Raw genomic sequence first — 115,343 nt, forward strand, 5'->3', positions numbered from 1 at the left:
TCGAGATGATGCACTTCGGTCGGCCGGCGCTTGGTGAAGGCAGACATCGCCTCGAAGTCCGGCCAATAGGAGATGGTGGTGAACCAGGTCTCGTCGTCCCGGTCTTCGCGGAGAAGCTGGACGCCGAGCGCCACTCTCTGAAGTGGCGGAATACCCTCTGCCCGCATGTAGAGCTCGTAGATGTCCGCGATGTCGCGACGAGTGCGGCCGCGCCAGATACGCGCAATGGTCGGTTTCGTGGCCATGACGGTCTCCTTGTTGAAGTGTCGTTCGCTCCGGAGATTAGCGCAGCATGCGCGAGAGAAAGTTGCGGACGAGGGGCAGGGCTTCGTCAAAATGCGTCTCCAGCAGCCAGTGCCCAGCATCCCTAAGGAGATGCAGTTCGGCATTCGGCAGGTCACGGTAATAGGCGCGAGCCGATTCTTCCGGCATATAGCCGTCCTGCGGCCCCCAGATGATCAGTGTCGCAGGCTGGTTCTCACGCAAATAGGATTGGTAGCGCGGGAACCATTCGAGGTTTTGTTCAAGCTTTTCCATGAGCGCCACCGACACGGCCCGACGAACCGGCGTATCCATCAGTGGCCAATGAAGCTTCCAAAGGTCTGGCGGAAGGCGGCTGGCGATCTCCTCCGAAACCTCCCCGACGAACTCGTTGCGAAATCCTTCTTCGCTCACGGCCTCTTCAAGCGGACGATGGTTCTCGTCCGTCTTGTCTGCCCACCATGCCTTGATCGTCGCATATTTGGGACCAAGCACGTCCTCGTAGACGTCGCCGTTCTGGATAATGAGCGCCGCGATCCTGTCTGGATGCGCGATGGCGTGCCGAAGGCTGATCTGCGATCCATAATCATGGAGCCAGAGGGCGTAGTGCTCTAGTCCGAGCGCATCGGTCACGTCAGTGAGCACGTCGGCATAAGCATCGAAATCATACCCGAACCCGGCCGGTTCCGGCGTATTGCTGTATCCAAAGCCTGGCCAATCGAAGGCGACGGTGCGCCAGCGGTCGGACAAAGCGGGCATAAGCCGTCGAAACTGGAAGGAGGAGCACGGATAGCCGTGTGGTAGTAGCACGGCCGGAGCATCCTCACGGCCAGCCTCGCGGACAAAGAGGTCTCGATCGCCAACCCTAACGTGACGATGTCGCGTTGCTTCACGTTGCATAGCCATCTCCTCGGTTAGAATCATCTAAATGCACTTAGATGGGTCCTGTTCCAAAGAGATTGGTGCTTGGCTTGTTGCAGACCACGTCGAGAAAATGGTGGTTCCGCGAACTTCCGCTCCCTCCAAAACGCAGGTCTTATCAACGACTGACGCCATCGAGTAGTGATCGATCGGATGTGACGTTCGTGGCCGTTCGAGATTGCGGTCTTTGCCGATCAGCCAACCTCACTTGCTCCAACTACGCTGACCTCGCTGCTCGGTTATGAAGCATTCCCGGCTTAAGATGCCATCGCAGCAACATCTTCCAATCCTTGTGCCCCGCGACCAGCGCTATTTGTTCAATGTGAACCCAGCTTCGAAAAGGCGGCTGGTCCCTTCGTGGCGCAAATCATGGAAATGAAGGTCATGGACATTCAGTTCTGCGCACCGAAGCAATCCCGGCCGTGCGGTAGGGCGCTTGCCTCCGTGTTAATCTCGGCCGGCGCGCTGGCGGCCATGGCCACCGCTGTGCCTCGGGCCGGTGCGCTGCAAGATCCGGCTACGCAGGAAGGCGGCATGGTCTCGCTGGAGGCGCTCGCCCATGCCGACAAAAGCGTGAGCGGCACCTATTCCTTCCATGTTGAAAGTGCCGCTCGCACCGGCGACACCAACATCGGGCAGGACGGCGCCTTCAGCACCCGGCAAGCCAGCTACGCTCAGCGCTGTCACGCTCGACGCGAAGGGCGGCGTCTATGACGCCAGGCTCGAGCTGACGGTCAATGGCAAGAGGGGAGGACCTCGACACGGTCTCGCCCCGGCCCCTGCTGTTCATCGCCGGCGACCAGGCTCATTCCCGGGAATTCAGCGAGCTGGCGTTCTCCAAGGCCGCCGAGCCGAAGGAACTACACTGAGTCAAGGGCGCGGGTCACGTCGATCTGTATGACCGTGTGAACCTCATCCCGTTTGACAAGCTGAAGTCATTTTTAGATCAGCACCTCAGCGCCTGAACCAGAGCAAGCTCTTGCGAGGCGATTGCTGCAGGATTGGGTCGAGCGCGGTCTCGACCGCGCGCACCTGGCCCATGAACAGACCGAGCGGAATGGCGACCGCGACGGCTGCTGCGAAGGCAATGCCGGCACGCTGCAGGCTGATGGCGATGTCGCCGAGCAAGGCGCCGCCAGCGAGCCCTTTGCACAGAGCGGCAGCGATCATGTCCACAGAGCGGCAGCGATCATGTCGATGGGCGGCAGCACAGCGGCGTTCACCGACCCGGCGCTGCTCGCCACCTGCCACAGCACCGGAAATCCGACGAGAACGCCATGGCGACAGGAAGCGGCCCGTGGTCAAATTGCCGAGGCGCAGCAAATCGACACCGATGTTAGTCCGGTCTCTGTGCATGCCGATGACGGCCGGCAGCTCGACGTTCTGCAAAAGTCATCGTCTTGCCCTTCGCTTCAGAGGGTTATTCGGCGGCCAGCACGGTCGAGCGTACTGATGCCCACGGGTTTTCGGGACGTCGGAGGCCAAGGTTCTCGCGCGGCGTCCGCCCTTCGTAAGCGGTGCGGAACAGGCTGCGGCGCTGCAGCTCCGGAATCACCAAATCGACAAAATCGTCGAGCGCGCCCGGCAGCAAGACTGGCGGCTGACGAGGGCGGCCGACATTGGCGGATTTGATTGCCGTCCGGCGGCGACTTAATGTCGCCGATTGCGCGCAGATGAAAATCCGTATGGAGGAGGCGAGCCTTCGCGGACGGAGACATCAACAAGGTGCCACATACCCGATGTGACCTTGGCCCCAAATCCCAGTTTGACTAGAGTTAGCAGCATGCTGAACGCCATTCACCACGTCGCGCTCATCTGCACCGACTACGACCGGTCGCGACGGTTCTACGTCGAACTCCTCGGCCTCGATCTGATCCGGGAAGTCTATCGGGAGGAGCGGCAGTCATGGAAGGCGGATCTGCGGATCGGATCGGTCCAACTGGAATTGTTCTCCTTCCCCGCACCAGCGATGCGGTCGTCCCATCCAGAGGCGACAGGCCTGAGACATCTGGCATTTGCCGTAGCGAATCTTGATCCCGTAATTAAGCGGCTGGAAGCCGCAGGCGTTGCCGTTGAGCCAATCCGGATCGATCCGTATACAGACCAACGGTTTACCTTTTTCAGGGACCCAGATGGATTGCCGCTGGAGCTTTACGAAGCTCCATAAGGAAACGATTTGCCCCATTCGCGACCACGTCGTCGAAGGTGGGGACGCCACTGCCTTTTGAGAACGGCACGTTACAGGAAAGGCACTTGGCTCCTCGAACGACGGTCTCTTGCTGGGTGTGGCCGTCCTGGCCGATGAACCCTACAGCAGATCTGGTCGAGGTCAGGAGGGGACACGGTTTCGGGATCTGTCTGGAACTGATCGGCGTCAAAAGCCGCGGCGCGGTCCACACCAAAAGTCCGCGTATTGACGTCTTTCCAGAGTTCCATTTCAATCATCTGCAGGCCCTCGGGACATAATGCATTCCGCGAAGCTGTAAGGGATGTCCGCAATATCGTATTCCGATCGCCATTCAGTGACCTGCGCGCCGATGAGATTTCTCCCGGCCAAAGTATAGAGTGCTGCCACGACGTCGAGGTTTGATAACGGATACGGTCGGCGTCAGCTATCATCTGGTCGGATCCTGCAAAATGGGGCCAGCCGCAGATCCAGGGGTGGGTCCGGACATGAGGGTCCGCGACGCCGATCGGCTTCGCATCGTCGATGCCTCGATCATGCCCGTTATATCGTATCAGGCAATACGCATGCCGCCGTCATAGCGATCGCCGAACGAGCGCCGAGCTGATCAAGAACGCCAACCAGTTGAATATGCCACGCGCAAAGCAGCCGTTAGACACGCAGAATGACATGCATCGATACGCAGCTGGACGGCAATTCCTATCCGCAGGTTCGCAATCTTCCCGCGGCACAAGAAAGTAGAGACTGAGCCCTTGTCTGACCAACCGCCACTTTTCAAAAATTTTTCGGTTCACACCGTCAAGGTCGGCGCTATCGACATCAATTGCCGTGTGGGCGGTGAAGGACCGCCCTTGCTGCTTCTCCATGGCTGCCCTCAAACCCATGTCATGTGGCACAAACTGGCGCCAGAGCTCGCCAAGACATACACTGTGGTGGCCAGCGATCTGCGCGGTTATGGCGACAGCAGCAAGCCCCAGGGATTGCCCGATCATGCCAATTACGCTTTCCGCGAGATGGCATCCGACCAGCTGGCGGTCATGAAATCCTTCGGGTTCGACCGCTTCTACGCGATCGGACATGACCGTGGCGCGCGGGTGCTGCACCGCATGGCGCTGGATCATCCCCAAGCGCTGGAAAAGGTCTGCCTGCTCGACATCTTGCCGACAGGGTTTCTCTACGCGCAGACCGACAAGAATTTCGCCTCGCGCTATTGGGAATGGTTCTTCTTCATCCAGGAAAGTGACTTCCCCGAGACCCTGCTGGCCGCCAATCCTCTAGCGTTCCTTCGTTATGAGATTGGGGATCTCGTGGACGCCGGCTCCATCACACAGCCTGCGTGGCAGGAATATCTGCGCGTCCTGTCGCACAAGGACGCCATGCATGGCATGTGCGAGGATTATCGGGCGGGCGTTAGCATCGACTTGCAACAGGACGAAGCGGATTCGGGAAAGCGCATCGAGTGCCCGCTCCTAGTGCTGTGGGCTACGCAAAACCCGATATGGTTGCAATTCGACATGCTCGACGTTTGGCGTGGCTTCGCTCGCAACGTTCAGGGCGCCGCGATGCCATCCGGCCACTACATGGCCGAGGAAATTCCTGAAAAAGTTCTCAACAAGGTCCTGCCCTTTCTGGGCGAACGGCGACCGTAGCGCCGCCTCGAGTCGGAACACCACGTCTATCGGCATCCCGTCCGCAATACGCAAAGCGGTCGCGACAGCGCCTAAGGCGCACAGTTAACAGCGACACGCCGCGTGACGTACGCCTCGCGCAGTAACACTCTTGTCGTGAAAGCAACAATCGAGATCATCAGGCAGGCGAGCGTAGTTGCGCGGTTACGGCATGCTGTGCTCGGCAGAACGGTCAATGTCGAGCCCTAGTACGGCCGCTGCTTGTTGAAGCAGTCGATGAAGTCGTCGAACCTGGCATCGTAAACGGAAATGACTTGGAGGCGTTGCGCGGCGCGTTCAACCGCGCGCGTACCAGCGCAGGCGGGCGCCCGAGCGCAATCGTCTGCAACACGCGCATGTGCAAGGGCGTGCCATTCCTCGAAACGCGAGATTACCTTTCATCCGTGTCGAGCCGAACGAATGGCGCCTGGCGATGGAAGCATTGGATGCGGGGAGAGCGTTGTGATTCATAAATCCGCCACCCGGATGATCGCCGATCCGGCGAAGCCGCGGCTACTTTGCATAGATCTTCAAGTAAATCGAGCCGGCCGAAAGTTTGCAAGGAGTGAGTGCTCTCTCCCGGTTGCGATCTCGTCGGCAAGCAGCTCGCCGGCGATCAGGCCAAGCGTTGCGCCGCTGTGGCTGAAGGCGACGTAGTAGCCCTCGATGTCCTTCAATTGGCCAAATACCGGCTCGCCGTCCGCGGGAATTGGCTTGGGGCCGACACCATAGCTTTCCAGATCCAGTTTCGGATGGCCCGCGAGAACCTTCGAGGCTTCGTTGAGAAGCCCCTGAACAGTGGAATCCAGCACGCCATACGCGCCATCAGAATTGACGACCACCTCTTCTTCCGACCAGGCGGAATCGAGCACGAAAGCTCCGTCCGGCGTCGGTCGGATGGCGACGCGTGGCGTGTTGAGCACCGCCCGAAGCGGCAAGTGGATCGGCTTGGTCCTGACCAGCAGCGCAATCGGCGTCCCGTCGGCGATATGTTGGCCGGACTGTGCAACCATGCCCGGCACATCACCGCCGGTGGCCAGCAGCACCGCATCGGCGGTAAAGCAGATGCCGCTTGTCGTGGTGACGCCAGTGGCGCGGCCGTTGACGACCGTGACCGCGGCGCTTCCGGCATCGGTGACAAGCTGGCCGCCACGCGCCACGAACTCCGCAATTAATATCTCGATCAGCGACGGCAGATCGACCCAGCCTTCACCTGGGTTGAAGATCGCGCCCTGAGGCGTGACCGCGCTGGCATCTATGCCCGGGGTGACCGACGCTATCGCATCTGGGGACAGATGCCGCGCGTCATAGCCGAGGTCTTTCTCATGGGCCAAGACATCGGCGATCTCGTTCGAGGCGTCGTCCGCATCCCATGTCAGGCCGCCGTCAAAACGCAGCCAGATGGCATCCGGATATCTCGCGGACAGCGTCCGGTAGCGGTCGATGCCAATCATGCGCAGCCGATGATACTCAGCCGACCGCTTGCGCGCGGAATTGAGCCAGGCGAGCGAGCGGCCGGAAGCTCCCTTGGCGAGCGGTCCATCATTGACCAGGACGGTTTCGATGCCGAGCCTTGCAAGATGAACGGCCGAGGAGACACCGAAAATACCGCCCCCGACAACAACCACCTTTGAGACCGAATGCGATGTAGCCATGAGATATTTCTTTCACTGTATGGAGTTTGGACTGGGCGGCCGCGACGAAGGCACTTTGGGTTTCGATGTGCCTCAGGGCCTGCGATGGTGCGATCAAAGCACTTCGGCAAGGAAATGTTTCAGACGCACACTTTTGGGATTATCGAAGATCGCAGCAGGCGTGCCGGCCTCGATGACGCGGCCTTCATCCATGAAGACGACCTGATCGGCGACCTTGCGGGCAAAGCCCATTTCGTGGGTAACGACCACCATTGTCATGCCGCGCCGGCCGAGATCCGCCATCAGGTTGAGTACGCCCTTCACCAGTTCGGGATCGAGAGCGCTTGTCACCTCATCGAACAGAATAACCTCCGGGTTCATTGCAAGCGCACGCGCGATTGCCACACGCTGCTGCTGGCCACCGGAAAGGCTGCCGGGACGATGGTGTTTGCGAGCGGCAAGGCCGACATCGGCAAGGCGTGCCTCGGCGATGCGCTCGGCCTCCTGCGGCGGAATGCCCTTGACCTTGGTCAGCGACAGCATGACGTTTTCTAGGGCTGTGTGGTCGGGGAACAGGTTGAACTGCTGGAACACCATGCCGACACGCCGGCGCAGCTTTTCAGGCTTCATCGCCAGGATGCTGGCGTCATCGAGCAGCACGTCGCCGCCCTTGGGCTCGACCAGGCGGTTGAGGCAGCGCAACAGGGTCGACTTGCCCGAACCTGACGGACCGATGACGCATGTGACCGTGCCCGGTTTGACCGTCAGGCTGACGCTCTTGAGTACATCGAGATCGCCATAGGCCATGTCGAGATTGCTGATGGCGAGACTGCCGCCCTTGAACCGGGGAAGCGCCAAACTGCCTTCAGTGCTGGTCCCAGAATGAGGACTGCTGATTGCGCTTTCCAGTTCGCTCACCTCGGCGAGGCCGCTGGTGACGATGCCGGCCTTCTGTTTGCCTACTCGCAGCGAGTTGTCGATGTAATTGACGAGATGGGTCAACGGCACGGTGATGACGAGATAGAACACGCCAGCCAGAAGCAATGGCGAGAGGTTTCCGGTGACCACCGCCTGGTCCTGACCGACACGGAAAATCTCGCGCTCCGACGCGAGTAGTCCAAGGAAATAGACAAGGCTCGAATCCTTGACGTTGCCGATGAACTGGTTGACCAGAGCCGGCAGGACGCGGCGAATGCCTTGCGGAATCACGATCAGACGCATGCCCTGCCCATAGCTCATGCTGAGCGCCCTGCAGGCTTCCATTTGCCCGCGCTCGACGCTCTGGATGCCTGAGCGGAAGATTTCGCCCATGTAGGCCCCAGCAATCAGGCTGAGGGCGAGAATGCCGAGCGGATAGGGGGAAGGCCCGAAGATTTCGCGGCCGATGCGAGCGAAGCCCTGGCCGATCAGCAGAATAGTGACGATCGCCGGAAGGCCACGGAAGATATCGGTGTAGACGCGCGCCGGAATGCGCAGCCAGCGCGATTGCGAGATGCCCATGATCGCAAGGACCATGCCGAGAACGACACCGAGTACCGTGGACGCCGCGGCGAGGATCAAGGTGTTCTTCAGTCCGATGGTGATCATGCTCGGCAGCACGTCGGCCATGGCTTGCCAGTCGAGGAAACTGCGACGCAGGTTTTCAAGCCAGTCCATTCGGTCCCCTTTTTATTGCACTATTTGCGTCACCATGAACTCAGGCGCGAGCGCGCGTCCGCCGGCCGTCACAGCCGGCGGCTGTGCGCGGTTACTTCTTGGGGAGATACTGGTCGGGCATAGGTGACCCGGGAAACCACTTCTCGTAGAGCGTCTTCCAGGTGCCGTCCTGCATCGCCGCATGCAAGGCAGTGTTCAACGCCTCGCGAAACTTGTCGTTGCCTTTGCGCAGCACGAAGCCCGCGGGTGCGTCGAAGGAAGGAATGTTGAGCGCTATCGTCAGCCCCGGATAACGCTCGCCATATTGTTTGGCGGCCTCGTAATCGAGGAAATGCGCGTCGACGGTTCCGTTGTTCAGCGCGGAAACGGCGGAGTTGTTGTCGGGGAATTTGACGAGATCGGTTCCGACAAAATTCTTCGCCGCATAGATCTCCTGCAGTGTACCCTGCACGACGCCGAGGCGCTTGCCCTTGAGCCCATCCGCCGAATTTATCGCCTTGTCGGCGGTAAGTACCGAGAGATAGCCCGCGAGATAGCCGTCGGAAAAGTCGACGGTCTTCTTGCGCGCTTCCGTCGTACCGATTGCCGCGACCGCGACATCGAAACGTTCGTTCGCAACCGAAGGCATCAGCGCCGAGAATTCCTGGCCGGTGAAGATCACCTGATCCGGCTTGAATCCAAGGCGGCTCGCGACGTTGCGGAACAATTCGATGTCGAAGCCGGTGAACGTGCCATCCGCTTGGGTGAAAGCGTAGGGTTTGGCATCGCCCATGGTACCAACGCTGATGACTTTCGCATCAATAAGACCATAGGGATTGTCATCCGCGGCGGCGGCTCCCGAAATCAACCCGGCGCCGATGCACACGGCCATAAGAGCCATTACGCCCGTCCTGACCGGTGACATCAACGACTTGAGAATTCCCATCCTGCTCATGTCTTCTCTCCACTCTGAAGGTTTGTTGTTCTTGGCATTTGCGTTGAGGCTATAAATCTCGCGCCTCACATCGTTCGTCGCTGCCACGGGGCTTGCGCGGCCGGCTGTCTCCACGATTCTCGAAACCCTCGCTCTCTCACGTAAGAGACCGGTCTCTTATTGTGTGAGACCGGTCTCTTTAGTAATCGTTATCGCCAGATTGACCTTCCGTCAACAACTCTTGTAGTCCTTCATCCGATGAAAAAAACCGCGCCCAAGACCCAGTCGATAACAGTCAGCGATGTCGCCCGCGCGGCAAAAGTGTCGAAAGCGACGGCCGCGCGCGTGCTCGGCGGATACGGCGTCGTCAGCGACATGATCCGCGCGGATGTCCTGGCCGCGGCCAAAATATTGGACTACCGTCCGAACGAGTTGGCTCGCAGCATGACGACCGGCCGCTCCGGGATCATCGGGGTGGTTGTCGGCGACATCGAGAACCCGTTCTTCAGCTTGGCGGTGCGCGGCATCAGCGATGCGGCAAGAGCGGCCGGATTCAACGTGATTCTGGCTAACTCCGGCGAGAGGATCGAAGACGAAAAGACTGCTGTGCGAATTTTGATCGGCAAGCGCGTCGACGGGCTGATCGTCACGCCATCGGAATCGCGCGACATCTCACACCTGCGGGACATCCATCGTTCAGGCCGACCGCTTGCCTTGCTTGATAGGGGACTGCCCGATCTGGGTGTCGATACCGTCACGATCGACGATCGCGGCAGCGCCATGCGGGCGACGCGCATTCTTGCCGATGCCGGCCACCGCAACATCGCTTATGTGACTGCGGTCGAAGGGCACGAATACCGCGATCTAGCGCAAATCTATACCTCATCGGTTCGCGAGCGTATCGACGGCTTCCTCACCGTGTGCCGTGACGCCGGAATTGAGCGGCCGGAACGTTATGTTCGCCTTGGTGCAACAAGCCCTGTCGAAGCGGGCAGGGTTGCCGACAAGCTCCTGTCCGGACCAGATCGACCGACGGCGATCCTTGCCTCCGACAGCGTCATAGCGCTGGAGATCTTCAGGGTGATCCGCCAGCGCGGCTTGCGGGTTTCCGAGGACATTTCGCTGATCACGTTCCATAATGCGGATTGGACGAGCGTGACAACCCCGCCCATTACCGTCATTGACCAGCCAGTCTATGCGCTTGGCAAGAGTGTCGCGGATTTGCTCATCCGGCGGTTGAAGGGCGAAACACGATCGCCCGAAAGGCTCATTTTGCCGACCACGATCATCGAACGCGGATCCGTAGGCCCGCCCTCGAACAGAGGGTGGTAGACGCCCAAGCTCAATCGCCGGGATCCGTTCTGCAAAAAGTTTTGGAGAGAGAACGGTCCTTGCTTTGAGGTGGGGGCGGCCATGGCACGCTGGTGACGTTGCAATCACCGATTCCCGTGGAAGGGGAAGTGCCATGACCAATCGAGAAGTTAGACTGAGCAGAGGCGAGTTGAAAGCGTTGCTGCTTTCGGATGAGGACGGGTTCGCGGTTCAGGAGCTGCGGGTCCCGCAGGATCGGGCGGGCCGGTTCTCGACGGAGTTGTTTGAGCGCTACCAGCGTTCGGAGAAGGCATTGGTTTCGGCGCTGGTCGAGATGTACGTGCAAGGCGTTTCGACCCGCAAGGTGAAAGCGGTGACGGAGGAATTGTGCGGCCACGTTTTCTCGGCCTCGACGGTGAGCGAGGCGACGGTGCGGCTGGATGAAGCGCTGAAGGCGTTCTTCACGCAGCGGCTCGAGGAAAGCTATCCGTATCTCATTTTGGACGCCCGCTACGAGCGGGCTCGCGAGGCGGGCGTGATCGCCAGTCAGGCAGTGCTGGTGGCGATCGGCGTGGATTGGGAGGACCGGCGCCCGGTTTTGGGCGTTGAGCTGGCCAACCGGGAGAGCCATTCGAGTTGGCGCGAGCACGACGGCAGGGTCGCGCGAATGCTATGCCAAGTGCGGTCTCTTCACATAGCTGGAACATCATCTTCGTGGCGAGCGAGGCGGCAGCTTCCTACACGCTTAAGTTCCAGGAAGCTTTTGCCCTCGACACAAGGCTGCATCCCCCGGCCAGCAAATAACATCGGGGTGGGCGCGATCTCCACTGGCCTTCGCCGGACAAGTTGGTGAAGCTCGGTACTGCCATTCTCGGCATGTCATGTTTCAGCCGCGAACGCCATTGAGGCCGGCCGCCAAAATCCTTTGCGCCTTTCTTTTAGGGTATGAACGGCTCCCGATCACGCCCCGTGGCACTGACGACATGGCGGGGACATCATCGCGAGCGTACCGGGCTCCGAGTGACCTGTTCACACGAACTGTCGTCGAAACTCGGCGGCCCTCATCGGGCGCTAACCACGCTTCCTCAACGCCCGGCTGATCTCGATGATCGATCGCCTTGTCGACGCTTTCTGGCAAGACGCGGGATCGTCGCTCCGCTCATGGTCGTGCGCGGCGACGGCGCGCTTATTACCGCTGAATTCGCTCGCTCCAGGCCGATCGAGACCATCCTGTCAGGACCCAGCGGCAAGCGTGGTGGAGCGCGGTACATGATAGCCTAGATGAGGCAGTGGTGTCCGACATCGGCGGCACCACCACCGACATCGCCGTTCTCGACGGCGGCCGCCTGCGGCTCGATCCGGAAGGCGCCACCGTCGGCGGAATGCGAACCATGGTGGAAGCCGTCGCCATGCCCACCTTTGGCCTCGGAGGAGATTCGGAAGTCTCGCTCCATGAGCGGTCGCTGACTTCGACGATCGTCCTCGGGCCCCAGGCGAACGGGCCATGAACAGTGTCATCTACCTTATCGGCCTCGTCATTGTCGTGCTCGCGGTCCTCTCCTTTCAGTTCATCAGGTGAATTCGGCGACATTGGCCCCATCACCGAACCAGGTCTTCCGAACGTTTGCGAGGAACCAGAAAGCGATCAGCTTGTTTGGGCTAAGATGCCAACATGTTGGGTTACAGATCACTCAAAGGAGAACACGATGTCAGGCACGATCAAAGCGACGGCAGTCGCCGCGGCGCTGGCTATATGCGCCTTGCCAGCATTGGCCCAGTCGAGCGGGACGCCCGTGCCCGCAATCAAAGCACAGGATCATAGCCCCGGAGGATCACCTGAAGGCACAGGACCGAGCCAAGATTCGATGAGGGAAATGATGCGTCAGATGATGGACAAGATGATGCAAGAAAAGATGCACGAGGATCGGCGTTCGCAAGCAGAACGGGAAGGTGGCGACGGTGGGGGCGGAGAGCCCAGAATGGGCGGGCGTGAACGAGGGCGGATGGCCGAAAATCACGGTCGCATGGGAGCCAGGATGATGCATGGCGCAGGGATGCGAATGATGTTTGCCATCATAGATGCCGACGGCGATGGTTCGGTCTCACAGAGCGAAATGCAGGATTTCGTGGATCGCATATTCAATGCAGTGGACGAGAATGGCGACGGCCAAGTCGACATGGAGGAAATCCAGTCCTTCTTTCATGGCCCCGGCAATTGGGGTGCTGATTAGCCTTGAACACCCAGTTTGCGCCTAGAGTATTGGTCGGCCTGTCCTCTCGGCGGATGATCACCTTCAGTCCACGTCCGGCACTTCGCCATTAGTGAAAAAGTACGGACGGCGGTCCATAGTCGCCCAGCGCCGGATCAGCGTCACGACTCCATGCTATGATGCCGGCTTGACGGCGTACCATGCCGTCGACCTCGATATGCAAATTCGAATATGACCCAGATTCCAGGATCCCGTCGGTGTGGTTTATAGCAAGCGGCAGGCATTACGCGCGCAAAGCTGCTAAACGAATAGTCGAAATCTGGACGACCAAGACAAGTCCGCGCCCCTAAAATCAGTCAGTCCTCTCTAGGACTTTTCTGAAAGGATCGATTCAGCAGTCTTTTCGTCGGTGATCAGGACATCGACGACGCCAAGACGCAATACAGCGCGCAGCACCGGAACTTTTTCGAGTCCACCGGAAGGCAAGATCACCGTATCGATGTCACGCAAGTTTTGAGGTGCGAGGCCGATAACGCGCCGGTTGAGCGGGTGATCGACGAGTTGTCCGTCCGCATCGATCCAGTGGCCGCAGATATCGCCAACGGCGCCTGCGTGTTGGAGGGACGTGAGGTCATCCTCGCCCACCAGCCCGATGCGAAAAATCGTGGCGTCCTTGTGAACCGCGCCAACTGAAACAAAAGCGGCCTCGACAGCACGGGCATGTGTAAAGGCATCTTCCAGAATGGACTGGCGCATGAGCAGATCGCGCGTGGCCTCGGTATCCGTGAACACCGGGGCTGCGATGTAGAAACATTCGGCATCGAACAGCGCCGCAAGCCGAGAAGCCATATCATAAATGTTGATGGCCGACCCCCGCGTCAGGCCGCCGAGCAAAGAAACGATCGACATTCCTTTCACCGGGCGCACTGTCACAGACCGGAGGCTGAGCTGGAGCGTCCTCCCCCAACCCACGCCGACGGATATTCCGTCCCGGATTCTAGCCGACAGGGCTTCGCCCGCCGCGGCTGCAATGACCTGCGGTATCAAAGCGGGATCGGGAGGCGTTGGGACCACGATAGGATCAGAGACGCCATAGACGACCCGCAGCCGGTGCTCTAGATCTATGCAGCTGGCTACCTTGGAATTAATCCGAATCTGGACTATCCCCCGCTCGCGGGCAAGCGCCAGCATCCGATTGACGCGAAGGCGGGTTAGACCGAGAGACTTGGCGATTTGCGCCTGTGTGAGGTCACCCACATAGGCAAGCCAGGCGGCCCGGACAAGGAGCCCTTCCTCGCGATCGACGCTGACGGAATTCGCTAGGATCTGGCGGCCGTCGCGTTTCTTTCGTGGTGGTTTCTCCATCAAAAGTCCTCTCTACACGGGGCGCTACGATAGCCGAGTGGCTCGGCGGACCGTGCCATCGACGTGAAGCGCTTTGTGTATTCGCCTATCCACGATGAAAACTGTCGAAGGACAATACCAGCGGAGCGTCATGGCAAATTGCTTCGACTATGGCGGCCGTCAGCGGCAGGCGATCGCGAGGAAGTTTGCCCCGGCTCATCATTCTCTCCAATGTCGGGCCAAGATCCAGCGCCAGTTGCGCCCCCTCGACCGTGTCCGAACTCATATGGTCGCGCTTTGCCACGGAATAACGCAAGCCGCAGCCGAGCAAGCGTCCCATTCGACCGTTGCGGCCTGCCTGGCAGGTCACGTAAAGATCGCCGGAACCGGCCAATCCCCGCACGGTTGCGATTTTTCCGCCCAGGGCTTCGACAAGGATCGCCATTTCTTGGAGGGACTGCGAAAAAAGTGACGAGGCAAGATTGTGCATGAGTGCGCCGTTCGGCGCCTTGTTGTCGCGCTCAAGAAGCCCGACTGGAGCCCCAACTGCGAGCGTATAGAAATTCTTGAAAGCGGCGCAGATTTCAACCCCGGCGAGATCGGACGACGCCCGCGCATGATAGAAGGGGGCTCGCAGGAGGCGAGATGCCGCGGCAATACTGTCGGCGTCGTGCCCTGCCACCATCACAGAGGTATCGCGCTGGGCCGCCAGTTCTCCGGCAATACACGGTCCGCCCACTGCCATCACCGGCATCGACAAAGCGGTGCGCCGTTGAATTTCGCGGGCAACCACGTGTGGCAGGATGTCGATGCCATCGTCTCGCGCGGCGAGCCCCTTTGTAACCATCAAAATCGGCACGGGCGACGTGACACTCTCGGCGATACGGTCGATCGCCCAGGGAACGCCAGCCGACGAGACACCGAGCACAAGTAGATCGGGTCGGTCGCTCATCGCGTCAACGAATCCAGTCCAGGGGTAGGCGACAACGGCGGCTGGCAGAGTGACGTTGAGACGCGGATGGTGCCCTGTGCTGGCCACAGATGCAACGATCTCTTCATCAAGATGGGTCCCGACGAGGCTGATGCTGTTACCCGCGTGAGCGGCCGGAAGCGTCATGGCCGAGCCCATGACGCCGGCACCGAGGATGACGATCCGCGCCATTCAGTTTCTTCCCTTGTCCAGCCGTTCGCCGCTGCCTTGGTCAAACAGATGAATTCGGTCTGGCGCGGGCTCCAGATGGATTGTCGCCCCGGGAGAGAGCTCCATCCGGTTATGCAGTACCGAGCAGACCACGATGTCGCCCACGCTGGCGAAGATATGGATTTCAGGACCAGTCGGCTCGACAACAGTGACGGTCGCCCGGATGCCGCTCCCATCCGTCACAGGTCGAAGATGCTCGGGGCGGACGCCATAGACTACCTTTTGGCCCGGGCGGACCGCGGCCTTTGGTGGTAGCGGCAGGGCGAGGTCACCGATCCGCACCACCCCTGCGTCCCCTTCATCGGCCACCTCACCATGAAACATATTCATTGCAGGCGAGCCGATGAACGAGGCGACAAAGAGATTTTCCGGGCGATCATAGACGTCGAGCGGGCGCCCGATCTGTTCGATGTAGCCGTCTCGCATGATTACGATGACGTCGGCCATGGTCATCGCCTCGATCTGATCGTGCGTGACGTATACTGTCGTGGTCTTCAGCCGCTGGTGGAGCTCCTTGATTTCGGTCCGCATCTGCACGCGCAGTTTGGCATCGAGATTGGACAGCGGTTCGTCGAACAAGAACACGGTTGGATCGCGCACGATTGCGCGGCCCATGGCAACACGCTGCCGCTGACCGCCGGAAAGCTGGCGAGGATACCGTTCCAGGTAGGGAGTCAGATTGAGAACTGACGCGGCCCATCCTACCTTCTGTTTGATCTCTTCCTTAGGTCGTTTCTTCAACTGCATGGAAAAGGCCATATTGTCGAAAACCGTCATGTGCGCATAAAGCGCGTAATTCTGGAACACCATCGCGATGTTGCGATCCTTGGGATGAAGGGTATTGACGACATGGTCGCCTATGGCGATGCGACCGGATGTGATGGGCTCAAGACCGGCAATCATGCGCAACAGGGTGGACTTGCCGCATCCGGAGGGGCCTAACAGGACGACGAACTGGCCATCTTCGATCGAAAGGTCGAGTCCATGGATCACCTCTACGGCGCCATAGTCCTTCTTTATGTTGTTGATGGTTACAGACGCCATAAATTGCTACCCTTCAATTCCCTTGCCGTTCGTTTCCATTCGCCATGCGAGCCACTGGGACGATGCAAATGCGGTCTCACCGTTCGCTCTGCAGAAATTCTTCCAGGAGATCTGCATCGGCCGCCAAATTGACAAAGGACCAGCGGCCTCGGATTTCTCGCGAACAGCGGATGGCGTCGTGCCAAAGCTCTCGTGGCAGGCCTAATTCGGCGCCGGTGACCGGGCCTCCAGCAGCCTTGAGCGCTGCCTCCATGCGGGCGACCGGCATAGCCATCGGCCGAAGCTCCCGGCGCAGAGCCGGCCAGATTTCCTCAAGCTTCCGGTTGAAAGCTTCTGTCTCTTTGTGGTCGAGTGCTGTCTTCCTCATTTCGGCTATACAAAGCGGTCCAAGTTGCGCACCGTAGCGTACCAGCATCGCCGCCTCATCGATGGGCGTCGGCTTTGCCCGAGGGGGCTCTTCCATGTCCAGCAGCATCGCTTGCAGCCGCGCCATGACCAGCGATGCCACGCCAACCTGCTGACCATGGGTCGTACCGGGATGATGCTCTCGCGCGAACATGTCGACCCAATGGGAGATTTGGTGCTCCCCCATGGAGCCGGGGTGCGAAACGCCCGCGAAGCAGACTCCCATCGAGCAAAGCGTCAACACGCGCTGGAGATGCCCGACGGCGGTGAGATCATGCGACGCCAGGCCAGACGCGTGGGCTAGCATCGGCTCCTCGTCGCCGGCCTGCAGCCGATAGGGCACGTCGGAGTAATAGGTCCCGAAAAGCCGATGCGAAGCCCACCAGTCGACCTGCGCGGTGGACCGGCAGAGGCTGTCGCCAAGGCCAGCAGCACTGAGCCAGCTTGGCGCTGCCGCCGACACACCTAGGTCCAGGAAGATGCCGCGCGGGGCGTGCGAGGGCAGCGAGATCTTGAGCCCTGAAGCCAACGTCACCGACGCAGTCGAGGCGCCGTAGCCATTCATCGACGCTGCGGTTCCGAAGACCGCATAGGTCCGGCCGTCGAGGAAGGTTGCGTGCTTGCAGCTGTCGTTGAGGACTCCAGACCCGACGGCAACGATGCCGTCGGCGTGACGCGTTTTCTCCCTGACCAACTCGATCGTCGTTTCTTCGCAGTCGAGGCCGTCGGGAAGCACGATTGCGTCAATATCGGCTACACTGCGCAGCGCCTTAGCGACGCGTCGCCCCATTACTTCGAAAGTGTTGACATCGGACACGACAGCAATCCGGCTGCCCAGCGCCAGAGGCGCGATGAGATCCGCCTCGCGGCCTTCAGTCGTCTCCAGCAATTCGATCGTCTGGAAGGGCAGGTCAGCGGCCGCGCCTGTCTCAGGATCCTTCCAGCGTCCTGCGACAACATCCTCGATCAGGGCGTTCCAGTTGATCGTCTCAGCCACCATCAGCCTCCGTGAAAGCCGCCAGTCGCTGGTTCCAGGCCGAAATCGTCGGCCAAAGATCGGCGTGAATCGCAAGAAGTTCGGCATACCGGCCGGCATGGACTGCATTGGGTTCGAAAGATTTGGCGGATTCGCTGGCCATTGCGAGGGAAGCTTCGGAGATGGTGGAAAACCAGCCCACCCCCTTTGCCGCTGCCATTGCCGCGCCGAGCGAGGAGGCTTCCACGGTCGTCGAACGCTTTACGCGACGGTCGAGTGCATCTGCCAGAATCTGCATCCACAGGTCGGACTTCGCTCCTCCGCCGATCGCTATAAAGTAGTCGATGTCCTGGTGGGCGGCGGCAGCGGCCCGCTGACTTGTAGCTGCCTGATGGAGCGCTATGCCTTCCAGCACTGCGCGATAGATGTCGCCGCGGCGGCTCGAGCCGGAAAGCCCGGCAATCACACCGCGAGCGCCGCTGTTCCAATGGGGATCCATGACGCCTTGCCAGTAGGGCAACAGCATTATGCCGCCAGCGCCGATCGGGCTGGCTGCGGCCTCGGCCTCAAGCGCCTCCAGCTCGCCGTTGCAGCCATGCAGATCGACGCCCAGCATTTCGCGCGCCATCCAGTCGACGAGGAAAGTGCCGGCGCGCAGACACGTCTCGTAGATGTAGCCATCCTCAGCGATGGCATTTTCGGTGCGGAAGGCCGGATCACAGACATACTCGGTGCCGAAGCTTCCCGAGACGACCGCTGTGCCAAGATTGATGTAAGCGCTTCCCTGCTGCAACACACCGGCGCCCGTTCCGGCGCATTGACCGTCGCCGCCGCCAGCCACGATCGGCGTCCCCTCCCGCAAGCCTGTCAGCGTGGCGGCTGCCTGAGTTACCTGGCCCACAACCGTCCCTGGCCGAGCCAAGTCCAGCATCATCCGCCGGGCGACGCCTGCCGCTTCCAGTATCTCGTTCGACCAGTCGATTGCGCGCATGTCAAGCACACCCATCGGGTCCGCCGAGGCAGTCGATGTTACCCATCGGCCGCTCAGGCGAAAAACGAGATAGCCATGAACTTCGGCCATTCGCTCCACCCGGGCAAAGATCTCGGGCTGCTCCTCGCGAAACCAGATCATGCGATAAAGGCAAGGAATGACGTCCAGCGGCTTGCCGGATATCGCGTGGACGCGCGCCGCGCCGAAAGCCTCACCGAAGCGGCGTGCTTTCTGGCGAGCCCGCTCGTCCAGCCAGAGTGTCGCGGGCCGGAGCGCTTCGCCCTGTTCGTCGAAAAGGCCAAAGGTCTCGCGCTGGTTGGAAATGGCTAGGGCGGCAATGCGCCTTGGCGAAACTGTTGCAGTTACGGTGCGCAGCGCTGCAACCGCCGAAGCCCACCACTGGGCCGGGTCCTGCTCGAAATACCCCGAGCGCGGGTTGGACATTGCTATCGGCGCGCGACCCTCCCCCACGCTGCGTCCATTGCGGTCCCAGGCAATTGCCTTGGTTGCCGAGGTCGAGGAATCAATGCCGATGACGAGATCCGGAGCCATTGCCGCCACATTGCCAAGGGCGAGGGCGGTCGAAACCGCCATCGCCGAAATAGCCCAATTACGCCATTAAAGCCCCGCGTCCTTGACCTTACCGTCGACAATGTGGGCGATGGCATCGAGGCATGCCTTGGCGTCCCCACCATAGTCCTGACCAGTCAGCAGCTTGCCGAGTTCGACCGGGATGTCATTGTTCGACAGATCCGCCCAGATGGGCATGTCCGGCTCAGATCCCATCTGATTGTCGATTGTGTATTTGATCGCCTCGAAATGGCGTGTTGTTCCTGGTCCAACCACGGCCTTCGCCTTGACCCGAGGATCCGTGAAGGAGGAATTGCGCATCGGCGAGGCGCCGCCGCCAAGCGTCGAGACCCGCGCCATCACGTCCTTCGAGCAGACCCACTGCATAAACAACCAAGCCGCTTCCTTGTTCTTGGAATATTGCGACAGGGAAATCGTCGAGCCGCCCTGATGACCGACGGCCGGGATTTCGTTGAAGCCGCAATCCGCGGTGGCGCGGCGGCCGGGAACCTCCTTGGGCGCAGGCAAGGCCTCGAATAGGCCTTTGACCTTGGAATCGTTGGCATCGAAACCGGGGAAATCCTCGCCCCAGGTGATTGCCATGGCGGCCTGCCCCTGTGTCAGGGCCTGCCCCTGTCCATCCCAGGTCCATGTCGTTGCCGACGGTGGCGAGTTCTTGACCAGTTCCTGGTAGAATTTCAGCCCAGCTATGCCGCGCTCATCGTTGCCGACGAACTTCTTATCCTTGTTGAAAATCGAACCGCCATGACCCCAAAGTGCGAAGGTCCAGTCGCATTCGAGCGAATAATGGCCGGACTTCGCCTGGCATGCGGTGCCAAAGATGCCATTGCCCTTTTCCGCCTCAGTCAGCGCCTGCACGGCCTTGAGATAGGCGTCGAGGTCTGTCGGCAAGGCGATATTATGCTTGTCGAAAAGGTCTTTGCGATACATCAGGATGAAGATCGGAATATCGAAGGGAATTCCGCACTGTTTGCCATTGTACATGGCGATACCGTCGACCAGCGGCTTGGAGAAATCGTCCCAGTCGAAATTGGGCATCGCCAGCGCTTTGTTCTGGTCGTAATACTCGCGCGGATCGATGACATCCTGTGCAAATGTCGCCATCCAGGACTGGTCAAGATAGTAGACATCATAGGTGCCCAGCTGGCCTTGCACGTCCTGCGTGGCCTTGGCGAGAACCTGCTCTAGCGGCACGATCTCGACCTCGACCTCAATGCCGGTTGCTTTCGTGAATTCACCCGCGACAAGTTGGTTAGCGACGATCGTGGGCGGCGTTGCTTCCGAGGTGTAGCGAATTTTCGTGCCGGCATATGGCTTACCGACATCGGCCAGCCACTTCAGCATGTCCGTGTCCTGGGCCCGGGCCTCCTCGACCCCGAAGCCCAGCATCCCTCGATTGGGGCGACCGCCACCCAGCATAGCCGATCCGAAGGCGGAAAAGCCAATGCCCGCCAGCGCCATCTTCCTCATGAAGTCGCGTTTGGTTATTCGACGCGCTGTAAAGTCGTTGCAGGTATCGGCGACGAATGTCTTCTTGTCGTGGTCTCTGAAGCTCATGATCGTTCCTCCGTTGCGTTTGTCGTCGTTCTTCTCGTCCGGCCTTACTCCTTGAGAGATCCAAGGGTCAGGCCGCGGACCAGATGCCGTTGAACCAGCAGGATAAAGATGAAGCTCGGTATGATCGCAGACGTGCCGAGTGCTGTGATGTAGCCCCATTCGGTGGCCGTCGAAGTCACAAACGTCGAGATCTTCACCGGGACAGTGCGGATCGACGTTGTCAGGAACAGCGACAGCAGGAACTCGGTCCATGAAAAGATGAAACATAGTACGGCGGTCGCGGCGACGCCGCCCTTCACCATAGGAAGGACTACGCGTCCGAACGTCTGCCAGCGCGTCGCACCGTCAATCAGTGCCGCCTCGTCAACCTCGCGTGGAACATCGTCGAAGAACGACTTCAAAAGCAAAACCGCCAGCGGCAGATTGATCAAGCTGTGGACGAGGATGAGCCCAGTATAAGTATCGCGCAGGCCGAGATCCCGGAACATGAAAACGATCGGTATGACGATCGCGATAGGCGGCATAAAGCGCTGCGAGAGGATCCAGAACAGGAACGACTGCTGCCCGCTGAACTGCATTCGCGACAGGCAATAGGCAGCCAGCGTCGCCAGGACCAGTGTCAGTGCCGTCGACCCGACCGCTATGATCGCGCTGGCGAGCAGCGACTGGCGGGAATCGTAAGAACTGGCGCCTCCCTTTATTACTCCGGCCGCCTCGCCCCCCTGTTCCATGCCGATATCGACTCGCGACACGCCGAGCAGCGTCACGCGGTAATTGTCCGGCGTCGGTTTGAAGCCGATGTAGACCGGTCCACTGCGGTCGAAGATCGCCGAATAGGGTTTGATGGAGGACAGCGCCCACCACGCGATCGGGAACATGAAGATCGCAACCACCAACACGGCGAGCAGGTCACGTGCGATCATCTGGGCGCGGGAGGGCTCCATCAGAACCTTACCTTGAAAAGCCTGACGAAGAGGTTCGACACTCCGATGAGGACGACGAGCACGATCAGCGACAAGGTCGCGGCGTAGGGAAAATCTCCCGTGAAATAGATCCGGCCTGCGTAGAACGAGAGCGTCTCGGTAGCCGTGCCCGGCCCGCCGGCACTGATGATGTAGACGTAGTCGTAGATTCGAAAAAGATCGACGCCGCGGATCAGCACCGCGACTGCAATCACCTTGCGCAGCATCGGCAGTGTAAGTCGCAAGAATGTCTGGATCCCACTGGCGCCATCGATCGCCGCGGCTTCGAAAGGCTCCTTCGGCAGCGCCCGCAGGCCCGCCAGTATGATGAGCACCATGAACGGCGTCCATTGCCATATGTCCGCCAGCAGGATCGCCAGCAATGCGGTTACCGGCTGGGTCAAGATCGGCTGTGCCGGCGAGATCAGGTTGAGGGCATAGAGATAGAACGACAGGACACCGAAAGAGCCGTCCTGCATCAGCAGGAACATCATTCCGGTAACCGCAGGCGGCACGACCAGCGGCAGTGTCATCAGCGCCCGCAGGATCCCGTACCCCTTGCGATCGGTATCAAGCAGGAGGGCGATGAGGATGCCGAGTGCAAGCTGAACCGCAAGCGCGATGAATGTATAGATCAGTGTCGTTTCCAACGCATCCCACATGCGCGTATCCGAAAATGCGCGTGCCCACTGGTGGAATCCGGCAAAATCAAGCTGCCGCGATACGACATTGCGTTTGTGAAAGGACAGCCAGACCGAATAGGCGAGAGGATAGATGCCGAAAACGAGAAGCATCACCGTGATCGGTGCCAGCCAGGGAAACGGATGCTCGGCCGTCATGAACCGGGGCAGGGCCCACCCGGACCTCTCTGGGGTGAGAGTCGCGGTGCTCACGCGCAAATCTCCGCTGGGTGACAGAGATGCATCGGCCTTCTCCCTACCGGCCAGATCGTGCCAACTTGAACTTTTGTAAGTTTGTTGTGCCTTTTGTTAAGGTAGCGTGTGGGACGGCCGTCGATTTGTCAAGATGGGTTTGAGCGGCGCCCGCAGGAGTTGATCCGCACGTTGACTATCAGGGGCAAACATGAACTGTTCTCCAAGCCAAGGGGATTAGGCAAGCTTGTCGGCGAATGCCGACAAACCCCTATGTGGTCACGCGGCCGCGCAGCCATGCAGGCCCGATGCCATCACCCGTCTCCGCCGCCAAAGTGTGACGACCGCGCGAGGCGTCAAGAAGACTTGAGAGCAGCCAGGCTCACATTAATCTGGCAGGGTGATCTGAAGTTTCACGTCGGCCGGCCGGCCTTCGACCGCACGGTTGAAGGCCGCGATAGAGTCCTCGAAGGCAAAGGTCGCCGAAATGAGTGGCTTTAAGTCGACCCGTCCCGACGCCATAAGAGCAATCGCCCGCTCATACTGATGGGCATAGCGGAACACAGTCTCGATACGGACTTCCTTGGTCGAAGCGGTCGCGATGTCGAATGGGACCGGCGCCACCGGCAGGCCGACGACCACCACAGCGCCACCGGGCCTCGGCAGGTCAAGAAGCGTCTCCCACGCCTTGGGCGAGCCGGAGCATTCGAACACGACGTCGGCGCCCCAGCCGTTGGTCAAGTGCTTGACCTCCCTCATCAGGTCCTCTTCTCGAAGATTGACCGGGATCACCCCCTGATAACCGGCGGCGATTTCGAGCTTGGGTTGCGCAAAATCGGCGATAATTGCCCGGGAACATCCCCCGGCAAGGGCAGCGATCGCGACCATAGTGCCAATTGGTCCGGCGCCAAGCACAACAGCTGTATCGCCTGGGCTGATTTTCGCTTTTGTCGCCGCCTGCATCCCCACGGCGAAAGGCTCCACCATCGCGCCTTCGCCGAAGCTGATACTGTCGGGTATCTTGAAGGTGTAGTTGGCGGGATGAACGACATGGGCCGTCAGCACCCCATGGACAGGAGGCGTTGCCCAGAACCTTACGGCAGGATCTATATTATAGAGGCCAAGCCGGCTCGCCCGCGAATTCGGGTCGGGGATGCCCGGCTCCATGCAAACGCGGTCGCCGATCTCCAGGTGCTCGACGCCTTCGCCAATTTCGACAATCGTCCCGGCGGCTTCATGCCCCAGAACCATAGGTGCTTCGACGACAAACGGGCCAATGCGGCCGTGGGTATAGTAGTGGACGTCCGAGCCGCAAACCCCGACGGTGTGGATCTTGATCCGGACCTGGCCCTGGCCGACGGTCTGGGGCAGATCTATGTCACGCAGCTTAAGCTCGTGCTGGCGTTCAAGGACAAGGGCGCGAACTTTGGTCATTATCATCTCCTCCTTCAAAACTGGCTGCCGTGTTTCGAAACGCAAGCCCTAGCCAGCTGAAATTTTCATTTCACAGTCTATCGGACCCTTCTCGTCAGCGTCGATGTGGGGGAGCTTGGCCGAACTTTGGAGAAATTTGCCAGTCCAGGGCGCAGAGCGGCCTCGAGCGGCCTGGGACCTCTCGTTTTATTTTCAGTTCTTTGGTTCGGCTAGAATGTGTCGGTCATCAGAGTGGTCCGCTAGCTCCTCGAGGTAGGCCCTGAGTGTACGTGGCTCGTTATCGAGGATCGCCCGCAGCGTCAGCGGGTTTCCGAGCAGATCATGTTGGTCGTAGTGCTCGAACATCCTTCTCTCGGCCTGCGGGACTTCGCTGAGGACATCAACGTCGCGCCGCTCCTTGATCTCGCGCCCCAGCACTTCGCTCATGAGCGCGACAACGCGCTTGCGATCCCAATAACCGGGAGCACAGAGCTCGAATGTACCGTAAAGCAGTCGATCATCCGTCAATGCGATCGCTGCACTTTCGGCAACGTCGCGATAGTCGACGAGAGAGAATCGGGTGTCTGCCGACCACGGCTCAGCCAATAAACGCTGCTTCATTACCGTGGGCCAGAAGGCTGCGTAATTCTGATAAAACCGGGCTGGATGGAGGAATGTATATTCCATCCCCGAATTGAGGATGGCGTCTTCTACCGGCGCCTTGGCGGTGTGATTGCTGAGAGCCGACAGGACCGGATGGATCACGGCTGAGAACACGAAGCGGCGTACGCGAGCACGAACTGCAGCGTCAACCAAACGCATTCCTAGGTCGGCTTCGTCCGGCATGAAGGCGGGGGCGATATAGAATACAGAGTGCACGCCATTAAGCGCCGCGTCGAGTTTCTCCTGGTCATGGAGATCGCCGATCGCGACCTCGGCTGCGCCGTGGCTTCGCGCGCGATCGGCATCCCCGGGCTTGTGGACGAAACCGCGTATTCTCGCGCCGCGCTTTGCGAGCGCCGGAACGACATAGCCGCCGAATCTGCCGGCTGCACCGATCGCAAGGATCATCATCTAACTCCCTCGCAGTCAGGTGGTAAGTAACTTGCTCGATCTGGTTTTCCTGAGCAAAGGTAACGGTCGCGATGCGAAGCAGTTCCAACCAAGGCCCACCTGACTGGCGCTACGCGAATTGAAGAGTGAATGGCCGAGGATCTCTACGCGCTATTCGAAGGTCCACGGTTTCAACGTGTGTCTGGTCAAACGAAGCTGCGGCGGGACGGCCAGATTGTCACAGACATCGCCGCAGCAATTTTCGATTTTCAAGAGCCGGTTTGAGAACTGCTGACGACAGAGAAGGCAGCCAGAAAATCTGGGCTTTGCGCGTGCTGTGGCCGACCGCGTGATCTTCATGGAAGCCGGTCAGATTTTCGAGGAAGGCAGTCAAGACAGCTTCTTCGGCAATCCCCAACATGCCCGGACCAAGCAGTTTTTGAGCCAGATACCAAACACTAGATCAAGCGCAGTGCGCCTCGCGCTCGACCGTGGGCATGCCAAAAAGCCACCTAAGGTCCGGCCGCGCAATGTCGCCACACCGTTGACACGCGGTTATCTATTCGGGCCACTGTTCGGCCTATCAGGTGTCTCCGACATCCGGCCTGGGGAATAGGACTTTCTGCCGATCAGCGGGCTTTTCGGATAGGTCCGTCGGAGAACGAAGTGGAGAAATTGATGCGGAACCTTATACTGGCCTTCGCGGCACTTGTCCTAGCCGCGTGCCAATCGGCTCCAGAACCGCCACAATCCGCCGTTGTTGAACCTGTGTGGGATCCTGCTACCATTCCATCCCAACCCGCGTTGGATCCTGCCTCTGTTCCTCCTGGCTCGGCGATTATGGATCAATCCGTGACAATCACTCCTCCCGCAAAGGGCGTTCCAACAAAGTACGCTGCTTTTTCGGGCAATTGGGCCGGACGATTGGAAGGTACATATGAAGGTAAACTGGCTGTTCAATCTGTTTCTTCGAACGGAGAGGTCACGGTCACCTATGCGTGGGGAATTCTGGGCGATAACAATCCGGGAGAGGCCGCAGGCGCAGGAAAAATTGTAGGGACTACGTTGAAGCTTGGGCGCCTCCCGAATGGCGCGGACGTCAGTTTTATGATGATGCCCGACGGAACTCTGGCCGGAACCTATACGCTCGCCGGCCAGACCTACACCGGCCTGTTCATCAGGCAATGATCAAAGAAGATACGGTCGCGCTCCTCCGGTCTTGATCCGCTCCCAATAGCGGCCCTTCAAATGCTCCGATGCCTTTGCGTCATAACCGCTGCGCTCAAGGAGGGTGGCGGCCCCGAGCCGCGGCATTCCCAGAACAAAGGCGGAAAGGAAGCGCGCCTGACCGCCCAGATCCTAAAACACGCCACCAATGCCTATGCCCCCACTAATGTCTGGAGGGGGGGCTGCGGGGCGTTGCGGGGCGGCCTGCGCGCGTTTCGCAGCCTTGCGGCTGGGACCGGTTTGCGAAAGGCCGTTATCCGACGCGACTTTGGCCGGCTTGGCCTTGACGATGACCGGCTGCTTGCAGATTCTGCCGGAACGCAAAAAGAGATCGCCGAGCAGTCCGACGGTCGGCTCGGTCGTCGATGCGACCTGATTGGTATTTTTGTAATAGTCGGTGAGGGCGCGGATGGAGCCCGTGCCCCAATCGCCATCAACCTGCATGCGATAGCAACCCAGGCGGCGAAGTTCCGTCTGAATGCTGCGCGCAAGATCGCCCGCCTTGTCCTTTTGTGCTTCGCCCGCCGATGCGCCGACAATCAGGGTTTCGAGACCGGAGACGACGCTCTGGCGAGCGACTGCAACGCTGTCAGTTGGATACAGATTGGCGACCTGAGTGCCGACCGGCCCCGCTGAACCGCCTGACGGTGCAGGAATCTCGACCGACCGCAACGTCTGCCCGACGATGAGCACGGCGGTCTGCAGGTCGTTAGAGGCGAGCTCGATCTGCAGCTTCTTCTTGGCGTCGGGATCGGACAGTATGCGCGACAGGCTGGCGCTCAACTGCGCCGGATCGAGCATCTGCTGTTCGGTGAAATAAAATTGTTCACGCAGGTTCGACTGGTCCCATGGAACCTGGCGGCCGACGGTGAGCGCCTCGGTTTCGTTGCGGACGCGGATCATCATGTCCGAAATGCTCAAGCCGGGGATTTCGACATTTTTCAGAAGCGCAGTGGTGAACGGGCTGTTTTCGCCGGTACCGTCGACGGTGACGTTGCCGGGCTGGGTCGCGAAGGCGACAAACGTGTTTTCGCCGACCTCGACCTGGGCCAGACCGTTGATGTTGGCGCCGCTGCCCAGTGGATTGTTGCGGCAGGCATCAAGGAAGATGAAGGTCTGACGGTCGCGACTGGCGAATTTGGCGATCACGTCGTTCAGCTTGACGGCGTGCGCCGTCAGCTTGTCCAGGTTTTCCGGATCGGGCGTATCGATCGGCAGCAGGTAGTTTTCGCCTTGCACTTGCATGCCGTGACCAGCGTAGAAGATCAGCACGGCGCTGCTTTCGGGCAGCTTGGCCTCGGCGTCGCGGAAAAGCTTGGCGAATCCATCGGCGGTGAGATCGGTTCCGGTCAGAACCTCGAAATTCAGCCGCTTCAGGCTGTCGGACAGTTTCGTCGCGTCGTTCACCGCATTGGCGAGGTGCTCGAGACGCTTGCTCTGGTAGTTCGTGTTGCCGATGACGATCGCCAGCCGGTTGCGCGGCTGTGGCGAGGCGTTCTGCTCGACCGCGGCGCGAACGCCGACCGTGCTCAGGATCACGAAAAGCATGAGCAGAAGGATGCGTAAGAAGAATCCGTGGCGATGGGTCATATCGGCATGCTCGTTCCAGCCTGCGTCAAATCCTATTCCGGCAGCCTTCGAACGCACCACACGCAAACGCAATCCTGCCTGAGCGTCTGGACTCCGTGCCGCCAACGGCCAGCAAATTTTTATACCAAGTGTCATGTCAAAGATAGGAAAAAGGGGATTTGTATGCAGTCACTGGACTGTGGAGGACACGATGCCGATCAAGATCAACCTCGCCCTGCCGGTTTATGGAGCAGCCTACAAAAGCGTGTTCGTTCGCAGCCTCTTCGCGGCCCTGACCCACAACAGCCTGTCCAGCTACGCTTTCACGCTGTCGGAAATCGAGTACACGGATATCCCGTTTTCCCGGAACTATCTGCTGACGAACTTCTACTACAACAAGCCGGATTGCAGTCACATCCTGATGATCGACAGCGACATGGGCTTTTCGCCTGATCTGATCGCCGCGATGCTGGCGCTGGACAAACCGGTGGTCGGCTCGTTGTATCCCCGGCGCCTGGTCGATCTGCGAAAACTCCACTCACTGTCGACATTGCCCTTCGACAAGGCCTTCGCACAAAGCCTGGACTTCATCGGAACCGTCGTCGAACCCCGGCAAGAGATAGGGGGCTTTGTCCGGGTATCGTCATGCGGCGCGGGTATCTTTCTGGTCTCCCGCGACTGCGTGACGGCGATGATCGAGAAGTTGCCCGAGACGGTGGACCGGTCTCGTTACCGTAGGAACAAGTACACCGCTCAGTTCCAGAATTTCCTGACGCCGTTTACTAAGATCGTGACGCCGGAACTGGATTTGCCTGACGATTTTTCTTTCTGTTGCCGCTGGGCGGAACAGTGTGGCGGCGAAATCTGGGCAAGCTACGACCGCAAGATTGCTCATGCCGGAGACCTGACCGTTTCGGCAGCCTATTCTGATCTCTAAATGTGCCCTTTGAACGGTGATACACTGGGGTCAATAGTTCGCTTCGAGCTTTTCGATAGTGACCTTGTCGCCACAGCTGGCCTGATAGTCGCCCAACGGCGAACGCCGAACCATTGCCGTAGAGCAACACGCCGCGTACACTCTCGGCGAGGCAGGCCAACGAACCCCAATCCCATGGGTGGGGCCTATTTTAGTTTTTTGTGACGGTATCGATTTCTCGTAAAGTGGGGTCGAATGAGCGTGCCGCGCGAGGCCTATCAATTGGCGGGTGTTTCGTTGCTTGCGTTGGCGGCAGCGTCCACCTTCCAAATATCTGGCGCAGCGGCGTGCTCCGCCACTGCAAACGGCGACGGCGATCCGTTCCAGACGACATCGGTTACGGTGGAGTGCAGGACGGTCGGGGATTTTCAGGACATCGATGGCGTATTCACCACCCGGTTTAATGGGTTCCAGAACTCGTCGGAGATCAAGATCAATGACTACGATGGCAACGGCGACGACATCCTAAGGATTTTTGGGGGCGAGCTGACCGACGACGTGTCGACAACGCCCAGTGTAGGCGGGCTGCCCACGGATGGGTCGACCTCCTTGCAGCCGGCGGATGGGACGATCGAGCTCCTTGGCGGCAAAGACCAATTCGAGATGTTCTATGGGGATTACTTGGGCGAGCCGTTCGCCCCCAACGTCAGGGCCAATCTCGATACCGGGGCGGGCGATGACACCGTCGTCATCCAGGCCGGCAGCATTCAGGACATCAACCTTGGAGACGGCACCGACAGGGCCGCGATATCCGGCGGCGCCACGCAGGTCGGTGATGTGACCGGCGGCCTTGGGGACGACGAGATAACGGTCGGTATCCTCGAGACCGAGGAGGGCGTTTTTTACAGCGCGCCAACCGTCGGCGTCATCTACGGGGGCGACGGCAGCGATACCATCACCATTGCGGGAGGCAACGTTGCTGCAGTCGATGCCGAGGCCGGCGATGACAAGGTCAGCATAGGCGGCGATGCCGCGGTCGAACTCGATGTCGATGGCGCCTCCGGAAACGACACCATAACGGTTGGCGGCAACGCCACCATCGGCGGCAATATATTCGGCAACGATGGCAACGACACCGTCAACATCAACGGCGGAACCATCGGGACAACCACGACGCCGGGCCGCGTCGATCTCGCCGACGGCGCCGATATTTTCAACATGACCGCAGGTCACATAACCGGTTCGGTATTCGGCGAAGGTGGCGGCAACACCTATGACGTGAGCGGCGGTAGGATCGACGGTTCGATTTTCGCCGGCAGCCAGAACGACAACGTCACGGTCTCAGGCAGCGCCAGTATCGGCATCGACCTTGGCGAGAGTGGGAACGATACCGATTCTGTCGGCCTGGAGGATGGCGACGACAGCTTCTCGATGACCGGCGGCACACTCGGCGGCGCCGTGAGCGGCGGCGCCGGCAATGACACGATCGACTTCCGCGGCGGCACGATAAATGGTTTCATCGAAGGCAATGACGGCAACGACCGGATTTTCGTATCCGGCGGCATTCTCACCGATGAAATCATCGGTGACCTCGGCAACGATACGATCACCATCAGCGGCGGAACGATCGCCGGGCCGGTTTCCGGCAATGACGGTGATGACCATATCAGCATCTCAGGCGGCACCATTGGCACAGCCGCCGTGCCGACCCAGGTCGATCTCGGTACCGGGGTCAATACATTCGACATGAGCGGCGGCACGGTCAACGGATCTGTTTTCGGGGAAGGCGGCGTCAGCGGCGGCGCCGGCTTCGACAACGTCTCGGTCATCGGCGGCACCATTACTGGCGGCATCGAAGCCGAGCATGTTCATCTGTCAGGCGGCACGATCGGCGGTAACATCACTGGCCTCGGGCCCGACACGCTCGTCATCGACGGTATCGGCACGGTCGATCCGCTCAATCTGAGCAATGGCGTGCTGTTTAGTGGAACAAATGCCAATGGCACCGTCACCGGCACCGACCTCGCGGCCGGCGGCAAGAGCCAGAACTTTACGGGCTTCGACAATTTCTCGGCCGACGCTTCCACACTGCGTTTCAGCGGCGGCACGCAAGGCATCAACCAGCTCAACCTCGGCAACGGCTCGACGCTGTTCATCAACGGCAACGTCACCATGCCGGGTTCAATCATCGCGACCACGAGTTCGCTGATCGACATGCGCAATGGTGTCGCCAACGACGTGTTGACGCTCGGCGGCCTTACCCTCAACGGCGCCCGCATCGGCCTCGACATCAACCAGCAGACGGTGCAGTCGGATCAACTGGTCGCCGGCGCGTTCTCGGCCACCGGCGTCAATACAATCATCGTCAACCTGCTCGGCACGCCGCAATTCACCCAGGCGACCGATATCCCGCTCATTGTTTCGACGAACGGTCCGGTCACCGGGACGTTCAGCGTCGCAGGTGTTCCCGGCACGCCGGGCTCGCTTTTCACCTATCAGGTCGTAGCCGGCCCGAATGGCGGCTTGTTCCTGCGTGCCACGCCGGCCAATTTCGGCATTGCGGCGGCGCCCACCAGCGCCACCAACGCCGGCGCGGTCACCGTGGCAATCGACGCTCTCTACGGCATAAACCGCGACGCGCTCGATGCTGACCTCCACCTTTCGCCCGCATCCGGATCTGGAATGGTGCCGGTTTCGGAGAGCTTCGGGGTCTTTGCCTCCGGCCAGTTCGCCCATACCGAGCATGACGGCTACAACATCAGCGGCGGCGGCTTGAATGGACCCGGCCCGAGCTTCGATGCCAATGATTTTTCGGCCGCCATCAGTCTTGATTTCAATGCCGCCAAACACTTCCAGTTCGACAATGAGTATGGCCTGAACATCGGCGTTTTCGCCGGCTACGCCTCGACCGACGTCAGCCTCGGCGCGTTCCGGGGATTTGATGCCATAGGCGAAGGTACCAACAAGGCTGGCCTGTTCGGCGGCTACGTGTTGTTTCGCAAAAGCGTCGACTACGCGTTGGTCTCCGCCTCCGGCTTCATCGGCGGAAGCGACGTGACGAACGGCGTGCTCGGCACCACCGGCAGCTATGATACCAAGGGCTATGCGGTTACGGCATCGGTCGGCCACATCTTCAAGCTGGGCGAGCGCACCCGTTTCGACCTGCGCGGCGGCCTGCTTGGCGTTTCATTCCGCGGCGATCCCTATACAGACAGCGGCGGCAACGAGTTCGGCAAGAGCCAGCTTTCTTTTGGCGCGATCAAGCTCGAGCCCGGCATCTATGGCGATTACACGCTGAGCAACGGCATGGTGTTCAGCCCCTATGCGCGGGGCGAATTGCAGCAGCGTTTCGGCTACAAGAACACCACCGAACTCGACACCAGGGAAATCAACTTCGACGATGCGGATTTTTCCGCCGCGCTGTCGACCGGCTTCAATCTGAAAGTGTCGGACTCGACCACCGTCAACGGCGAAGTCCGTGGCAAGGCGTCTTCAGACAGTTCCACCATCGGCGCCAAGTTCGGATTGAAGATCGCCTTCTAGCCAGTGTGGCGTGGCCGGATTATGGACTGGCCAAGCACCTCCAGCCGAGACGCTCGCCAAGCGAGAGCAAGTGTTCTATGCTCTCCATCGGCACCGAGCAATTCCAGGAAAAGAGACGGTTTTCCGTCCGGAATTGCGTCAAAACAAACAGATGGAGCGGTTTGCCGTTTCCGTGAAAGCGTGAACTGCTCTAGGCAGGGGGGTTCCATGTTCGAAGTCGTCGGATTCTGCTGGAAAACACGGTCGAGAAGTCGGCTCGCCATAAACGCACTTGGCTTGATCGTTGCGCTGTCCGTGCTGCTTTTGCCCGGACTGGGAACCGCGAACGCACAGGCGAACTGGACGCTCGATCCCGCCGCGTCGGTGCTCACCTATCAGTCGGTCAAGAAGAACACGATCGTCGAAACAAACAAGATCAGGAATATTTCCGGCAGCCTTACTTCGGGAGGTGACGCCAAAGTCACCTTCGACCTCAATTCGGTCGATACGGGGGTCGATCTTCGCAATGTCCGCATGCGGTTCCTTTTCTTCGAGACATTCAAGTTTCCGTCCGCCGAACTGACCGCGAAGGTCGATCCCGCGGCGTTTGCCGACCTGCCGACCAAGCGACGTGTGAAGGCGGTGCTTCCGTTCCGTCTCAACTTGCACGGGGTCGACAAGAACCTTGAGGCCAACGTCGTGGTGACCATGATCAGTGATAACATGGTATCGGTCGCTTCGGAGGCTCCGGTCGCCGTGCATGTGGAGGACTTCGGGCTGTTGCCGAATGTCGACAAACTCCAGCAGGCGGCCAATGTGACCAACATTGTTCCGACCGCATCGGTGTCGTTCGATTTCGTGTTCACCGCCGACGGCAGCAAGCCGGCTGCTGTCCAGCCTGTTGCGGCGAAGACCGCCGACGTCGGACCCGTCGCCACCGATGCCGCGAAGACGAACTTCAGCGACGAGGAGTGCCTCAACCGGTTTGCGGTGCTGTCGCGCACCGGGGCTATCTACTTTCGAACGGCGAGCGCGCGGCTCGATACCCAAAGCCGCCCGCTGCTTGCGGAGGTCGTCGGTGTCGTTGGCAAGTGCCCGGGCCTGAAGGTCGAGGTTTCCGGACATACCGATTCCGATGGGTCGCCTGTCGAGAACAAGCGCTTGTCGGAGCGGAGGGCCGAGGCGGTTGCCGATGCCATTGTCGCCGCGGGCATTCCTCGCACGCAGATCGCGGCGACCGGCTACGGCGAGGAGCGGCCGGTTGCCGCCAACGACACGCCGAAGAACAAAGCGCTCAATCGGCGGATCGAGTTTTCCGCCACCAAGCTCGTCAACTGAGGAAGGATCCGTTGTCCCGGTGAGTTTCGATCTGATCGCCCATTGTGGTGGCCTTATGCGCGGCATCGGGCTTGCAGCACTGGCATTACTTTTGACTTTGTCGGCCGCCGATGCCGAACGCCGTGTCGCGTTGGTCCTTGGCAACTCCCAGTATCAGCATGCCCCGGCGCTGACCAATCCGGTACGCGATGCCCAGGCCATGGCCGAACGCCTGAAGAACCTGGACTTTGAAGTCGTTTCCGGCTTCGACCTGACCAAACTGCAGACCCAGACGACGATTGCGCAGTTCGCCAAGCAGGTTCGCGGCGCCGACATCGCCCTGTTCTTCTACGCCGGCCATGGGTTGCAGGTTTCAGGCAGCAACTACCTTCTTCCGATCGATGCAGCACTTGAGGACGAGACCTCGCTCGATTTTGAGGCGGTGCCTGTGGATTTCATCTTGCGGCAAATGTCACGCGAGACCAGCATAAGGCTGATTTTCCTCGACGCCTGCCGTGACAATCCGCTTGCCGATGTGTTGGCAAAGACCGCCGGCGTCAAGGGAGCAAGGAGCGGCCTTGCCGAAATTCCGATCGAGAATGGTGGCGCGGGCACGCTTGTCGCGTTCGCCACCAGTCCTGATCGGGTCGCCTATGACGGGTCGGGCGAACATTCGCCGTTTGCTTCGGCGCTGCTCGCGCATATCGGCGAAACGAATGTTTCCATCACCGAAGCGATGAACCGCGTTACCGCCGATGTCTTCAAGGCAACCGCCGGCAAACAGCGCCCCTGGACCAATGTCTCACTGACCACCGAGGTCGTCCTGCATAAGATCGATCTCAACGCGCCGCTGATCGTCGGCGAGGCGAGCGCTCAGCAACCGGAAGGCGGCTCGGATGGGCGCAACGCCACGGCAAATCCGGCCGGCCCCGGTGACGACGCCCAACTCGCACTCAATGTGCTTCGTCAGAAGATACCGAAGCTTGCCTCGGACGACCCCATCTTTTTCGACCACCCGATCAATTTTGGCGATCCGGAAATCGACGGCAGGAGCATTGCCGAGCTCATCAAGGGCAAGCCACGCTTCAGTCCGGTGGAGGGGCTCGACAAGTCGGTATGGGAAGGCAAGCATTGCGACGGCTGCCATCAGTGGAACGAGGCCCGGCTGTGCGAACAGGCGAAAAATTTCGCCTCCAACGATGTCTCTGTTTTGCGCCTGCAGCATCCGCTCGGAACACGCTTCAAGGTGGCGCTTGCCAAATGGGCTCAAGGCGGCTGCAAGTAACAGGGCGTTGATGGCATCCATCCAGTTTGTGCCGGGGTGAATGCTTTAATACGCATCCGCTGATTGGCGCAGCGCCTCGATCTCGGCCATCTGGATGCCCATTTCGACAAAGGCCGAAAGAACGGCAAACCGGTCGGCTAGCGCGACACGTGCCAGTCCGGTCAGAATCCCGGCATTGACCGCATGGGCGGCAGGAAATGGTTGCAGGGCCGATACCATCGTCGCGGCCCTGGCCGAACCATTGTCACGCCATCCCGCGGCCAGGACAATCCAGCCGACCGGCGTCGTTGGCTGTGTCGCCGCGGCCGCACTGACTGCTGCCCGATGATGCGGGCTGTCCGGTTCACCCACCCAGTCGCGGACAAGCGCGAGCAAACCGTGATCGGTCTCATCGAACAGGTCGGTCAGGTGGCTCAGGCATTCATGGGCCCACCAGACCGCGGCCCGCTCTGGAAGCAGATAGGCACAAAATGTAATCGCTTCCTCGGGAACGCGCCCGGCGAGGAGGTCGCGGCAGAACTCGATCGAGCGCTGGTCGGTTGGAAGGGCTCTCATGTCCCGGGCAACAGCAGGACAGGCCATGAAAAGATCCCGTGCCGTTTTGAACCGGAGCCCATTGGCCATGACCGCCACGCTTTCATCGAGGAGCTCTGGCCACTCAAGCCTCACGCGCGGCGCGGGTCAAGTCTCATCCTGTGACGCGCCGACAACTCGCGGCATTGTCGTGCCCTCAATGTTTTGTCGACAGACAGTTGCCTTGGAATTTGGTATGATCGCGATCATCGAAATCGGATTGCTCAAACAGGAGGAGCCGCTATGCAGTGGAGCAGTTCAGCTTTTGTGTTGGCGGTCGTGTTTTTCTCGACCCACGCTTCCGCCGATCCCGTTCAGAAATCAGAAGACATTGTGAAGTTTTTTGCCGGTGCGGCCGATCTGGGCAAGTCGCGAGGAATTTGTGTCGGCTCCGAGGAGGAGTGCAAAAGCCAGACCAAGTCAAATGACGCGCCAGCAGGAAAATCCAGCCTCGACATGCTGATCAATTTCGGGCTGGATTCGGCCGAGCTCGACACGACTGCGCGCGCTGAACTCACCGAATTCGCCAAGGCCCTGAAGGACAATCGGCTGCGCACGTTCAACTTCGTCGTCGAAGGCTACACCGACGCCACCGGCACCGTGCATTACAACGAAGGCCTGTCGCAGCGACGAGCGCAATCGGTGGCGACCTTCCTGACAGCCAGCGGGATTGAGACCGCGCGCATCAATGCGATCGGCATGGGCGAAAAAAATCCGCGCAGCCCAAACCCGTACGATCCCGTGAACCGCCGTGTGGAAATGCGGATAAAGACGGAATAAAGCCGGCAAAAGTGTGAAACGGTTTTCCGTCCGGATTGCGTTAAACAAACAGAGTGCGCGGTTCGGCGTTTCCATGAAACGCTCTGAAGCCTGTTCCATCCCGATGGGAATCGGGATGGGGATCATCAACAGTCCGAGACACTCATGCCGCGCGGCCAGGTCAAAGCGTATTAATCGAGCCTATGAGGGCGGTGACGGCCTGTTTGTATTTTTCGAACTCCGGCGATGTCTGGCGGATCTGCGTGGTCTGCGGGCTCGTGTCTGTAGCCACACGGCTTAGTTTTTGGCCCATTTTCCTTTCGGCCCAGTCCACCACGTAGCTGGCTGTCTTGCCGGTGAGAAACGGATTGGCCTGGATGACGGCCGAACCCAGCACGGCGCTCAGTTGCGCCGAACCTGTCGCCGCCAGCACCTGATGCGCGCCTTCCATCCCCAGGAAATGACAGAGATAGAGCCGTCCAGCTGTGATCTGGTGACCGCGCGCCCGAAGATAGGCCTCGCCTTCGCGCGCCAGATTGCGCACCATCTCGCGCGAGATCGTAGCGTCGTAGCGCAGAGCGAGCAGGTCGGCAGTCGACAGCGTGCGCGCAAGCTCCGGGCGATAGGTGCTCATCATCCTGATCCAGGTCTTGGTTATGAACTGGCCGGCGCCGGTCGCTGAAGAATTTGGGTTCTTGGCGCGAGCGCTGCCGCCACTTTCGACATGAACAATGCGGTCGGTGAGCGTTTCGACAGCGGAATCGTCTGAAGCGATCGCGGTAACCCTGCCCAGCGGGTCGATCGCCTCGCCATTCTGATAAAGTTCGAAATGCAGGTGAGGCCCGGTCGAAAGGCCGGTGGTGCCGATGTATCCAATGATGTCGCCGGCTTTCACCTTGGTGCCGACGCCGGCCGGGATTGCAAATTTCTGCATATGCGCATAGCGCGTCTCGCGCCCGTTTCCGTGCGAAATCTTCACCAGATTGCCATAGTTGCCGCCATCGCCTTGGAAGGTGATCTCGCCATCGAAGGCCGCTGCGATCGGCGTGCCAACGGGAGCCGCCCAATCGACGCCCTTGTGGATGCGAACGGTCCCGAGGATTGGATGCTTGCGTGGCCCGAAGGTGGAGGTCATAACCCCGTTGACCGGTGTGACCATGCCGTTGGTTACCGTCAGCGAGCGAACCTGATCGTCACCGGTGACGCACGCAAACTGGCCGTCGCTCTGCTGGAAGACGAAACAGTCGAGGCTCTTTTCGCTGCCCTGGACACCCACATACAGCACCCGCCCGGCACCTTCGTCCTTGCCGCGCGGCATCTGCGAATAGATCAGCACGAGGCGCTGGTCCTCGCTTGCAAAGGCGTCCAAGTCCTGTCCTCTCGAGAGATACATGATCGCTTCGCCGATCACGCCGGTCGGGACATTGTTGCGGGCCGCCGTCGAGTAGATCGCGTCGAGCAGACGGTATTGCCTTTTGTGCGTGCCTTCCGCCTGTGCGCCCGAATAATTGAACAGGTCTTCGCGGACCCAGGGATCGACGCCCGACACGAACGCGCCGGCGGCATTGCGCGTCAGCGTGCCGACGAACACGTTCCTGGCGTAGATCGAAACCTGCATGAGAGACATCGTGGTCGTCCCGCGGCTCGGCCTGAAACCGCGCATGGCAACCACATAACCCGGTTCCAGACTGTCCCGATTGAAAAGCGCCTTCAGGGCCTCGCCTGCCAGCTTGGCATCGTCGGCGGAGAAATGCGCATCGAGCACAACGCTGTCCAGGCTGCGGTCGTTGAGGGTTTTCACGAACATGTCCTCGGTCGCCTCGAACCGCTGATAGTCATTCGTGACGACCGCGACGCTGGTGTTGTTTTCGATCTGGGTCTTCTGGAATGCGGGAAGGGCAGCATCGCCCGCGTCGATTGTCTCACCCCAGCCGGCTTCGGGATCGTCGGCGTCCGCCTTCTGGTCCGGAACCGCCGCGGATTCCTCTGCGGTGGGTGATGGCTCAAGATCGTTCTGGAGATCGCCGGATGGTGCGGTAGCGGTCTTTCTTTGCGCCTGGAAGAATGCGAAATCCTCCTGCGTCGACGGTATCGTCGTCATGAATTTTTCGCTGGCGCTAAGCATGACGTCGGACAGAATTTCGAGCTGGGGAGAAACGCCGGCCTGATCGAGTTCCGCCGGGCGCGGCATCGTTCGGCCTTTCGTTGCGGCGCCGGCATCGGGCGCCAGGGTGATCCACATTGGATCCCCGGCAAGGTCGATGATGGCCGGCACATAGATGGATGCATCGGCCGGCACATCATCCACTCCCTCGACCGCGTGCAACTCCTCATCTTCGTCGCCGAACGACCAATAGTCCGCGGTGAGGTAGAAACCGGCGGCGATCGAAAGCAGGAGAACCACCGCGAGACCGGCAATAAGCCTGCGCCAAAGCGCGCGCCTGCGAAGGGCGGCGCGCGCCTGCTTTTTGTGCCTGAAGCTCGTGTCGATATGGTGCGTCACGGATTGCTTCCGGTCAGGAAGAAGGTCCAGCGGACCTGTTCGAGCGTATCGACTTCGAGAAATTGCGCCGCGATATGGCCGCGCTGCCAGCATTCATCGATGCCGCGTATCGAGAAACGGCGCCGCTCGATGCACATTTCTGTCGATCCGGTGAGGATCGCATGACCGAACACGTCCGTGGCATAGATGTAGATGTAGCGGTTCGTCAGTTCCTCGCGGATGACGTTCACGCATTGATTGGCGCCGATGGTCCACCAGCCATCGGTCTGGTCCGCATTGTCGACCTTCTGGCCGACGGCGAGATTGACGACGTCGAGTGTCTGATTGCAAACCGTGAATTCGGCGCGCGCTTCGCTGGATGACAGCACCGCCAGCAGCGCGGCGCCCGCCATGACTGCAAGCCTCATGTGGCCTGTCAGGGCACCCAGGGCTCGAAGCGGATCATGCTGCTCTATGGGCAGGTCGGCAGACGAACGGGGCGAACGCGAGCGGCGGAGTTCCATCGGGCGTCCATGCTATCCGCCGAGCCGGAAATACTGGGCGGTGGCCGAGAACCGAGTCCCATCGGTCTCAATTTCTTCAAGAATTTTGGGGAGCAGCACCGCGGCGGGTGTCGGCGTGGAGAACGCGGCCGCCTGAATATCATGGAGGCCCGTGATCACCATTATGATCTGCGGCACGGCCTTTCCGGCGGCTTTGTCGGCCGCGCCGAGGCCGATCGGGATGCTGAAAGTAGCCTTGCCCGGTTCTACGACGATGCGGTCGTCGAGATTGAATACCATGCCTTTGTGATCGATCAGCAGCACGCTGGAGACGAGCCCGCCGCGTGTCACCAGCGTGCCGCTGACCGGCGTGCCGTTCGGCACCGACGTCCGATCGAGAACAAGCTGCGGCTTGTCGGCGGCGGTCTGCCCCAGAAAGCGCAGAAAATTGGTGACTTCGCATTGGCTTGGCTCGATGAGGCGGACGCTGATGTCCGGCTCGATGTGGAATTTTGCCTGGAAATCGCCCAGCATGCGCTCGAATGGCTGGACCGCAGTTCCAAATCCTTCGATCGCGATGGCCTTGTCGGTTGCCGACGTCATGGTCGCATAGAAACAATCGCCGCCGCCGAAGTCGCGAACCCAGGAGATCCGTTGCGCGATGTCGTCGACGGCCGCGGGAACCCCTGGTTTGGGCACGTTCAACGCGACGACAGGCTGGTCGGGCTGTTTGGCCTCCGGTAGTGCGGCTTTTTGACTCTCGGCCTTCGCGGTACCTGTCTGGCTTGCGGCGGGTTCAGGCGCCGGCGTGGTCGCCTTGGGTGGTGCCGGCTGGTTGGTCTGTAGCTCGGCCTTTTGGCTCTTGACAACCTCTGGCTTAGCCGGCGGCGGCGTCGACACGCTCTCGGCTGCTGACGGCGCTGGAGCGGTCGTGACAGGCGGCGCCGCCGACGTCTGGCTGTCGCTGGCCACCGCATCGGGCTGGATTGCCGGTGATGCCTTTTCGGGCGGCGGCTGCACGTCCGTAGTTGGCTTCGGGGGTGCCTCGGTCTGCGAGGGGACTTCGGCGGGCTTGGCCGGCTGGGGCTTTTGAGCTGCCGCTGCATCTTGCTGATTTTCAGCCGGCGGTGCGCCGGCCTCCGGCTGCGCGAGCGGAACTACCTTCGCCGGCTCCGGGGCGTTCGCGGCAGTGTCCGCCGGGGGCGGCTTTGACAGCTCTGGCGTGGGCTTTGATGGCTCTGGTGCGGAAAGCGATATCTTATCGACGGTCGGCGAGGCAGGCGTCATGAAGCCGCTCAGATAGAGCCCTGCGCCGGAGGCGACAGCAAGCGTCGCCAAGGCGGCGATGGCGACGGTCCGGGTCTTTGCGGGTTTTGCGGGCACATCCGCCTTGACCGCGCGCGGAGGACCGACGGCCGGGGATGGCTGCGGTGCGGTCAAATGCGCGGGCCGGACATGCGGGACAAAGCGCTCGCGCGTGCCCGTCGCCAGCGGCGCGTCGTGTCCCGCGACATTGGGTGGCTGAGGCTGGCCCTTAGGATCAGGAGCAAGGGTTTGCTCGGCTGGCGGCAAGACCGGTCGCTTGCGTGGTGGGATAGACGTCGGCGGCATCGTTCCTTCGTCTTCGCCACGCGTCATTCTGGCGATGTCCGCCATGCTGGCCGGCCGGTCTCGCGGATCCGGTTGCAGCATGGCTTCAACAATGTCACGAAAATCGTCGTCGATGTCGGAGAGATCAGGCACGGTCCGGCGCTTTTCGATGACCTCGAACTGCGATCCGCTCATGTCGATCGGCTTGCCGCGCAAAGCGGCAACCAGCACCAGCCCCAGGCTGTAGATGTCGGATTGCTCACTGACGTCGCCGCTGTAGAGCCCGAGCTGTTCGGGTGAAACATAATTGTACTTTCCCGCGAACTTTCCGCCGATCAGGGTCTCACCGCCAACGCTCGCCGACCGGGCGATACCGAAATCGATGATCTTCGCGCGGTCGACCCGGCCGCCGGGCAGGATGATGTTATCGGGGGAGAGGTCGCGGTGTATTGCTCCAGCTTGATGGACGGCGCTCAAGCCGGAAGCGAGGCGGTGGCAGAGCTTGCGCACATCTGCCGTCGGCATCGCGCCACGTCGCATGATGTCGAACAGCGACTCGCCGTCGACGAATTCCATGGCAAGGTAGGGACGGCCGATCCCGGGATCGATCGTGAAGACGTGGTACCGCACGACCGCGTCATGCGACAGGTGATTGAGGATCAATGCCTCCTTGCGGAACAGCGACAAGATCGTCTGGTCACGGGCGAACTCGGGCAAGACGATCTTGATCGCGACATGGTCACCGGTCTGGATATTATGGCCACGGTAGACCTCGCCCATGCCACCGAATGCGATCCGCTCATCGAGTTCGTAGATGCCGCTGAGTTGTGTGCCTACGGCGGTGTTGGCCATGCTCCCCGATATTCGCGTCTTATCGTCGGCGCTCATGAGCCTCAAGCCTCCGCTCTATGCGGATCTGGACGAGGCGATTGGCCATCGCGCCGGTCTCCGATCTTCACAAGCACGATCGTCACGTTGTCCGTTCCGCCGCGCGCCAGCACCATGTCGAGCAGGTTCTCGCAGGCTGCTTGAGGTGTCGCCGAAACCGTCGCCGCCTCGATCTCGGCGTCGGTGACATGCGCCGTCAGCCCATCCGTGCTCAACACAAAAATGTCCCCAGGCATGATTTCGCCCTGCTGGAAATCGATGACAATCTCGTCGCTGACGCCGATCGCTTGCGTGATGACATTGCGGCGCGGCCAGGTGCGCGCTTCGGCTGCGCTGATGGTACCCCGGTCGATGAGCTCCTGAACTTCGGTGTGGTCTCTCGATATCTGCGAGATCGAGGCGTTGCGGATTAGATAGACGCGGCTGTCACCCGCCCACAGGCAGGCAAACCGCCCGTCCATTGCCAGCAGCGCGGCAACGGTAGAACCGATGGTTATGCCGCGAGATTCGGCTATGCCGCGGATCTCGGCATTGGCCCTGCTCAGCCTGTCCTCAAAGCGCGCCCGGAGATCGGGTGCCGAGCTCGCGATGCCGATCGTTGCCAGATGATCGACGATACTGGCTGAAGCGACCTCTCCGGCCTCATGTCCACCCATTCCGTCGGCTACCACCCAGAGGCCAGTGTGTGGCTCGACCAGATAGCTGTCTTCATTGAGCTCACGGACAAGGCCTTTGTGGCTCACGCCGAAGCTTTCAATGGGAAGGGCGACAGTATTCATTTTGCCACCAAGCGCTTTTCAAGCGTCCTTCTGCGGCGCACCTTTGGACGCTCGCTCGCGCCACTTTGCCACAGGCTCGAACATTAAAGTATCGAAAACTAAGGAAAACCAAGGTTTGACCGTATGTGGTCTGCGGATCGGCACCATGCTCAGCAGATCATCCCCATCTCAAAACGCCTTGGGACAGCTGAACCCGGAAAGCGCGGGGAGGAACAAGGGGTTGGAGCCTGAGCCTGTCTGGAGCGTATAAGAAACGTCGCGTCCGCCGATCACGAAGCGCGCTTGCATGCTGCTGTCGTCGCCGGTGACGGCAGCCTTGTCCAGAAGCCGTTTCAGGGCCCACGGCCCTTCGAACTTGATCGCGGATTCGCGGCCTGGCATTTCCGGTGTCAGGCTTAGGCTGGCGTACGCGGAAGCCGTACCGCCCGGCCAGGTGACCGCACTTGGCGCGTTGCCGGTCTGGTTGCTCTGGACGATCTGGCCGTCGGCATCGAGTATCGCCGTATCGGCATCGCCGTTCAGTGAGAATGGTGTGAAAGTGATGCTGACCGAAGGCACCGAACCGCCCGATGGGAAGAAGGCGCTGCGGATTTCCGCGGCCAGTTGGAAGTCTTTCAGGGTCGATTTCGACAGGTCGCGTCCAAAGCGCGCATCCTGTTTCCAGCTCCAGTCCTGGCCGGTCATGTCGATCAGCGATGCGAGATTTTGTGCGAAGAACCGGTCCAGCAAGCCGCCCGGGGCGAACAATTTCGCGAAATCCGCCATCGCAACATCCTCGGTGGCGTCGCCGGCGAAGGGATAACGGCCGTTGATCGCGGCTTCACAGGGGGCCGTCACCGTCTGGTCGAGTATCTGGTTCAAGTTGGTCACCGAGGTTTCGGCGACATTTTCTTCGAACTCATCCGCCGTCGCGTTGACCATCCGGCCGAGTTGCTTGGGCAGGCGTGAGACATTGGCGCGAAGCGTGGCTATCTGTAGCTGCAGGTTCGAACTGACGCGCTCCGTCTGCGAAGGAACTTCGGCCGCCAGTTGCAGGCTCTGATAGATATCGCTGAAGTTGTGGGTCAGGGCATCAATTGGGCGGTGTCCGGCAGGGCCGTTCACAAGGGCCTGGAATGGTCTGAATTGCGCTTCGATGTTTGCACCTGGATTGACGTTCCGTGCGTCGGCGGCCCCCGTGCCGGCGCGGCTTTGCGATTTGCCGTTGGCGATTTGTAGGCCGATGCGGGCCAGGCCCTTGGCCAGATCCGCGGCGTTGCGCGGCGGGTTCTGAGTCGTGCCTGCTTCGATCTCGGTGCCGGGACCGTTGCCGTCACCTGGGTCCCGCGTTAGAGCTGTTTCGTTGGCGATCGCCGCAAAGAGCTGGTTCATCGGTGAGCTTGGGGAGGCAGCGGCTGAAAGGGCGATGTAGTGCGGCTTGTCCGTCAGCATCGCCTTGAATTTCAACTGGTCGAGAACGCCGTTCCACGCGGCCGCGAACTCCTTCCCGTAGCGATCGAGAAGTTCGGGGCCGAGCTTGAGCAGTTGCTGGTTGATGTCGCCTTGTTCGCCGCCGCCGCCGAGAACCCACTGCTCGTCGACAAGCATCTGCGCAATGCGCGAAAGTTGCCGAAGATAGAAGGTGTTGAAGCCGGCATGGGTGTAAATTCCGGGAACACGAAGCCCTGACAGATCGCTGCCATCGATGCGCTCGAACAGCAGCTGCGCTTCCGGCCCACCTTTCTGGGATACGGAAAAATCGTCCAGCGCGGCCGCGTATGTCGCCGACTTGATCAAAGCCGAAGCTCGATCGGCAAGGCTCATACGCCCGAGAGAACGTTGAGCGGCTTCAACAAGCGGCCGGTTGAGTTCGAAGACGGGATCGTAAGCGTCGTCCAATGCCAGCATGGCGCGCAGGTGCTTTTCGAGCTGATCGCGTCCTTCGCGATTGTTTTCGCCTGGATAGCGGTTCTGCTCCCAATCCTGCTTCATCCAGGAAACGATCAAGGCGTCATCGACCTTCGGTGCCTTGCCGCCAAGCATCAGATAGATTTTCAACGGTTCGTAGAGCGCGACGGGATCGGCCATCTTGGCCTGGATCGTCCGCTCGGCCTGAATCAGCAGGCGCGATCGGAACATTCGTTCCAGCCCCTGCCGATAGGCCGTTTTGGACGCCGAAAGAAGTCTCTCACGCTGACTGAGGCCGAACGTCTCTTCGATCGGTGTCGGCAGGTCACCGTTTTCGAACCCGGCCGGCAGATCGCGCAACTGGTCGAGCGGGCCGATGACGTTTTCAAGGTCGACATCGGTAACCGTGGCCGTCTTGAGCAATGGGGCCGCCGTCTCGCGATACTGGCCCATGGCAAGAGTTGTGGAGGCTATCAGCGATCGGTTGGCCGCAAAGCTCAGGGCGAGCGTACCCAGTGCGGCGGCAGCGATCAGCGTTATTGCGCCGAGGCCGCAAAGTCTGGCGATCGCCGCACGCCTTGCAGCCGATTTGTCATACGAAACCCATCCGGATTCGGCAAAAATGACGTCCGTCAGCAGATCATGCAAAAAGAAGCTTTTGCCAGTTCCGGAAAAGTGCGGACGGGAATTGCCGCCGAAATTGCGGCCGATCGCGCCCAGCACCTGATCGATAGGCGTTCCCTCTTGCGTGCCTGACGAAAAATACAGTCCACGCAGGCTGACGTTCACCTGGCTTCGGGTCGGATCGAACAGGCTAGCGACAAAACTGGTAATTCGACTCCTCAGCGCGCCGAACTGTGCCGGAAAGCCGAAGATGGAGATGCGAGTGACCGGATCTGCCTCTTCCTGGAGGCGGTCGGCCATCTCGTCTACCAATCGTTTTGCCAGCGCATCGAATTCGGCAGGGGCCCCGGCGGCCATGTTCCTGTCGCGCTCCGCGGTCTGGAATGTCGCGCCCCATACCTTGCGCCTGCGTGGCTCGTCGAAACCGCCGAAGTAATCCATGAATCCGGAGACAAGATCGGCCTTGGTGAAAAGCAGATAGACTGGAAACTGGATTTTCAGCGTCTCGTGGATTTCCCTCAGCCGGCTGCGTATCTCGGTGAGGTGGGCATCAAGCTGCTGATCGTCGAAGCTCATCAGATCGGCAAGGCTGATGGCCAGGATGACGCCGTTTATCGGTTGCCTGGCGCGGTATTTCTTGAGCAGCGACAGGAAGGCGAGCCAGCTCTTCTTGTCGCTCTCGGCATTGGAATCCTGCGTCGTGTAGCGTCCTGCGGTGTCGATCAGCACGGCCTGGTCGGTGAACCACCAGTCGCAGGCACGTGTTCCGCCAATGCCAGCCACCGGTTGGGCGTCTCCCGAACCGGCAAGCGGAAAATTCAGACCCGAATTGACCAGTGCCGTTGTCTTGCCGGCACCCGGCGGGCCTATGACCACGTACCAGGGGATCTCGTAGAGGAAGTTGCGCTTGCCGCTCGACCGTTTGAGCGTCGCCACGGCCTCATTCATGCGGGCTTCGAGCACCCGCGCATCATTATCATCACGGTCGTCATTGTGCGCAATGACGGTTTCGAGCGCTTTTTGCGCCTTCCTCGCCTGCCAGAGACGCAGCCCGCAAAAAAGCGCCAGCGTCGCCACGATCACACCAATGATCGTCGCGCGTAGCCAGGCAGGTCCGAGCGGCCGGCTATCGGCGAACCGGATCAAGGGGCCGGCAAACCACACCGCCGCCGCGAAGCCGCCCAGCGCGGTCACGCTGAATATCCGCAGCAGCCAACGCGTCATGGGTGCTTCCAACGGGCCGTCACAATGTTTCCTCCCTGGGGATCATCACATCGACACGGCGGTTCTTGGCGCGGCCTTCCGGCGTCGCATTGTCGGCGACCGGTTCGTCCTCGCCCTTGCCATCGACCGTCAGTCGCGAGGGATCGCTGAATTTCGCTGCCATCAACGCTTCCACGGCCTTCGCCCGGGCGACGGAAAGGTCGAAGTTGGATTTGAAGGCGCTCGACTTTCGCGGTTTGACATTATCCGTGTGGCCGACGATCCGGATTGGTCCAGGCTCGTGATCCAGAGCCGCGGCGATGTCGGTGGCAATGGGCTGGAATTCCGGCTTCGTCTCTGCCCTGCCGGACTGAAACAGCAGCAGATTGTTGATTTCCACCACGATGAAGTCGCCTTTCGTGCCGATGGTCAGCCCGCCGCCTTCGACGTCCTTGGCCAGCGCCGCACGAATACGGTCGATCTGCCCGGTGGCCGTGGGTGGGGTGAGTTTCGCCGGCTCGGCCAATGGCGCCACGCTGGCGCGCTCGATGGCAATCGGCGTCGATGGATTGAGTGCCAGCAATTCACCGGCGGCGGCGTCGCCTTCATTGCTGATAAAGACCCGCAATGCGAAGAACGCCGCTGTCAGCAGCGCCGATCCCGCTGCCGCGACGACCCAGAGCGGCAGGCGGGCCGATGACTGTACCATCGTCGCTGCCAGGCCCTGCCAGTGCGGCGAGATGTCTTCACCCGCATGCGCCCTGAAGTAGCGAAGCGTCTCGTAGACGTCGCGTCGAACGCGCTCGAGATTGTTGTCTTCGCGCTTCACGCCTCGATACTGGCCCTCGAAACCCAGCGACAGGCAGGCATGCATCAGTTCGAGCAGATCGCAGTGCGTCTCGGGATTGGCCAGTATCTTGTTCAGTGCTTCGTAGAAACCTGTGCCGGTGCGCTCGGTGTGAAAGAACTGCCCCAGCATGCTGTGTTGCGCCCAGTCGTCACTCCTGGGCCAGGGCAGGTTGCCGATGAGATCGTCGACGGTTTCGCAGAGGGCGAATTTTGCAATCCGCGCATCCTCTTCGGCAACGCCTGACTTCTCCACTGTCCGGTCGAATTTTTCAATCGCCTCGGTGACATGTTCCGCCAGTGGCTCCGCCTGTCTTTCGACCGGCATGAGCCTGAGCTGCCCGAGCAGCATCAGCAAAGGTGCCGCCGCGGCGAGAATAGGGTTTGCCGCGGTGTATTTGACGATATCGGCGGCGCCGAGCAGCATCGCCTGCTCGATGGCTGGCTTTGGCGCGGCGGCGGAAGAGCTGGTGCCTGCCGCAGCACCCAAGGCTGGAGCCTGATAGATTATGGTTCCGGATGCCCAGCCCGGCGGCCGCACGACACCAGGATCGAACACGGTTGAATCTTTGGCCCCAGAGGGTTGGTCTGCGCCCGCGACGGGTTGCTCAGGAGCTGGCGGCGATTTCTGCGTGCGCCGCGGATTTGCGCGAATGACGGTCTTGCCCGCCAGGCCGAAGGGGTCGTCCTTCGAGATCATCGCCGATCGTCCGTGCTGGCTGGGTACCTACGATTGGGCGAGACAGGCGCAAGACGGTTTCTGGTCAGGTAAAGGAAAGGCTGCCCCGGCCGGCCGTGGCAGTGTCCGGAGGAGGATTGGCTAGAAAACGCTATTCCGCCGTAGCATGACATTTGCCGCAGACCCCCAGGTCAATGAGTCTTACCCGCTAGGCGAACTGTCGTATCCGATCGTAATCTCAGAAATTGTCGATTGGAACCGGGTGCCGGGCGTCGGAGAGACTTTTCTTCGCCGACTGCCGTGCCGTGGTTTCCTGGGATCGCCTATTTTTGCTTGTCGGCTTTGGCGTAGGCCTCGCTGAAATACGCCAGGAATATGTCCAGCATGCCGTTTTCATGTGCCTCTTCCATGGTCCGCCATGTCGCCACATAGGCGTCCCAGGCCTGGCTCTTCTTCGATGTAAACGAAGTAGGCGGGAGTTTCCTGCCGATTGACTCGGGGGACAGATCGTCAAGCAGCCGGGAGAGCGCAGCTTGCATGGCGGCATAGGTAGCGAATTCGTGCGTCTTGAGATCGCGGAATGCATCTTCGATACTGCGCCTGGCATCAAGATAGCCGGTCCTGCGTCGGGCAAACATGATTTCGAGGATATCGTCGGTCCCTGGAACGAACTTCAGCGGATTATTGTCCGCGGCGCTGATCATCGTTCGTTGTGTACTCTTGGCCAGCATTTTCGCGGCCGTCCGCGCCTTCAGCAGCAAACTAAGTTCCTCGACCACGGCCCGCAGGACCGCGCCGATTTCGGCTGCAACTTCATGCCGGTCGCGCAATTGAAGCAATTCCGGCGAAATGCCGGCTCCGATCGCAATCTCCCTCAACACCTCGTCTCCGGTTGAGGGCAGGGGTGGGGAGTGCACGGCTGGAACGCGCCGCCCGGACCGTTGCTGCGCGGAATCGAAGAAGGGCCCCTCGCCGAATTCCAGCGGCCGGCCTGTCGCGAGCGGCATGTCTCGCTGCGTCGGACCGTGGCTGGGATTCCCTGCGGTGGCGCGCTCCTCGTCGATCGACACAAAGACGATATAGCGGCCGATCAGCATCCGGTCGCCATCGCCCAGCCGATGCGGGTTGGTCATGCGCTGGCTCGATCCATTGATGAAGGTGCCGTTGCGCGAGATATCGTGCAGCCAGAACGCGCCGGCCTCGTAGCGAACCTCGCAGTGCCGACCCGAGATGAACTTGTCGGGGTCCGGCAAGGTCCAGTCACAACCATCGCGTCCGATTTCGAAGCCGCGATCGCGCGCCGCGTAGCTGGTCGAGGTGCCAGCGGGCAAGGCTTCGACGTTGTTGATTTGCAGACTGACGTACATCCAGGATCGCCCTCGATCGATACTCCACCATTCTAGCAGCTTGCAGGTAAAACAGGACAGCGGCGTTTCAAGCCCATGAATCGATGGGTAAGATCTTGTCGCCGCCTCTCTTTGGCCGGCAGAGAAACATGTGGTAGGCTCACCATGGCCTGGCTTGGCGGATTTAAAAAGTTCCTGAACGTGATGCTGTTAATATAGCGGGAACTTCAAATCCATCACGTAGGCGGCCGCGTCCAGGAGGGGCACGACCCATGCCGAATGAACGTGCCACGGTGGTGCAGACACCGGTTGGCTCCGAGCTGTTGACGTTCACGCATCTTGTCGGGCGCGATGAGATCAGCCGTTGTTTTGCCTATACGGTCGGGTTCGTCAGCACGGACACCGATATCGATCCGCTGAAGATGCTAGGTGGCCCGGTATCGATTGAAGGTGAATCCGATCCGAAACGTTGGTTCAGCGGCATCGTGTCCGAGTTCCGGCTCACCCGGCTCGAGGACCATCTGGCATATTATGAAGCGGTCGTCAGGCCGTGGCTCTGGTTTCTCGGCAACACCACCGATTGCCGTATTTTCCAGAGCAAGAGCGTCGTCGACATAATCAAGGACGTCTTCAAGAGATACAGCACGGCGGAATTCGATCTGCGCCTGCAGGGGTCCTATCCCCAGCGCGAATATTGCGTGCAGTACGACGAGACCGATCTGGATTTCGTCCAGCGGCTGCTGGAGCATGAAGGCATCCTGTATTTCTTCGAGCATGACGAGGGCAAGCACACGCTTGTCCTGGCCGATGCAATGAGCAAGCTGAAGCCTGCGCCGGGCTACGAGAAAGTGCTCTATAACTTTGAAGGTCAAGGTTCGCGGCGCGATGTCGAATACATCACCGAATGGATACCGGGCAGTTCGGTGCGCCCAGGCGCCTATGTCCACACCGATTATGACTTCAAGAAACCGGGCGCCGACCTGATGGCCAAGTCGGCCCAGCCGTTCAGTCACAAACTGGCCGCCGGAGAGAATTACCGCCAGCCCGGCGCGCATCTCGAAGTGGGCCGGGGCGACAGCCTGGCCGCGATCCGGCGCGAGGAAATTCAGGCAGTCCACCAGCGCATCGCCGCTGTCGGCACCGCACGAGGCCTGTATTCGGGCTGCACGTTCAGGCTGGACAGCTTTCCACGCGAAGACCAGAACCAGGAATATCTGGTGGTCAGCGCCGAATACAGGCTGTTCGACCCGGGCTACAGAGCCCATGCCGACGTCGACAGCGAGAACTTCAAGGTGATCCTCGGCCTGGCGCCGACCGCCTTGCCCTATCGTCCGCCGCGGATCACGCCACGGCCGATCATGCGCGGCCCCCAGACGGCGACGGTGGTCGGCCCGTCCGGCGAGGAAATATTCACCGACAAATACGCGCGGGTGAAGGTCCAGTTTCATTGGGACCGTCTGGGCAAGAAGGACCAGAACAGTTCCTGCTTCGTGCGGGTGTCGCAGACTTGGGCCGGTAGCGGCTGGGGTTTCATCCAGATTCCGCGCATCGGCCAGGAGGTGATCGTCGACTTCATCGAAGGCGACCCGGACCTCCCGATCATCACCGGCAGGGTCTACAACGCCTCGCAGATGCCGCCCTACGGCCTGCCGGGCAGCGCCACGCAATCGGGCTGGAAGTCGGACTCTTCCAAAGGTGGCGGCGGCTACAACGAGTTGATGTTCGAGGACAAGGCCGGCTCCGAACTGGTCAACTTCCAGGCGCAGAAGGATCACCACCTTCTGATCAAGCACGACCGCACCAAGCTGGTCCAGCACAACCAGTCCGACCGTATCGACCACGACGCCAAGCACTCCGTCGGCCACAACCTCGACGAAGACGTCGGCAACAACAAGACGGTCAAGGTGGGCTTCGACCAGACCACCAACATCGGCTCGAACGACACCGAGACAGTGGGCGCCAACCGCTCGCTGACGGTCATGGCCAACGAGACCATCCATGTCGTGGCGAACTCGACGGAGAACATCGACGCCAATCATTCTCAGACGGTGGGGATTGTCCAGACAGTAAGCGTCGGCGCGGCTCGGGTCGATTCGGTGGGCGCGTCAGAGACACGCACGGTGGGTGGCCCGCAGGCTAATACGATTGGCGCGACCCGGTCGGTCACGGTGGGCGCGGCTCAAAGCCACGACATCGGGGCCGCGGACAGCTGGAACATCGCGGCGGCGCAAAGTGTCAATGTCGGCGCAGACCAGAGTTTCGCCGTCGGCGGGGCACAGTCGTCCCAGATAGGCAAGGCACGAACAGCCAACATCGGCGCCGATGACGCCACCGACGTCGGTGGAGCGCATGCGCTTAAGGTCGGCAAAGGCAGCGGCATCGAGATTGCCGCGGACAGTTCAATCAAGGTCGGCAAGAATCTGGTGATCGAGGCAGGCGACTCGATCACGCTCAAATGCGGCGACGCGTCGATCATGATGAAAAAGGACGGCACCATTGTCGCCGACGGCAAGGACATCACACTCAAGGGCAGCGGCAAGATCACCGTCAAGGCCGACGGCGACGTGATCGTCAAGGGAAGCACCATCAACCACAATTGAGGACGTCATCATGGAAGTGCTGGATCGCATCGACGGCGTCGTGATCGGCCTGCTCATCGGGTTCGAAAACGGAGCGCCGCTTGTGGTTTTCGTTGGCAATCCGCGCGAGACGGCGATCGCCGCGCGTAGCCTGACCGAACTGGACCTTTCGGCGATTGGTTCGGAACTGGCTCTGCTGTTCGAGGAGGGTGATCCCACGCGACCGCTGGTCGTCGGACGCATCGTCGATCCGGCGCACAAGAACAAGGAGTTGCAAGTCGCTCGAGAGGGCGACCGTGTCATAATCACTGGAAACGAGCGCGTAGAACTGCGCTGCGGTCTAGCGTCGATCATTCTGGAGAAGAATGGCCGCGTGACCATTCGCGGCAGCCAATTGACGAGCCAGGCCAGCGGCACCAACCGTATTCGCGGCGGAGCCGTGCATCTCAATTGAAGTGTTGCCAATGGACCGCGTCGCGACCATCGCCGCCATTGTGGATCAGCATGCCGAAGATGCTGCTTTCCTCTGGCTTCGCCGTCGCCGGGAGATTGATGGTCCCATCCTCGATGAGACGGACATCGGCCGCATCGACCAGCGTCTCGATGCGAACATCGAAGGACTCATGGCTGCTGGCAAGGCCGGCTGGGAGGCGGCCCAGGCCCGTTTCACTGACTATGCCGAGCCGGGCGAGCTTTTCGCGCTTGGCACTCTGGCATTGCGTTGGGGCGATGCCGATCTGATAGAGGTGGCGGTCGCCGCCGCAGAGAGCCTCGGTGAGGCAGGCCTGTCGAGCCTGTCCGCCGCAGTCGCGCGCACGCCGCGTGAAAAACTGCGGCCGCTCGTGGCGCAATGGCTGGACGCCCGGGATGCGCTGCAGCGCTGCCTCGGGCTGTCGGCGCTTTGGCACCATCGTGTGGATCCGGGGCCGCGTCTTCATGATTTGGCGGTCGATTCCGATGCAAGAGTGCGCAGCCGCGCCATTAGGCTCGCCGGCGCGCTCAAGCGATGCGACCTTGTTCCTGCAGCACTGGCCGGCTTGGATGGCGAAACATCCAAGGAGCGTTTGACGGCAGCCCTAGCATGTTGCCTGCTTGGCGAGACGCGGTCTGCGCTTCTTGTGGTAGACAAGATCGTACTGACGGAACCAGGGCTTGCCGAGGCTGCGATCGAGATACGCTTGCTGACGACTGCGACGAAGGCGGGTAAGGACTGGCTGCAAAAGCATTTGGAGCAGCCCGCGCTTCGCGGGGTGGCGACAGCGTCGGTTGGCCTGCTCGGCGATCCTGCTGTGATGCCCTGGCTGATCGAGAAAATGCGTGAGCCGAACCTTGTCGTTGCTGCCGGCGCAGCACTTCGCGACCTGTTCGAGGTCGATTTCGGCGACACCGACCTTTTTGTCGTAGACCCGGCCTTACTCGGCAAGGATTTCGCCCATCTGGACGACACCTCGCTGCCGGTGGCGGACAGGGTTGAAGCATGGTGGGACGAGGGGCGGGGCGCGCGCAATCATCGGCCTTTCCGGTCGATGCGCCTGTTGCGCCTCAATGCGTTGCGCGCAGCACTGGCCACATCAGATGCGCGACTTGCCGATTGGCGCGTCACCCGCCGCTTCCCGGCCTGGATGTGATTTTCAGCGCCGCGTCATACGCGCCATCACCGCCGCAGCACGCAGGCCGTTCTCCGAGGCAAGTTCGCAGACGGCGGTTGGACCGGGTGCATAGCCCTTGATAAGACTGTCTGCCGCCAGCATCAGCGCCAGGGCGCCGCCAGCAGCGCCAACATCGCCGATGGTCATGGCCGGAAAAGCGGTGGGCAGCGCCTCGCGGCGCGTGCGGTAAAAGCGTGGCCGGGTGATCAACTGCTCCCAGCCGCTGTAGCGCTCGCCGTTGCCGTTGCTGATGACGAAGTCGATATCGGGTTCGGAGGGGCCCGATCCGTTCACCGCATCGCGCAGGGCCCCGAGCAGGGCGCGACCCTGGCTGTAACGTTCGGAGAGAACACTGTCTTGCTCCTGGGCGAACCCCACGCCATGGATTGCCGCATGGACGCGTGCCTTTCCTTCCGGATTTTGGGTTACCCGAACAAAGGCTGCTGCCTCGCCCGGAACTAAGCCTTGTGCGTTGTCTGCTCCTTTGAGGCGCCCCGCGCCCCGCAGTCGAGCGAAATCCGTGTCATTGACGAGACTGTCGACCCCACCGAGCAGAACCTGCCCTATACCTTGCTGCTCCATCATTTCCACGGCGCGTTCAAGTAGGCCGATGCTTGCTGCCGCGCCGCCGTCAATCGCGCGTGACGCAACATGGAATCTCTGCCCGGTCGCCGACATCACCGCCGTCAAGAAATCTGGGGGCGCAATGTCTCCATAGGCCGGATGATTGCGAAAGCTTTCGGGCGGGGTTAGCAGGATTGCGGTTGTGTCGGACAGGGACGTCCCGCTACGCAGCGCCTCGCCAATAGCACGCGCGGCCATATTGACCAGCCATTGGCCATCACTGCGGCGCAATCGCGAGTGAGCACGGACTCGTGCAACGATCTGTGTTGCGCCCAAAGGGTCGTTGAGTATCATTTCCTCGAAGGCGGAGAGACCTGCCCTGATGGCTGCGACCGTTTGTGGCGCATTAAGTCCGGCGGGCGTCACCGCTCCGAACCCCGCGATATAGAGCGGCCGCTTCAAGGGAGCCACACGGGGCGGTCGCGCAATGTGCCGTCGCCTCCGAGCGGAGAATAATATTGCTTATCCTTTCGTCTGGCCAGCAGAAGTGCTGGCGTGACATGACCGAATACTATTTCACGCAAAGCCGGGGCATTCCGGCGCGTCACAAAGGACAGTCGCGCTTTCAGCGTTAAACGCCAAAGGTCCGGTTCGATGATCAGAGTGTCTGGTGCGAAGGCGCGCTCTTCTACCCTGTCGTCATAGATCAATCTCACGGGCGCGATTATCCGTGGCAAGCGAAAGCTCCAACGCGCCGTTGGCGTGAGGCCGACCAACGACACCTCATCACCGCCGACAAGCCGTGGCAGGTGCTGGTCGGCGGGCGTGCAGAGATGATGTCGTGGATCGAAATCCCTTGGTGGCAAAGGCCATTGTGTTTCGATCCATGCTTGGTCGTAAGTGCCTGCATAGGCTATCCTTGGCTGCCAGCCACGCCCGATCGCTCCAAACCCCGCCGGCGTCGGCCGATCGCCGGGTCTGAGATATGGTTCGCCCGGATAAGTAATGTTGGGAGCCTGTGTCTTGACGGCGGGATCGGCGGAAACCGCGTGATGGAACCCCACGCCGACCGGATTGCGTTGTTCGACCCTACCATCAGGCACGGTGCCGCCATACGCGCGCTCATAGATGACTGGCATGGTCCTGAAAGGATGTGGCGAGCTGTAGCTGCCGGAATCGTAGATGCGATCGCCGGCAACGTTCAGCACTTTGCGAATACTGCCGATATTCAGGCCAACTTGCATCTCGCGCACCGGTTTGCCGTTCGGAGCATAGGCTGTACCGTTGACGATCACTTCCGCGGCTGGCTTGACCGGAGAGATGTCGGCCTCGTATCGATTCGACGAACGGACCGGGTCGCCAAACGGCACGTCGCCGAACGCAACGGGCATCTGTTCGTCCGCGGGGCGAAGCTCCCTATCTTGCTTCGGCGTCTCGAAGCTCGCCGAAAACATTGCCACCAGCACCTCCTGACCCTCGGCATCGGGTTGCACGTGGAGCGCTGCAGCAAAAGGCGTGCGGTTTTCGAGCCAGACGGCGGGCGGCATCGTTCAGCACCAACTACCTTTCTCATCCAGGCCAATTGGCCAATAGGGCATGGCGGTCAGCACGAGAATGGCGCGCTTGTGTCTGGCCCTGTCGAGCGTCGCCAGCAGGAAATCTTCGGGAAGCATCGCCGCTTCCGGCGGCAGCTTGGCGGCTTCTTGAGCGCAAGCCAGCCAATAGGTGCGCACGACCGATACGACGGTCTCGTGCGCTGCGGGACCGGCCGGCCATCCGGCATAGGCTTTGCGTGCCGCCTCCCGCAGATTCTCGCCGTCCTCCGCGTGATTGTCGACGATGTCGCGCCACCATTCGATGGCCTGCTCAGTCATGCCCGCTAGTTCGTCGAGGTAGAGCTTGTGCAATGGAATAAGAGCAGGCTGGCAAGCAAGGTGCACGGGCGTATCGACATAGTCCGGCATGGTGCCGCGTACATCCTTCGGCGCATGGTGCAGCCGTCGCCAGCCGCGCTCGACATCGTGCAAGATGAAATCGGTGTCAGCCATTTCCGACCTCTCTCTCGACCAGGAGATAATCCTCCAGCCCCACGGGAATGAACATGAACTGACGGAAATGTGCATAGAGGTCTGGACGCTCCTCCCGCAGCCGTTCGATCAGGACTTGGTATGGCTCCGATGGCCGCTCGTCGTACTCGTCGTCATCGTCATCCTCATCGTCGTCGTCCTTTCCCCAATCTTCCTCGGAGGGTTCCTGCTCATCTTCCAGTTCCTCCTCGCGATCCAGGCGTTCAATGAGGATGGCAAGCTTGAGGAAATGCTTCCGGAAGATCTGGATCATCACTGGATGCGACCCTGTCTGGCTCGGCCAGATATCATCAACGCTGAAGCCCTTTGCAGTGTATTTCCGGCTTGCTTTCAACCGCTCGAACCACAGAACTACAGCGGGTAGTGCGGCTTCCACGTCCGCGACATACTCCTCGAAAATCCGATCGAAGTCGCCACCTGATGTCATCGCTATATTCCAAGCTTCGTGAGCAGTGCCGTCGTATCCGCCGTGGTGACGCTGCCGCCTTGAGTGTTTGAGCACGCAGCGCATTGCGGCTGAACGGACTTGTTGTCTTTTTTCCATTTCTCAAAAATCGCCGGGTTGCGGCAGCCGCCCAGTTCCTTCCAAACGACGGACTGCGGGGGCTGATGGTCAGCTACCCAACGTTTGCCACGGTTATAGCGGCGACCGCTGCTCTTGAAGAAGCCGGTATTGATCGATTTCTGGCACGACCAACAGGCCGCGCGTCCGCGTACATGCGCCCGCTGCTTCTTCGTGGTCTTCGTTTCGGGAGGATCTTCTTTGCCCGGCGGGCATCCCTTGCCCGCGTCGGCTAGCATCGTGGCAAATTCCGGCCGCTGCAGGTTCTCGATGACTTTGACATAAGTGCAGATAATGTTGGGCGGAGTCGACATGCAGTTCTGGATGGCAAGGTCGCTGTGGCGCCCCACACCCTTCCCCTCGACCTTCACCGTGAAAGACCAAAGCGTGCACGATGCCTTACCCTTCGTCTTGTGTGTCACGACGCCTCCGCCCTGCGTGCCGGCCTCGTTGCCCGAGCTGGTCGATACCTCGGAAATGTTTTCCAGCGCGGTCGGATTGCCGTCAATCTTGACGCTCTTGCTTCCCTTGGTCAGATCGCTAGCCGACATGTTGTTCACATAGGGTACGGGCACCGGCCCCGTTGGCGGTGGCGGCGGAGACAGACAAACGTCAATCGGGGCGGTCCCGGTGCCCCCGCTACCTTTGTGGAAGAAACCGTTGCCTTCTGCAAAGACCGTGCAGCTCATTGCTCCGACACCTCTGTCACGGCTCTTGCGGCTCTCATCGCTGGCAAGCCATTCGCGGCAAGATCATGGATGTCGACAAAGCTGAATTCGTAGATCTCCCAGTCGTCGCACCAGAAGGCGAGCACCTGCGCATCGCCTTGTGATGCTGGCGGCGCAAGCGCGGCAAGCTTTTCGCTCATTCTTGCAATCGTCCAGGAATCCTCGACAGCGCCCTTGATGAAACCCACGATCGCATCGAACCACGGATCGCCGGGGTCGGGCGGCGGACCCAGCCGCACGACCGCGAACGGATAGCGGCGGCCGACGCGATCCTCGCTCATGCGCCAGGCGCCGGCACAGGCCTGGTCGCCGAAAATTCCGGCCTGGACGATGAAGCGCCAGGCTCGCGGATCGAGTTCACCCCCATCGGGCCGCGCCAGCAATTCCATCGACATCCAGCGGTCCCAGCGCTCAATGAATGTCCGCGGTAGGTTCGCGACGACGAAATCTCCGGTCGCCGGGATTTTGCCGTAAAAGCCAGGCAGGATCATATCTGCGGTGGACATGAGAATTTCTTGAACATTTGCAGGTTGTAGGGGTTTTCGACGCTTGCCGCCTTGAGCTCGAAATCGGCCCACATTCCCTTCGTGCCCAGGCGTAGGCTGTAGACATCAGTCAGCGAAGTGCCTGCGAAACGGCCGCTACGCAGCATTCTCAGCCAGGCCCAGCTGCCGGTCTCGTTGAGGAGGATTTCGGGCGATCCGTCGATCGGCTGGAAGGCGAGTGAGATGACCCCGGTTCCGTCTTTGCCGGGCCATGTCATTGGTTGCGGCCGTGTTGCGTTGTTGTAGTAGACGAGGCTCTGGCCATCGAGATTAAGCGTGACGCGCGTGACGTTTGGAGATAGGTCCTTCGGTTCGAGCGTGAAGCTCATCACCGGTCCGGTCCCACCGGGAAACAGATCGTCGCGGATGTGTCTGGCCTGCTCGAACGCCGCCAGCGCCGAAGCATCGAGGCCGAAATCGGCGCGCCATTTCCATGGTTGGCTGGTCATGTCGACATAATTGATCAGGTGGTCGTTGATGAAACCGTCGATCAGCCCGGCCGGTCCGAACAGCCTGGCGAAATCCCGCACATTGACGTCCACTGCGCTGTCGGCGCTGAAGGGATAGCGGTCGTTCAGCGCAGCCTGGCAGAAAGGCAGTATGTCCGCCCGCCAGATGGCGTTTAGCTCCGAAGTGACCGCCTTCTGGGTCAAGTTGCTGGTGTCACCGGCAATTCCGCCGAGCCAGCTGTTGATGGGATCGGGCAGGATCTGTGCCTGCCTGGCGACCGCGCCCGTCAGCTCGGCGAGGCCGCCTTGCTTCTTGATGGCATCCTGCGGATTGGGGTTCGCCGTGACCGTCTGCAGCACGTTCGAAAGCGCGGTCAGCGCGACGACTGCGGCATCCAGTGCCGGCGGCTGACCGTCAACCTCGGCAATGGTGCTCTTGAGCGGCTTGAAATGTTCGGCCACCAGATTGCCGGTAAGGTCGACCTCGCTTGCCGACCCGGCGCGGGGAAGCAGTTTCGCACCGCTTGTCGCCAGCTTGCCGAGCTTGCCAAGCTTGCCGAGCAGTTTGGAAGCGCCCTTGGCTGCCGTCTTGTCGTCGGCCGGCGCCTCATCGGAGCGCGTCAACTCGGTCTCCTGAACGACCGCGGTCAGCAGCCGCTTCAGGGCTGAATCGGCACTCGAGAGATCCTTCAGATTTTCACTGGCGACATTGAGATCGGGCAACGGTGCGAGCCTCATGTCGCGCAAGTAGCTGTCCCATTGCGCGATATAGTCGTCGTAATAGAGCTTCAGGATATCCTCGGACAGCGCCGAGACCGAGGTTTCGGAATTTTCCGAGCAGCCGCCGGCGAAAACCGCGCGATCGAGCGCCGCCTGAGCGGCGACATCGTCGATGCGGTCGAGAATGACGTCGTGGAAGCCGGCATAAGTGAAGGCTCCGGAAATGCCGACGCGAAGTGTCTTGGCGGAACGCCGCGCAAACACTTTGCCGCCATTGGGGCCGGCAAAATTCGCCGGTATCCATTCCTTGAGCTCCGCCACTGCCGGATCCGCCAGCAACTGCTTGTAGGCACGCGCCGGCAATGAAATCGTGCACACCGTTTTCAGCGCTTCGGCAACCAGGGCCTGGTCGGGCGCGACATAGCTCTCGTCGACCGTCATCCGGCGGATGGCGGCAAGCTGATGCTCTTCGGCATCGGCGGTCGGAAATGGTGCCGCGGCCGCGAATTCGGGCAAGCTGTTCACCCACCAGTTCTGGGCGAAATCGGGATCCATCTGCGACAGACCCGTCATCATGCGATAGGTCTTGAGAGCGCCGAGCATGAAATCCGGATCGCGGATCTGCCGCCACATGGTGGCCTCGAGCAGGGCGACCATGCGTGGCTCGAGAACATTGCGCAGGGCATGGTGATACGTGTCGGTCTGTGCCCGCACCATTTCTGCCGAGGCCGATGGCCCCAGAAGGTCCTGGGCGGCGCCGGGCGGGGCTGTTCGGGCATTCGCGACTGCGTCCATCGCATTGAGCGCAGTGTCCATGGCCGGCTGCTCCACCGATGCCTGCGTTGCGGCAGCCGAGGTCAGCGGCATCTGCAGCGCTTCGAACTGGCCTGCCTGGGCAGAGATCGCATTGCGGTTGTCGTAATAGGACCAGGTGAACACCGCACTGGCCAAGAGCCCCGCTGCCGCACATCCAGCCGCCGCACCCCGCCAGATCCAGGCGCGGCGCCGTTGCGCCAGCGGATCGAATGTACCCAGGCCCGCTTCCTTGAAGATGACCTCGGTGAGCAGGTTCTTCAGGAAGAAGCTGCGTTTCTCGATCCTTGACGCGGGCAGGGCCCGGCGTGGCGGAAGGCCAAAGGAAGAAGACAGCGCCGCGGTCAGCCGGTCGATCGGCGCTCCTTCCTGCGTTGCCGACGTCAGATAGAGCCCGCGCAGCCAGGCAGCCTCTTCATACCGGCTTTCACCGAACATCGCCTCGATCAGCACCTGGATCGGTTCGGACAGACTCGCGAGTTGAGCCGGGAACCGGAAAATCTCGGCACGGGCGGCGAGTTTCTCTTCATCCTCCAGGCGTGGCACAAGCCGCCGCTCGAGTTGCGTCGCCAGCGTCGAAATCTCCCGTTCGACTGTCTTGGCGTCCACGCGCGCATCCAGCGGGAAAGTCGTTCCCCATACCTGCTCGCGCGCGGCGGTGGACAGACCGCCGAAGAACGGTTCGAAACCCTTGATCAGATCGGCCTTGGTCAGCATCAGATAGACTGGAAGGCGGATTTCGAGGCGGTCGTTGAGCTCGGCCAACCGGCGGCGGATCTTGCGGCCGTGTGCCTTGATGGCTTCATCGCCCTCCGAAAGCACGTCGATCGAAAGCGCGACGATCACGCCGTTAAGCGCGCGGCGGCCCCGGTGCTTCTTCAAAAGGTCGAGGAAGCCTAGCCATTCCGCCGCGTCGACGTCGGGCTGGCTCTCCTGCTGGACATAGCGGCCGGCGGTGTCGATCAGAACCGCGTGTTCGGAAAAGAACCAGTCGCAGTTGCGCGTGCCGCCGACCCCCTGCAGGTCGTCGGTGAGGTCGATCGGAAAGTTCAGTCCAGACTGCCGCAACGCCGTGGTCTTGCCGGTGGCCGGCGGCCCGACAATCACATACCAGGGCATTTCGCGCAGAAACTTTCGTCCGCCCAGCTTGCGGCGCTTCAGCTCGGCCATCACCTCGGCGAATTTGGCACCGACGGCCGCAACATTCTCTTCGCCGGGGCTGAGCGGCTTTTCCACCACTGGCGCGGCAATCTCGGCGACGAACATGCGGTTGGCGCGGATCGCCCGGCGCTGGGCAACGATCAGCCAGATCAGCCAGAAGATGACCAGCAGCGCGATGATGACGATGCGCACGTTATCAGAGGCGAACGGTTCGTAGGGACCGACCCTGACGATCGGACCGAACACCCAGATGACCAGGGAAAGCAGAGTGAGGCCGATCAGCGTCCACAGCCAGCGCGCTGTCAGGACCGCCCAGAGGAAGCGCAGGATGAACATCTCACAACCTCTTTTCGACGAGCACCTCGACGCGGCGGTTCAAGGCCCGCCCCTCGCGCGTGCTGTCGGTGGCGACTGGATCGGTTGCCGCGCGGCCCTCGGAATGGACGCGGTCCCGTGGCACTCCGTTCTGGACCAGCATATCGGCAATCGTCTGGGCGCGAGCCTCGGACAGTCGCTGGTTGGTCGACAGCGGATTGGTCTTTTGCAGCGGAACGCTGTCTGTGTGACCGACCACGGTGATGTTTCCGATAAGCTCCTGATTGGCGAGGATCACCTTGGCAAGTGACCCGATCAGCGGTTCGAAGCCTTCGGTCAGTTGTGGCCTCGACGACTGGAACAGTTCGGGGTTGGAGCCCTGGATGATCAGCTTGGCCAGCGAAACGCTCTCGGTGCCGCTGAGGGCGGATCTGAGGTCGGCCGGCGCCCCGGCCTGAAATTCCGGCAAGAGCGCAAAATCCACTTTCTCCGGAGGTGGGGCGTCCACCTTGGGCGACGTGCGGCTGATGTCGCCGCGTGCAGGCGGGGGCAAGGCGCGCACAAGTGCGGACAGCTCGACCGCCTGGCTGCTCAGGCCCATCGAGAGCCCGACATGGATTGCCGTGGCGACAACCGCCGCGCCGAGCGCCATGACCCAGATCGGAACAATGAAGCGCTGCGGCTCGTCGGATGCGATCACGCCTTTCCAGTTTGGCGACAGTGGAGCGCCTTCGGCGTCGGCATCGCGCAGGAAGCGTGCCGCCGCCACGCGAACGGCATTGAGCGAGCGGTCGCCTGACCGGCCGGGCACACGGTATTTGCCGCGGAAGCCGAGCGCCATGCAGTCGTACTGCAGTTCCAGCAATTCGCGATCGCGGTTGGGATGGCGCTCAAGTTCGTCGAGACGCGTGAAGAACTGCGTGCCGGCATCGACATCGCCGCGCAGCATGACCACAAGCGGCTGCCGCGGCCAGGCGCTGGCACCGCCCCATGGCGTGTTCAGGGCCAGATCGTCGAGCAAGGCCGCCACCACCCAGGCCGCCTGGTCGGCGCGCTCCATCGAAGATCCCGCCGACATAGCCGTATCGCGCGCCCGAACCAGTTCTTCGAGCAATCGGGTGCGCAAAGCTTCCGGATTGTCCGGCGCCAGCGCGCTTTCAAGCTCGGGAGCGAATTCGAGCAAGGGCGCGAATGCGTTGACGAGTGCGTTCGGATGGGTGCGGGACCGTTTCACCACCGCGCCGGGCAAGAGTGGCGCCATCGGCCGCGGCATCGGCGCGCCGGTCAATCGAATGCGAGTGCGTTCGCGATCCTCCGACAGTCCGAAAGGATCATCGCGGCTCATGATCTCACCTGTTCACCGAGTAACAGTCCACCTGCGGCTCGCTTGGCAACACGCCCGAAACGCCGATGACGAAGCCGGGGGCATCGAGCAGCGACGCCCAGTGCTCACTTTTCTGGTCCAGCTCGAGACATAACCGATCGCCATCGTAAGGAATCTCGCGCGGCTGGGAATGGAGTGGTTTCAGCGGAATGCCGGGTAAACGCGATTTCCACAGACCCTCGAACTGGTCGGCCGAGCCGACGGTCGCCTGATTGACGAATATCTTGCGCAGCGCGTCCTCCGACAGCTCCGAACCAACCCGGATGACGATCCGGCTGGCCACCAGCAGCTTCGGATTGTCGATGCGGATTTTCCAGACATTGGTCGAATGCCGCATGACCGGCAGTGCACGCGATTTCGGCTCGATGTAACGCAGGCTGAGGATGAGCGAGCGCAGCGCATCCGCCAGAGCCATGTATGCGGGCCCCGGGGCCATATGATCGTAGGCGGGCAACTCGCCCAGCCGCCGCGCGCTCGATCCGTAGGTCGCCATCGAACCGGCGAGCCCGGCAAGTTCCAGGTAAAGCTCGGCTGGATGGAAGACATCCTGCGCCAGCATGTGGGCCAGCCGCGGACGCGCCGCATTGGCGAGATTGAGCATCAGCAGATCTTCGACGCTGCGCCCAGGCCCACCCATGACCATCTTGCCATGCGCTTCGGCGATCTGGTCTAGGCCGGTGACAACTTCCAGCAGCAATTGTCGGTACCAAGCCACAGCGCCGGTAACCAATGTTGGTGGCAGGAAGGTCTCGTCCAGGGAGACGCCGCCATCAGCTCGAACCCCCTTGAGGTCGGCTATCGGCAAGGCTGTATAGCCACCGACCGACTTGCCGGGCGCCAGCAGCAGCGCTTGCGGACGGGCGATTTCGATTTCTTCAGGATCTGATCCGCCCTGGACGGCGTCACGCACCGAAACGATCCGTCCATGATATCGCGCTCCCGAGGCGGCGGCGTGCGCCGGATCGAAGCCGACACCGCCCGGAGGCTCCAGCGGCAAGGCGATCAGCACCGGTCCGGCGCCCGTGTCCGGGGTGACCGGCAGCGGTCGCGGCGCGTCCATCATGTCTGGAATGGAAAAAGGCGTCCCATCCGGAAAGATGCCCCGTGCGGACAGTATCGAAATCTGGCCGGCCTCCAGCGATGCCTGGTCAAGCGTCAGCTGTTGAAAGCCGAACGTATGCAATTGCCCGGCCTGCAATGCGCCGCGCACCGTCGCCTCGAAAAAGCGATCCTGCTGCTGGAAATGCTGGGTCCGCAGGAAAAGCCCTTCGGACCATAGCACCCTGTTTGCATCGCTCATGCCGCTACTCTCTGCATTGAGCTCCCCTTGCCCTGGCCGCTAGGCGGAAATGCCGCCGCTGCCAAGCGTGACATTGATCGTGAATTTTGATCCAGGCGATACCGACTTGGTTGTCCGCCAGTTCCTGCCGCCAGGCTCGCGGATCAGTGCAACGAAGCCCAGCGCCGTCGCGTCCGGCTCGACAGTGATGGTTTTGGACGCGGATTTTCCCGGCCCGACGGAAATCTGATCGGATCCGATGAGATCGCCTGCCAGCGCCGTGCCAGCATCCCCCTGCAGCGCGAAATAGTCGGCGGAATTGAATTTGCCGGTGCTTTTCAGCCGCATCACGAGAACCGTCACCGGCCGGTCGCCGCCACCTGGCCCCGGGTTCATGCCGGCGCCGCCGGTCATGTTGACAGTGATCACCGATGGTTTTGGCGGACCACTCTGGCAAGCCGCAAGCAGCCCTGTCGCGCCCAGGGCAACGACAAATTCCCGTCGATCGATCATGTCTCACTCCTCCTCATATGCATCTCGAAAATCAGCGCCGATTTCACCAAGGAAGCTTTTTTCCGCGCTCTCAGCGATTTCGCGATGGCGTTTCTGGTAAAGCTCCCACAGCTTGGCGCTCCGCCCACCCGAGAGCAGGGTGCCGATCGCGGAATTCGATTTCAGCTCTTCCTCGATCGCTGCCGGGTCAAAACGGTCGATCATCCGCCGCAAGGCGGCCTGTATGCCTCGCCAGGCGCGCACGTGATGTTGCGCAAGATCGCGAACCGCATCGGCGATTGCCGCTTCGCCGGCGAGAAATCCGGGGCTGCGATCAGCGATGAGCGTCACGATGGCGTCATCGACCGTCGGCAGGAACTTGAGCGGATTGACTTCGGAGGGCCCGACCATGGTCTGGGCGACGCGCGCGTTTCCCTTTTCCTCAGCCCGCTTGCGCAGAAGCTGCATCAGGCCTTCCATCATCAGCCGGTATTCGCGACCAAACTTCTCCATTTCCGCGATGCTGTCGCGTCCGGGAAACTCGGCTTCCTCGACACCCATACCGTGCAGGAACGCGGCGCGAAGCGCCATCTCCTCCGGCTGCGCCGCTGCTGGCGGGCGGGCGGCTTTGGGAGCAGCGCCCACACGTGGTGGAGGAGGGGCATCCGCCGGCTGCACCGGCAAATCCCAGGGATTGGCGGATTGGGATGGATTGGCGATGCGCTCGCGCTGTCCGGTCGAACTGGCGCCGTTCGCCGAACTGGGCGCCGCGGCTGGTCCGAAACCAAAATCATCATTGAAATGGGACGGCTTTCCAGGAGTGGCTTCGGCTCCGCGGCTGGGGGACGGCACCGGGTCGAGGCTGAATGGGTCCACCTGGCTCGTCGCGCCGCCCGGTTCGCGATAAGGGGCGGGATTTTTCGACACGGGCGTTGAAACCGGATCGAGGCTGAACGGGTCATCGAAACCGGGCGAGTTGCGCTGGTCGGAGTTGGCACGTTCGAATGCGCCAGGAACCGGCTGCTCGAACGGGTTCGGCAGATCGGCCGGACGTGGCCGTCGCGGCTCTTCCTCGACCTTGGCGGAAAAGAAGTCATCGCGGCCGATGCTCACCGGCGCCCGGGACGCCGGCGGCGCGCGTTCAGGAACCGGCTGGCCGGCTGCGGGTGCTTGAGTGGCTGGCGTTTGCAGGTCGACATGGACGATGTAGTCGCCAAGTCTCAGCCGCATGCCGCTTTGAAGGCGCGTCGACTTACCGGCACCAAGCGGGCTGTCGGAGTCGTTTATGAACAATCCGCTGCTCGACGTGTCGGTGACAAAATATCCATCTCGCCCGCCAGAGATCTTGCAATGCGCTCGCGAAACGAACATGTCGGGATCGTTGATCTGCCAGCCCGCGTCCGCGCTGCGGCCGATCACCAGCTCGCCCTCGTCCAGCCGGGTCTGCCGTACCGCCTGGGTGCGTGGCCCTTGTTCCAGCGTCAGCAGCAGACTCATGCCGCGACCCCCGCCATTTCCGGCCGCCATCCGACGATTGTCCGCAGCCGCATGTCGTCAGCATCGCCCCTTTCAGCGGGTCGCGCAAGCCAGGCGGTCCGCCCGAGCTGAACCGATCCGACACGGGGCGGCGGCACAGCTTCACGCGCAAGCACGATGCGCAGGTCGACGTCGAGCGATTCCCCGACCATGTCGCGAACCGCCTGCTTGAACAGTTTGAGCCGCTGGCCACCAGGCAGGAACGCCTTGAACTCCTCGTACCCCAACGGGCCGACACGCAGTTCAATCCTGCTTTGGCGGCTGAAAACGCGCGGGCCGATCGTCGCCCCCTTGCCGAGCCCCGCAAAGGCCTTTGCAAGACGGGTCTGGAGGCCGGTTGGTACTGTTACCCAGGCGGCGATGAATTCCTTGATCTGTACCGGCACCTTGAACGCTTCCGCCAGGAACAGCGTCAGCCGTTCCGGGCCGTCGACCTGATTGGCGAGCGAAGCCGCCTGGCGAAGTTTCACCGTATCGAGATCGGGGTCCTGGGTGCCGGGAAGTCCGATCCCGGCCATGGCTTCAAGCATGGCGCGAATGCGCCCGCCGACCGCGCGTTCGATCTGTACGGCCGGATGCGCATCCGCCCACGCCCGATAGTAGAGGGCGATCATACGGTGCTGCAGAATGTTGACGAAGTCCACGAACGTCGTGTCGCTGGTCAGTTGCGCATCGGCGCCGGCGAACCAGCGTTGCGACAGGCGGTCGAGCACCCAGCGCGTCAGATGCAGCGGCATTGGACCCTCGGGTCCCAACAGACCGAGATTTGCCACCGTGACCCGGGCCGGCGCCCTGCCGCTGGCTTCGCGGAATTGAACCAGATCCCGTGCAGAAAAGGCGAGGCGAACATGCTGGCCAAGCCGTGCCGGCTCACGGTCAGGGCGGCCGGAATGGCCGAACAGACCGCTCCGTTGTTCGAGACGGCGCAGCAGTTCGAAAAAGTCGAACGTCTCGGATAAAACTTCGGCCCGGTTCGGGTCGGGCTTGTCTAGATCAGGTAGCGATTGCCGGGCGTCATCGGCCATAGCACATCCTCCTGCTTCTGCAGCAGCCGCGTGCGGGTTCGCACGAAGCCGTTTATCCCGGCGTGACGGGCAAACAGCCGCGCCAGCAAGGCCGAAAGCAGCAAGGTGCTTTGGCCGGCCAGGACCGATTGATCAACATGCAACGTCACTTCGGTACCGCGTCCGAAGCACATCGGCCCATCGATTTGCAGACGTTCGACGACCGGCTGCGAGTCGATACGCACGATCGAATGCACATTGCGGGCAAGGCTCGGATCGCCGCGATCGGCATAGAGGTCGAGCAGCGCATGCAGGGGGTCGATGCCGCGGCCTTCTTTGGCAAGACTGAGAAAGTTGAGCGCGAGCTGCGCCACCAGCCGCCAGGCGAGATCGTCGGCCCGCGATTCACCGTCGGCCCCAGCCGGCAGTGCCGCGGGGATAGCTGGCTGCGGCGGACGCAGCGCGCCAAGAAGCCTTACAGTTTCGACCGGGTCGCCGGCCTCTAGCGTCAAGGTCGGATTGTCATCGAGGATCGGCAGATCACGATTGGTGCAAAGGGCCATGACGTCGAGACGCTTCAGCGGCCGGGTCGTCGGGCTTGCGAGCGGCCGGGATACGGCCAGGAAAACGTCATCCCCGGTGTAGGACGTGCGGGTCAGGCCGTCGCGGCGCTCCTCTTCCGTCGCCCGGCGTGGGCGCCGCTCGATTGAATAAACCCAGCCACTACCGCGGTTCTGACCCAGGCTGAAGAGTTCGGGGATTTCGGCGTCGTTGCCTTCACTGTCGGCGTCCTCGACGCGGATGACCCGATAGATTTCGAAGTCACGCGCCCGCGTCCGGTCCGCATGCAACACCTGCCGCGTCTTGCGCGCATCGACTTCGACGACGTTGCACTCGCGTTCGAACAGATTGATGATCGGCGTGGCGAAAAGTTCGAAGTCCGCCGGCGTCAGATCGGCCAACTCAGGCGCCGCGCGTCTGAACAGGAAGATGATCTCAAGCCCGGCCGCGCATTTGCGCACGATGGGCTGCAGCCCCGAAAGCCGCGCATAGTGAAAGCGTTCGGGCATCATGAAGTATTCGCGCAGCAGGCGGTACCCTTCGAATGTCGCGCGCGTGCGCGGCATCAAGGCTTCGTCGTCGCTGATGCCGACCATTGCGGGTACCGGCAAGGCCGACAACGGGTTGGTCTTGCCTTCGGGTCGTGCGCCGGCAGCCGTGCAGGCGCCGAAGATCGCGTCGAACAGCAGCGGCGCCTTGGTGCGCCCGGCAAAATAGAGGTCGAGTCGGTCGAGCGCCAGTTCGTCGAGCTTGCCTTTTCCGGTCCGGGCCAGCGTGATGCGGAGCGCCGCCTCGCCGCCGACGCCGCCGATCGGCCCTATGCCGGCCATCGCCATCGCACTGCGATCCTGAAAATAGCTGACCGAAGTAATCCCTATCGGCCACAGGGTCATTTCTTGCGCGGTAGAGAAAGTGCAGCGTGTCGACAGGCCGGACTGCAGGCTGGAAACCAGCCGCGTGTTGCGCTTGACGACGTGGCCGGCGAGCATGGTCTGGACCTGCTGGCCGGGTCTCAACACCACCATCGCCGTCGCCGGCGCCGGCGTGACCAGATCGGGATAGAGGACATCGAGGACGCTGCGGGAAAATCGCGAGCGCTCGGCGTCGATCTTCAGCCGGGTGCGCGCGGCGAGGAAGGCGACGCCGTCCAGCAGCCGCTCGACATATGGGTCCGGACACGGGACCGTGTCGAGGGAAAGGTTGCGCGCCACTGCTGGATGCATGTCGGCGAATTCCGCTGCGAGGCCACGGATATGGGTCAGTTCCTCCTCGTAATATTCGACGAAGACTCGATCCATCTCAGGCGTCCCTAATTTCGGTCCGCGCCAGGCCGTTATCGAGATTGATCGTGGTGCGCAGGCGCATGCGTTCGGGCGTCGGCGTCATGATCAGCACGGCGTCTATCTCGATCTTCAGGCCAACGGTTTTGTCGCCGAGCGTGACCGTAACCTTTGTTGCGTTTTCCTTCAGGCGAGGCTCGAAGGTGGCGAGCACGGTGCGGATCTCACGCGCCAGCACGTCGCGATCGAAATCGCGGGACGAGCGGCCCGAGAAGGAAGGTACGCCATAATTGACCACGCTTCGGCGGACCTCCGGAAAATCGGCAAGCGAAGGGGGATTGTCCGAAACCTGTTCATTTTCCAGATCGGAAAGAAGCGGCGTGGCCTCGAAGCGCTCCGTGTTGAAGAGCGCCTCGATGTCACGTCGTACCGCTTCCCTGAGCACTCGGGCCGATACCACCACGCCACGGCTTTCGATCTCGACGCGGTGCTGGGTCTGAAAGGCCAATCGATGCAGACGGCGTTTCTGATCCGGTGTCAGTTCCGTATCGGCGTCGATGGCCCGCGTGCTGCCGGCAACGAGTGTGTCGAGGCGGTCCGCGCCAAGCTCGTCGAGCAGGAAATGGCGCAGCCCTTCTATTTCCGAGGTCAGACCCGGCAGGTCATTGACGAGGCGATCCCAAAGCGATGGCTGGACGGCTTCGCTTTTCGCCCGCAAGCTACCGGTGGTCTGCCGCTTGCCCGCGCCGGGCTGCCGAACCTCACTTGCCGACATAGACATCCATTTCGGCTTCATCGTTGCCGTCATAGACGAACTTGATCTTCTTGTAGGCGAAGCTGACTTCTTCCTGGATCAGGTCTTCCTCATCCTCGGCCTGCGACATGTCGTATTCCATGACGAAGGCGTCATTCAGTGTGATGACCAGATAATCCTTACTTTCGCCATCGATGGTCCGGCGCGCCGAAAACACCACTTCATCAAGGGCCTTGTTGTCGAACAACGCCTTTTTCAGATAGGGCGAGGATTTGTCGTAGTGTTTGGTGAACTTGATCATGCCCATGTTCACGCGGCCACGGCGTGAGATCGAATTCGGATCATAGGGGGCGACCATCTTGTAGTCGACGCCATGAATTTCGATCTCATCTTCGTGCCCGTCGCGGGTGCTGGGGCCTTTGATATCGGGAACCTTCAGAAAGCCATCAATCTTTGTAGTCGTGGGCATTGTGTTTCTCCACCGCGTTCAAAAACCAGGATGTTGTTGCTGCAAATCAAGTCTTAACGGACGGTAGTTCCGACACCAGTCGGAGCGAGGCGTTGATGCCCTCCAACTGGTAATGCGGGCGCAAATAGAAGCGGGCATTGTAGTAGCCCGGCCGCCCCTCCACGCTGTCCACCTGAACCTCGGCGGCGGCAAGCGGGCGCTTGGCGCGCGCCTTGTCGTCGGCAAAGGCCGGGTTGGCCAGCACGTATCGGTTGATCCACTCGGTCAACCAGATCTGCATGTCGGAACGCTCCTTGAACGAGCCGACCTTGTCGCGCGCGATGGCCTTGAGGTAGTGCGCAAAGCGCGAGACCGGGAACAGGTAGGGCAGGTTGGCGCTCAGCCGCTCGTTGGACTGCGCATCGGGATCGACCAGCCGCCCCGCTCGCGTCTCGTCGTCCTGCAGCGAGTGGGCCCCGATGAAGGCCGCGAGATCGGTATTCTTCCGGTGCAGGATGGGCATCAGGCCAAGCTTGGCCAGTTCCGCCTCGCGCCGGTCGTCGATGGCGACTTCCGTCGGACATTTCATCGCGATAGAGCCATCATCGGTCGGGAAGCTGTGTACCGGCAGGTTGAGCACCGTGCCGCCATTCTCGACGCCGCGGATCTGCGTGCCCCAGCCAAACAGCTTGTGGCTGCGGTTGATGTTGACGCCCATCGGGAAGGCGGCGTTCATCCAGACATATTTGTTGTGGTCGCCCTGCACCTCTTCCTCGAAGGTGAAGCCCTTCACCGGAACGGTATCGGTGCCGTAGGGCAGCCGCGCCAGGACGCGGGGCATGGTCAGGCCGATGTAGCGAGCGTCCTCACTCTCGCGCAACGACTGCCACGAGGCATAGGCCGGGTTGGAGACGATCTGCTGCAGATCTTGCGGGTTCGGCAATTCCTGCCAGCTGTCCATGCGGAACAGGCGCGGCGAGGCCGCCGCGATGAACGGCGTGTGCGCCGAAGCGCAGATGCCCGAGATGTTGCGCAGCAGGCCGACGTCGCGCGGGTGGTTGGAAAACTCATAGGCGCCAATCACGCAGCCGATCGGCTCGCCGCCCAGCATCGAATACTCGTCTGTATAGACTTTCTTGAAGATCGGGCTCTGATCCCACATCTGGCCTTCATAGTCTTCAAGCGTATCGGCCAGCTGTTCCTTGGAAATGTTCATCACCCGGATCTTCAGCTTCTGATCCGTCTCGGTGTTGTTGACAAGATACCAGAGGCCACGCCATGTGCCTTCCATTTCACGCACTTCCGGCGCGTGCAGGATCTCGTTGACCTGGGTCGTCAGCATCTTGTCGATGCCGGCGATCAGCGATTTGATCGACTTGATCGCATTGGACGAGATGGTCGTGGTGTCGGAACGGGACTGCGCCGCGAGCGCGAGATTGCGCACGAGTTGCTGCAGCTTCTCGCTGTCGTCCTTCTTGACCTTGAAATCCTTCTCGAGGAGTCCGCTGAATTCTCCAAGGTCTATGGCCTCGGCCTCGGCGGCGACTGCGGCGGTCTTTTGCTGTTCGGCCATGATTTATTCCCCAACCTTGTCGTCATCCGACAGTGCCTGGTTGGCGATCTTGCCAAGCAGCGGTTCGTTGTTCAGAAGCTGCGCGATGCGTTTTTCGGCATCGACGCGGCCGTCCATGAAGCCGAGCAATTCCTCGAGCTGACGACGCATCTTGAGGATCTCGGCCAGTTGCGGAACTTGCTCGGCGATCTTGTCCGGGGCGAAATCACCCATCTTGCTGAAGGTGAGATCGAGCGCCAGTTCTTCGTCGCGCTCCTGGCCTTCGGCCTGTGGCAGGGTATTCTTCACCCGGGCTTTGACGCGGGGCCCGAGCGCCTCCATGAATTTTGGGAAGCGGTTTGCGTCGGTCTCGACAAAGGAGCGGTCCAGCACCGACTTTGACGCTTCCTTGGTTTGCGAAGCACCGGCAAGGTCGGCCATCACGCCCATGACAAACGGCAGTTCGATCGTCGTCGGGCTGCCGTAGGTTTCCACATCGTAGGCGATCTGCACTCGCGGCGCGCGGTTTCGTTCGATGACCTTCGCTTTGCTTTCGGCTGGCATGTGTTGTTACCTTTCATCCTTCTGAGCCGTCTTCTTGGCATCGGGAACGCCGGCAAGCAGCCTGAATTCCTTCAGCCCAGACGGGGCGAGATCTTCCATCAGTTCAACGAAATCCATATGCACCATCCGGCGTACGCGCCGAGCCAGGTGCGGAATCGGGCTCGACGGTTCGGTGCGGTCATAGAAGGCGACGACGAGGTCGAGGCATTTCACCACGTCGTCGCGCGAGGAGATCCGGTCGGGAAGCCCCGTGCTCGGCTCCGCGTAGCTTGCCATACTTGCCATCGCATCGGCTCCATGACCGTTTCGAGCAGGCGTTGCCGGTTCCGCCGGCATCGGCGTGGCCGCGCCATTCGTCACCGCGCCGGCTGCCGAATTCCGTTCGAGTGTCGTCAGCAAACGCTGCAGGAACCGTTTTAAGTCCGGAACGGGAGCGCCGCCGCCGCCGAGACGAGCGTTGAGCGCGGCCTCGACCGCATCGAGTGCCGCGATCGTTGCCCGGGCGTCAGCGATGAGCTGGAGCATCTCCGCATTGGCCTGATCAATCTGGGCCGCACATCCGGCACGCACCCGATTCAGGAGTTGTGCGTGCGCACTGACCAGCGCGGCCTTCTCCGCCGCATTCAACCCCGAGGCGGCCTCCTGGAGCATGACACGGTCGTCGAGCGCACCCTTTTCCAGATCCTTGCCCTGAATCGGGCCGATCGCGCGCGGCGCGAAGAACGTCATTCGCCGCAGGTTCGCCAACAACCCGTCCTGACCATTCTGCAGGTCGAGCAGCGCATTGATACGGCGCAGGGCGGCATCGCGTGGCGAAGCGTTGGGCCGCAGTGCCGGATGCATGGTTTCCCAATGCTGATCGAAAGTCTGCGCAATGAGAGTCAGACCTTGCGCCAGCCCGGCCAGCCCTTCTTCATTGGCCAACGCGCGCGTGACGATGACGAGCAGGCGCAGGTCCCGACCATGCGCGCGCAACTCCTCCGCCTTTGCGAGCACCGCAGGCCAGTCGACCGGAATGGTGCTTTGCGAGGCAGCCTTGTTGTTGCCGTCGTGGACGACTTTGATCTGGGCTTCCGTCAGGCGCTCCAGCTCATGAAAAGCTGGGTCGTTGCGCAAATCTTCCCCGGACGGATTCTCACCGTCGAGCGAAGTAAGCCAGAGTGCGAGATCAATCACACCAACCCCCAGCGAAGGCCCTCAAACCAGATGTGACCCGACGTTATCACACCGCTGCACTTTACCACAATTCAACGACTGCTCAAAAATTAACAGAAGCTAAATGCAACCGCCTCCGAATGCTGACATCCGTAGCATGATTGCCGATCCTGCATGAGAAATGTATCGCGCAAGGGCCCAATTCCGTGATTGTTTGCAGCCGGCGGTGCAGGACGTCCATAAACGCAATAAGCTGGCTGGACCGGTCTTCGAGACCTCGTCCATCACGCACTTTGTCAAGTGGCGGCTTATGTGGCAGGTTATCGGCTGGCAGATTGCAGGAGCACGTTCGATGGAACAGCGCCGGTCGTCGCAGAGCTTCAAGCGCAAGGAACTGGTCGGCAAGCTCAATCCTGTCGGTGTGCGAGCCTTCAAGGCCGCCGCCGACACCGCCAAGCTGCGCGGCAATCCTTACGTCGAACTCGTCCACTTCATCGAGCAACTTGTGCTTTCCGACCGCTCGGATGTGCAGATGATAATCGCCGATGCGGGACTGGATGCGAGCCGGCTCACAGCCGACATGACCCGCGCCGTCGACAAGCTGCCATATGGCGCAACGTCGATCGAGGAATTTTCCGACCATATCTTTCATGCCATCCAGGAAGCCTGGAACCTGGCAACGCTGGAATTCGGCGTCGAGGAAGTCCGTAGCGCACATGTTCTCCTTGCCTGCCTAAAGACGCCGGTGCTGGAAGGCCTGCTGTCGAAGATCAGCGGCGAGTTTGACAAGGTCGACGCCGCCGCGGTCATCCAGCGCTTTGCCGACGTAACTGAAGGGTCGCTCGAAGCCGGGGCTGCGCCGTCCGCTACCGCCGCCGAGACCCCGCCGAAGCGGGCACTGGGCGGGGATTCGGCGCTGGCGAAATACGCCACCGACCTGACCCAGCGCGCCCGTGACGGCAAGATCGATCCGGTCGTCGGCCGCGATCCGGAGATCAGGCAGATCGTCGATATCCTGATGCGACGCCGGCAAAACAACCCGATCCTGACCGGCGAGGCCGGGGTCGGCAAGACGGCGGTCGTCGAGGGCTTTGCCTTGCGTATCGCTGAGGGCGACGTGCCGCCCACGCTGCGGGATGTCAGCGTGCGCATGCTCGATGTCGGATTGATGCAGGCGGGTGCAAGCGTAAAGGGTGAGTTCGAAAAACGGCTGAAGGCAGTCATCGATGAGGTCCAATCATCCGAAACGCCGGTCATCCTGTTTATCGACGAGGCCCACACGCTGATCGGCGCCGGCGGCGCGGCTGGAACTGGCGACGCGGCCAATCTCCTGAAACCGGCGCTGGCGCGCGGTGAGCTCCGCACAATCGCGGCAACGACCTGGGCCGAATACAAGCAGCACATCGAAAAAGACCCCGCGCTGACCCGCCGTTTCCAGGTAGTAAAGATCGACGAGCCGTCGGAGGCGGTGGCCGTTCTCATGTTGCGCGGGGTGGCCGGCGTTCTGGAGCAGCACCACAAGGTGCAGATACTCGACGAGGCGATCGAGGCGGCGGTTGGCCTGTCGCATCGCTACATCCCGGCACGGCAACTGCCGGACAAAGCGGTAAGCCTTCTCGATACCGCTTGCGCCCGTGTCGCCATATCGCAGCACGCCACGCCGGCCGAGGTCGAAGATATCACGCGCCGCCGGCAGGCGCTGGAGGTCGAGCGCGGCATCATCGGTCGCGAGGCCGCGATCGGCATCGAGGTGGCTGAGCGGCAGGCACGGGTCGACAACGGGCTTGCCGAAAACGAAGTCAAGCTGGCCGCCGCGCAGCAACGTTGGGATCGCGAAAAGGCACTTGTTGCCGAAATTCTCGAATTGCGCGCCAGGTTGCGCGGCGAAGGCGTACAGCTCGATGCGGTAGAGACACCGCAGACGAATGTCGAAACGGCAGGCGCCAACGCAGTTGAAGCTCAGCCGCCCAAGACCGAAACGCCTGAGATGAAAACAGGCCGGGCTGACGTGGAGACACCGGCGACTGCCGCTGCCCCTTCATCCGATCCGGCCGCCGATCTCGCCCGGTTGCGCGAACTGATGACTGAACTGGCCGAGGCGCAAGGCGAGACTCCGCTGATCCTGCCATCGGTCGACCGCAACGCCGTGGCCGCCGTGGTCCAGGACTGGACGGGCATTCCGACCGGACGGATGCTGTCGAGCCAGACCGAGAAGGCGCTTAAGCTCGCAGCCACTCTGTCCGAGCGCGTGGTCGGGCAGGATCACGCCATGGAGATGATCGCCAAGCGCGTGCAGACCAGCCGCGCCGGGCTCGGCGCGCCGGAAAAGCCAGTCGGCGTGTTCCTGCTTTGCGGCCCCTCGGGTGTAGGCAAGACCGAAACTGCATTGGCGTTGGCCGAAACGCTCTATGGTGGTGAGCAGAACCTGATCTCGATCAACATGTCCGAGTTCCAGGAGGCACATACGGTCTCTACCTTGAAGGGCGCTCCGCCCGGATATGTTGGCTACGGCAAGGGCGGCATCCTGACCGAGGCGGTTCGCCGCAAACCTTATTCGGTGATCCTGCTCGACGAGGTGGAGAAGGCGCATCCCGACGTGCACGAAATCTTCTTCCAGGTTTTCGACAAGGGGATGATGGACGACAGCGAGGGCCGCCGGATCGACTTCAAGAACACGCTGATCCTGCTCACCTCCAATGTCGGCTCGGAGGTCATCATGGACCGCACCAAAAATGGCACGCTGCGGGCCGGGCTCGAAGATCTGGACACCGCGTTGCGCAGCCCGTTGCTGAAGGTCTTCCCGGCGGCCTTCCTCGGCCGGGTGGTGACCATTCCTTATTATCCGCTCTCGGATTCGATGATCGAAGCAATCACCCGTCACCAGTTCGGCAAGATCGCACGCCGGCTGCGAGCAACCAACGATGCGGAATTGGTGATCGGCGACGGTGTCATCGATCTGGTCAAGGCCCGCTGCACCGAGATCGAATCCGGCGGCCGGATGATCGATGCCATCCTCACCAACACGCTCCTGCCGGAACTCAGCCGCGGCGTGCTGAACCGCTCGCTCGAGGGCGAAAAGATGACAAAAGTAACCGTCGGCGCCTCCAAGGAGGGCTTCACGTATTCCTTCGAATAAGAATGTTGATGACGATTTGCTTCGGCGTCTCTTGCATAGGCAGGCCGAGCCAGCCGGCTCGACCATCTTTGAAGGCATGGGAGACCTGCCTACCGCTCCATCTCGCGCCAAAGGGCGAGTTTGTGTGGCGTGATTGACCTACTGACGGTACTTTTCGCACCGCAATAGTGATGACGTCGAGACGCTTCAGTGTGCAAAAATTGCCCGATTGGTCCCGATAGTTGGTAAAACCTTGGAACATTTTTTGCGGCGATTTTCCCTTTAAAAACAAAAGACCATGACGAGGAGGCCCTCGAACGGACTTCCCAGATCGCATGGCGCCGCGTGGCCACCTTCATTCACCTGCCGGCGATCACCGCGAGCAATGCTACCCAGCAAATGGTGCCGATCGAACCGGCATTGCTTCAAGCCTCGCTGGAGCTGGACGAGAGACAATCATGAGAACCACAACCCTGATCCATCGCAACACACGCCCAGTCCGCCGCGAAGGCGCAACGCATCTCTTCGCCGTCGGACAGGCTGTCCGGCTGAAGAGCGGCATCGGCGCGTAAGGGTTAGGAGCTGGTAGGGGCTTTCGAGCACCGGCCAAGCGGACCAAAAATCCGCTGCCAGAACAAGCCAACAGGCTGGCCGCCCGGACTCAAGGTGCGATCGTGGAAGTGTCCCGATGGCAAGGCCGCCGGCGCGACCGCAGGCCAGGTGTTCTTTACACGGCCAGGCGAGCCGGGAACATTATTTCCCGCCAATGCGTTTCAAGATCCTGCAAGGGACGATTTGTTTTGGAGGCTGAATATGCGCGGCTTCGAATTGATCGATCTGCTTTACGTGGTCGAGGGTTGCAAGCGCGATCGAGTGGTCGGAAGTTTCGTGTCGATGGCCGAAGGCGTGGAAGAGTTGCGTGTGCTAACCGGCGATTTCGTGTCTCCGGATGATCTGATGGCAAATGCACTCTCAACAGTAGCGCTTGCGCGAGGCTGCTCGGTTTTATTCGATGAACAGGCAGGCTGAAATCGCTCAAGGCCGCCCCTCCGTCAACCCGATGCTCCATCTCACGTAGCAGCACATCCTTTTGCCGCAATAGGTCTTCGGTGCGGCCGAGGAGTTCTTCCTTTTCGCGCTCGATGACACGCCGCGCCGTTATGTCGTTGAAGGCGAGCAGGATGGTGACGGCCGAATTGTGGTCGTAAAGCACCTTTCGCGCGTTGAGCAGCATCGTGCGCTGGCCGATGTTGGGGAAATCATACTCGACCTCGAAGCCGTCCATGGCAGTCTTCTCAGGGATGATCGTCTCCAGGAGCAGGCGCAGTGCCGGAATATCCCACTGGCCGTCGCCTAACGCAGGGCGCCGTGTGTCTCTTCGGGGTCGACCTTGAAGATCTGATAGAAGGAGCGGCTGGCCGCCAGCACACGAAACTTTTCGTCGAGGACGAGGAACGGTTCGGCAATAGTGTTGACGATGGCCTGCGCCAGCGTCTGCGCGTCCTCGATATTCTCAATGGGGCGGAACAAGCTCAAAGCCGATCTGAAGGCGCCTTCGCCTCCTCTTCGGCCACTTGTTACACACTTGCCACTTCGTGTCGTGAATTGAATCGAACCAGCGCGTCACGACAACGTGCCAGTCGGACTGTTCGGTCGGAACCTGCAAGCGCGTAAAGCTGCTACGTTGCGCGCCAGCTAAATATGCCCGATCATGGCGCGCGGGCGAGGCTAGGTATTCAATGGCGGCAAATCGTCGAAACGGCATTTACCCATCAGAGCTCGGCTTGGCGGGCATTCTTTCCGCAGCCAACGCCCGTCCGCGCACCTCATTGCCCACCGTCGCCACGATCGTGACAGCGGTTGCGGCGCTGTATTTCGGGCGCGAAGTGTTCCTGCCGATCGCCATTGCGCTGCTTTTGACCTTCGCGCTTGCGCCCGTGGTGTCGGCTCTGAAGCGCGTCGGCATTCCCCGCCTTCCCGCTGTCATCGCCAGTGTGTTCGGTGCCTTCGCGGCACTCGCTCTGTTCTCTTTCATTGCCGCATCGCAGGTTAGCGAACTGGCGCAGAACATCCCGGTCTACCAGACAAACATCCTGACCAAGATCCGGTCGCTCAAGGAAACCGGGGCAGCAGGAGGGATCATTGCCAGATTGAGCCAGGTGATCGAGCGCGTCGGGCAGGAGATCGACCTGCAGGATTCGTCGCCGCCCGCCGCCGACACGCCCAGGCGAGAGCCCGTGCCGGTCGAGATCATCGCGCGAGAACGGCCGCTCGAGTTCCTGCAGAACCTCATCGGCCCGTTGATCAGCCCGCTGGCCTCGGCGGGTCTGATCATCGTTGTCGTCATCTTCATGCTGCTGGAGCGGGAGGATTTGCGCGATCGTTTCATCCGCCTTGTCGGTTATGGCGATCTGCACCGCACCACCCAGGCGCTGCAGGATGCCGGCAAACGCGTCGGCCAGTATCTGCTGATGCAGCTGGTCGTCAACATCGTCTATGCCATACCGATCACCATCGGGCTCTGGATTGTGGGCATCCCCAATGCGTTGCTGTGGGGCCTACTAGCGCTGGCGCTGCGCTTCGTCCCCTATATCGGGCCGGTCATCGGCGCGCTCCTGCCACTGTTGCTGGCGCTGGCGGTAGCGCCCGGCTGGTCGCTGGTGCTGTGGACCGCCGGCCTGTTCGTGGTGATGGAGTTGCTCACCGGCAATGTCGTCGAACCCTGGCTCTATGGCTCGCGCACCGGGCTCTCGCCATTGGCCATCATTGTCGCGGCGATCTTCTGGACCTGGCTGTGGGGGCCGCTCGGCCTGATCTTGTCGACGCCGCTCACCGTCTGTCTGGTCGTGCTGGGCAGGCACGTGCCGCAGTTCGAATTCCTCGACGTACTGTTCGGCAACGAGCCGGTGCTCGAACCGCATGCCCGACTTTACCAGCGACTGCTGGCCGGCGACCCGGAAGAGGCCACCGACCACGCCGAGGAGTTGCTGGAGGAGAAATATCTGGTCGAGTTCTACGACCAGGTCGCCATTCCCGCTTTGTTGCTCGGCGAGCAGGATCGTGTCCGCGGCGTGATGGACGACCAGCAGAGACGGCAGGTGGCGGCCAGTGCGCTGACGCTGGTGGCAAACCTCGACGACAGCGCACACGAAGAAGCGGCCGAAGAGGATGAACCGGCCTCCGCCGGGGACGGCAAGACGGCTGCGGGAGAAGAAACAGCCGGGGAGGGCAAGGAAGCCGAGGACGACATCGGACTTCCTGATGGCGTCGGCATATCAGTGCTATGTGGCGGCGGGCGCGGCGAACTCGATGATGCCGCCGCTGCCATGCTGGCGCAGGTGCTCGAAGTCAACGGTGCGACGGTGTCGAAGGCGGGATTCGCCGACATGGAACCGGCGAGCATCCGCCGGCTCGATCTTGCCGCTGTCGATACCGTCGTTGTCGGCTTCCTCAATCGCGATTCCGTCAAGCACGCCCGCTTCCTGGTGCGCCGGCTGAAGCGCGCCAGGCCGGCGCTCAGGGTTGGCATCGCGTTCTGGTCGGAGGCCGGCAACGACGATAGCCAAGCGGCGGCGGCACTGGCCGGCGACATCAATGCCGATTTCGTTGCTCATAGCATCGCCGATGCAGTGCGTGGCGCTCTGTCCAGCGCGCCGCCGGTCGCGCTCAAGCTTACAGCCAAGCGTCGCTTGCGCCGGCAGCCGTCGTTGGCGAAGAAGGCGCCGTTGGCGGTTGCAAGATGAGGCCGCGGTGACGGCGACGGCAGGGCACGTATCGTGGCGCAGGTCACCGATCCCGGCGAGGGCCAGCGGTCTCGCAAACAGCTGCCCGGCATCAGAACGGCGAACGAAGAACCGACCTCACAGCCAATGGCCCAGGCATCTTGTCATCCAGCTCGAACTCGTCAAGGACAGTATGGTAGCAGGCCCAGGCGCAGTTCGACTATATCGTCGATCAACTCGACGCTTTGGGCATGCTCTATATCCATGTCGTAGAGGGCGCCACGGGCGGATCGCGCGATGTCGCGCCGTTCGACTTCGGATCGCTCCGCCAGCGCTTCAACTCGCCAATAACGGGCTATGACCTCGAACTCGCGGCGTCGCGGCTCGCCGAGGGCAAGGCGGCCTCTTCGCCTTCGGGCGCTCGTTCATCGCCAATCCCGACCTTGTGGAACGGCTGAAGACGCGTACGCCGCTGACGGAGTTCAACTCGGCGACGCTCTATGGCGGCGGCTCCGCTGGCTACACCGACTATCCCGCGATCGCCGCCTCAAGCCGCCCATGAAAGCAGACGATCGGCTTGGGCTGCATGATGTCCGGGTTTGCCCCAAAGGGACAAAGGGGCATCAAATCAGGCGATTGCTTTCCGCAATTTGGCGCGCCCGCCGCACCGTGCCGTCGGTGTCCGCGGACCTTCGTCTTGACGCTTCGTCGGTTCTGATCGTCAGCCGCTTCGACAGGATTTTTCCGGCTTCGACGATCGGCTTGACAAGTATGGCAGGCGCGTCCGGGGTTTTCATATTCCTCATGCGTGTTGTCCTTTTAGGAAAGAATGAAAGGGAGAGCGGCTCCCGTACTTCGCTCGGCGGCAAAGTTAAGGTCACACGATCCAGGCCAGCAACGCCGGATCAAAATCGGAGTTGCCGGTATAGTCGAGGATCAAATGCGCGGCGTATGCCTGCCACTGATCCTCGGAGAGCTGCATTTCAATGACCGGTGTTCTGAAGGCGTCGCGCAGGATATTGCAGTCAAAAGTCGAAATCGCATCGGCCGAATGGTCATTGTCCACGATGCAGCGCCCGTTGAGGGCGGGAGTACGATCGACACTCTCGAGCGCCGGTGCCCAAGTTCTGTGGCCGGCGACAACGGACTGTACACCCCCGACAGGTGCTTAGCGAATCATTCGGGCGAATTTGCTCGGCGGCGCGTCAGCTGAGCGGCCGGCCTGATCCCGCCGCCTACCTGTGCCGAGGTCCAATACGAACTACCGATCGGGCGAGTTGGGATGTTCATTCGTGTGATAGCCGCGAGACCATGAAATCCGCGATCGTTCGGCAGCTCTGCTTGGTGCAGAACCGCAACTCGACGGAGACATTCTCGTGAAAGCCTACTCATCACCCCGGCCCTGCAGCGTTGCCGATCGTTCCGCTCTGCGCGAGGCGAATGTCTGCTTCGATGGCGAGTGTGTCGACTTCAGGTCGAGGCGATCATGAGCCGAGCCCGCAAGATCGCACTCGTCATCGTTGCCCTTATGGTGGTTCCGCCGGCAGCGATATGGGGCTGGCAATGGTTCACGATGGGCCGATTCGAGGAAGCGACCGACAACGCCTATCTCCGCGGAGACACTACCAATATCGCTCCCAAGCTGGCGGGCTATGTCGTCGAAGTCGATGTGGACGACAATGCCAGCGTTGCAAAGGGGGCTGTTCTCTTTCGCATCGATGACAGCGACTACAAGGCCAAAGTGATCCAGGCGAAGGCCAACGTCGCCGCCCGGCACGCGGATATCGCCAACATCGGCGCGACCCGGAAACTTCAGGACGCGTTGATCGCGCAGGCTGAGGCGCAGAAGCAATCCGCCACCGCTGACCTGCAGTTCGCGCGCGCCAACCTGAACCGCTACGTGACGCTGCAGAAGAACGGGACAGCAAGCGATCAGAAGCTGCAGGATGCACAGGCTGGCCATGACAAGGCACAGGCATCCCTGGACGGCGCAGAAGCCAATCTGTTGGGTCAAAAGCTGAAACTCGACGTTCTCGACGCACAATTGTCCGGCGCGCAAGCAGCCCTGGCGCAGGCGCAGGCAGCGCTCGATCTGGCTATGCTCGACCTGGACAACACAGTCGTGAGAGCTCCGGTCGAAGGGATCGTTGGCAATCGCCAGATCCGTGTCGGCCGCTATGTCACTCCGGGAGCGGCAGCCTTGGACATCGTTCCTGTCAACGACGTCTGGGTCGTCGCCAACTTCAAGGAAACCCAGCTGAAGCAGGTGCAGATCGGTCAACCTGTCCGCGTCAGGGTCGACGGATATCCAGATCTGGAAATCGCTGGTGTTGTCGACAGCTTCGCACCCGGCAGCGGTGCTGCATTCAGCTTGCTGCCGCCGGACAATGCGACTGGAAACTTCATTCGCGTTGTCCAACGCGTGCCTGTCAAGATCAGGATGAAGCGCAACCCGTTGCCCGGCCGCCTGGTTCCGGGGCTCTCAGCGCGCGTTGCCATCGCCGTTAATGCCCAGGATGCCGCTATTGCGCTGGAAACGCAGCCCCGCGGAACCGCGAACGGACGCTCGCTACAGTGACGCGTCTCGCTGAAGAAGCAGCCATGCAGCATCATCTCGGCGCACCGTTGCGCGCCTCGCTCATGGCGACAGGCATTGTGCTGGCCGCCGTCATGGACGCGGTCGCATCCACTGCTCTGTCCATCGGCCGGATCGACATGCTTGGCGACACCTACGCAACGCCGGACGAACTGGCGATGGCCGACGTTGTTTTCATCGCTGCCAAACTGACGGTTTTTCTTGTCGCGCCGCTTTTTGTCAGGGCAGTCGGGCCGACCGCCTGTTTGCGCGCAGGGATCGTCGCCCTTTTGCTCGCATCCGCGGCAATGACGTTCTCGGTTGACCTCACCTGGATTGACATCTGCCGCGTTGTCCAGGGGCTGGGCGGCGGCACAATTCTCGTCGCAGGTCAGACTCTGCTGTTCTTCCGGTTCCCGCACAGAAATCAGCCGGTCGCCCAGGCAATTTTCGCTGTAGGCGCCGTGATGGCTCCGGCGGCCGTTACGCCTGCCCTGGAGGGCTGGCTCGTCGACCATCTCACCTGGGACTGGATATTCCTGAGCAACATTCCCCTCGGCATCGCCTCCCTTGTCCTTCTGGGGACGGACGGCGACCGGACCTACTGGCGGGAAATCAGGCTTCCTGTCCTTCAGATCTTGTTGCTTGGCCTGGGCGCCGCGCTTTTGACCTACGTCCTGCTGCAAGGCAACAGGTTCAACTGGTTCGACGACACGGATATCACCCTGCTTACCACCATCGGTGTCGTGGCCGTCGGCTTTCTGGCTATTTGGGAAACCGGTTTCCGTTCAGAACGCTCACTGCTGGCTGTTTCGCCACTCGGTAGTCCGGACTTCCGTTTTGGCCTGCTCGTCAGCATCATCGCGGGCTTTGCTCTTTCGGGCAGCGCCTATCTCATCCCGGCTTTTGCCCTCAATGTCCTCGGTTTTACGGCCACGGGCGCAGGAGTGCTTCTGCTACCCAGTGGGGCCGCACTCGCGCTGGGGCTTCTGTTCGCTGGCTTCGTCATCGAAAAGACCGGAATTCACCCGATTGCGCTTGTCCCGTTTGGTGTTTTGCTCTTCGCCGGAGCCATGTGGCTCCTGTCCGGTTCGACCAGCGCGAGCGGCTCACCGGACCTGAGCCTTCCTTTGTTTCTGCGGGGATTCGGCTTGGGTCTTCTGTTCGTGGCGTTGACGCTGGTTACGCTGCGGGGACTTGCCGCCGATGCGCTGCCGTTCGGCATCGGCCTGTTCTGCTTCGGCAAACAGGTGGGCGGTATGACCGGAACAGCCCTTTTGCAAACGTACATTGATCATCAAAATATCCACAACCGAACCATACTGGCTGCCCACCTCGTGAATGGCGACGCGGCCGTGGACCAGCGCCTGCGGGCCACCGCGAACGTTCTGGTGACAAACGGTATGGACAGTGCCACGGCGACGAAGGCCGCGCTCCCCCTTTTGCAGCGCGCGCTCGAGAGGCAGGTCGCCACGATCTCCTTCGATGAAGCTTTCTTCGCGCTTGTCGTGCTGTTCGCGATCGCTGCCCCCTGTCTCATCCTGGCCAAACAATTCCTCGGCAGCCGAGCCGCTCGGCCGAACCGAACAGGCTTCAAACCCCAGCGCCTCTAGGCCATATACAGTGGAACTTATGTTTGCCGGCAGGGCTCGGGATTTATAGTGCGAGCGGTGTCGACCGGACGAGATAGGCTGGAGGATGCTGGGCATTGCGGGTTCGCTGTACAGCAGACAAAGCGGCACGCGACATGAACTGGCCGTATCGTCCAGTCTCCTCGCGATGCATGGATTTCCATGAGATGCGGCTGGGGCGCGGCGGGTTTATTATGGGCTGCGAGTTCGTCAGCCCAAATTCCAGCTGCTGAGAGCAAGTGCTATACGGAGAGCCGACAAGGCTTTTGTTTGTCCGTCAGGAGCAGCCGATGACGACAGCGTCCACCTCGCCTAGCAAAACCGACTCCGAAGCAACACGCGCGCTGAAGCATGGGTTGGACCAACCCGGATTTGGATCGCAAGGACGAGGTCGACCTCGCGCGGCAAATGAACCAGGCCTGCCTCCCGGCGATCTTGTCAGTGATCTTGAAACGAGCAGTTCGTCTCGGGTCTGGGCGCATCGCCCTCGATCCTTGCATCTGGGACTTTTTATCGCGGCCTACGTCTTGGGCTGCGGATTCGCTCAGTCGCTCGCGATCGTACCTGGAACGGGCATCTCCATTTGGCCTCCGAGCGGGCTTTTCATCGCCACGCTCCTCATTGCCTCCAGGTATAGCTGGCCGTGGTGGATAGTGGCAGCCTGTGTGGCTGAACTGACCAGCAACCTATTGTGGTTCCACACTCCGCTGCCTGCCGCCTTCCTGATCTATGCCGGCAATGCTCTCGAAGCTGTGGCCGGGGCATGGCTCGTGAATCGGGCTTGCAAGCGCCCGCTTCGGCTGGAAACCTTGCAGGAAGTTCTCGCATTCGTCGTATTGGCCGCTGGAATCGCGCCAGTCGCAAGCGCGACGGTGGGAAGTGCAACGCTTGCGTGGTTCGGCATTCAGTCACAGAGCTTCGCCGCGGCCTGGCCTCTATGGTGGATCGGCGACGCAACCGGGGTCCTGATCGTGGCGCCGCTGGCGCTGGTCGTGTTCCAGAACTGGCGCGGCAAGGCCCGGCTTTCGGCCGCCCGATGGATCGAAGCTGGCGTCCTGGCGCTGATCTTTCTCGGCGTTGCCGCCCTCTCCTTGAGCGGTTACCTGCCCTTCGCCTACATCATCATGCCGCCTCTTCTTTGGGCCGCGGTGCGCTTTGAGTTCAGGGGCGCCGCAGTCGCCTTGATCCTGCTTGCGCTGATCACGGCGGTATTCACGGTATCCGGCGCCAGCCAATTTGCCGGCGACCCCGTTTCCCAAAAGCACAACCAGATCATGCTGCAGCTTTTTCTGGTCATTTCGGCGTTCTCGGCTCTGATCGTGGCCGCCATTTCGCGGCAGCACCAGCAGGCGGTGCTCACATTGCACGAAAGCGTCGAGGCATTGAGGCGGAGCGAACAGCAACTCCAGCAGATGATTGACGCCGTGCCGGTCCGCATCTGGAGCGCCATGCCGACGGGCGGGCCGGCCTACTTCAATAAGCGGTACCAGGACCATTTCCGTTCCGTCATCGCGAACTTCGAAGATCTGGGCGAGCCGCGCATCGATGAATTGCTGCAGAAGCTGATCCATCCCGAAGATGCTCCCGGGGTGCAGTGCACGCTATTGAATAGCTTCGAGACCGGCGATGGCTCCACCATGCGGTTTCGCTGGCTTGAAAAGGACGGCTCTTATCGCTGGGCGGAGTGCAGGGTGGAGCCCCGACGTGATGAAAACGGCGCCGTTGTGCAATGGTACGGCGTTTCTCTCGATGTCGACGATGAGGTGCGCGCGCAGGAGGCATTGCGCGAAAGTGAGCGACGCCTTCAGCAACTCATCGACACGGTGCCCGCCTTGATCTGGAGTACGACACGGGAAGGAACGCCATCCTATGTCAACAAGCGGTTCACGGACGTTACCGGGGCCACTCTTAGCGACATCATCGCCCCGGACGGCTCGCCGTCCCTCAGTGTGATCCATCCAGACGACATCGATACGGCACGGCAAGCGATCCGCCATTCATTCGCAACGGGCGTGCCTTACATTCAGAGATATCGCCAGCGGCGCGCCAACGGCGGCTATCGCTGGACCGAGACTCGCGCGGAGGCGCTCCGCGACGAAGATGGCCATATTCTGCAATGGTACGGTGTGAGCGTCGACATCCACGACCTGGTGACCACCCAGGCTGCGTTGCACAACCGAGAGCAGGCGCTCTCGCAACTCGTCAACATGGTTCCGAGCTACCTCTGGCGGCTGTCTTCGAACGGCGAGCCGACCTTCTTCAACAAGCGACTGATCGATTTTCTCGGCCTCGACATAACGGACGCGGAGATGCCGGACACGAACCGGCTGGCAGCCTTCATAGCCACCGTCGTTCATCCCGACGATGCACCCAGCCTGCGGGAAGCACTCAACAGTTGCTTCGCCACTGGCGAGCGCTTTTTCATGAAGTATCGCCTGCGTCGTGCCGATGGCGTTTACCGCTGGATGGAGGGCCAGGCCGAGCCGCTGAGGGATGAGAGCGGACGCATTGTCCAGTGGTACGGCCTTACGCATGACATCGACGATCAGCTGCGGGTCGAGGAAGCGCTGCGCGAGAGAGAGCGCGCGCTTTGGCAACTCGTTGAAACGCTGCCGGCAATGATCGATTGCGCCGCGCCGGATGGCGAGCCGATGTACCGCAGTCAGCAGCTCCGCGAATTTCTCGGCTACAACCTCGAAGAACTGGACGAAGCGGGAAAATCGCGGCTGGCCGGCACACTCGAAGCGGGTGTTCATCCCGACGACTTGGCAGGTGTCAAGGAGAGATATGCCCATTCCTTGACCACAGGCGAGCCTTATGCGCGAAGACACCGTCTGCGGCGCTTCGATGGCGAATATCGCTGGGTCGAGACGCGAGCCGCCCCGATGCGCAACACTGAAGGGGCCATCGTGCAGTGGAACGTTATCTGCCTGGACATTGAAAACGAGGTGCGTGCACAAGAGCAGCTGCGACTGGCGCAAGAGAGACTTGCACGTGCGAGCCAGGCGGCGAGCCTTGCCGAACTCTCCGCATCCATCGCTCATGAGGTGAACCAGCCGCTGGCCGCGATCGTTGCCAACTCCAATGCATGCCACCGTTGGTTATCCGCCGAGCCCCCCAATCTCGACCGCGCGAAGATCACAGCCGAGCGCATTATCCGGGACGCCAACTCGGCGGCAGATGTCGTCAGCCGCATCCGCGCCTTGTTCAGGCCGTCCCTTGAACTGAGAACCAGCACGCCGATCCCCAGTGTCATTGACGAAGCGCGTGACCTCATGGCCGAGGAAGCCATACGGTGTCGCGTTCGCATGGATATCGACGTCGAACGCAACCTCCCGCTGGTCGCGTTCGATCGCGTCCAGATCCAACAGGTGCTGGTCAATCTTATTCGCAACGGCGTCGAGGCTATGCACGCCATTGCCGGTGACAAGGTTCTTGGGATGCGAGTGCGCCGGACAGGGGACATAATCCAGATTGAAGTCAGCGACTCCGGCCCGGGAGTCGAACATCCCGACAAGATATTCGACCCGTTCTTCACGACAAAAGGGCAAGGAATGGGCATGGGACTCGCGATCTCCCGTTCGATCATCGAGTCTCACGGCGGACGCTTATGGGCGGAGAACCGCGTTCCGCATGGGGCGAGGTTCGTCTTCACGCTTCCGGTTGAGGCGGAGGCTGCACCATGATCGGGCGACCGCAATAGTTTTTGGTCATACGCGGAACGCATCCGAGACGAGGGCACTGATTGCAGACGGCGCTTCGCTCGCTCGGTATCTCGGTATGAAGCGTCGCGCGGGAGCGCTTGGTTTTCATTCCGGTTCTCCAAAACGGGTGTGTCGGCCAGTCCGATGGAAATCCATGCATGGATTTCCATGAGATGCGAATGGCGTGTAGCGGGACTAGTATAGCGCCATGAGCATCCGCCCAAATCCAGCCACTGATAGAAGGTGCTATGCAGAGCACCGACAATCTCGAGCCTTTGTTGGTCCATCGGGAGCAACCGATGGCGGTGCTTCTCAAACAGCGGTTCGCCCTTTCGATCTCGGCATTCTCGCGTCCGTCGGTGCGAAAGTCGCGTCATGACTACGGACGAGCAAATTGTCTTCATCGTGGATGACGATCAACGCATCCGCGAGGCGCTCAGCGAACTGCTGGTTTCGCACGGCATGCGCGCCATAGCCTTCGGGTCGGCCGGTGAGTATATCAATGCAGACAAGCCGGATTTGCCTGCCTGTCTCATCCTCGATGTCGAGTTGCCAGATATCAACGGCCTCGATCTGCAGAGGGAGATCGCGGTGGGCGGTCATCCGCCGATCGTTTTCATAACAGGACATGGCGATATCCCATCCTCGGTGCGTGCGATCAAGCACGGCGCCGTGGATTTCCTGACCAAGCCGTTCAGCGATGCGGACCTCATGACCGCAATCCATGCGGCGATTGCCCAGGATCGGGAACAGAGATCGCAGCGCGCCGGACTTAGCCTGTTAAGGCAACGTTACCTCGAGTTGACGCCGCGCGAGCGCGAGGTGCTGCCGCTGGTGGTGAGTGGCCTGCTCAACAAGCAGGCCGCCGCTGAACTGGGAATCAGCGAAGTTACGCTGGAAATTCACAGAAGGAATGTGATGCAGAAAATGGGCGCCGCGTCGCTTGCCGACCTCGTCCGCATGGCGGAGCGATTGGAAATACCGATCACGCACTCGCGCCGATCGGGAGGGGGCTGAACGTGAGCAAGCGAAGGCCCGTCGTGGCGGTGGTTGACGACGATCCGAGGCTGCTTGAGTCGCTGGAGGATCTTCTGGAGTCCGCCGGCTATATAGCCCGCAGCTTCTCGTCGGCGGGATCGCTGGTCGTCAGTGGGTTGTCGGACGTGGACGTGCTCATCACCGACATCGGGATGCCCGGCATGGACGGCTTTGAGCTTCGTGACCTGGTCAAGAGGGCGCGTCCGAACCTTCCGGTATTCCTGATTACCGGCCGGCACGAGCTAGCGGATCAGTACCGCGCCAAAGGTGTTAGCGGGTTTTTCCGCAAGCCCTTCGATGGCCAGGCCCTGCTTGTGGCGGTGGGTGACGCTTTACGCAACCAAGAAACCGAGGGATGATCATGAGAGTTGACCAGCCGCTCCAGCGGAGATCGCTATCGTCGGCGCCGCAGCGCAGGCGCGAAGCGGAGCAGCCGCTCGTCATGATTGTCGACGACGATGCGTCTGTCCGGGAGGCGCTCTCGGAATTGATCCTGTCGGCGGGTTTCGAGCCAGTTTGCTTTGCCTCGACCCGCGAGTTAATCGACGCCGACATCTTGGACAGCCCCGGCTGCTTGATCCTCGACGTGCGCATGCCAGGATCGAGCGGCCTCGATCTGCAGCAGCATCTTGCGAAAAACGGCAACCCCAAACCCATCATCTTCCTGACCGGACATGGCGACATCCCGATGACCGTCCAGGCGATGAAGGCCGGCGCCGTGGACTTTCTCACCAAACCGGTGCGGGACCAGACGCTGCTTGACGCCGTCATCGCGGGTATTGCGATGGATGCCAAGCGGCGGGCGGATGCCGTGATCGTCAAGCGCAACATCGAGCGCGTTGAAACGCTGACGCCACGCGAGCGTGAGGTTCTGCATGAAGTGGCGCGCGGACGCCTCAACAAACAGATCGCCTTTGACCTCGGTATTAGCGAAGTGACGGTCAAGCTGCATCGCGGCAATGTCATGCGCAAGATGGAAGCCGCTTCCATCGGCGAGCTGATCCGGGCATGGGAGACACTGCCCGCGCCGATGCGACAGGCCTACGCGACATAGATCTCTGCCGCAACCTTCCTGCAAGTATGATGCAGGGACAGCCGATTGATCGCGGATTTGCGCGAGTCCACCACCTACATTTATCCAGCGATGACGCTTGGCGACTGCTGCGTCAAATCGGTGCCGCGCAGGCTTGGGGGCAGCGTCGCACTTTTGGAAGCTAGACCAGGTCACTCCGCCGAGCCTCGTCTCAGCGTATCTCTCCTACACCTTGGCATCGCATGACAGACCCTTCCGTAGAATAGGTTTGCGGGCCGGATAAGCGCAATCTTCCTCGCAAGCCATCACGATCGTCGAGTGTCGCCCGCCCCTTCGCTCGCCCTCCCCGAAAGCGACCATGCAGGTCGGATCGATGATCGTGATGGTGAGCCAGTTGTTGAAGGCCAAGCATCAGGGATGGACACAGTGAGCAGGGATGGACTTTTCACGATTGGCGCATCCCGCCGTGACGTCTTGGTGGGCGGATTGATCCTCGCCGCTACCGCCGGACTGCCGGTCGCTTCGCAATCTGCCGCGGGCCGAAAGCCAAACGCCGCCATCCACCCAAAAGACAAAGGAACCAGGACTATGAGCAAAATCACGACCAAGGACGGCACCGAAATCTACTACAAGGACTGGGGCAGGGGGCCGGTTGTAACCTTCTCGCATGGCTGGCCGCTGAATTCGGACGCCTGGGACGGGCAGATGCTCTTTCTTGCCCATAACGGCTTTCGTGTGGTTGCGCATGACCGGCGCGGCCACGGCCGCTCCAGCCAGGCTTCGTCCGGCAACGACATGAACGGCTATGCCGACGATCTCGCAGCGGTGATCGATGCGCTTGATCTGCGGGACGTCACCCTGGTCGGACATTCCACCGGAGGAGGCGAGGTCGCTCGCTATATCGGACGGCACGGGACGAAGCGGGTGTCCAAGGCTGTGCTCATCGCTGCCGTCCCGCCGATCATGGTGAAGACGCCGGCCAATCCGGAGGGCCTGCCGATTGGTGTGTTCGATGGAATACGGGCTGGCCTCCTCAAGGATCGCTCACAGCACTACCTGGACCTCGCACCGTCGTTTTATGGTGCGAACAGGCCAGGCGCCAAGGTCTCCCAGGGGATTCTGGATCAGTTCTGGCTCTGGAGCATGCAGGTCGGTCTCGTGAATGCATATGAATGCGTCAAAGCGTTCTCCGAAACCGATTTCACCGAGGACCTCAAGAAGTTCGATATACCGACGCTGATCCTGCATGGCGAGGACGACCAGATCGTCCCGGTCAAGGATTCGTCAGTCAAGTCGGCGCGGCTGATCAGGGGTGCAAAGGAAATATATTACCCCGGTGCGCCCCACGGGATTACGGCCACGCACCAGGATCAGGTCAATGCCGACCTGCTCGCCTTTATCAAAGGATAGCTTCGCGCGATCACGACCAGGCGTTGTTGCGGGCAGCTGCGGCCGTTCGAGTTCTGGAGAGCTCCGGCCGCAGCCTGCACGCCGCTGCTGCACTCGCCTGCGTCCAGCGGGCCAGTGCCAATATTCCGGAGGCAAGGAACGACATGGGCACACTGTCAGGTAAAATCGCTGTGGTCACCGGCGGAAACAGTGGAATCGGACTATCGGCTGCAAAAATCTTTGCTGACGAGGGAGCGCAAGTGGTCATCACCGGCCGCCGGCAGCAGGCGGTCGAGGAGGCGATCGCACAGATCGGGGCAGGCGCGCTGGGGATTCAAGGAGATGTGGCCGATGTGGCGCACCATGACCACGTAGCGCAGCAGATCCGCCAAAGGTTCGGGGCGCTCGACATCTATATGGCGAACGCCGGCTTAAACACCATCACACACTCGGCCGAAGTCTCCGAGGCAGAATATGACGCGCAGTTTGCCGTCAATACGCGCGGCGTCTTCTTCGGTGTCCAGAAGCTGATCCCGATCATACGGAACGGCGGCGCAATCATCCTCACGGGGTCGCTGGCCAGCGAGAAAGTCCTGGACGGCCATGCTGTCTATGCTGGCTCGAAGGCGGCGATTAATGCGTTCGCGCGCAGCTGGGCGATCGAACTGAAGTTTCGTTGCATCCGAGTCAACGTGCTCAGCCCAGGTCCGGTGGATACGGCTATTCTCGAAAAGCTAGGCTTACCGTTTGAACAGCGGGGGCCGTTCGAAAAGGCGATGGCGGAAGCAATACCCCTGGGTCGTATGGGACAGCCGGAAGAGCTGGCAAAGGCCGCCCTGTTCCTTGCCTCGGACGCGAGCAGCTTTGTCACGGGTATCAACCTGCGGGTTGACGGCGGAATGGCGTTGCTCTGAGTCGCGCTTGCTCCGCTGTCTGCCGTCGCCACGCCCTTATTCCACGATCTCACCCACCGGGTGCGCATCCGAACGCTAAGACCGGCAGTGACGTCGACCGCGTCGCGCGGTGGGCACCCGATCGAAGGCGAGAACATTCGTCGTGGTAGTACAAATCGAGCCGATAGAAGCCGTCACGGACGCTACAGAGGGATCGGCTGGCAAGAGAGGTCGGTTCACCTCTCAAGGAAGTAACTCAGATGCCGCCGAAGGACCGAGGTTGCGCCCCGGCCCTTTAATTTTGTGTCCGTCAGGATCAGTGACCCCAGATGCCTTGGCCATGTTCGTCGTTGGAAACGGGCTTGCGAACGGTTTTCGGCATGCCGGTATCTTTGTTCATTTTTCTGGTCGAGGAGGTATACGTGTTGTCAGACGCAGTTGCAGGCTGCTGGGCTCCGTTTGATCCATAGTGGTCGCTTCCGGCAATTGCGTTTCCTGCTGTAACAACAAGAGCGGCGGCAGCAAGAGCTGTCATTTTCATTTTGGTAACTCCATCTTTATCTTGATAGTCTTCACCCATCCAGATATAAAGCCTCGCTTCCGCAAGACGATTAGACGATCCGGCTGTGTGACCCATACGTTGGCATTGGGCGATGCAAGCCGAAGGGCAGGGACAATGTCGTTGACGGGAGCGCAGTGCGCTGAACATTCGTCGGAGCGAAGTGGTGTTTGGAAGCAGCCACTTGCATGGATCTTTATTGGCCGCCGCCCCGGCAACATTCCAGCGCTGCCGGCCATCCGCTGCAGCATGCCACCGGTCACCTGATCTCAGCGATGACCTACCCTGGACCTTGGCATCACATGACTGACCATTCCGCATAATAGGTCGGCGCGCCGGGTCGGCGCATTCTTCTGCGCATAGGTCATGAAAGTCCGGCAAAGGAGAAAGCAATGTCGAACATTACCAGGATCCTGGCGCTCGCAGCGGCGATTGCCTTATCGAGCACCGCGATGGCGCAGCCGGTCGGCCCAAAGGCCAAGCCGACGGTCGTGCTGGTGCACGGCGCCTTCGCCGAGTCGTCGAGCTGGGATGCGGTCATCACCAAACTCAACAGGGACGGCTATATAGCCAAGGCCGCAGCCAATCCGCTCCGCGGCGTCGCCAGCGATGCCTCGGCAGTCTCGGCCATCCTCCGGTCGGTCCCCGGGCCGGTCGTTCTGGTGGGTCATTCCTATGGCGGGCCAGTCATCACCGAGGCCGCCAACGGCAATGCCAACGTAAAGGCGCTGGTCTATGTGGCTGGGTTCGCGCCGGAGACCGGTGAATCGAGCCTGACGCTTTCTGGCATGTTTCCTGGGAGCACTTTGGGCAGTGCGATTGTTCCAGTCGCGTTGCCGGGCGGCGGCCAGGATCTCTTCATCCAGCCCGACAAGTTCCGCGCCCAGTTCGCCGCCGATGTCCCGGAAGAACAGGCGTCGCTAATGGCCGCCACTCAACGCCCCGTCGCACAGGCAGCTCTGGCTGAGGCCTCGGGCGTTGCCTCATGGAAGACGCTGCCGTCCTACATGATCTACGGCACGGATGACCGAAATATCCCCGCAGCCGTCATGGGCTTCATGGCCAAGCGCGCGCATGCCGTAAAAACCGTCGTCGTCGAGGGGGCTTCCCACGCCCTCATGGTCTCGCATCCCGACGAGGTCACGTCTCTTATCGAGGATGCTGCTGCATCGGCCAGTCAGTAACTGGCTGAAAACGCCAGCGTCCGATCAACATCGCAAATCAACACGCCCAACCAGGAGATTGGAAATGAAAATCGTCGTCATCGGCGGAACCGGGCTGATCGGTTCGAAGACTGTGGAACGACTGCGGAAAAAGGGGCACGACGTACTTGCGGCGTCGCCGAACTCCGGAGTGAACACCGTCACGGGAGAAGGGGTGGCCGCTGCCCTTGCCGGGGCGCAGGTCGTCGTCGATCTTGCGAACTCGCCGTCGTTCGAAGAGAAGGCCGCGCTGGAATTCTTCGCGGCGTCCGGGCGTAATCTTCTTGCAGCGGAAGCCGCCGCCGGCGTCCGTCATCACGTGGCATTGTCAGTCGTCGGCACCGACCGGCTGCAGGGCATGGGCTATTTCCGCGGAAAATTGCTCCAGGAAAAACTGATCAAGGAATCCGGAATCCCATACACGATCGTCCACGCCACCCAATTCTTCGAATTCACGGCCGCCATCGCAAACACCGGCGCCGTCGGCGATACCATCCATATGTCACCGGCTTACTTCCAGCCCATGGCGGCCGATGATGTCGCCGATGCAATGGCGGACATCGCGCTTGCCACGCCGTTGAACGGCACGACCGAAATCGCCGGCCCGGAGCGCGTTCGCATGAACGAACTCGTTGGTCGCTTTTTGAAGGCCACCAACGACCCCCGCAAAGTCGTCGCGGATCCTGGTGCTCTCTACTACGGTCAAGTGGCAATCGACGATCGAACGCTTGTTCCCGGCGAGAGTGCGCGCATCGGCGCCGTGCATTTCGATGACTGGCTCAGCCGGTACACGCCGCCGAAATAGACAAACAAAAGCTAACACCGGTCTTGTGACCAATCGGATCGGCGTTCCCCAGCCATGCATATTCCAACAAGGAGACCAGACATGATCAAGATACTTCTATGCGCAGCGCTCATTGCCACTTCCGTCACCGCGGCGAGAGCCGATGACGCGGACGTAAAGCTTGTCTACGACCAGGCTCTTCCAAACGTGCCCGGCAAGAGCATGAAAGCGGTGCTCGTCGAGTACGCACCGGGCGGTACATCGCCGGCGCATACCCATCCCAAATCCGCGTTCATCTACGCGACGGTGCTGGAGGGGGCAATCCGGAGCCAGGTCAATGATGGACCGGTGAAGACCTATCGTGCCGGCGAAAGTTTCTCGGAATTTCCCGGCGACCGTCACGCGGTCAGCGAAAACGCCAGCAAGACGGAACGCGCCCGCCTGCTTGCGATCTTCGTTGTCGATACCAACGAGAAGAACCTGACGACATACTCGAAATGAAGTCGGGCTAGTCGTCGGGCGTAAAGGGAAGGTCACCGACATGGATGCGATCGCCAGGCGCACGCTTGCAGGGGTTTCGGTCCCCGACACGCCGATTGTTGGCCGAGCGATCGAATATGCTCGTCAGCGATGTGAACCCTACTTGTTCAATCATGTGGTCCGATCCTGGCTTTTCGCGGCGCGGATCGGACAGATTCAGAATGTCGAGCACGACGCGGAAGTTGTCGCTGTCGGAACCTTGTTGCATGACATCACGCTCAATGAGCACTTTGCCGGGCCGCGCCGTTTCGAAGTGGAAGGCGCCGATCTGGCTCGAACCTTCGTCCGGGACGGCGGCTTCGACGAACGTCGCGCTCAACTGATCTGGGACAGCGTCGCCCTCAACTCGACACTGTCGATCGGCCTCTACAAGGAAGCCGAGGTGGCGCTGTGCACAGCCGGCATCTGCCTCGATGTCGTCGGCTTGCAATATAAGCTCATCCCTTCCGCCGAAATGGCAAGGATCGTGTGCGAATTCCCACGGCTTGGAATGAAGCGGCGGATGACGCGATGCTTTTGTCAGATCGCGAATGTCAGTCGCGAAACCACCTACGACAACTTTGCCCGGGATTTCGGCGAACGCTTTGTCCCCGGCTACAGGGCTCCTTCGGCAGTTGATTCCGTGATGAACGCTCCCTTCCAGGAGTGAGGAAAACATCGAACCCCAACCTCCCGGCTGTGGCCGCGAGGCGCTTTCAGGAGGGCGTCATGCGCATTGACAGTCTGCATCCAATAACGTCGGCCCGCCTCTCAGTGATCGGCGTCGATGCGACGTTGCGGAGTGCGGCGTTTTCACTTTCCGATCCCGCCATAGGTCTGGTCGTCGTGTGTAATGGCAGCGGGGAGGCGGCAGGCGTGCTGAGCAAATCCGACCTCGTGCGGCATCTGGCGAGTTCGGGCCTGGCAGAGGTGCCCGTCGCGACGTTGATGAACCGTTCCATCGTTTCCTGCGGTCCCGGCGACGACCTCCATTCGATCTGGCAGACGATGGCCGCGCGAGGCCTTCAGAATGTGCCGGTACTTGGGGCGGACCAGAAACCGATAGGCGTGCTTGATATCCGTGATGCAATGAAGGCGCTCTTCGATCAAGAGGAGCTCCAGGAGCAACTCTTGGCCAACTACATCGGCGGGATCGGCTACCAGTGATGCAGGAGCAAGGCACCGGGCCAGGCCACAGCAAGCCCACTCCGGGCGATCTCTTGTTCCTCGTGCTCGTCAACATGATTGCTGGGCCCTGCGACGCGATAGCACGACATATACCGCGGTATTGCTCGCCTTCTTCCTCGACCCAGTCGACCACAGATGCCCTTCATTTAAGCTTCTTCCAGCAACCAACGGTCGACCGAGCAACCGGGGGAATGGAATGTCACGCTCAGAACTAAAGGAAGATGTCTTCGACCGGCCTGCCGATGTTCCGCGAACCGGCCTACCCGTGCAGATATCGACCGCCGGCATTGTTCATGACCTTGGCAATCTCATCCAGGTCGCCTCATCGGCGTTGAACCATTTGGCTCGCGACCCGAACGTCTCGGCGGCTCCAGATCTTGGGCTTGTAATTGCCGGCGCCAAAACGGCCTTGGAACGAGCTGGCGGCCTTGTCAGGCAGACCATCGGCGTAGCCCGAGATATCCACGCCGAAATCGAGCATGCGGACGTGGGCGCCTGCCTGGCTGAGATCGAATCCGTCGTTCGAAGCGCTTGGGGTGCCAATTTGCGCCTCGAGGTTCGGGTCGGCTCCGATCTGCCTCGGGTAAAGGGCGATCCGATTGGGCTTCAAAATGCGGTTCTGAATCTTCTGTTCAATGCACGCGATGCAATGCCTGACGGCGGTCTGATCTCGATCGATGCCTCCTTGGCGCCCGAAAGTTCCAAGGGTGGTCGGATAGATGTTCGTGTCGCCGACAACGGAATTGGAATGACCAGCGAGACTATGGTGCGCGCATTCGATCCTTTCTTCACCACGAAAGGTGGAGGCCTCGGCGGCGTTGGGCTGCCAATGGTGAAGCGCTTCGCCGAGGAGGCGGGGGGAAGTGTCGACATCGAAAGCGAGCTCGGGTCGGGCACCGCCGTGACGTTGCGGTTGCCCGCAATACGATAGAGGGCCAACGATCGACCAACCTGCCTCCGGCAACACCAATACGGACCAACCAGCGTACAATCGAGAGTTAAAGATGGATACGGAAGTCATCGAGAACACTCAACAGCATCGTTTCGAGTTGCCGATCGCCGATGAAGTGTTCGCTGCGGCCTATTACAGGATCGAGAGCGGGAGGATTGTTCTCATACACACCGAAGTCCCGTCGGAGTTTTCCGGACAGGGGATCGCAACGCGACTGGCTCAGGGTACGTTTGAGCTGCTGCGCAAAACCGGCCGCAAAGCGATCTTGAAATGCCCCTTCATGAGCCGGTTCTTCGCCAAACAGCCGGAATATGCCGATGTCGTCGACGGATAGGTACAGGCCGTTTGCGAAAAAAGGCATGATCTGAAATGAGCGACGAATATGATTTGCAGAGGTTCGTCAGAGCGCAGGACGCCGTCTATGAAGATGCGCTAGGTATTCTGCGCCAAGGAATGATGTGCACGTCCTACATGGAGTTCATCTTCCCAAGGTTGGCTGTCAACCGAAGCGACGCTGCGCCTGCACCATATGCGATCACATCGCTCGACGAAGCGAGCGCCTATCTCTCATCTCCGATACTGGGAGGTCGTTATCGGGAATGTATCGGGGCACTGCAACGGCTCTCCGGCTCAAGCGCTCACGCTGTCTTCGGTGATCTTGACGCGAAGAAATTACACGCCTCTCTGACGCTGTTTTCCGAAGCGAGCAACGACGAGTTCCTGCTCGAGACCATCTTTGACGTGTGGTTCGACGGTTTGCTCGACGAGGAAACAATGATCGAACTCTACCCGACATCGTAGCGTCGCCAACGAGAGGCATTCTTGCGGGCGCTGGGGTGGGGAATGGCGGCAGCCAAAGTGCGCACCGGTGAACTATCACTACGTCATTCCCACGCTCAGGTGTCGTCTGGCAGGGGTATGAATTCGCGCTCGCCCGGCACGCCGGGGAAGCGGCCTTCGCGCCAATCCATCTTCGCCTGCACGATCCGTTCGGCCGAAGAGGAAACGAAGTTCCAGTAGATGTGACGTGGTTCTGAAAGCGGCTCGCCCCCAATCAGCATCAGTCTTGCCGCATGAAAGGCAGGCGCCTGGAGCACGATCTCGGTGCCGGGCGCCAGAGCTATCAAATCGGCCTCATGGAACGTTCCGTCCTGGCCGACAATCCCAACCTCGCCGGCGGCAACGTAGATCGCGCGCTCGACATGTTCGGGTTTCACTTGGTATCGCGCGCCGCTCGTCAGCACAATTTCGGCATAGACCATGTCGGAGAAGGTCCTTACCGGCGAGACCAGGCCGTCGGATGCGCCAGCGATCAAAGTGAACTCGACCCCGTCGGCACAGATCCTCGGGATTTCGGCAGCGCCGTAATGCGCAAGGCTGGGCGCAATTTCTTCGTATCGGGAGGGAAGGGCCATCCACGCCTGAGCGCCGAAGAGATTGCCCCCCGACGCTCGGACTTCTGGCGGCGTGCGCTCGGAATGGACGATGCCCGACCCGGCCGTCATCCAGTTGACCTCGCCGGGACGGATGGTCCGCACGTCGCCGAGATTGTCCCGGTGAACGATCTCTCCATCGATCAGATAGGTCAAAGTCGCAACGCCGATATGCGGATGCGGTCGCATGTCGAAACCGCGACCCGCGTCGAATACAGCCGGACCAAAATGATCGAACAGGATGAAGGGCCCGATCATCAGGCGGTTCGAGGAGGGCAACAAACGCCGTACCTTCAAGCCGTCCGCGAACTCAAGGACGCTCGGCTGGATGAGTGCCTCGATGCCCGCGATATCGCCTTGGCGGATGGTCATGGATGTTGATCCTTCTGTTTGACCTCTCGGCCAGGCGCTCCAGCATGCTTGAACGGAGCGGCGCGAAAGGCTGCCTGAATGGCTGTAAGGAGCGCGAACTTGGAGCTCGCGTGCTGGTGTCCTGGAATGCCGCTGTCGCCGAAGGCCGACACCCTCGTCGCCAGGATCGCGGCAAGATCTTCGGCTATTTCAGGCCTGTCGAGCAGCAGCGGCGCGATGCTTCTCTGGTCTATCTCATAAACCGCGACATGGGTCATTGCTCGCAATGTCGACTCCTCGCCGATCCCGGCGAGCAAGCCTGTCTCGCCGAAGAAGTCGCCCGGTGCGAGCCGGCCGATTTCCAGGGGGTGAGCATCGTCCTGGCCACGTTGCCGGGCGATGACGCCGGTCCGAACAATCATGAGGGACGGCAGCATTTCTCCCTGCCTTGCGATGATTTCGCCCTTGCGGTAGCTGCGGACCGAGGTCGTCGCGGCAAGCGCCTCCTGCTCGGCATCCGTCAGCGCCGAGAAAATCGGTATGGACTTGATCAGTTCGATCGGGGTGAAGCTGTCAGAGGCTGCCTTATCGTCGGTTGGGCGGCTCGTCATGGCAATCGACGCCGAAAGCGGCTCAGCCAGCAGCATGCCGATTGACTTTGAATGGCGATAGATGAGATCGAAAACTTCGTTCCGAGCGCTAATTCGCTGGTCGAGACTTGCGACGCGAAACGAGAGCTCGACTTCGATTGCCGCAGCATCAAGGCTTCTGATGGCAACGACTGGTGAAGGATCCTGGATGATCGAATTGCAACTCAGCAGGACGGAACGCATGGTATCAAGGATGATCGCCGGCATCTTCGTCGGTACCACTTTGATCGTCACGGCGAGTCCATGGCTCTCGTCTGGACCGCTGACATTCGTCACTCCGATCCTGGCGAGAAAACTGTTGGGCAGCGCGACGACATTGTGAGCTGGGGTAAGCAGGTTGGTCGACCGCCAATTGGTCTCGACAACGCGCCCTTCTGTTCCGTCGCTCAGGACAATCCAGTTTCCAAGCACGTAAGGGCGACCGAGGTTAAGCGCGATTCCTGAAAATACGTCGCCAAGCGTATTCTGGAGCGCCAGTCCCAGGATGACGGCAAATACCCCCGAGGTGGCGATCAACGTTCCGACTGGCACGGAGAAGACGAACGCCAGGATCGACAGCAGCATTCCGGTGTAGACGATGCCGACCACGACGTCCTGCAGGAGACGTGCCTCGCGCGGCTTTCGCTCGAAGACAAGATAAATACGAACAAATCCGATTAGCGCCCAGGCAAGGTGAACCCACCAGAGCAGCTTGACTGACCCGATCAGGATCGCTCCGCCGCTTGCCTCTTCGCCCCCCGCAGGTTCGTACGGGACAACGCGCAGGTCGAGAACAATAACCGACATGGCAAGGAAAAAGCCAAGCTGGACGATCAGCCTCGCATTGGCGAAACGTCTGGGGATGAGGGCCCAAACGACGATCCCGGCGAGGCCGATCAACACGATGTAGACCAGAGGCGAGTTCCACCAGTTCATGACGGATCCAGATCGAGCATATTCGCAATGTTCAGCGCCCTTCTGACGGATGTCGGATCTCCGGACCGGGCGCCCGCCGCTTGGCCTTGTTCTTTTCGAGGACCGCTTCGGTGATCGAATGCGGTAAAGGACGTGGTGTCTCGATCAGCCCAAGCAGCGGCATGACGATGATGAAGAATGCAAAGTAGTAAAGCGTCGCAAGCTGGGACATGACCACGTACGCGCCTTCCGCCGGCTGTGAGCCGAGCCAGCCGAGAAAGAGCGCGTCGGCCACGAATATCCAGAAGAACAGCCTGTACCAGGGCCGATAGACCGCCGAGCGCACCTTGGAGCTGTCGAGCCACGGCACCAGGAACAACACGGCGATTGAGCCGAACATCGCCAGCACGCCACCAAGTTTGGAATCGATCGGTCCGACATTGAAGGTGATGGCCCGCAGGATTGCGTAGAACGGCAGGAAGTACCATTCCGGCACGATATGCGCGGGCGTCTTCAGTGGGTTGGCCACCGTGTAGTTGTCCGGATGGCCAAGAAAGTTCGGCAGATAAAAGACGAAATAGGCAAAGAAAAACAAGAACACGATGATGCCGACCGCATCCTTGACGGTGGCGTAGGGCGTGAAGTCGACGACATCGGTTTTGGATTTCACCTCAACCCCTGTCGGATTGTTTTGGCCGACCACGTGAAGCGCCCAGATATGCAAGGTCACCACGCCTGCAAGCATGAATGGCAGCAGATAATGGAGTGCAAAGAAACGGTTCAGCGTCGGATTGCCGACAGCGAAGCCGCCGAGCAGCAGCTGCTGGATCCAGTTGCCGACCAGCGGGATTGCCGTGAAGAAGTTGGTGATGACGGTAGCGCCCCAGTATGACATCTGGCCCCAGGGCAGCACATAACCGATGAAGGCTGTCGCCATCATCAACAGCAGATTGGTGCAGCCGAGCACCCATAGAAACTCGCGCGGCGCTTTGTACGAACCGTAGTAGAGCCCGCGGCAGATGTGGAGATAGACGGCGATGAAGAAGAACGATGCTCCGTTCGAATGCAGCGAGCGAAGCAGCCAGCCAGAATTTACATCGCGCGTGATCTTTTCGACCGAATTGAAAGCCAGCCCCGTGTCGGGAGCGTAATGCATCGCCAGCACGACACCTGTTATGATCTGCGACGCCAACATGACCGTGAGAATGCCGCCGAACGTATAGGCGTAATTCAGGTTGCGCGGGACGGGATAAACGATGAAGGAATCATGCACCAGCCGTGGCAACGGCAGGCGGGCGTCGAACCAGCGTTCGATGCCGGTTTTCGGCACATATGTCGAATGTTTGTCGCTCATGGTAACCTGCCTATGCTTCAGCCGATACGGATCTTGGTGTCGGAAATGAACTGGAACGCGGGCACCAACATGTTCTCCGGCGCTGGACCCTTACGGACGCGTCCTGCGCTATCGTATTGAGAACCGTGGCATGGGCAGAGCCAGCCTCCGAAGTCGCCCTGCTGGCCAATCGGGATGCAGCCGCTATGCGTGCAGACCTGCACCATCACTATCCAGGCTTCCTTACCTGGCGCAGTGCGGTTTGCGTCGGTCGCCGGCGCGTCTGCGGGCAAATTGGCATTGCGGGCGATCGGATCCTTGAGCTCGGCGAGATTGACTGCCTCGCCGTCCTTCATCTCTTGCTCGGTGCGGTTGCGCACGACCACCGGCTTGCCGCGCCATTGCACGACCAGCGACATTCCCGGCGCAACTGAGGAGACGTCAACCTCGACGGCGGCCGGCGCTTCGGCGGGCAATGTGTGCTCGGCGCTGCCGGATTCGGGTTCGGAAAGGTCGGCCATGACGAGGACTCCTGGCGTTGGGAAAGCTGCTTCAGCGCGTCGGCGGCATCGAGCAAAGCCAGGACACGGCTGTGGCTTTTCGAATGCGTCGCGTCGGGTTGAAATATGCCGGCCGTGGTGGGACGTGAGCCATTGTGCCTAGGGCGCGTTCGTCCAATACTTTCGGTCATGATTTCCTGAGCGAAGGACTGGCCGGACTGTTGAGGAGACCATGGATGGTCGCCGGGTTTCTGAACTCTCCGTTTAGCGTTCCTCAGATCCGGCATTGTTCACGCCGCAGTCACAGAACAATCGCTCAGCCCGTTCATACCTCGGCATAGGCACGTCTGGCTGTCGGTGTGATGGCCGTCCCACCCCGGCAGATGCAAGTTTTGTGATGCAATCGTCTTGGAGGTTGCTGGCAAGGATAGCTAGCGCGTGGCGCTATGCAGGCTTGCGCCCGGACAACAACAAATCAACGGAATGTCATCTGCGTTCGGAAAACAAAGGCACGCACGACGAAATTGACGACGGTTAGCGCTGCGGCGATGGGGTTTGGCCGCACCTGCGCTGGCTGTACCTTGGCACCAGATTCAATCGGAGTTGAGAAAAATCGGGTCATGTACTCGTGAAAGCTCATGTTGTTTCGGGGGCCGCCGTCCGCAGATAGCGCATCGTCGTGCGAGCGCTCTCAGATTTGGAGACTCGATATGAAAATTGTAGTCATCGGTGGCTCACATTACATCAGAGCGAGCACTGTCAAAAAATTACAAAGCAAAGGCCACGAGGTTGAAGCGGCATCCACGCCCCGCGGTGCCAATACTTACATTACAGACTATCGCGATGCTGGCTACGCTGGCCAACATCTGAGGCGCCGCCTCGTGTATTTGGGGTCGCTGATTCATGAACTGTGGCGCCAGGGACGCGCGTGGCGCAACAAACTTAACGCTCACTTCTAGAGTCGTGCACCCGAGTCGGTATCAATCCCAAGCGGATAGAGGCATTAGCCCTCAGTTGCTCATAATGATCTGATCGGCAGTATCTGGTTTCGCTGCAAGTCCTCGCAGCCGATGTCGCTCCATAGCGGCAGGGAAATCGCGTTCCCGAGCGGAATGTCTTCGACCAAGCTGCCGATCAGCTCTCGGCCCCAGTTGGTCATAGCGGCCTTGGCAGCGCGACCTCATCGCCCGCATCTACTCGATGACCAAGCTGTCACCGCCGGGGCGAACGCATCCTCAGTCCCCGCACTTTGAGATTGGCGGCGTGCAATCACCTACCGGGAGATCTTGCCTCGATGGCAGCCGAAGTTTGGGCCGAAACCCAGTTTGACGGCGTCGGGTTCGGTCTGTTGGGCTCTGTTGTCCTCGATCCGGCTAAGGCACAAATTTCGGCGCAAGTCGGCGACTATGGCTGGGGCGGGGCGGCAGGCACCTTTTTCTGGGTAAGCCCGGTCGACGACATGGTTGTCATTCTCTTCACGCAATTGCTGCCGTCAAGCGCCATTCCGGTACGCAAAGAGCTGCGCGCACTCGTCCACAGTGCGTTGACAGGAGCCTGAGACTCGTCAAACAGAAACTGGGCGGAGCAGCCTTGCGCTTAAGTGCAGTGCGACAACATCAACATCCGCGGTGACATAGGGGTGAAAGCCTGACGCTTGGGACCCGACGCGTAGCGTCCTAACCTGGCTCTCTCCCAGCGGGACTCGGCGGCGGTTTTGCCTGCGATGCTAGGCCCAGAACGTATCCCAAGCATAGAGGTCGTAGATATACTCCCGGCCCTCCATCACCTTGCCGTTCTTGATGTCGAAGACGATGCAACAGAGCACATCCAGCCGTTTGCCGTTCCGCTCCCCGGTATCACGCTGGACGGCGACCGCGCGTCCCTCCTCGCCCACCGTCACGTGTAAAAGATTGGCCCTGAAGGTCCCGTGGGTTTCGCTGCCATAATGGCCGAAATAGCCAAAGGTCGCCTCGCGGCGTTCGTAGTCTCCGGCGAACGAACTCTTCCCCGGGGTATGCCACGTGCAGGACTCGTCCATGATTTGCGTGAGCGTGTCCATGTCTCCCGAGTTGAACGCGGCATAACCGCGCCGAACGAGCTCGGAGTTCTGGTCTCGTAGCGTCATGTCTACCATACTTTCCTCCCGTTGCTGATCCGACCATGTTGGGTCGCGTCAGAGCGTGAAGGGCGTCGGTCCAACCTCATATCAGCAATGCAACATATACACCCGGCACGGTGCGCGCGCACGAGGAAGTTTGCCTTCGCTCTCGTTCGCAGATCTATGCACGTGTTCGCGCTTCGTTCGACCTTAGCGTATCTGTACTTGTTCCGACACTTGGCATGACCGGCGGGCGCCGGCTGGGCAAACGCAGTTCAGCCCCCTGGCCAAGTAGAACCCGGAGAAGTCTTGGAGGCGCCGCACTGGCGCAAGGTGATTACGACAAGCGACATGGCTAAGGCTTTGTCCTGGCCGAAGGAGATAGGCGACAAGGTTCGGGTGGAGACGATGACGGCAGACAAATGCTAGAAGCGGGGGGAACCCGGCACCGGCTCGATCACATCCTCGCGCCCTACCACCGCCGCCCTCTCACGTTGAAACGCGTTTGGGGCTGCTAGGAGATCGGCGATATCGTAGGTCTTATCGAGGCGTCATGCGCTTGCTGCCGATCGGCCTAGGGTCAACTTTCGGCGCTGATTCACACGAAATGCGCACGATCGAGAATGTGGTGCGGGCGATCCTGCGGGAGGCGAGGGTGCACGCACGGCCGTCCAGCGGGTCCTAGAGATGGATCACGAGGCCGTGATCGCGCGCTGGACCGGCCCGGTATTGGCGCCTTATAGCGAACCGCGAGACGTCGATCACTTGCGCGACAACCTGCGCATGCCGAGGCCGCCGGAGTAGGCATAGCCGGCCTTATCGCCATGCCGTCGCGAAGTTGGTGGCCGTTCTACCCAGGTCGAAATCGTCGCTGGCGCGACCGATTCGCAGCGAACACGTATCCAGGAGAGCCGCGGGGTGGCACGCCAGGCGCCCCCGCCCAATGATGCGCAGCCGCCGCGTCTCTCGATTGACCATGTTCGAGAAACCGGACACACCCCGCCAGCGAATAGAGGACCCAGCGCATACACGACCGTGGAGCACGTCACCGCACTGCCCCAGGGTGGATTCCGCTTCCAGCATTCTCGAGCGTCGCATGAGTGTGCGCACGTAACTGCCGAGATGCTGGCATGGGGCGAACATCTGCAAGACGACGATGCCCGACGGCCATATGGATAGCAGCGGCTGCCAGAGCCGGAAGTATCCGGGTTTACTCCTCCCTCACCTCCTGCAGCGTCGCGTGCCTGAGCTTCTCTTTGCCCCTGAGGTGGCGCACGCGGCCGATCAGGCTAACTGATCACCCGGTCGATTTGCTCCACTAAAGGTGCTGCGCCTAGTTCGACCGCAATCTTCCTCGCCTCAAGCAGGTGAGGACTACGCTTGTCTAGTTTCGCGACCGGCGGCAAAGCACCGGCCATCAGCGCTTGCATCAAGAAACCTGGTGTCTCCGCGAGGCGGGCGAGCCGGACTGCCTCCGCGAGATGGGTGCGGGCACGGCCCGGTGCGCTCAAGCCGAGCCGCAATAGGTAGGGCTCACGAAGGAGCTTCGACAATGCGGGCCGCGGCGCGGAAGCTATCTGAACATAGATTTGGCCCAAGACAAGATTCGCCCAGGCGACCATTCGGCTGTTGCCCCACCGCGAGAAAAGTTCAATTGCATTCTCGAGGCCAGCAAGTCCTTCTTTCAGGCGACCAGAGGCTGCGACGGCGGCCCATTTCGGAACCTCTACGGCCGTGAGCATCGCGTGGAAACCGGCACTTTCAATCTGTTGATAAACGGTTTCGAAGGCGGAAACGGCCTCTGGCGTTCTGCCCGCGCTGAGTAGCGCGATGGCGATTGCGCAGTTGGCGCCAAGCTGCTCAGTGTGACCGCCCGAAGCTGCAAACGCGGCTTCTCCCTCCGATAGAGCGGTGGTTGCATCTCCCGCGACAGCCATTGCAAAGCTCGACATCATCAAGCCCAGAGAACGAGCTGGCGGATACCCGGTCCGGTTAGCAAGCTGGATGGACTTGTCTGCCCACTCCTTGGCCTGGCCAATGATGCCACGTTGAAGAGCCTCAGCCCAAAGAGTGTAGTAGGTCAGCGTCTCCAGGTAGACGTCGTCCAACTTGGCAGCAAATTTCAGCAATTCGCGACAGTCCTCGCGGTAAGCAACCATCGAATGACCGTCGGGACAAAGTAGCCTGAGCCATATAAGATCCCACTTGGCATAGGCAATGCTTTCGAGGTCGTTGATCGACTCGCCAATCTGCAACGCCCTTCTCAGCGAGCGCTGGGCCTCTTCGAACCGTTCGGAGTTCAGATAGCCCTCACCGAGCCAAGCCAGACTACGAGAAAGCTCCCTGCTGGGCCCCAACTTCTCGATGCGAGGCAGATGCTTTTCGGCGATCCGGATCATGCCCCCGAAATCAGCCTCCCAGCAGCAGACCAACAGCCGATTGACGACCAGATCCGCAACCGTTTTGTCACCCGCACTCGTCGGATCAGCATCGACGCGCTGAAGGGCCTGATCAAGGTAAGCCATCGCCTCCCCGAGCGAGAAAACGCGCAGGCTCCTTTCCGCAGCAAGTGCTAGGTAGTGCACCGCCTTTGATACGGAGGTTGTTCGGCAGTAGTGATGAGCCAGGATGTCAGCGAATTCCTTGGTTCTCACGCCAGCCCTTCGTTCAATTGCAATCGCCGTTCGCGCGTGCAACTGAGCGCGCTGGGTTTTGAGAAGCGAGCCGTACAGGGCATCCTGGATTAGTGCATGTTTGAATGCGTATTCCGGGTCGAAGGTCGTCTCCGCGATGTCCACCCTGAATACGATGTCTTGCTCGCCCGCCTTGGGAAGAACGTCCGCCGCCGCGACCAAACCTTGGCAAACATCGGACACCAGCTCGGTTGGAAACTGTCGCCCGATGACTGAGGCGGTTTGCACGACCGCGCGTTCCTCAGGCTGCAGCCGATGCACGCGATCCATGATCAGATTTTCCAGGCTGGTCGGTACATCCTCGGTCTGAAGCGAACCTTTGTCCTTTTTGTTCGCCAAGAAATTCGCGATCTCTTCGGCAAAGAGCGGATTCCCCTCCGCCTTCAGAATGGCTGTTCGCAGAACATCCGGAGAAAATGAGTGCCCTACAAGCCTCTCTCGAACCAGACCGGCTGCATCCTCGGAATTCAGCGGCGCGAGCCGTAGCTCGACCAACCGACGAGCGTCTGCCGTCCAAGGTATGTTCTTTGTCGACCGCGTCGTCAGCAGGAGCATCATGCGGATGCGTTCGGTGCGCTCAGCGAGCTCCCGCAACAACTCCATCGAAGCGCTATCTGCCCAATGCAGATCCTCAATGAGGAGCAGCAGTGGGTGTTCAAGCCTTGACCACCCTTCGATGACTCCGATCAACGCCTCACGGGTCCGAACCCCCGTCAGCTCAGCTGCGGGCAGGGCTCCAAGCCCGCCCGAGTCTCTACCGAGAAGGTTGAGGAGATATGGGAGCACCGGGTGAGGCTCAAGCCCAAGACGCCCAAGCCCCGCCACTAATCGTGATTCAATCACGCTCACTTCAGTGCCATCCGGGATCGACAATGCATCCCTGAGCAAGTCAATGAACGGATGAAACGGCGTTGTCGCCGCTTCAGACCGACAGGCCGCCTCCAACACCATGATCGGCCGACCCTCTAACTCCCTCTGGAACTCATACACGATACGGGATTTGCCAAGCCCAGCCTCGCCGGAGATTACTGCCACGACAGAATGGTCACTAAGTGCCGTTGACCACCACTCACGCACTTGGTCCAGTTCGAATTGGCGGCCTTTGAAATTGCTCAGGCCTCGATGCTGTTTTGCCCCGAAACGGCTCATGCCGATCCGCAGTCTTTCGACCCTGCAGAGGGCAACCGGCGCGCTCTTGCCTTTCAATTCCCGCGAGCCCAACTCTGTGATCTCGGCAAAGCCGCTGACCAGATCGGCAAAAGACTTGGTGCAGTAGACCGCGTCGGGCTCCGCAGCGCTCTGTACGCGCGCGGCCAGATTAACGGTGTCCCCTAGGGCGTTGTAGGCGAGCGCCTTATCAGTACCGATCTGACCAACGATCACCGGTCCTGCGTGGAGACCAATGCGCAGTTTGGGGGTGCACGCAAACTGCTTCTCCAATTCGGGTCCAAGAGCGCGAATGCGACCTTGGATGTCGAGCGCAGTTCTACAGGCGCGCAGGGGGGCGTCTTCGATCGCGGTCGGAGCACCGAAAACCGCCATGAGGCCGTCGCCCGCAAAGTCCTGAAGGACACCTCCGTGGCGAGCGATAATTTCAGATTGTTCATTTGCCAGGCGCCGGATAAGCGAAAACACGCCCTCCTCGCCCAGGCGATCCGTCAATGGCGTGAAGCCCACTAAGTCAGTGAACATCACTGTGACGTGTCGGCGCTCGCCGTCAGCTAGTGGAGTGTGCGAGGCATCGGACAGCTGAACGTGAACCATGCCATTTCCCCGACAGCAGGTATTCAACGATCCATCAGCGTTACTCCTCGCGTCAACAAACACAAGAGCATTGTGGTGCGAGCGCTCATTCCGGAGCTTCGCGCACCTCCTGCAATGTTGCATGCCGCAGCGTCTCCTCGCCCTTCAGCGTCGACACCTCCGCCATGCGCAGGCCCGCGCCATAAGCGACCGACAGCGCGGCCTGGTGCTTGAGGCAGGTGGTGCGTTGAGCAGCCGGACGACCTCGTCGCGGCTCAGGACCACCGGCAGCTTGCGCGGGTGCGCCAGACGAACGAGCTTGCGCGCCAGATCGGGACGATCGACTGTATGCGTGAAGAAGAAGCGTAGCGCCGACACGATGCTGTTCATGGTCGGCACGGGAACGCCGTCTTCTTGCTGGTCGATCTGGAACCGGCGGAGGTCGTCGGCGGTCGCTGTGTCTGGTGAACGCCCGAGGAACGTCGCCAGGCGTCCGATGTCGCGGAGATAGTTGCGCTGCCTCTCCCGGGAGAAACGCCGCATGTTCATGCCGTCGATTAGCCGCTGACGAAGTGGACTGATGGGTGCACCGAGAACTGAACGGGGCATGGTCAGACTCCTTGTTGAAGAAGCCCGTGATGCTCTGCCTCTGCCGAACCTCGCTCAACGCGGGCGCGACGACCGGGTTCGTGATCTCTACCTCACCCCTTGCGCCCATCCCGCGCAGGGGGTCCGTTCGTCGGCCCCAAAGCTGCCCGGCCGCAATGCGCCAAAACCAGCCGTTGAGGTCCGTTAGTGCGTCATCTGCAAGCGGACATCCTATCGGGTCCAGGATGCCGCGCCCGCAGCTGATATCTGCGTCAAATATTCTCCGGTGTGACAATTTCAAAAGGTATGGATCGCTGAAGGGTGGCAAATGGAGCTTGCGGTCCAATGACATCAATCATCGTTTGGACAAGAAGGGCCGAGGTCGCTTCGAGCGGATGGCAAAGAGCTGCAGTGATCAGGCCCTCAGACAGTCCCTTTCGAGTTTCGGGACCAATGTCACGGCATACTACTTTGATACCCGACCGCCGCTCAGGAGACACCTCCCTCAAGGCACGAAGTACACCAGTTATTCCGCCGCCGACGATCAGAATGCCGACGAGATCGTCAGTCGATTTCAGAAGCTCAGTCACCATTCGATAGGCCTCACTGGCTTCCTCGTGGGTCGGACGGCTTTCCTCTACCGCTAGCCGTGGAGCGTGCTCGCGCAAATAGGAACGGAAACTGGCGTCTGACACATCCTGGCATTGATACCGGTGGTTGCCTATGAAAACCGCTATACGACCCGGTCCGTGAGTGGTTTGGGTAATCAGGAAGGCTGCAGTGCGCCCCAGCTTCCAGTTGTCGGTGCCTACATATGCGGCCCTTTCCGGCGCGGACTGATCCGTGATGTAGGAGACAACCGGTTTGCCCATCTCCTTCAGCGAACGGATGGCCTGGCCAATGATGGGGTGATCTGCCGCGACCACCGCAACGGCGTCGCATGAATCGCCCAGCGCAATCAGACGGCTCGCGATTGTCTCCGGCGTCAGCAGATCCACGAAGTCGACTATTGGATCGATGACCTCGTCGCGACGCTCGCGACAGGCGGCAATAATCTTTTTCCCGAACAATTGGTAGAGATCACGGGTCGACTGCTGAAGCAGGAAGCCCAATCGGTAGTGTGGAGATATTTTACGAGCCCGATCATCAATGGCTCCGATTCCGTAAAACCCAATTTCCTCCGCTGCGCTTTGTACTCGTTGGACGGTCTTCGGGCGTACTGAAACGGTGCCACTTAGAATTCGATTCACGGTCGCCACCGAAACGCCTGCCGCAGTAGCGAGATCGTGGATTGTCGGTCGCCTCATGAGCTCTATCCCAACTATATCATCATGACTGATATTAAATGATACAAATCTCGCTTTGATACTATTTTCGCCTTCTAGAAATATCAAGCCTCCGATATGAATCGTGCCCAGTTGAGGGGCCGATCTTGTGAAGAGCCCAATGGGGTATAGCCCTGCGGGGAGGCGCTGTTACGATGGATGACCTTCAGTATGGAACACGCGACAAACGCGGCAATTGGGTGCCGCACCGCCGCGCCGAGCCGGCGCCGCTGTGGCATCGTCCGTTCAATGCAAAAAAGGTGGTGGCCTGGATTCCGGAATTTCTTTGGCCGTGGAATGCCTTCCATCTTGCGACGGCACTCATTTGGGTAAACCTGCTGATCCCGAGCTGGCACAGTCTGGCGAACTTTTCCTTGCTCAATTATTTTTGGCTATACGGCCTCAACGCTGCCGGCATCTTTTTCTTTTACGGATTCTTTGAGCTGCGATACTACGTCCAGCGCAGACAAGAGAACCGCTTCAAGTACAATCAGAAATTCCCTTCAGACGCACCGTCTGACGTGTTTTGGTTTCAAAGCCAGAACATCGACAATTTCACCCGCTCGTTCTTCGTCACCATACCACTGTGGACCGTGGTCGAGATCGTGATGCTGTGGGTCTATGCAAACAGCTGGGCGGTCTGGCTGCCATGGACGACCAATTGGCTTTACCTGTCATTCCTAGTGCTTATCGCGCCGGCCCTGCATGAGGTCTATTTCTTCTTCCTTCACCGGGCAATTCATTGGCCGCCGCTCTACAAATGGGTGCATTCGGTTCATCACAATTCCATCAATCCAAGCCCCTGGTCGTCGCTGTCAATGCATCCAGTCGAAGGCTTCCTCTACCATGCTGAAGCCTGGCTGCATCTGTTGATTCCTTCCAACCCGGTCTGCGCCTACTTCACGCTGCACGGCGCGGGATTTGGAGCCGTGAACGGCCACCTTGGCTTTGAGATATTCGAAATCACGGACAAAGCTAACCTCGATACCCATTCTTACTTGCACTACCTGCACCACAAGTATTTCGAGGTGAACTACGGCGGCGACGGGCTAGTACCCCTCGATAAGCTATTCGGTACTTGGCACGACGGCAGTAAGGAAGCCGACGAGGTCATGAAGGCGCGGTTCCGCAAAAAGAAGGAAAAGGTGCGTAGCCGGCAGGAAGGCCGCAGCGATCCGCCGTCAGGAATGCCGGCGGAATGACGAACCAAACGCAGTTCCGATTATGCCCAGGAGGAGCGGGCGCGGGACAGCCAATCTTTTGTTGAAGCCCTGCAGGGGTAAATCTGGGAGGAAGACTATGAAGCTTTTCAAGACGCTCGTGTCGACAGCGGTGCTGATCGGGTTCAGCACCGGCGCGACGTTCGCCGCCAACATCTTCGTCATCGGCGGCAAGCCGGACGATCCATTCTGGTCGATCGTCAAGCGTGGCGCCGAAGACGCCGGCAAAGTGGTCGAGGCCCAGGGCGGTAAGGTCACTTGGCTCGGACCCCAAAACTACGACAATCTGGGCGTGGACGCCGCCGAGCTGATCCGGCAGGCAATCGACCAGAATGCCGACGCCATTGTCGGTCCGGACTGGGTGCCAGAAGCAATGGATCCTGCGTTCAAGGCCGTCAAGGATGCCGGCATTCCGCTGGTCATCTACAATGCTGGCGGGTTGAAGGCGGCCGATCGCCTCGGCGCGCTGAACTACGTCGGCTCTGACGACTACAAGGGTGGCGTCGCGGGCGGCGAGTACCTGGCCAAAGCCGGCAGCAAGAAAGGCGTCTGCATCAACACCCTCCCGGGTGCCGCCAATATCGAAGCTTATTGTGGTGGCTTCAAAGAGGGGATGAAGAGTGGCGGCGGCGAGGCCGACGTGTTGCCCTTGCCAGCCACGTCGTTCGGTTCAGCTACAGCTGTTGCGCAGGCTGTGAAGGCCTATTTGCTGCAGCACTCGGACGTGACCGCCGTGTTCACCATCGGTAACGTTGACGCCAACTCCGCCATGAACGGCCTCACCCAGGCCGGAAAAAGTGATAAGGTTCGTCTCTGCGGCATCAACTTCGACGAGACCATCCTGAACAACATCAAGGATGGGAAACAGGCCTGCGCGATTGATCAGCAAGGCTACCTGCAGGGCTACCTCGCCGTGGCGATCCTGAACGGCAATGTGAACTACGGCCTCACCGTGCCCACTCGTGAGATCCTGACTGGACCTGGCATCATCGACAAGGCTTCCGTGGATGCTACCATCGCTGGTGTGAAAGCCGGGACGCGATAGCCCCTTTATTCAGTGCCGGCCTCGCATGGAGCGGGGGCGGCCATTCCATCTCCCTGCGGCGGCCTCATCGTGGCTGGCCGCCCGCTCGCGGATTACCCAATGGCACATCCCGTGACTTCCACATCGATCCAGACGGCGTACCCCACGCGGTCCGGACTCGCCCTCGGCCGGCTGGCGCGTCGACCAGAGTCGGGCTCGTTCCTTGGCCTGGTCGCGGTTCTGCTTTTCTTTGGCCTGTTCAGCGGAAGCGGCTTCCTATCGGCAGCCGGCACGGCCAGTTGGTTGAACATCGCGTCCGAGATTGGGATCATCGCCATGCCGATAGGGTTATTGATGATCGCCGGGGAACTCGACATCTCGGTCGGCGCCGTGATCCCCGCAGCGTCGCTTACCGCTGCCATCATCTCGGGTCACTATGGGCTGCCCGACTGGCTTGGCATAACGGCCGCGCTTGGCCTCGGCCTCGCTGTCGGCCTCCTCAACGGGCTCTTCGTGACGAGAACGACCATCCCGTCACTCATAATCACAATCGGCACCATGTTCCTCACGATGGGCCTGACGCTAGGTCTCACCGTCAAGATCGCCGGCAGCACCGGCGTGTCACTGGTGCCAGACCCGCTTACCAAGGCAATCTTCGGCGCCTATCTCGGCGGCATGTTCCAAGTCACGATCCTGTGGTGGGTGCTGTTCGTGATTGGCCTATTCTGGCTGTTGCACATCTCCCCCCTGGGCAACTGGGTCTATGCACTCGGTGGCGACAAGGAAAGTGCGCGCAACGTTGGCATTCCGACCAAGCGGCTGACCATCGGTCTGTTCATGCTATCCGGCTTCAGTGCCGCTTTCGTCGGGGTCAGCGAGGTGATGGTCTATCAGAGTGCGCAGGTTCTGGCTGGTCAGTCCTTTATCTTCAATTCCATCATGTGTGTGGTCATCGGGGGCGTTCTGCTCACGGGTGGCTTCGGCTCGATCGTTGGCATCGTGTTCGGCACGATTACCTTCTCGATCGTGAACCAGGGCATTTACTTCACCAGCCTGGATCCCAACATCGGAAGCATCATAATCGGCGCGCTTCTTTTGATCGCGGTGCTGACAAACGACACATTCCGGCAATTGGCACTCAGCTATTCTTCGAAGAGAGGAAAGCAGCCATGATGGACGTGATCAAATCCGTACTGCGTCGTCCCGAAGCCGGCTCGATCCTCAGTCTTGTTGGCGTGGTGTTGTTCTTCGTTCTATTCGGCGGCGCCAACCTGGGTACGCTCGTTGGCGCGGCGAGTTGGGTCAATTTCGCGGCCAATCTCGGCATCGTCGCCATTCCCGTCGGGCTGCTGATGATCTCAGGTGAACTCGACATTTCCATCGGCGCTCTGATCCCCGCTGGTTCCATGACAACCGCCATACTCACCGGTTACTACGGATTGCCAATAGGGGTAGGAATAGCTGGAGCGCTCGCAGTCGGCGTGGCGGTAGGCCTGGTCAACGGTCTGCTGACGATCCGCACCTCCGTGCCCTCGCTCATCATTACTCTGGCCACGCTGGTCGCCATGCAGGGGGTGGTGCTCAGTGCTTCGGTGCTTCTGACCAGTAATGCCAGCGTTGCCCTGACCGCACCGGATTGGGCCAAATTCCTCTTCGGCCAGTTGATCGGCGGCAGTCACCAAGTCATCATCATCTGGTGGGTCGCCTTCGCTGCTATCACAGGCTTCGTTCTGCACAAGACCCGTTACGGAAACTGGCTATTTGCAATGGGCGGCGACCGCGTCAGCGCCCGCAACGCCGGCATTCCGACAGACCGCGTGACCATTGCGCTGTTTGTGTTGTCC

Annotated in this window: 93 protein-coding genes and 9 pseudogenes (2 of these 102 cut by a window edge); 46 read left to right on the forward strand and 56 right to left on the reverse strand. The window is 60.7% G+C overall.

All coding sequences use genetic code 11. The features are described 5' to 3' along the window. Positions 1-245: the 5' portion of a hypothetical protein gene (locus NKJ89_RS06330; RefSeq protein WP_352486042.1), read on the reverse strand. Its footprint begins 82 nt before the window's first position; 245 of the gene's 327 nt are visible here — the first part of the coding sequence; the start codon lies at positions 243-245; the stop codon falls past the left edge of the window. Positions 246-282: 37 nt separating this feature from the next. After that, a complete protein-coding gene (locus NKJ89_RS06335) occupies positions 283-1,167 on the reverse strand; it encodes an alpha/beta fold hydrolase (RefSeq protein ID WP_502904097.1) in 885 nt (294 codons plus the stop codon). A 384-nt stretch (positions 1,168-1,551) separates the two neighbouring features. Between NKJ89_RS06335 and csgH the strand changes: the two genes are divergently transcribed. After that, on the forward strand, positions 1,552-1,896 hold the full coding sequence (gene csgH, locus NKJ89_RS06340; protein WP_352600885.1) for a curli-like amyloid fiber formation chaperone CsgH: 345 nt from the start codon (positions 1,552-1,554) through the stop codon (positions 1,894-1,896). Between the two features lie 47 nt (positions 1,897-1,943). Beyond that, positions 1,944-2,147: pseudogene (locus NKJ89_RS06345) on the forward strand (alpha/beta hydrolase); the annotation flags it as partial. Positions 2,148-2,151: 4 nt separating this feature from the next. Here NKJ89_RS06345 and NKJ89_RS06350 read toward each other — a convergent pair. After that, positions 2,152-2,465 (reverse strand): annotated as a pseudogene (locus NKJ89_RS06350) (ABC transporter permease); the annotation flags it as partial. A 137-nt stretch (positions 2,466-2,602) separates the two neighbouring features. Continuing rightward, positions 2,603-2,779, reverse strand: a pseudogene (locus tag NKJ89_RS06355) (nitrilotriacetate monooxygenase); the annotation flags it as partial. Between the two features lie 186 nt (positions 2,780-2,965). On the opposite strand from NKJ89_RS06355, the gene gloA2 reads away from it, so the two are divergent. The 3 genes from gloA2 (at position 2,966) to NKJ89_RS06370 (ending at position 5,016) form a co-directional block, all read left to right on the forward strand. Then, entirely contained in the window at positions 2,966-3,349 is a 384-nt protein-coding gene (gene gloA2 / locus NKJ89_RS06360) for an SMU1112c/YaeR family gloxylase I-like metalloprotein (RefSeq protein WP_023758542.1), read from the forward strand. 398 nt (positions 3,350-3,747) lie between these two features. After that, positions 3,748-3,948, forward strand: a complete 201-nt coding sequence (locus tag NKJ89_RS06365; protein WP_352600887.1) for a GMC oxidoreductase — start codon at positions 3,748-3,750, stop codon at positions 3,946-3,948. Positions 3,949-4,197: 249 nt separating this feature from the next. Continuing rightward, positions 4,198-5,016 (forward strand): alpha/beta fold hydrolase, encoded by an 819-nt coding sequence (locus tag NKJ89_RS06370; RefSeq protein ID WP_352601143.1) that lies wholly within the window; start codon positions 4,198-4,200, stop codon positions 5,014-5,016. A 548-nt stretch (positions 5,017-5,564) separates the two neighbouring features. Here the strand turns inward: NKJ89_RS06370 and NKJ89_RS06375 are convergent. The 3 genes from NKJ89_RS06375 to NKJ89_RS06385 form a co-directional block, all read right to left on the reverse strand. Then, positions 5,565-6,689 carry an NAD(P)/FAD-dependent oxidoreductase gene (locus NKJ89_RS06375; protein WP_352600889.1) on the reverse strand — a complete coding sequence of 375 codons (1,125 nt, stop codon included), beginning with the start codon at positions 6,687-6,689 and terminating at the stop codon, positions 5,565-5,567. A 93-nt stretch (positions 6,690-6,782) separates the two neighbouring features. Then, complete coding sequence (locus NKJ89_RS06380; RefSeq protein WP_352600891.1) at positions 6,783-8,324, reverse strand: amino acid ABC transporter permease/ATP-binding protein; 1,542 nt, start codon at positions 8,322-8,324, stop codon at positions 6,783-6,785. Positions 8,325-8,415: 91 nt separating this feature from the next. After that, positions 8,416-9,249: an ABC transporter substrate-binding protein gene (locus NKJ89_RS06385; RefSeq protein WP_502904098.1), complete on the reverse strand. Its 834-nt coding sequence runs from the start codon at positions 9,247-9,249 to the stop codon at positions 8,416-8,418. 246 nt (positions 9,250-9,495) lie between these two features. Here NKJ89_RS06385 and NKJ89_RS06390 point away from each other — a divergent pair, with 246 nt between their 5' ends. The 5 genes and pseudogenes from NKJ89_RS06390 to NKJ89_RS06410 all read left to right on the forward strand — a co-directional run bounded on the left by NKJ89_RS06390 (position 9,496) and on the right by NKJ89_RS06410 (position 12,779). After that, positions 9,496-10,569 (forward strand): LacI family DNA-binding transcriptional regulator, encoded by a 1,074-nt coding sequence (locus NKJ89_RS06390; protein WP_352600895.1) that lies wholly within the window; start codon positions 9,496-9,498, stop codon positions 10,567-10,569. A gap of 214 nt (positions 10,570-10,783) precedes the next feature. Then, positions 10,784-11,194, forward strand: a pseudogene (locus NKJ89_RS06395) (transposase); the annotation flags it as partial. A gap of 5 nt (positions 11,195-11,199) precedes the next feature. Beyond that, positions 11,200-11,352, forward strand: a pseudogene (locus NKJ89_RS06400) (RES domain-containing protein); the annotation flags it as partial. A 195-nt stretch (positions 11,353-11,547) separates the two neighbouring features. Continuing rightward, positions 11,548-12,041, forward strand: a pseudogene (locus tag NKJ89_RS06405) (hydantoinase/oxoprolinase family protein); the annotation flags it as partial. A 213-nt stretch (positions 12,042-12,254) separates the two neighbouring features. Continuing rightward, on the forward strand, positions 12,255-12,779 hold the full coding sequence (locus tag NKJ89_RS06410) for an EF-hand domain-containing protein (protein WP_352600897.1): 525 nt from the start codon (positions 12,255-12,257) through the stop codon (positions 12,777-12,779). Between the two features lie 345 nt (positions 12,780-13,124). Here NKJ89_RS06410 and NKJ89_RS06415 read toward each other — a convergent pair whose 3' ends face one another. The 10 genes from NKJ89_RS06415 to NKJ89_RS06460 all read right to left on the reverse strand — a co-directional run bounded on the left by NKJ89_RS06415 (position 13,125) and on the right by NKJ89_RS06460 (position 25,185). Beyond that, the gene (locus NKJ89_RS06415) at positions 13,125-14,123 is read right to left on the reverse strand and encodes a sugar-binding transcriptional regulator (protein ID WP_198032218.1); all 999 of its coding nucleotides are present in this window, start codon (positions 14,121-14,123) and stop codon (positions 13,125-13,127) included. A gap of 85 nt (positions 14,124-14,208) precedes the next feature. Next, on the reverse strand, positions 14,209-15,264 hold the full coding sequence (locus tag NKJ89_RS06420; protein ID WP_023758891.1) for a hypothetical protein: 1,056 nt from the start codon (positions 15,262-15,264) through the stop codon (positions 14,209-14,211). After that, positions 15,265-16,347: an ABC transporter ATP-binding protein gene (locus NKJ89_RS06425; protein WP_352600900.1), complete on the reverse strand. Its 1,083-nt coding sequence runs from the start codon at positions 16,345-16,347 to the stop codon at positions 15,265-15,267. It abuts the gene before it with no gap. 76 nt (positions 16,348-16,423) lie between these two features. Then, a complete protein-coding gene (locus NKJ89_RS06430; RefSeq protein ID WP_245266572.1) occupies positions 16,424-17,749 on the reverse strand; it encodes an iron-containing alcohol dehydrogenase in 1,326 nt (441 codons plus the stop codon). After that, complete coding sequence (locus NKJ89_RS06435) at positions 17,742-19,313, reverse strand: FGGY-family carbohydrate kinase (protein ID WP_352600902.1); 1,572 nt, start codon at positions 19,311-19,313, stop codon at positions 17,742-17,744. Before NKJ89_RS06435 ends, NKJ89_RS06430 begins: the two co-directional genes overlap by 8 nt. A gap of 24 nt (positions 19,314-19,337) precedes the next feature. Continuing rightward, positions 19,338-20,867, reverse strand: coding sequence for an ABC transporter substrate-binding protein (locus tag NKJ89_RS06440; protein WP_023758887.1), 1,530 nt, complete (start codon positions 20,865-20,867; stop codon positions 19,338-19,340). Positions 20,868-20,911: 44 nt separating this feature from the next. Continuing rightward, positions 20,912-21,811, reverse strand: a complete 900-nt coding sequence (locus NKJ89_RS06445; RefSeq protein WP_023758886.1) for a carbohydrate ABC transporter permease — start codon at positions 21,809-21,811, stop codon at positions 20,912-20,914. Continuing rightward, a complete protein-coding gene (locus NKJ89_RS06450; RefSeq protein ID WP_352600905.1) occupies positions 21,811-22,722 on the reverse strand; it encodes a carbohydrate ABC transporter permease in 912 nt (303 codons plus the stop codon). The genes NKJ89_RS06445 and NKJ89_RS06450 overlap by 1 nt, the downstream gene beginning before the upstream one ends. A 366-nt stretch (positions 22,723-23,088) precedes the next feature. Next, positions 23,089-24,135 carry an NAD(P)-dependent alcohol dehydrogenase gene (locus NKJ89_RS06455; protein WP_352600907.1) on the reverse strand — a complete coding sequence of 349 codons (1,047 nt, stop codon included), beginning with the start codon at positions 24,133-24,135 and terminating at the stop codon, positions 23,089-23,091. Positions 24,136-24,327: 192 nt separating this feature from the next. Next, positions 24,328-25,185 (reverse strand): NmrA family NAD(P)-binding protein, encoded by an 858-nt coding sequence (locus NKJ89_RS06460; protein ID WP_352600909.1) that lies wholly within the window; start codon positions 25,183-25,185, stop codon positions 24,328-24,330. Between the two features lie 301 nt (positions 25,186-25,486). Here NKJ89_RS06460 and glnQ point away from each other — a divergent pair. Both glnQ and NKJ89_RS06470 read left to right on the forward strand, forming a co-directional pair. Then, positions 25,487-25,618: pseudogene (gene glnQ / locus NKJ89_RS06465) on the forward strand (glutamine ABC transporter ATP-binding protein GlnQ); the annotation flags it as partial. 215 nt (positions 25,619-25,833) lie between these two features. Continuing rightward, a complete protein-coding gene (locus NKJ89_RS06470) occupies positions 25,834-26,355 on the forward strand; it encodes a hypothetical protein (RefSeq protein ID WP_352600911.1) in 522 nt (173 codons plus the stop codon). Positions 26,356-26,526: 171 nt separating this feature from the next. On the opposite strand, the gene NKJ89_RS06475 is transcribed toward NKJ89_RS06470, so the two are convergent. Beyond that, on the reverse strand, positions 26,527-28,119 hold the full coding sequence (locus tag NKJ89_RS06475) for a caspase family protein (protein ID WP_352600913.1): 1,593 nt from the start codon (positions 28,117-28,119) through the stop codon (positions 26,527-26,529). Between the two features lie 55 nt (positions 28,120-28,174). Between NKJ89_RS06475 and NKJ89_RS06480 the strand changes: the two genes are divergently transcribed. The 4 genes from NKJ89_RS06480 (at position 28,175) to NKJ89_RS06495 (ending at position 35,003) form a co-directional block, all read left to right on the forward strand. Further along, complete coding sequence (locus tag NKJ89_RS06480) at positions 28,175-28,900, forward strand: hypothetical protein (protein WP_352600915.1); 726 nt, start codon at positions 28,175-28,177, stop codon at positions 28,898-28,900. A gap of 234 nt (positions 28,901-29,134) precedes the next feature. Further along, positions 29,135-32,422: an autotransporter gene (locus NKJ89_RS06485; protein ID WP_352600917.1), complete on the forward strand. Its 3,288-nt coding sequence runs from the start codon at positions 29,135-29,137 to the stop codon at positions 32,420-32,422. Positions 32,423-32,629: 207 nt separating this feature from the next. Then, positions 32,630-33,739: an OmpA family protein gene (locus tag NKJ89_RS06490; protein ID WP_352600919.1), complete on the forward strand. Its 1,110-nt coding sequence runs from the start codon at positions 32,630-32,632 to the stop codon at positions 33,737-33,739. 19 nt (positions 33,740-33,758) lie between these two features. Further along, a complete protein-coding gene (locus NKJ89_RS06495; protein ID WP_352600921.1) occupies positions 33,759-35,003 on the forward strand; it encodes a caspase family protein in 1,245 nt (414 codons plus the stop codon). Positions 35,004-35,048: 45 nt separating this feature from the next. Here the strand turns inward: NKJ89_RS06495 and NKJ89_RS06500 are convergent, their stop codons facing one another. Next, positions 35,049-35,627, reverse strand: coding sequence for a DUF6931 family protein (locus tag NKJ89_RS06500; protein ID WP_352601145.1), 579 nt, complete (start codon positions 35,625-35,627; stop codon positions 35,049-35,051). 192 nt (positions 35,628-35,819) lie between these two features. On the opposite strand from NKJ89_RS06500, the gene NKJ89_RS06505 reads away from it, so the two are divergent. Further along, positions 35,820-36,356 carry an OmpA family protein gene (locus NKJ89_RS06505; protein WP_352600923.1) on the forward strand — a complete coding sequence of 179 codons (537 nt, stop codon included), beginning with the start codon at positions 35,820-35,822 and terminating at the stop codon, positions 36,354-36,356. Positions 36,357-36,516: 160 nt separating this feature from the next. On the opposite strand, the gene NKJ89_RS06510 is transcribed toward NKJ89_RS06505, so the two are convergent. From NKJ89_RS06510 to tagH (NKJ89_RS06540), 7 genes are all read right to left on the reverse strand, one after another. Beyond that, on the reverse strand, positions 36,517-38,838 hold the full coding sequence (locus NKJ89_RS06510) for a M23 family metallopeptidase (RefSeq protein WP_352600925.1): 2,322 nt from the start codon (positions 38,836-38,838) through the stop codon (positions 36,517-36,519). Continuing rightward, entirely contained in the window at positions 38,835-39,245 is a 411-nt protein-coding gene (locus tag NKJ89_RS06515) for a DUF1036 domain-containing protein (RefSeq protein ID WP_352600927.1), read from the reverse strand. The genes NKJ89_RS06510 and NKJ89_RS06515 overlap by 4 nt, the downstream gene beginning before the upstream one ends. Positions 39,246-39,353: 108 nt before the next feature. Beyond that, positions 39,354-41,798: a serine/threonine-protein kinase gene (locus tag NKJ89_RS06520; RefSeq protein WP_352600929.1), complete on the reverse strand. Its 2,445-nt coding sequence runs from the start codon at positions 41,796-41,798 to the stop codon at positions 39,354-39,356. Positions 41,799-41,803: 5 nt separating this feature from the next. Beyond that, positions 41,804-42,577: a PP2C family protein-serine/threonine phosphatase gene (locus NKJ89_RS06525; RefSeq protein ID WP_352600931.1), complete on the reverse strand. Its 774-nt coding sequence runs from the start codon at positions 42,575-42,577 to the stop codon at positions 41,804-41,806. A 168-nt stretch (positions 42,578-42,745) separates the two neighbouring features. Further along, on the reverse strand, positions 42,746-46,312 hold the full coding sequence (tssM, locus tag NKJ89_RS06530; protein ID WP_352600933.1) for a type VI secretion system membrane subunit TssM: 3,567 nt from the start codon (positions 46,310-46,312) through the stop codon (positions 42,746-42,748). Positions 46,313-46,331: 19 nt separating this feature from the next. After that, a complete protein-coding gene (tssL, locus tag NKJ89_RS06535) occupies positions 46,332-47,837 on the reverse strand; it encodes a type VI secretion system protein TssL, long form (RefSeq protein ID WP_352600935.1) in 1,506 nt (501 codons plus the stop codon). A gap of 302 nt (positions 47,838-48,139) precedes the next feature. Next, entirely contained in the window at positions 48,140-49,183 is a 1,044-nt protein-coding gene (gene tagH, locus NKJ89_RS06540; RefSeq protein WP_352600937.1) for a type VI secretion system-associated FHA domain protein TagH, read from the reverse strand. A gap of 251 nt (positions 49,184-49,434) precedes the next feature. Here tagH (NKJ89_RS06540) and NKJ89_RS06545 point away from each other — a divergent pair, with 251 nt between their 5' ends. Genes NKJ89_RS06545 through NKJ89_RS06555 form a run of 3 tightly spaced genes read left to right on the forward strand, consistent with a single transcriptional unit; the run spans position 49,435 to position 53,369 of the window. Beyond that, positions 49,435-51,762 carry a type VI secretion system tip protein TssI/VgrG gene (locus NKJ89_RS06545; RefSeq protein WP_352600939.1) on the forward strand — a complete coding sequence of 776 codons (2,328 nt, stop codon included), beginning with the start codon at positions 49,435-49,437 and terminating at the stop codon, positions 51,760-51,762. 7 nt (positions 51,763-51,769) lie between these two features. Next, a complete protein-coding gene (locus tag NKJ89_RS06550) occupies positions 51,770-52,195 on the forward strand; it encodes a DUF6484 domain-containing protein (protein ID WP_352601147.1) in 426 nt (141 codons plus the stop codon). A 10-nt stretch (positions 52,196-52,205) separates the two neighbouring features. After that, the gene (locus NKJ89_RS06555) at positions 52,206-53,369 is read left to right on the forward strand and encodes a hypothetical protein (RefSeq protein WP_352600941.1); all 1,164 of its coding nucleotides are present in this window, start codon (positions 52,206-52,208) and stop codon (positions 53,367-53,369) included. A gap of 3 nt (positions 53,370-53,372) precedes the next feature. On the opposite strand, the gene NKJ89_RS06560 is transcribed toward NKJ89_RS06555, so the two are convergent. Genes NKJ89_RS06560 through tssA form a run of 18 tightly spaced genes read right to left on the reverse strand, consistent with a single transcriptional unit; the run spans position 53,373 to position 73,364 of the window. Continuing rightward, on the reverse strand, positions 53,373-54,416 hold the full coding sequence (locus NKJ89_RS06560) for a hypothetical protein (RefSeq protein WP_352600942.1): 1,044 nt from the start codon (positions 54,414-54,416) through the stop codon (positions 53,373-53,375). Further along, positions 54,413-55,501, reverse strand: a complete 1,089-nt coding sequence (locus tag NKJ89_RS06565) for a DUF2169 family type VI secretion system accessory protein (protein ID WP_352600944.1) — start codon at positions 55,499-55,501, stop codon at positions 54,413-54,415. Before NKJ89_RS06565 ends, NKJ89_RS06560 begins: the two co-directional genes overlap by 4 nt. 3 nt (positions 55,502-55,504) lie before the next feature. Continuing rightward, positions 55,505-56,002, reverse strand: a complete 498-nt coding sequence (locus tag NKJ89_RS06570; RefSeq protein ID WP_352600946.1) for a hypothetical protein — start codon at positions 56,000-56,002, stop codon at positions 55,505-55,507. Beyond that, positions 55,995-56,468 carry a hypothetical protein gene (locus NKJ89_RS06575; RefSeq protein ID WP_352600948.1) on the reverse strand — a complete coding sequence of 158 codons (474 nt, stop codon included), beginning with the start codon at positions 56,466-56,468 and terminating at the stop codon, positions 55,995-55,997. The genes NKJ89_RS06570 and NKJ89_RS06575 overlap by 8 nt, the downstream gene beginning before the upstream one ends. Before the next feature lie 2 nt (positions 56,469-56,470). Continuing rightward, positions 56,471-57,292 carry a DUF4150 domain-containing protein gene (locus NKJ89_RS06580; protein WP_352600950.1) on the reverse strand — a complete coding sequence of 274 codons (822 nt, stop codon included), beginning with the start codon at positions 57,290-57,292 and terminating at the stop codon, positions 56,471-56,473. Then, complete coding sequence (tagF, locus tag NKJ89_RS06585) at positions 57,289-57,837, reverse strand: type VI secretion system-associated protein TagF (RefSeq protein ID WP_352600952.1); 549 nt, start codon at positions 57,835-57,837, stop codon at positions 57,289-57,291. Before tagF ends, NKJ89_RS06580 begins: the two co-directional genes overlap by 4 nt. Continuing rightward, positions 57,819-61,355, reverse strand: coding sequence for a type VI secretion system membrane subunit TssM (gene tssM / locus NKJ89_RS06590; RefSeq protein WP_352600954.1), 3,537 nt, complete (start codon positions 61,353-61,355; stop codon positions 57,819-57,821). The genes tagF and tssM (NKJ89_RS06590) overlap by 19 nt, the downstream gene beginning before the upstream one ends. Before the next feature lies 1 nt (position 61,356). Then, positions 61,357-62,679, reverse strand: coding sequence for a type IVB secretion system protein IcmH/DotU (gene icmH, locus NKJ89_RS06595; RefSeq protein WP_352600956.1), 1,323 nt, complete (start codon positions 62,677-62,679; stop codon positions 61,357-61,359). A gap of 4 nt (positions 62,680-62,683) precedes the next feature. Beyond that, a complete protein-coding gene (tssK, locus tag NKJ89_RS06600) occupies positions 62,684-64,018 on the reverse strand; it encodes a type VI secretion system baseplate subunit TssK (RefSeq protein WP_352600958.1) in 1,335 nt (444 codons plus the stop codon). Positions 64,019-64,057: 39 nt separating this feature from the next. Further along, positions 64,058-64,510, reverse strand: coding sequence for a type VI secretion system lipoprotein TssJ (tssJ, locus tag NKJ89_RS06605; protein ID WP_023758852.1), 453 nt, complete (start codon positions 64,508-64,510; stop codon positions 64,058-64,060). Positions 64,511-64,513: 3 nt separating this feature from the next. Then, positions 64,514-65,986, reverse strand: coding sequence for a type VI secretion system-associated FHA domain protein TagH (gene tagH, locus NKJ89_RS06610; RefSeq protein ID WP_352600960.1), 1,473 nt, complete (start codon positions 65,984-65,986; stop codon positions 64,514-64,516). Then, the gene (tssG, locus tag NKJ89_RS06615) at positions 65,983-67,050 is read right to left on the reverse strand and encodes a type VI secretion system baseplate subunit TssG (RefSeq protein ID WP_352600962.1); all 1,068 of its coding nucleotides are present in this window, start codon (positions 67,048-67,050) and stop codon (positions 65,983-65,985) included. Before tssG ends, tagH (NKJ89_RS06610) begins: the two co-directional genes overlap by 4 nt. Beyond that, positions 67,014-68,888 carry a type VI secretion system baseplate subunit TssF gene (tssF, locus tag NKJ89_RS06620; protein WP_352600964.1) on the reverse strand — a complete coding sequence of 625 codons (1,875 nt, stop codon included), beginning with the start codon at positions 68,886-68,888 and terminating at the stop codon, positions 67,014-67,016. Before tssF ends, tssG begins: the two co-directional genes overlap by 37 nt. A 1-nt stretch (position 68,889) precedes the next feature. Beyond that, positions 68,890-69,645, reverse strand: coding sequence for a type VI secretion system baseplate subunit TssE (tssE, locus tag NKJ89_RS06625; RefSeq protein ID WP_352601149.1), 756 nt, complete (start codon positions 69,643-69,645; stop codon positions 68,890-68,892). Next, positions 69,632-70,093: an Hcp family type VI secretion system effector gene (locus tag NKJ89_RS06630; protein WP_023758847.1), complete on the reverse strand. Its 462-nt coding sequence runs from the start codon at positions 70,091-70,093 to the stop codon at positions 69,632-69,634. Before NKJ89_RS06630 ends, tssE begins: the two co-directional genes overlap by 14 nt. 46 nt (positions 70,094-70,139) lie before the next feature. Continuing rightward, positions 70,140-71,645, reverse strand: a complete 1,506-nt coding sequence (gene tssC, locus NKJ89_RS06635; protein WP_023758846.1) for a type VI secretion system contractile sheath large subunit — start codon at positions 71,643-71,645, stop codon at positions 70,140-70,142. 3 nt (positions 71,646-71,648) lie between these two features. Beyond that, positions 71,649-72,188 (reverse strand): type VI secretion system contractile sheath small subunit, encoded by a 540-nt coding sequence (gene tssB, locus NKJ89_RS06640; RefSeq protein ID WP_023758845.1) that lies wholly within the window; start codon positions 72,186-72,188, stop codon positions 71,649-71,651. Between the two features lie 6 nt (positions 72,189-72,194). After that, a complete protein-coding gene (gene tssA / locus NKJ89_RS06645) occupies positions 72,195-73,364 on the reverse strand; it encodes a type VI secretion system protein TssA (RefSeq protein WP_352600966.1) in 1,170 nt (389 codons plus the stop codon). A 331-nt stretch (positions 73,365-73,695) separates the two neighbouring features. Between tssA and tssH the strand changes: the two genes are divergently transcribed. Then, positions 73,696-76,479, forward strand: a complete 2,784-nt coding sequence (gene tssH, locus NKJ89_RS06650) for a type VI secretion system ATPase TssH (protein WP_352600968.1) — start codon at positions 73,696-73,698, stop codon at positions 76,477-76,479. A gap of 792 nt (positions 76,480-77,271) precedes the next feature. After that, a complete protein-coding gene (locus NKJ89_RS06655; protein WP_023758840.1) occupies positions 77,272-77,487 on the forward strand; it encodes a hypothetical protein in 216 nt (71 codons plus the stop codon). Positions 77,488-77,512: 25 nt separating this feature from the next. On the opposite strand, the pseudogene NKJ89_RS06660 reads toward NKJ89_RS06655, so the two are convergent. Further along, positions 77,513-77,988 (reverse strand): annotated as a pseudogene (locus tag NKJ89_RS06660) (histidine kinase); the annotation flags it as partial. Positions 77,989-78,197: 209 nt separating this feature from the next. Between NKJ89_RS06660 and NKJ89_RS06665 the strand changes: the two are divergent. Next, positions 78,198-80,201 (forward strand): AI-2E family transporter, encoded by a 2,004-nt coding sequence (locus NKJ89_RS06665; protein WP_352600970.1) that lies wholly within the window; start codon positions 78,198-78,200, stop codon positions 80,199-80,201. Positions 80,202-80,386: 185 nt separating this feature from the next. Then, positions 80,387-80,742: pseudogene (locus tag NKJ89_RS06670) on the forward strand (alkene reductase); the annotation flags it as partial. Between the two features lie 61 nt (positions 80,743-80,803). Here the strand turns inward: NKJ89_RS06670 and NKJ89_RS06675 are convergent. Beyond that, a complete protein-coding gene (locus NKJ89_RS06675; RefSeq protein ID WP_352600972.1) occupies positions 80,804-80,986 on the reverse strand; it encodes a hypothetical protein in 183 nt (60 codons plus the stop codon). Positions 80,987-81,057: 71 nt separating this feature from the next. Further along, on the reverse strand, positions 81,058-81,246 hold the full coding sequence (locus NKJ89_RS06680; protein WP_352600974.1) for a hypothetical protein: 189 nt from the start codon (positions 81,244-81,246) through the stop codon (positions 81,058-81,060). Between the two features lie 420 nt (positions 81,247-81,666). Between NKJ89_RS06680 and NKJ89_RS06685 the strand changes: the two genes are divergently transcribed. The 8 genes from NKJ89_RS06685 (at position 81,667) to NKJ89_RS06720 (ending at position 92,464) form a co-directional block, all read left to right on the forward strand. Continuing rightward, positions 81,667-82,758 (forward strand): HlyD family secretion protein, encoded by a 1,092-nt coding sequence (locus NKJ89_RS06685; RefSeq protein ID WP_352600976.1) that lies wholly within the window; start codon positions 81,667-81,669, stop codon positions 82,756-82,758. Between the two features lie 23 nt (positions 82,759-82,781). After that, positions 82,782-84,368 carry an MFS transporter gene (locus tag NKJ89_RS06690; protein ID WP_352600978.1) on the forward strand — a complete coding sequence of 529 codons (1,587 nt, stop codon included), beginning with the start codon at positions 82,782-82,784 and terminating at the stop codon, positions 84,366-84,368. 308 nt (positions 84,369-84,676) lie between these two features. Continuing rightward, the gene (locus NKJ89_RS06695; protein ID WP_352600980.1) at positions 84,677-88,072 is read left to right on the forward strand and encodes a PAS domain-containing protein; all 3,396 of its coding nucleotides are present in this window, start codon (positions 84,677-84,679) and stop codon (positions 88,070-88,072) included. Between the two features lie 393 nt (positions 88,073-88,465). Continuing rightward, on the forward strand, positions 88,466-89,107 hold the full coding sequence (locus NKJ89_RS06700) for a response regulator transcription factor (protein ID WP_023758828.1): 642 nt from the start codon (positions 88,466-88,468) through the stop codon (positions 89,105-89,107). A 2-nt stretch (positions 89,108-89,109) separates the two neighbouring features. After that, the gene (locus NKJ89_RS06705; RefSeq protein ID WP_031260092.1) at positions 89,110-89,487 is read left to right on the forward strand and encodes a response regulator; all 378 of its coding nucleotides are present in this window, start codon (positions 89,110-89,112) and stop codon (positions 89,485-89,487) included. 2 nt (positions 89,488-89,489) lie between these two features. Then, on the forward strand, positions 89,490-90,182 hold the full coding sequence (locus NKJ89_RS06710; RefSeq protein ID WP_352601151.1) for a response regulator transcription factor: 693 nt from the start codon (positions 89,490-89,492) through the stop codon (positions 90,180-90,182). A 396-nt stretch (positions 90,183-90,578) separates the two neighbouring features. Further along, positions 90,579-91,571, forward strand: coding sequence for an alpha/beta fold hydrolase (locus tag NKJ89_RS06715; RefSeq protein ID WP_502904099.1), 993 nt, complete (start codon positions 90,579-90,581; stop codon positions 91,569-91,571). Between the two features lie 143 nt (positions 91,572-91,714). Further along, entirely contained in the window at positions 91,715-92,464 is a 750-nt protein-coding gene (locus tag NKJ89_RS06720; protein ID WP_352600982.1) for a glucose 1-dehydrogenase, read from the forward strand. A 295-nt stretch (positions 92,465-92,759) separates the two neighbouring features. On the opposite strand, the gene NKJ89_RS06725 is transcribed toward NKJ89_RS06720, so the two are convergent. Beyond that, positions 92,760-93,023 carry a DUF680 domain-containing protein gene (locus NKJ89_RS06725; protein WP_352600984.1) on the reverse strand — a complete coding sequence of 88 codons (264 nt, stop codon included), beginning with the start codon at positions 93,021-93,023 and terminating at the stop codon, positions 92,760-92,762. 371 nt (positions 93,024-93,394) lie between these two features. On the opposite strand from NKJ89_RS06725, the gene NKJ89_RS06730 reads away from it, so the two are divergent. From NKJ89_RS06730 to NKJ89_RS06765, 8 genes are all read left to right on the forward strand, one after another. After that, positions 93,395-94,186, forward strand: a complete 792-nt coding sequence (locus tag NKJ89_RS06730) for an alpha/beta fold hydrolase (protein ID WP_352600986.1) — start codon at positions 93,395-93,397, stop codon at positions 94,184-94,186. 64 nt (positions 94,187-94,250) lie between these two features. Continuing rightward, positions 94,251-95,009, forward strand: a complete 759-nt coding sequence (locus tag NKJ89_RS06735) for an SDR family oxidoreductase (RefSeq protein WP_352601155.1) — start codon at positions 94,251-94,253, stop codon at positions 95,007-95,009. Between the two features lie 81 nt (positions 95,010-95,090). Continuing rightward, positions 95,091-95,489, forward strand: coding sequence for a cupin domain-containing protein (locus NKJ89_RS06740; protein WP_352600988.1), 399 nt, complete (start codon positions 95,091-95,093; stop codon positions 95,487-95,489). A 40-nt stretch (positions 95,490-95,529) separates the two neighbouring features. Next, a complete protein-coding gene (locus NKJ89_RS06745; protein ID WP_352600990.1) occupies positions 95,530-96,177 on the forward strand; it encodes an HD domain-containing protein in 648 nt (215 codons plus the stop codon). A gap of 59 nt (positions 96,178-96,236) precedes the next feature. Next, positions 96,237-96,674 (forward strand): CBS domain-containing protein, encoded by a 438-nt coding sequence (locus tag NKJ89_RS06750; protein ID WP_352600992.1) that lies wholly within the window; start codon positions 96,237-96,239, stop codon positions 96,672-96,674. Positions 96,675-96,891: 217 nt separating this feature from the next. Further along, positions 96,892-97,626 carry a sensor histidine kinase gene (locus NKJ89_RS06755; RefSeq protein WP_352600994.1) on the forward strand — a complete coding sequence of 245 codons (735 nt, stop codon included), beginning with the start codon at positions 96,892-96,894 and terminating at the stop codon, positions 97,624-97,626. A 73-nt stretch (positions 97,627-97,699) separates the two neighbouring features. After that, on the forward strand, positions 97,700-97,981 hold the full coding sequence (locus tag NKJ89_RS06760; RefSeq protein WP_352600996.1) for a GNAT family N-acetyltransferase: 282 nt from the start codon (positions 97,700-97,702) through the stop codon (positions 97,979-97,981). Positions 97,982-98,016: 35 nt separating this feature from the next. After that, positions 98,017-98,448, forward strand: coding sequence for a DUF1810 domain-containing protein (locus NKJ89_RS06765; RefSeq protein ID WP_352600998.1), 432 nt, complete (start codon positions 98,017-98,019; stop codon positions 98,446-98,448). A gap of 95 nt (positions 98,449-98,543) precedes the next feature. Here the strand turns inward: NKJ89_RS06765 and NKJ89_RS06770 are convergent, their stop codons facing one another. Genes NKJ89_RS06770 through petA form a run of 4 tightly spaced genes read right to left on the reverse strand, consistent with a single transcriptional unit; the run spans position 98,544 to position 102,829 of the window. Further along, on the reverse strand, positions 98,544-99,452 hold the full coding sequence (locus NKJ89_RS06770) for a pirin family protein (RefSeq protein ID WP_352601000.1): 909 nt from the start codon (positions 99,450-99,452) through the stop codon (positions 98,544-98,546). After that, positions 99,449-100,996 (reverse strand): mechanosensitive ion channel family protein, encoded by a 1,548-nt coding sequence (locus NKJ89_RS06775; RefSeq protein WP_352601003.1) that lies wholly within the window; start codon positions 100,994-100,996, stop codon positions 99,449-99,451. The genes NKJ89_RS06770 and NKJ89_RS06775 overlap by 4 nt, the downstream gene beginning before the upstream one ends. Positions 100,997-101,027: 31 nt before the next feature. Next, positions 101,028-102,329: a cytochrome b gene (locus NKJ89_RS06780; RefSeq protein ID WP_352601004.1), complete on the reverse strand. Its 1,302-nt coding sequence runs from the start codon at positions 102,327-102,329 to the stop codon at positions 101,028-101,030. A gap of 17 nt (positions 102,330-102,346) precedes the next feature. Continuing rightward, positions 102,347-102,829: a ubiquinol-cytochrome c reductase iron-sulfur subunit gene (gene petA, locus NKJ89_RS06785; RefSeq protein WP_502904094.1), complete on the reverse strand. Its 483-nt coding sequence runs from the start codon at positions 102,827-102,829 to the stop codon at positions 102,347-102,349. A gap of 689 nt (positions 102,830-103,518) precedes the next feature. Here petA and NKJ89_RS06790 point away from each other — a divergent pair. Continuing rightward, on the forward strand, positions 103,519-103,767 hold the full coding sequence (locus NKJ89_RS06790; protein ID WP_352486080.1) for a hypothetical protein: 249 nt from the start codon (positions 103,519-103,521) through the stop codon (positions 103,765-103,767). Between the two features lie 335 nt (positions 103,768-104,102). Then, entirely contained in the window at positions 104,103-104,366 is a 264-nt protein-coding gene (locus tag NKJ89_RS06795) for a hypothetical protein (protein WP_352601006.1), read from the forward strand. Between the two features lie 168 nt (positions 104,367-104,534). Here the strand turns inward: NKJ89_RS06795 and NKJ89_RS06800 are convergent, their stop codons facing one another. The 4 genes from NKJ89_RS06800 to NKJ89_RS06815 all read right to left on the reverse strand — a co-directional run bounded on the left by NKJ89_RS06800 (position 104,535) and on the right by NKJ89_RS06815 (position 111,237). Then, complete coding sequence (locus tag NKJ89_RS06800; RefSeq protein WP_352601008.1) at positions 104,535-104,933, reverse strand: nuclear transport factor 2 family protein; 399 nt, start codon at positions 104,931-104,933, stop codon at positions 104,535-104,537. Between the two features lie 1,262 nt (positions 104,934-106,195). Next, positions 106,196-109,363 carry an ATP-binding protein gene (locus NKJ89_RS06805; RefSeq protein ID WP_352601010.1) on the reverse strand — a complete coding sequence of 1,056 codons (3,168 nt, stop codon included), beginning with the start codon at positions 109,361-109,363 and terminating at the stop codon, positions 106,196-106,198. A 144-nt stretch (positions 109,364-109,507) separates the two neighbouring features. After that, complete coding sequence (locus NKJ89_RS06810) at positions 109,508-109,951, reverse strand: phage integrase N-terminal SAM-like domain-containing protein (RefSeq protein WP_352601012.1); 444 nt, start codon at positions 109,949-109,951, stop codon at positions 109,508-109,510. Between the two features lie 251 nt (positions 109,952-110,202). After that, positions 110,203-111,237 carry a LacI family DNA-binding transcriptional regulator gene (locus NKJ89_RS06815; RefSeq protein ID WP_352601014.1) on the reverse strand — a complete coding sequence of 345 codons (1,035 nt, stop codon included), beginning with the start codon at positions 111,235-111,237 and terminating at the stop codon, positions 110,203-110,205. 173 nt (positions 111,238-111,410) lie between these two features. Here NKJ89_RS06815 and NKJ89_RS06820 point away from each other — a divergent pair, with 173 nt between their 5' ends. The 4 genes from NKJ89_RS06820 to NKJ89_RS06835 all read left to right on the forward strand — a co-directional run. After that, positions 111,411-112,457: a sterol desaturase family protein gene (locus NKJ89_RS06820; RefSeq protein WP_352601016.1), complete on the forward strand. Its 1,047-nt coding sequence runs from the start codon at positions 111,411-111,413 to the stop codon at positions 112,455-112,457. A gap of 97 nt (positions 112,458-112,554) precedes the next feature. Then, positions 112,555-113,520: a sugar ABC transporter substrate-binding protein gene (locus tag NKJ89_RS06825; RefSeq protein WP_352601018.1), complete on the forward strand. Its 966-nt coding sequence runs from the start codon at positions 112,555-112,557 to the stop codon at positions 113,518-113,520. 99 nt (positions 113,521-113,619) lie between these two features. Beyond that, a complete protein-coding gene (locus NKJ89_RS06830) occupies positions 113,620-114,672 on the forward strand; it encodes an ABC transporter permease (RefSeq protein ID WP_352601020.1) in 1,053 nt (350 codons plus the stop codon). Next, a protein-coding gene (locus NKJ89_RS06835) for an ABC transporter permease (RefSeq protein ID WP_352601157.1) crosses the window boundary here: on the forward strand, positions 114,672-115,343 show its 5' portion. It continues 348 nt past the right edge of the window; the window shows 672 of its 1,020 coding nt (coding positions 1-672); the start codon lies at positions 114,672-114,674; its stop codon lies beyond the right edge, outside the window. Before NKJ89_RS06830 ends, NKJ89_RS06835 begins: the two co-directional genes overlap by 1 nt.

The organism is Mesorhizobium sp. M0047, assembly GCF_040323315.1.
In the GTDB taxonomy this organism is placed as follows: domain Bacteria; phylum Pseudomonadota; class Alphaproteobacteria; order Rhizobiales; family Rhizobiaceae; genus Mesorhizobium.

What these genes read in the sequence shown, in the direction of transcription:
- NKJ89_RS06665 (WP_352600970.1), top strand. Translation starts at nt 78,198, where the DNA reads ATGGCGGCAAATCGTCGAAACGGCATTTACCCATCAGAGCTCGGCTTG.
- NKJ89_RS06815 (WP_352601014.1), bottom strand. Translation starts at nt 111,237, where the DNA reads ATGAGGCGACCGACAATCCACGATCTCGCTACTGCGGCAGGCGTTTCG.
- tssM (WP_352600954.1), bottom strand. Translation starts at nt 61,355, where the DNA reads ATGTTCATCCTGCGCTTCCTCTGGGCGGTCCTGACAGCGCGCTGGCTG.
- NKJ89_RS06410 (WP_352600897.1), top strand. Translation starts at nt 12,255, where the DNA reads ATGTCAGGCACGATCAAAGCGACGGCAGTCGCCGCGGCGCTGGCTATA.
- NKJ89_RS06760 (WP_352600996.1), top strand. Translation starts at nt 97,700, where the DNA reads ATGGATACGGAAGTCATCGAGAACACTCAACAGCATCGTTTCGAGTTG.
- NKJ89_RS06490 (WP_352600919.1), top strand. Translation starts at nt 32,630, where the DNA reads ATGTTCGAAGTCGTCGGATTCTGCTGGAAAACACGGTCGAGAAGTCGG.
- NKJ89_RS06790 (WP_352486080.1), top strand. Translation starts at nt 103,519, where the DNA reads ATGAAAATTGTAGTCATCGGTGGCTCACATTACATCAGAGCGAGCACT.
- NKJ89_RS06630 (WP_023758847.1), bottom strand. Translation starts at nt 70,093, where the DNA reads ATGCCCACGACTACAAAGATTGATGGCTTTCTGAAGGTTCCCGATATC.
- NKJ89_RS06480 (WP_352600915.1), top strand. Translation starts at nt 28,175, where the DNA reads ATGCCGATCAAGATCAACCTCGCCCTGCCGGTTTATGGAGCAGCCTAC.
- tagH (WP_352600960.1), bottom strand. Translation starts at nt 65,986, where the DNA reads ATGAGTCTGCTGCTGACGCTGGAACAAGGGCCACGCACCCAGGCGGTA.
- NKJ89_RS06740 (WP_352600988.1), top strand. Translation starts at nt 95,091, where the DNA reads ATGATCAAGATACTTCTATGCGCAGCGCTCATTGCCACTTCCGTCACC.
- tssJ (WP_023758852.1), bottom strand. Translation starts at nt 64,510, where the DNA reads ATGATCGATCGACGGGAATTTGTCGTTGCCCTGGGCGCGACAGGGCTG.
- icmH (WP_352600956.1), bottom strand. Translation starts at nt 62,679, where the DNA reads ATGAGCCGCGATGATCCTTTCGGACTGTCGGAGGATCGCGAACGCACT.
- gloA2 (WP_023758542.1), top strand. Translation starts at nt 2,966, where the DNA reads ATGCTGAACGCCATTCACCACGTCGCGCTCATCTGCACCGACTACGAC.
- NKJ89_RS06575 (WP_352600948.1), bottom strand. Translation starts at nt 56,468, where the DNA reads ATGACATCAGGTGGCGACTTCGATCGGATTTTCGAGGAGTATGTCGCG.
- NKJ89_RS06455 (WP_352600907.1), bottom strand. Translation starts at nt 24,135, where the DNA reads ATGACCAAAGTTCGCGCCCTTGTCCTTGAACGCCAGCACGAGCTTAAG.
- NKJ89_RS06710 (WP_352601151.1), top strand. Translation starts at nt 89,490, where the DNA reads ATGAGAGTTGACCAGCCGCTCCAGCGGAGATCGCTATCGTCGGCGCCG.
- tssG (WP_352600962.1), bottom strand. Translation starts at nt 67,050, where the DNA reads ATGGCCGATGACGCCCGGCAATCGCTACCTGATCTAGACAAGCCCGAC.
- NKJ89_RS06555 (WP_352600941.1), top strand. Translation starts at nt 52,206, where the DNA reads ATGGACCGCGTCGCGACCATCGCCGCCATTGTGGATCAGCATGCCGAA.
- NKJ89_RS06690 (WP_352600978.1), top strand. Translation starts at nt 82,782, where the DNA reads ATGCAGCATCATCTCGGCGCACCGTTGCGCGCCTCGCTCATGGCGACA.
- NKJ89_RS06735 (WP_352601155.1), top strand. Translation starts at nt 94,251, where the DNA reads ATGAAAATCGTCGTCATCGGCGGAACCGGGCTGATCGGTTCGAAGACT.
- NKJ89_RS06755 (WP_352600994.1), top strand. Translation starts at nt 96,892, where the DNA reads ATGTCACGCTCAGAACTAAAGGAAGATGTCTTCGACCGGCCTGCCGAT.
- tagH (WP_352600937.1), bottom strand. Translation starts at nt 49,183, where the DNA reads ATGTACGTCAGTCTGCAAATCAACAACGTCGAAGCCTTGCCCGCTGGC.
- NKJ89_RS06675 (WP_352600972.1), bottom strand. Translation starts at nt 80,986, where the DNA reads ATGAGGAATATGAAAACCCCGGACGCGCCTGCCATACTTGTCAAGCCG.
- NKJ89_RS06565 (WP_352600944.1), bottom strand. Translation starts at nt 55,501, where the DNA reads ATGCCGCCCGCCGTCTGGCTCGAAAACCGCACGCCTTTTGCTGCAGCG.
- tssM (WP_352600933.1), bottom strand. Translation starts at nt 46,312, where the DNA reads ATGACGCGTTGGCTGCTGCGGATATTCAGCGTGACCGCGCTGGGCGGC.
- NKJ89_RS06435 (WP_352600902.1), bottom strand. Translation starts at nt 19,313, where the DNA reads ATGGCGGTTTCGACCGCCCTCGCCCTTGGCAATGTGGCGGCAATGGCT.
- NKJ89_RS06750 (WP_352600992.1), top strand. Translation starts at nt 96,237, where the DNA reads ATGCGCATTGACAGTCTGCATCCAATAACGTCGGCCCGCCTCTCAGTG.
- NKJ89_RS06580 (WP_352600950.1), bottom strand. Translation starts at nt 57,292, where the DNA reads ATGAGCTGCACGGTCTTTGCAGAAGGCAACGGTTTCTTCCACAAAGGT.
- NKJ89_RS06810 (WP_352601012.1), bottom strand. Translation starts at nt 109,951, where the DNA reads ATGCCCCGTTCAGTTCTCGGTGCACCCATCAGTCCACTTCGTCAGCGG.
- tssH (WP_352600968.1), top strand. Translation starts at nt 73,696, where the DNA reads ATGGAACAGCGCCGGTCGTCGCAGAGCTTCAAGCGCAAGGAACTGGTC.
- NKJ89_RS06570 (WP_352600946.1), bottom strand. Translation starts at nt 56,002, where the DNA reads ATGGCTGACACCGATTTCATCTTGCACGATGTCGAGCGCGGCTGGCGA.
- NKJ89_RS06525 (WP_352600931.1), bottom strand. Translation starts at nt 42,577, where the DNA reads ATGAATACTGTCGCCCTTCCCATTGAAAGCTTCGGCGTGAGCCACAAA.
- NKJ89_RS06445 (WP_023758886.1), bottom strand. Translation starts at nt 21,811, where the DNA reads ATGGAGCCCTCCCGCGCCCAGATGATCGCACGTGACCTGCTCGCCGTG.
- NKJ89_RS06685 (WP_352600976.1), top strand. Translation starts at nt 81,667, where the DNA reads ATGAGCCGAGCCCGCAAGATCGCACTCGTCATCGTTGCCCTTATGGTG.
- NKJ89_RS06695 (WP_352600980.1), top strand. Translation starts at nt 84,677, where the DNA reads ATGACGACAGCGTCCACCTCGCCTAGCAAAACCGACTCCGAAGCAACA.
- tssF (WP_352600964.1), bottom strand. Translation starts at nt 68,888, where the DNA reads ATGGATCGAGTCTTCGTCGAATATTACGAGGAGGAACTGACCCATATC.
- tagF (WP_352600952.1), bottom strand. Translation starts at nt 57,837, where the DNA reads ATGTCCACCGCAGATATGATCCTGCCTGGCTTTTACGGCAAAATCCCG.
- tssK (WP_352600958.1), bottom strand. Translation starts at nt 64,018, where the DNA reads ATGAGCGATGCAAACAGGGTGCTATGGTCCGAAGGGCTTTTCCTGCGG.
- NKJ89_RS06415 (WP_198032218.1), bottom strand. Translation starts at nt 14,123, where the DNA reads ATGGAGAAACCACCACGAAAGAAACGCGACGGCCGCCAGATCCTAGCG.
- NKJ89_RS06805 (WP_352601010.1), bottom strand. Translation starts at nt 109,363, where the DNA reads ATGGTTCACGTTCAGCTGTCCGATGCCTCGCACACTCCACTAGCTGAC.
- NKJ89_RS06715 (WP_502904099.1), top strand. Translation starts at nt 90,579, where the DNA reads ATGGACACAGTGAGCAGGGATGGACTTTTCACGATTGGCGCATCCCGC.
- NKJ89_RS06515 (WP_352600927.1), bottom strand. Translation starts at nt 39,245, where the DNA reads ATGAGGCTTGCAGTCATGGCGGGCGCCGCGCTGCTGGCGGTGCTGTCA.
- NKJ89_RS06420 (WP_023758891.1), bottom strand. Translation starts at nt 15,264, where the DNA reads ATGGCGCGGATCGTCATCCTCGGTGCCGGCGTCATGGGCTCGGCCATG.
- NKJ89_RS06425 (WP_352600900.1), bottom strand. Translation starts at nt 16,347, where the DNA reads ATGGCGTCTGTAACCATCAACAACATAAAGAAGGACTATGGCGCCGTA.
- NKJ89_RS06655 (WP_023758840.1), top strand. Translation starts at nt 77,272, where the DNA reads ATGCGCGGCTTCGAATTGATCGATCTGCTTTACGTGGTCGAGGGTTGC.
- petA (WP_502904094.1), bottom strand. Translation starts at nt 102,829, where the DNA reads ATGGCCGACCTTTCCGAACCCGAATCCGGCAGCGCCGAGCACACATTG.
- tssE (WP_352601149.1), bottom strand. Translation starts at nt 69,645, where the DNA reads ATGTCGGCAAGTGAGGTTCGGCAGCCCGGCGCGGGCAAGCGGCAGACC.
- NKJ89_RS06700 (WP_023758828.1), top strand. Translation starts at nt 88,466, where the DNA reads ATGACTACGGACGAGCAAATTGTCTTCATCGTGGATGACGATCAACGC.
- NKJ89_RS06745 (WP_352600990.1), top strand. Translation starts at nt 95,530, where the DNA reads ATGGATGCGATCGCCAGGCGCACGCTTGCAGGGGTTTCGGTCCCCGAC.
- tssL (WP_352600935.1), bottom strand. Translation starts at nt 47,837, where the DNA reads ATGATCTCGAAGGACGACCCCTTCGGCCTGGCGGGCAAGACCGTCATT.
- NKJ89_RS06830 (WP_352601020.1), top strand. Translation starts at nt 113,620, where the DNA reads ATGGCACATCCCGTGACTTCCACATCGATCCAGACGGCGTACCCCACG.
- NKJ89_RS06390 (WP_352600895.1), top strand. Translation starts at nt 9,496, where the DNA reads ATGAAAAAAACCGCGCCCAAGACCCAGTCGATAACAGTCAGCGATGTC.
- NKJ89_RS06375 (WP_352600889.1), bottom strand. Translation starts at nt 6,689, where the DNA reads ATGGCTACATCGCATTCGGTCTCAAAGGTGGTTGTTGTCGGGGGCGGT.
- NKJ89_RS06505 (WP_352600923.1), top strand. Translation starts at nt 35,820, where the DNA reads ATGCAGTGGAGCAGTTCAGCTTTTGTGTTGGCGGTCGTGTTTTTCTCG.
- NKJ89_RS06385 (WP_502904098.1), bottom strand. Translation starts at nt 9,249, where the DNA reads ATGGGAATTCTCAAGTCGTTGATGTCACCGGTCAGGACGGGCGTAATG.
- NKJ89_RS06475 (WP_352600913.1), bottom strand. Translation starts at nt 28,119, where the DNA reads ATGACACTTGGTATAAAAATTTGCTGGCCGTTGGCGGCACGGAGTCCA.
- NKJ89_RS06780 (WP_352601004.1), bottom strand. Translation starts at nt 102,329, where the DNA reads ATGAGCGACAAACATTCGACATATGTGCCGAAAACCGGCATCGAACGC.
- NKJ89_RS06775 (WP_352601003.1), bottom strand. Translation starts at nt 100,996, where the DNA reads ATGAACTGGTGGAACTCGCCTCTGGTCTACATCGTGTTGATCGGCCTC.
- NKJ89_RS06545 (WP_352600939.1), top strand. Translation starts at nt 49,435, where the DNA reads ATGCCGAATGAACGTGCCACGGTGGTGCAGACACCGGTTGGCTCCGAG.
- NKJ89_RS06520 (WP_352600929.1), bottom strand. Translation starts at nt 41,798, where the DNA reads ATGAGCGCCGACGATAAGACGCGAATATCGGGGAGCATGGCCAACACC.
- NKJ89_RS06725 (WP_352600984.1), bottom strand. Translation starts at nt 93,023, where the DNA reads ATGGGTGAAGACTATCAAGATAAAGATGGAGTTACCAAAATGAAAATG.
- NKJ89_RS06335 (WP_502904097.1), bottom strand. Translation starts at nt 1,167, where the DNA reads ATGGCTATGCAACGTGAAGCAACGCGACATCGTCACGTTAGGGTTGGC.
- NKJ89_RS06730 (WP_352600986.1), top strand. Translation starts at nt 93,395, where the DNA reads ATGTCGAACATTACCAGGATCCTGGCGCTCGCAGCGGCGATTGCCTTA.
- NKJ89_RS06440 (WP_023758887.1), bottom strand. Translation starts at nt 20,867, where the DNA reads ATGAGCTTCAGAGACCACGACAAGAAGACATTCGTCGCCGATACCTGC.
- NKJ89_RS06720 (WP_352600982.1), top strand. Translation starts at nt 91,715, where the DNA reads ATGGGCACACTGTCAGGTAAAATCGCTGTGGTCACCGGCGGAAACAGT.
- NKJ89_RS06770 (WP_352601000.1), bottom strand. Translation starts at nt 99,452, where the DNA reads ATGACCATCCGCCAAGGCGATATCGCGGGCATCGAGGCACTCATCCAG.
- NKJ89_RS06460 (WP_352600909.1), bottom strand. Translation starts at nt 25,185, where the DNA reads ATGATCCTTGCGATCGGTGCAGCCGGCAGATTCGGCGGCTATGTCGTT.
- NKJ89_RS06825 (WP_352601018.1), top strand. Translation starts at nt 112,555, where the DNA reads ATGAAGCTTTTCAAGACGCTCGTGTCGACAGCGGTGCTGATCGGGTTC.
- NKJ89_RS06380 (WP_352600891.1), bottom strand. Translation starts at nt 8,324, where the DNA reads ATGGACTGGCTTGAAAACCTGCGTCGCAGTTTCCTCGACTGGCAAGCC.
- NKJ89_RS06820 (WP_352601016.1), top strand. Translation starts at nt 111,411, where the DNA reads ATGGATGACCTTCAGTATGGAACACGCGACAAACGCGGCAATTGGGTG.
- csgH (WP_352600885.1), top strand. Translation starts at nt 1,552, where the DNA reads ATGGAAATGAAGGTCATGGACATTCAGTTCTGCGCACCGAAGCAATCC.
- tssC (WP_023758846.1), bottom strand. Translation starts at nt 71,645, where the DNA reads ATGGCCGAACAGCAAAAGACCGCCGCAGTCGCCGCCGAGGCCGAGGCC.
- NKJ89_RS06500 (WP_352601145.1), bottom strand. Translation starts at nt 35,627, where the DNA reads ATGGCCAATGGGCTCCGGTTCAAAACGGCACGGGATCTTTTCATGGCC.
- NKJ89_RS06485 (WP_352600917.1), top strand. Translation starts at nt 29,135, where the DNA reads ATGAGCGTGCCGCGCGAGGCCTATCAATTGGCGGGTGTTTCGTTGCTT.
- tssB (WP_023758845.1), bottom strand. Translation starts at nt 72,188, where the DNA reads ATGCCAGCCGAAAGCAAAGCGAAGGTCATCGAACGAAACCGCGCGCCG.
- NKJ89_RS06795 (WP_352601006.1), top strand. Translation starts at nt 104,103, where the DNA reads ATGGCAGCCGAAGTTTGGGCCGAAACCCAGTTTGACGGCGTCGGGTTC.
- NKJ89_RS06765 (WP_352600998.1), top strand. Translation starts at nt 98,017, where the DNA reads ATGAGCGACGAATATGATTTGCAGAGGTTCGTCAGAGCGCAGGACGCC.
- NKJ89_RS06800 (WP_352601008.1), bottom strand. Translation starts at nt 104,933, where the DNA reads ATGACGCTACGAGACCAGAACTCCGAGCTCGTTCGGCGCGGTTATGCC.